The following is a 114,176-nucleotide window of genomic DNA, read 5'->3' as shown; positions in this document are numbered from 1 at the left end:
GGCAAGCCCAAGCCCTGCGGCGTGGTTCTCGAAAAGCTGCTTTGCGAAATCGTGGCGACACCGCTCGTCTGGAAGAAGCTCGTCGGCATGCAGATGATCGTCGAGGGGCTGGCAATGGGAACCTTTGCCACTTTCTATGCCAAGACGAACGACCCGCTGATGCGCCGTCTCATGCAGCTCGTGATGACGGATGAGGCGTTCCACCACAAGTTCGGCAAGATCTGGGCGGACCGGACCGTACCAAACCTTCCCGCAGCCGAGCGCGATCTAATCGAGGATTGGGCACTCGAAGTGTTCATGACGCTCATGCGCAATTCGACGGGACCGGAGCAGAAGAAGGAGATCTACGAGAAGATCGGCCTCGACTGGCGCTGGGTGCAAGGTGCGTTGGCAGAGGCGCTGACCGACAAGAACATGCGCCGCGAGCTTCAGGAATCGACCAATGTTTTCCGCGTTCTCATCAAGACGCTGGTAAAGGCGGGCATCGTCACCAGCCGTACGGCGCCTATGTACGCCGCCTATGTGGACATGGCCGAACTTTACGGCGAAGGCGATCGCATGGTCGGCGATGATATCGCCGAGGAGGGCATAAAGTATCTCCAGCAGATCAACGGCGCCGGCGGCAGCAATGCCGTCTTCGCCCTGACGGGCGCAACAGCCGCCGAATAGGAGCCAAGCGGCAGCCAATAGCCGCAGAACGCGACAATAAGAAGAAAGAACAAGAGCAAGAAATAAGGGAGCGTTCAGGAAGAGGCCCTCTCCGGAAACGGAGAGGGCTTATTTTTTCTGATCAGCCTTTCGGCCTCAGCAGCACATGCTTTTTCTTGCCGAGTGAAAGCTTTACGACACCGTCTCCGGTAAGGCTTTCCCGATTGAGTACCATCTTCTCATCGGCCACAGCAGCATCGTTGACGCGCACAGCGCCGCCCTTGATCTGGCGGCGGGCATCGCTCGTGGAGGCGCAGAGCCCCGCCTGCACCAAGGCGGTGAGAAGCCCGAGCCCGCCCGCAAGCTCGCCCGTTTCCACCGTCGGCAGGTCGGCGCTGATCGCGCCTTCCTCGAAGGCGGTGCGGGCGGCTTCGGCCGCTTTCTCGGCTTCGGCGCGGCCATGCACCATCGCCGTCGTCTCGGTGGCGAGCACCTTTTTCGCCTCGTTGATCTCCGACCCGCCGAGCGCTTCGAACCGCGCGATCTCGCTGAGCGGCAATTCGGTGAAGAGCTTGAGGAAGCGGCCGACATCGGCATCTTCCGCGTTGCGCCAGTACTGCCAGTACTCGTAAGGCGACAGCATGTCGGCATTGAGCCAGACCGCGCCCGACGCCGTCTTCCCCATCTTCGCGCCGGACGAGGTGGTGAGAAGCGGGCTCGTCAGCCCGAAAACCTGCGCGCCCGCCGTGCGCCGCGCAAGTTCGATGCCGTTGACGATATTGCCCCACTGGTCCGAACCGCCCATCTGCAGCTCGCAGCCATATTGGCGGTTCAGTTCCACGAAGTCGTAGGCCTGAAGGATCATGTAGTTGAATTCGAGGAACGACAGGTTCTGCTCCCGGTCGAGCCGCAGCTTCACGCTGTCGAAGGACAGCATCCGGTTCACCGAGAAATGGCGGCCATAGTCGCGCAGGAAATCGATGTACTGAAGCTTGTCCAGCCAGTCGCGATTATTGACCATGATCGCGCCGGTTTCGCCCGCGCCGAAGTCGAGGAACTTCGAGAAGACGTTTTTGATGCCGGCCAGGTTCTCGTCGATCTTCTCGTCGGTCAGCAGCGGCCTCGCCTCGTCGCGGAAGCTCGGGTCGCCGATCCTTGTCGTGCCGCCGCCCATCAGCGCGATGGGCTTGCCGCCCGTCTTCTGCAGCCAGCGCAGCATCATGATCTGCATCAGGTGGCCGACATGAAGGCTCGGCGCCGTGCAGTCATAGCCGATATAGCCCGTCAGCACGCGGGTCGCGGCAATCTCGTCCAGTGCGCCCGCATCGGACTGCTGGTGGATGAAGCCGCGCGCTTCGAGTTCGCGCAGGAAGTCGGATTTGAACTTGGCCATCTGGGTATCTCGGGCTTTCGGATAGGCTGGAATGCGCGGCTGGTGTATCACGCTTTCAGCAGGGGAAAAACGGACAAACCGCCATGATTCGTGCTCTGGGACTGATGAGCGGCACCTCGCTCGACGGGATCGACGCAGCCATCGTCGAGACAGACGGCGAAGGTGCCGTGCGCTCAGGCCCCTCGCTCGCGGTGCCTTACAAGCCGGAAGAGCGACTTTTGCTCAGCCTGGCTCTGGAGGCAGCGAAGAGCTGGGAACCCGAAGACCCGATGCCGGAAGAGATTGCCGAGGCGGAGCGCCATCTGACGCTCGCAAACGCGCTGGCGGTCCGGTCTCTTCTGAATGAGGCGGGGTTGAAGCCTGCGGATGTTTCCGTGATCGGCTTCCACGGTCAAACCGTGCTTCATCAGCCGGAACGGCGCCGCACGGTTCAGATAGGCCTTGGCGAGGTCCTGGCGCGATTGACCGGTATCGACGTGATAAACGATTTCCGCAGTGCGGACGTCGCGGCGGGCGGGCAAGGCGCGCCGCTCGTGCCGCTCTATCACCAGGCATTGGTCAGAAGCGCGGGCGTCAAGGAGCCAGTTGCCCTCATCAATATCGGCGGCGTCGGCAATATCACCTACGTGGGGACCGACGGGACGTTACTTGCCTTCGACACGGGCCCGGGTAACGCTTTGATTGACGACTGGGCTCTCATGCACACCGGTGAGCCGTTGGACCGGGACGGCTCGCTCGCCTCGGCCGGCGAGGTCGACATGGATGCTCTCGAAGCGCTGATGGAGCATGCTTTCTTCGACGCACCTCCGCCGAAGTCGCTGGACCGCTTCTCCTTTTCGCCGGATGCGGTAAGGCATCTGCTTCCACCCGATGGTGCTGCAACGCTCACCGCCTTCACCGTCGAGGCAATTGCACGCGGCCTTGCCCATGTGCCAGGGGTGCCTTCGCGCTTCATCGTTTGCGGGGGAGGGCGGCATAATCCCGTGATGATGTCCATGCTGAGTAGAAGGCTTCAGGGTGGCGTATTGCCGGCTGAAGACCTCGGCTGGCGGGGAGACGATGTCGAGGCAGAGGCGTTTGCCTATCTCGCCGTCCGGTCGCTGCGCGGCCTACCGCTCAGCTTGCCGACCACGACAGGCGTGCCTGAACCGACGCGCGGCGGACGGCTTCACAGGGCGGGAGAGCCAGAGCCGCAAGTATAATCAGGACTTCTCGGGCGCTGCTGCAAGGCGCTTGTCGAGGTAGGCACCCACCATGGCTGCCAGCGGCTCCAGCTGGTTTTCGAAGAAGTGGTTGGCGCCCTCCACCGACGCATGCTCGATGGTAATGCCCTTCTGGGTCTTCAATCTCTCCACAAGCTTCAGCACGTCCGCCTGTGGTGCGACCTGGTCTGTTCCACCATTGATAATGGTGCCGGAAGACGGGCAGGGAGCAAGGAACGAGAAGTCATACATGTTGGCGGGTGGGGCCACCGAGATGAAGCCCTCGATTTCGGGGCGCCGCATCAGCACCTGCATGGCAATCCACGCGCCGAAGGAGAACCCGCCGATCCAGCACTGCGATGCGTCAGGATTCTGCGACTGCAGCCAGTCGAGCGCCGCCGCCGCGTCCGACAGCTCGCCGATCCCGGAATCGAAACCGCCCTGGCTGCGCCCCACGCCGCGGAAATTGAAGCGCAAGACCGAAAAACCCCGGTTCACGAAGGCCTGAAACAAGGCATAGGTGACCGGATTGTTCATGGTGCCGCCGAACTGCGGATGCGGATGCAGGACGAGGGCGACCGGCGAGTTGGCTTTCTTGCTGTGGTGGTAGCGGCCCTCGATACGGCCGGCAGGACCATTGAAAATCACTTCGGGCATGTTTGGATCTGTCTCAATCTGTGAGGTTTCCGGGGGCGCTCTGGCCTATCTCCTACCGTTGGTATAGGAGAAATATTCTCTACAACCCGCCAATTCCTCTGGAAAATCTGCCGCAAGATGCTAAGTAGTTGACTGTGGCGCTCGGAAATTCTAGCCCTAGCTCCACTGCTTTGGCGTTGGCGTGGTTTCTCCCCTTCTTCACGTGGGGAGCGGGACCGCCGGTGCCGAGGCGCACGTTCTTAACACAGGCAATGGCCGGTTGTGCAAGCTTTTGACCGCCTTTTGCCGTTCTCATGAAGGAGTTGGCCGTGAAGCTCACCACCAAGGGACGCTATGCGGTAATGGCGATGGCCGATCTGGCGCGCCACTCCAGCGGCAGTCCGGTTGCGCTTGCCGAAATAGCCGATCGTCAGGAAATTTCCCTCTCTTATCTGGAGCAGCTTTTTGCCAAGCTCCGTCGGGGCGACCTGGTGAAAAGCGTGCGTGGCCCGGGGGGCGGATATCTCCTGTCTCGTGAAGCTGACAGTATCCGCATCTCCGATGTGATCCTCGCCGTTGATGAGCCTATCAAGGCTACCCGCTGCGATCTCGGCTCACCCAAGGGCTGCATGCCGTCATCCGGCCGCTGCATCACCCACGATTTGTGGGAAGGGCTGAGCCATCAGATCCAGCTTTATCTGGGATCTGTATCGCTGGGTGACGTGATTGATGGCCGGATTGCGGGAAAATCCGCTTTCGACGCGCGCCGCGGGCACACGAACGGCATAGCAGCCAACGCCGCTGATTGATGCCCATAGGGTTTGTTTCGCAGGAATGCTGAAGGCGATGACGATGAAGCGCGCCTATATGGACCACAACGCGACAACGCCCCTGCGCCCCGAAGCGCGGGCGGCTGTTTTGCGCGCGCTTGATGCCATCGGCAATCCCTCTTCAGTCCACATGGAAGGCAGGGCGGTCCGAGCGTTAGTAGAGGGCGCAAGAGCAGAGGTCGCTGCGCTGGTCGGAGCAAGACCTGCCGAGGTGATTTTTACAAGCGGTGGTACGGAAGCGGCGCGCCTGGCCTTTCATGCCGCCAAAGCCGCCCAAGGTGTCGAACGGTTGATTGTTTCGGCGATAGAGCACGATGCCGTCCTCGCCTCGGCCGAGGCCTGCGGATTGCCTGTTGAAATCGCACCGGTCGATCAGGACGGGCAGATTGATCTGGCGGCTCTCGGAGATCTCCTTGCAGCGTCAGACAAGCGGACGCTGGTTGCGGTGATGCTCGCGAATAATGAAACCGGTGTCGTGCAGCCCATCGCCGAAGTGTCGAGGCTCGCCAAGAGTACGGGTGCCGTCTTCTTGTGCGATGCCGTTCAGGCTGCCGGCAAAATAGCCGTGGATGTTAGTGCGCTCGGCGCGGATATGTTGATGCTGGGCGGACACAAGATCGGTGCGCCGATGGGTGTGGGGGCATTGGTCGTCCGAGAAGATTTGCCTTTCGCCGCGCTAGCTGTAGGCGGCGGCCAGGAGAGGCGCCGACGCGCCGGCAGCGAGAATATTTCCGGAATTGCAGGCTTTGGCGCGGCTGCCCGCATAGCACAGGCGGAACTTCAGACGTTTGCGCAGCTGGCGCGGTTGCGAGATCGGATGGAAGCCCAAATTGCGGAGATCGCACCGGACGCCGTATTCCCCGGCCAGAATGTAGATCGCCTGCCTAATACCAGTTGTGTCGCCGCTCCTGGTCTTGATGCCGAAACATTGTTGATGGCGCTGGACCTTGATGGAATTGCGGTCAGCGCGGGGGCTGCCTGTTCGTCTGGAAAGATAGGTCGCCCGCGTGTGCTTGAAGCAATGGGCGTCGATCCCGATCTTTCGAGTGGCGCCATCCGCGTCAGTCTTGGCTGGTCCAGCGAACCGGCAGACACAGACCGCTTCGTTCAAAGCTGGATTCGCGTCTATACACGCGTCTGCGCGAAGACGGACGCTCTTGTGAATGTGAATGTAACCGCCGGCAGGGCCACGTCCCGCCTGGCGGCTGTGGAGAGTTGATATGGCTGCCGTACGGGAAACCGTCGAAACCGTGGGTGAAGTGGAGAAGTACAAGTACGGCTTCTTCACCGACATCGAATCTGAGAAAGCGCCTCTGGGGCTGACGGAGGACACGGTTCGTTACATTTCCGCGAAGAAGAACGAGCCGGAATGGTTGCTCGAATGGCGTCTTGCGGCTTTCCGTCGCTGGCTCACCATGACCGAGCCGACCTGGGCGAAAGTGACCTATCCGCCGATCGACTTTCAGGATGCGTACTATTATTCCGCACCGAAGCAGATGGCGAAGCTCGACAGCCTCGATCAAGTCGATCCGAAGCTTCTCGAAACCTATGCAAAGCTCGGCATTCCGCTTACCGAGCAGAAGATGCTCGCCGGCATCGCTGTGGATGCAGTTTTCGACAGTGTGTCGGTGGTGACGACCTTCAAGGAGAAGCTCGCCGAAGTTGGTGTCATTTTCTGTCCAATGTCGGAGGCGGTGCAAAAACACCCCGAGCTCGTGAAAAAGTATCTGGGGTCGGTCGTGCCTATCTCGGACAACTTCTACGCAACGCTCAACTCTGCCGTCTTTTCTGAAGGCTCGTTCGTCTACATTCCTGAGGGCGTTCGCTGCCCAATGGAATTGTCGACCTATTTTCGCATCAACGAAAAGCAGACGGGCCAGTTTGAGCGCACACTTATCATCGCCGACAAAGGCTCATATGTGAGCTACCTCGAAGGTTGCACGGCACCTCAGCGCGACGAGAACCAGCTTCACGCTGCTGTTGTCGAACTCGTCGCCCATGACGACGCGGAGATCAAGTACTCTACGGTGCAGAACTGGTTTCCCGGCGATGAGGAAGGGAAGGGCGGTGTCTACAACTTCGTGACGAAGCGCGGCGATTGCCGTGGCACAAACTCGAAGATTTCGTGGACGCAGGTCGAGACGGGGTCGGCCATCACATGGAAGTACCCGAGCTGCATCCTGCGCGGCGACAATTCGCGCGGCGAGTTCTATTCGATTGCTATTTCCAACGGCCGTCAGCAGGTCGACAGCGGCACGAAGATGATCCATCTCGGCCGCAATACGACAAGCCGTATCATTTCGAAGGGTATTGCCGCAGGTCACTCCTCGAACACCTATCGGGGTCTCGTCAGCGTCCATCGCAAGGCAGAAGATGTCCGGAACTTTACGCAGTGTGACAGCCTGCTGATCGGAGATCGTTGTTCGGCGCACACGGTCCCCTACATCGAGACGAAGAACCCGACTGCCCTTCTCGAACATGAAGCGACCACGTCGAAGATCAGTGACGATCAGCTTTTCTATTGCATGCAGCGCGGTATCGGCGAAGAGGAAGCCGTGGCTCTGATCGTCAATGGCTTCTGCCGCGATGTGCTGCAGCAATTGCCGATGGAATTTGCCGTAGAAGCGCAAAAGCTTGTCGGCATCAGTCTTGAAGGAAGCGTCGGCTGACGCTTGAATGTGAGAGAAACGAGTATGCTTGAGATCAAGAACCTGCATGTGAAGGTGGATGGGAAAGAGATTCTGAAAGGAATCGATCTCAACGTTCCTGCAGGTGAGGTGCATGCCATCATGGGGCCAAATGGCTCCGGGAAATCTACGCTCTCTTATGTTCTTGCGGGACGTGATGGCTATGAGGTGACAGAAGGATCGATCCGCTTCAAGGGGCGCGATCTTCTGGAAATGAGTGTCGATGAACGGGCTGCCGCTGGAATTTTCCTGGCCTTCCAGTATCCGCTTGAAATCCCTGGCGTCACCACCATGACTTTTCTCAAGACCGCGCTCAATGCGCAGCGCAAGGCCCGGGGAGAGGACGAACTCGATGCCGTTCGTTTTCTGAAACTCGTGCGCGAAAAGGCGAAGCCGCTCAACGTTTCCGACGACATGCTGAAACGTGCGTTGAACGTCGGTTATTCGGGTGGTGAAAAGAAGCGTGCAGAGATTTTGCAGATGTCGCTGCTTGAACCCGCACTCGCAGTGCTTGATGAAACTGATTCCGGACTCGATATCGACGCATTGAAGACTGTTGCGGATGGCGTCAACTCTCTTCGCGCATCCGATCGGGCGATGGTTGTGATTACACATTACCAGCGCCTTCTGGATTACATCGTGCCTGACGTGGTGCACGTACTGTCGAAGGGCCGCATTGTGAAAACGGGCGGCAAGGATCTGGCACTCGAACTCGAGAAGTCCGGCTATGCCGCTTACGGCGCGGACGCCGCGTGAGCAGAGATATGACTGAAACCGCGACGCAAAATTTTGTCGAGACCTACAACCGGACGCATGAGGTGCTGCCCGGCGCCGGAGGCTGGCTTTCGCGCCGACGCGAGACGGCGCTGAAAGCTTTCATGGAAGCAGGGCTCCCGCATCGTCGCCTTGAGGAATGGAAGTATACCGATCTTCGGCAGGTGCTCGATAAGGCCGCATTCGCATCTGCCCCCGCGCATGAGGGCGCGGTCATTCTGCCGGAGGGCGGAGCGGCCGCCGCATTCGCAGCGATCGACCGATATACGGTCGTTTTCGTAAATGGCAGCTATCGTGCGGACCTCTCGAATACAGCGCGATTGCCGAAGGGTGTTGAGTTGCGTCCACTTGCCGACGCTGTTCCTGAGCAATGGGCAAAGGATCTTGTCGAACGCCGTCTCGACGATGCACGCCAAGCTGAAGGAGTGGTCGATCTCAATACAGCGTTGATGAGCGACGGTACCTGCTTGCGGATTCGAAGTGGCGTGAAGCTCGACAAGCCGCTTCATTTGCTGTTTGTCACGGCGGATGCAGGTGCATCCCATGCGCGAAACCTCATTCTGCTTGAGAAGGAAGCGGAAGCGACGATTTTCGAAACGCATATCGGATCTGCTGCCGGTTTTTCCGATATCGTGACGGATATAGCGCTAGCGGAATGCGCGCGGCTCGACCATCTGAAACTTCAGGATGAGGCACCGGGCGCCGTTCATCTGGCGACGATGCGCACAAGCCTTGAAGCAAACGCCTATTTCGCGAGCTTCACGTTGACACTGGGCTGCGGCGTCTCGCGCGGTCAGAACTTTGTACGTTTCGCTGGCGAGGGCGCGAAAGCCCATGTGAACGGGGCCTACGCGCTCAAAGACAAGCAACATTCTGACCAATTCTGTGTGATCGATCATGCCGTGCCTGGCTGCACCAGCCACACTCTCTTCAAGGGCGTGCTGGACGGCTCTTCGGAAGGTGTTTTTCAAGGCAAGGTCATCGTGCGGCCACATGCGCAGAAAACGGATGGCAGGCAGATGACGCAGGCGCTGCTCTTGTCGCGCGATGCTGCGATGAACGCCAAGCCAGAGCTTGAAATCTACGCGGATGATGTGCAATGCGCGCACGGCTCCACTGTTGGCGAACTCTCCCGGGATGCCATTTTCTATCTGCGTTCGCGCGGCATACCGGAGCTTCAGGCTCGCCAGCTTCTGATCTCGGCTTTTCTCGATGAATCGCTCGACCTCGTGCCACACGAAGCGGCACGAGATGCGCTCAAGTCGCTCACTGCCGAATGGTTTGCTGCGGAGGCGCAGGTATGAACAGCCCCGTTCTCAAGCCCGAAACCTACGATGTAGAAAGAATTCGTGCTGATTTCCCGATCCTTTCGCAGAAAGTTTACGGCAAGCCGCTCGTCTATCTCGACAATGCCGCGTCCGCCCAGAAGCCGCAATCGGTGATCGATGCGGTAACGGATGCGTATTCACATGAGTATTCGAATGTGCATCGGGGCATGCACTACCTGTCCAACGCCGCGACTGAAAAATTCGAACAGGCGCGCGAGACAGCGCGAAGCTTTCTCAATGCAGCGTCGACGGATGAGGTTGTCTTCACATCTGGGGCAACAGATGCGATCAACCTCGTTGCTTCCTCGTTTGTGGAAGCGGGAATAAAGCCAGGCGATGAAATCATCCTCTCGGTCCTTGAGCATCATTCGAACATCGTTCCTTGGCATTTTCTCCGTGAACGTCACGGTGCGGTATTGAAATACGTGCCGGTGATGGATGAGGGGGATCTCGACGTCGAGGCTTACGAACAACTCTTCAGCCCTCGCACAAAGATGGTTGCGCTGACCCAGATGTCGAACGCGCTCGGAACAATAACGCCGATCAAGGAGATGATCCGGATCGCACACGAACACGGCGTGCCTGTTCTCGTCGACGGTTGCCAAGGCGTTGTCCATATGCCGACCGACGTTCGCGAACTTGATTGCGATTTTCTCGTCTGCTCGGGCCACAAACTCTATGGTCCGACAGGCATAGGTCTTCTCTATGGCAAGATCGAGCACCTGAAGACGATGCGGCCTTACCGCGGTGGCGGCGAGATGATCCGGGAGGTCGGTCTGGAGAATATTACTTATGCCGCGCCGCCGCACCGCTTCGAAGCGGGTACGCCCGCCATCGTCCAGGCTATTGGGCTCGGCGCTGCGCTTTCCTATATTGAATCTGTTGGGCGCGACAATATCGCAGCCCATGAGGTGCAACTCCGGGATTATGCGACACGCCGCCTTTCTGAAATAAACAGTCTCCGGATCATCGGCACGACGAAATCGAAAGGCAGTATCATCTCTTTCGTGATGGAAAATGCACACCCGCACGACATCGCGACGGTGATAGACAGGGCGGGAGTGGCTGTGCGAGCCGGCCATCATTGCGCGCAACCTGTCATGGAGCGTTTCGGTGTCGGCGCTACAACGCGAGCGTCTTTCGCCATGTACAATACGCTGGAAGAGGTGGACCGCCTGGCAGAGGCGCTCATCGACAGCAAGAAGTTCTTTGGGTAAGGATCGCGGTATGTCCGAGGACGCGAACACAATCGCAACGGAAGAGCTGGCGCCGGACGAAGGGTCGCCAAACACGTCCGCCATTCCGCCGGAGGAGATTGCGCAACTCACCGACGACATTATCGCCGCGTTGAAGACCGTCTACGATCCGGAAATTCCGGTTGATATCTATGAGCTTGGTCTCATCTACAAAGTGGATATTTCCGATGATCGCGATGTCGTGGTCGACATGACATTGACGGCGCCAGGCTGCCCTGTGGCTGGCACAATGCCGATCATGGTTGAGGATGCAGTGAGAACGGTTGAAGGCATTGCGGATGTGCGGGTCAACATGACGTTCGATCCTCCTTGGGATCCGAGCCGTATGTCGGACGAAGCGCGCGTCGCGCTCAATATGTATTAGAGGTGCTCGATATGGCGAGACCCACACCAAAGGCGATAACGCTTACAGAAATCGCGGCGGCGCGCATGAAGGAGATCATGGCCGCTTCCTCCGGAAAATATATCGGCGTGAGGATCGGCGTAAAGAACGGGGGCTGCGCCGGCATGGAATACACGATGGAATATGCCGAAGACGTGAAGCCGCTCGACGAGGTGGTGGAAGACCGGGACGTGAAAATTCTGATCGACCCGAAAGCTATTCTGTTCCTGCTTGGTACCGAGATGGACTATAGCGAAGAGAAGTTTTCGGCGGGCTTTCGTTTCAACAACCCTAACCAGACAGATGCCTGCGGCTGCGGCGAGAGCGTTTCCATCACTCCCGCCACCCTCTAATCATGGCAGTCAGCGACGAGCACAAGGATTTCAAAGCTGAGGAAATGGGGCCTGTGAGGAAACCCGAGCCCGCGCGTAACAAAACCGCGCGCCCCAGAGTCTGAAGCGCGCGGCCATGCCTTATGTTCTGCTGTTCATTGCCGTGATGTTTCTCGCGCTCCTTGCGAGTTGTATCGTCGGCTGAGGTCAGTTTCCTTTGAATTGGGCGGGGCGCTTCTCGAGGAAAGCACGCACTCCCTCCTTGAAATCTTCGCCATAGCCGGCGGTCCGCTGAAGCTGCCGCTCGAGATTCAGCTGCTCTTCGTAAGTATTGTCCGTGCTCTCCCAATAGAGCTGACGGATCATGCCCAGTGTCTTGGTTGGTCCACTGGCAAGGTGAGCCGCAAGAGCTTTCGCCTCTTCCAGCAACTTTTCGTCATCATAAACTCGATTGACGAGACCCCATTGAAGCGCGGTCTCCGCCGGCAGCTTTTCGCCAAGCAGCGACAGCTCCATTGCGCGGGCTTTGCCGACGAGCCGGGGTAGTATCCATGTTGAGCCGCCATCGGGCACCAGACCAATGCGCCGGAAAGCCTGCAGAAAATAAGAAGAGCGCGCGCAAAGCACGAGATCGCCCATCAACGCGAAGCTCATGCCCACGCCTGCCGCAGGACCATTAACGGCGGTTACGAACGGCATCTTCAGGTTACGCAGTCGGCGCAGGAACGGATGATACATCGTTTCAAGGGCCGACCCGGCATCTGGCCGGGCGCCGGAATTATCGCCCCGTCCTTGAAGATTGGCGCCGGTGCAAAAACCGCGACCCTCGCCTGTCATGATAAGGCAGCGGACACCATTTGCGGCGTCTTCCACTGCATCGAGCGCTCGCATAAGACCGCCCAGCATTTCCGGCGATACTGCGTTCATCACCTCGGGGTGGTTGAGTGTCAGCGTGCCTACATTACCGTCGACATCAAGTTTGACCCGTTCGAAGTCCATTATCTTCTCCTTGCCTCCTGGATATGCAAATTTGTTTCAGGCTTTGAATTCAGGTTCTCGCTTGGTCAGGAATGCCTTGACGCCTTCCATGAAGTTAGGGTGATCGCCTAGCGTACCTTGCACGTCGCGTTCGTAGTCGAGCTGTTCGGAAAAGCTGTTCCCTGTCGCCGTGTCCACCGCCTTGCGTATTTCCGCAAAGGCGTTGGTGGGGCCGTTTGCAAGCTTCGCTGCGACCGCATTTGCTTCACTCATGAGAGAATTGTCATCTACGCACTTCCAGATGAGGCCCCATTCTGCGGCCGTCTCTGCGGGTAACTTGTCGCCCATCAAGGCCAGTGCGAGCGCCCGGGCTCGGCCGACCAGCCTCGGAAGGTGCCATGTGCAACCAAGGTCGGGGATGAGACCCAGCCGTGGTCCGAATACCTGAACGAATGAGGCGCTTTTTGCGGCGATCACAATATCTGCGACGAGCGCAAGGCCTACGCCGCCACCCGCGGCCACACCGTTTACAGCCGCGATGATTGGTTTGGATAGGGCGTAAATCTCGCGCATCATCGGATTGAAGCCAATGGTCATGCCATGGGCTACACCCTGGCCAACAGACATGCCTTCTATGCGCTGTCCCTGAGCGGCCAGGTCGGCGCCCGCGCAGAAACCGCGCCCTGCGCCGGTAATCAAAAGGACGCGCGCTTCAGGATCTTTCTCAACCTGCGCGACGGCTGTGCGCATGTCCGCTATGAGCGCCGTATCGATGCTGTTCAGAACTTCCGGACGATTGAGTGTAAGAAGGGCAATGCCATTCTTCGTTTCCAGAGTGATTGTTTCCATTTGACGCTCGTCCCAAAGTTGTTTCGGGCAAGCATAGTCATGCTCCGTCCTCCGCGAAAGGCCGCGCGCGTACGGGTGCTAGGCGGTCCAGCGTTCCGTTACGTCAAAGGTCGGATGTTGTGTTGGAGGAGCAGGCCGGTGGGCGCTAGCTGGCTTTGGCGTGTGACATTTCCAAGCCGTGACATTCGGTGATGATCCGATTCCGGCCAGCGTGTTTGGCATCGTAAAGGCAACCGTCCGCTCGTTCGATCAGTGAAGCGGCGCTGTCGGTATCCCTCAGGAGTGCAATACCCATCGACATGGTAACGCGGCCGAGAGACTCTCCCGTCGAGCGCTTCACGAGTTCCCTGGCCTGCACCGTCTCGCGAATTTTGTTGGAAATGGCTTCGGCCGTTGCGATATCGGTAGCAGGCATGATGACGGCAAACTCTTCACCGCCGTAGCGGGCAACAAAATGCTGCTCCAAAGCGCCTGTCTTCAAGCAGTTCGCTACGAGCCGCAGAACCTGGTCGCCAGTCCGATGCCCGAACGTGTCGTTGAACTTTTTGAAATGGTCGATATCGCCGATAGCGAGGCACAAAGGGGCATTGCTTGTTGAAGCCGCCGCCATCGCGCGGGCTAGCGCCTCGTCGAAAGCCTTTCGATTGTTGACGCCGGTCAAGCCGTCGGTTCGTGCCTCCGTATGAGCTTTCTCGAGGTTCTGCTGCAATTCATCGAGTTCTTTTTTTGTAGCCTGCAGGTGCTCTTCGAGTTCGACGCTACGATCTTCCATTTTCCGCGAGGCAGTAACAATGGCCTCGACCGCGCGACGAACGTCGTTCGGTGTCGACTGGTTGGTCAGCCCTTCGCTCGCCTCGCGCACGGTGGTGCCGAGAGCGGTAGAGTTGCCGACTGTCTCCTCGATGATTTTTAGGATCTGATTGACTTCGGTATTGAGTTTGGCACCGGTACTGAGCGTCACATCAGCGAGTTTGCCGTCGGAAAAGAACCGGTCTTGCAGCGCAGCGGTTACCTCGATGTCGATGGTATGGCCACTCTCAATGCAGGCGTCGATTTCCTTGTTCAATTCCGGTAGCTTGCCGGAGACATAGCGGAACCAGATGGAATAATTTTCGGGAGACGGCGGGATACCGTGAGCCGCCATCAACTGGAGCGCCGTAGCACTCCATTCCGAAGCAAATTCCAAGTCCTCGCTTTGCATCTCGAAAGAAACCCCCGCCGCGGCACCCCTTGGGCGCCCTATGTCCGTGCCGTAGAAACTAGGGGAATTGAGTTACCTAGGCGTAAATTGTCGCGGAAAATAGCCATTTTTTGTCAATCGAAACTCTACGAGCATTTCTACGGAAAGCGTGGTCCTACGACCTCGTAGGGGGCTCTCAAGCCCGCTTTTTTTGTATAATCTGGCAAAATCTTCGAACTTCAGAAGCGCCCATAGCGGGTGGCCGGGCTGCGGCGAGAGACCGAAACGAAAGAAAATCAGGCAGCGGCATTCAGCGCCCGCTGTGCATCAGGAGGAACTAATGAGCTTGGCGGAGCAGACGACCCACGAATCCGATTCGGCGACGATCTCGGCCTCCATTCGGGCTATTCTCGACAGACAGAAGGCCGCGCACATCAGTGAGGGTCCGGCGAGCGCCGAACGCCGCATCGACTGGATCGACCGCGCCATCGCGCTCATCGTCGACAACCAGAAGGAAATCGTTGAGGCCCTGGCATCCGACTTCGGCCATCGAAGCCATGAGCAGACCCTGCTGACGGACGTGATGGGGTCCATCGGACCGCTGAAGCATGCGAAAAAACATCTGCGTCAGTGGATGAAGCCGGAGAAACGGAAAGTCCAGTTCCCGCTCGGTCTGCTAGGCGCAAAAGCGCGGGTTGAATATCAGCCGCTCGGCACGGTAGGCATCATCAGCCCCTGGAACTTTCCGGTAAACCTGACCTGGACGCCTCTGGCAGGCGTTTTTGCCGCCGGCAACCGCGCCATGATCAAGCCGTCCGAGTTCACGCCCGCCACATCCGAGCTCATGGCGCGCATGCTGCGCGAAGCCTATGACGAGACTGAAGTCGCAGTGGTTACTGGTGGGCCGGCCGTGGGTGAAGCGTTCAGCCGCCAACCCTTCGACCACCTTCTTTTTACCGGTGCCACCTCGATCGCTTATCACGTCATGCGTGCTGCTGCCGAAAATCTCGTGCCGTTGACGCTTGAACTCGGCGGCAAGTCGCCGGTCATTATCTCAAAATCCGCGAAAATGGATGACGCGGCGGCGCGGGTCATGAACGGCAAGACGCTCAATGCGGGTCAGATTTGTCTGGCGCCGGACTATGTCTTCGTTCCCGAAGGTAAGGTGGACGAGTTCGTAACCGAGGCGACCAAATCGGTCACCAAGATGCTGCCAACGATGAAAGACAACCCCGACTACACCTCGATCATCAACCAACGTCACTACGATCGGCTCAACGGCCTGATCGAGGATGCGAGGGGTAAGGGAGCCCGGATCGTCGAGATCAATCCCGCGAATGAGGATTTCAGCCAGCAGCAGGCGCACAAGATTCCGCCTACGCTTGTGCTGAACCCGACCGATGACATGAAAATCATGCAGGACGAAATCTTCGGACCGCTCTTGCCGATCAAGACGTATAAGGAAATTAACGACGTGCTGGGATACGTGAATGCTCACGCACGACCGCTCGGCCTCTACTATTTCGGCGACGATGAAAAAGAAGAGCGTACGGTGCTCGACCGGACCACATCCGGCGGCGTCACGCTCAATGACGTGATCATGCATGTCTCAATGGAAGATCTGCCTTTCGGCGGTGTCGGTCCGTCCGGTATGGGCGCCTATCATGGTCTCGATGGTTTCCGGACCTTCAGCCACGCAAAGGCGGTCTACAAGCAGTCAAGGGCAAAGATGGTTGCGGAGATGTTCCGCCCGCCCTACGGCGCCAAGACGCGCAAGATGCTTGCTTCGCAAATCAAGAAGTGACGGTCTGATGAAGACATCAAAAAAGGCGGCTCTCAGAGCCGCCTTTTTTATTTCGATAAACTCAGGGATCAGGCGTCTTCCGCCTCGGTTTCCATTTCTTCTTCCGTATCCTTGCTCTTCTTGGGCAGCTTTACCGCCCGCAATATGAAGGCCGGTACATGGTCGCCAAGTCCGACAACCGGGCGATCGTCGTCGCGGTCGCGATCTCGTCCGCCGCGTTCGCGCCGCGCCGGCCTTTCCTCGGCCTTGGCCGGCTCCGGGCGTGCCCGCTCAGCGCTTTGCACGACAGCGGGTTCGGCTGGGGCGGCGGCGTTTACCGTCTCGACAGAGTCCGCCTTGTCCTTGCGTCCGCGCCCACCGCGGCGCCCCCGGCTTCTCTTCTCTTCCTTGGGCTCGTCGACGGACATCTCGGTGCTTGCTTCCGCCGCCACTGCTGGCGAAGCGTCGGCTTCTGCCGGTGCCGCAGGAACGTCCACGTCGCCTGAAGGGATTGGGTTGCCGATCAGCTTTTCGATCGCAGCAAGATACTTGCCGTCTTCACGCGTCGAAAGTGTCACGGCAGTGCCGCTCTTGCCGGCGCGTCCAGTCCGCCCTATGCGGTGTACATAATCCTCCGCATGGCTTGGTACGTCGTAGTTGAACACATGGCTGACATCGGGAATGTCCAGGCCGCGTGCGGCTACATCGCTTGCGACCAGAAGGCGAATTGTGCCGTTGCGGAAGCCGTCCAGCGTCCGGGTTCGCGTCGACTGATCGAGATCGCCATGGATTGCGCCAGCTGAAAGCCCGCTTTTCGAGAGCGCCCGTTCCAGCACCGAAACGTCGCGCTTGCGATTGCAGAAAATGATTGCGTTCTTGACGTTGTCTTCCTCGATCATCCGTTGAAGCACGTCGCGTTTTCCATCCCGCGTCGTCTTCAGCAGCACTTGCTTGATGTTTGCGCTGGTGGAGGACGCTCTCGCCACTTCGATCCGTTCGGGATTGTGCAGGAACGTGTCGGTCAGCCGCTGGATTTCAGGCGGCATCGTTGCAGAAAAGAAGAGTGTCTGGCGCGTGAAGGGAAGCTTTTTGCAGATTTCCTCAATATCGGGAATGAACCCCATATCCAGCATGCGGTCAGCTTCATCAATCACGAGAATTTGCACCCCCGTCAGCAGTACCTTGCCACGATTGCAATGGTCGAGGAGGCGGCCTGGTGTTGCGATGAGGACGTCTACCCCGCGATCCAGCTTCTTTTCCTGGTCACCGAAGGAGACCCCACCAATAAGAAGGGCCATCGAGAGCTTGTTATACTTGCCGTAGGTTTCGAAATTTTCGGCGACCTGCGCGGCTAGTTCGCGCGTCGGCTCGAGGATCAGTGACCGGGGCATCCGTGCCCTCGCACGTCCGCGCGACAGCTTGTCGATCATCGGAAGCGTGAAGGAAGCCGTTTTGCCCGTACCGGTCTGGGCGATGCCCAGCACGTCGCGCCCCGCCAGAACATGTGGAATTGCCTGCGCCTGGATAGGCGTCGGTTCCGTGTATCCGGTTTCGGATACAGCTTTCAATACCTCTGGCGCGAGGCCGAGTTCGTCAAATGTCATTCAGGAAGCCCTATACACCGTTGATGTGCTGCCCGCGGGTGGCCCACTTTCAGGGCCGTGGACGGGAACCTCCGCGACGGATCGGGAGGGGGAGCAGCTCTTGGCGCGTTGTTCCGCGGTCGCGCCGATCCGCAAGTATGCGCGGAACATAGGGATTATCGACAAATTGTCAACTGAACGGCCGTTGCGACGGCGCCGGGGCCGGGAGGAGGAGGCGGTTTATGGCCCAAAAAGCCCGCATATGGCGAAGGAAGCACTCTTGGCCGCGAGAGGGGCAGCGGTTTTCCGAAAGTTAATGCTTGTCGTGCACTCTTCGGAAACAACAAGGGACGGCAAGGTCCTTTCAACATGACCTACGAGCACGCATCCAAAACTGAACGCGGCGCGCTGGCGGAGGCCTTTGGGGCAGCCGGGAAGGGGCAACGGCGAGGCGGAGTGCTGTCTGCCGTCGATCGCCTCCTCGGGCGGCTTTCTGCATGGACGACGAGCGCGCTCCTGACGGCTGCTGCCGTAATTATGGCCCTGGGCTTAAATTGGATACTGAGCCGAATTGGTCTTATCGATTTCACGGGCCAGATTGTGATCTCGACGGTGATCGTTACGATACTTGTCGGGTTTCCAATCATTATCTATTCGCAGTTCATCATCCGTGAACTGAAAACGTCGCGCCGTACGCTGCGCAAGATGACAGAACGTCTGGCATGGGCCTTTGACAATGCCGAGCGTGCCAATGAGGCCAAATCGAATTTTCTGGCGAATATGAGCCATGAGCTGCGTACGCCGCTCAATGCCATCATTGGCTTTTCCGACATAATTCGATTTCAGCGTTTTGGGTCGGTTGGCAATTCCCGTTACCAGGACTATGCGAAGGATATAAACGAGAGCGGCATTCACCTTCTTTCTATTATCAATGACATACTCGATCTCGCCAAAATCGACGCCGGTCACGGAACGATGGAGCAGGAGGCCGAGTTCTCGGTTCGGTCGGCGATCGATTGTGCCGAGCGTATGGTGCGTTCTCTTGCGGAGCGTCAGGAGATAAGTCTCTCCACGGCAGCCGCCGAAACATCGGCTTATCTGGTAGGGGTTGAGCGTATGGTGAGGCAGGTCCTCATCAACGTTCTTTCGAATGCAATCAAGTTCACGGAACGCGGAGGTTCGGTAACTGTCGCTGCTGAACATCGACCGAACGGCAATCTTGTAGTCTCGATATCGGATACCGGCATTGGTATGTCGCCGGACGAAGTGAAGGTGGCATTGACACCTTTCGGACAATCCGGCAGCGCCTTGTCGCGCAAACACCCCGGTACGGGCTTGGGGCTGCCGCTGGCCAAGGCGATGATGGATATGCATGGCGGCCGGCTAATGGTGCGCAGCATGGTGGGCAAGGGCACAACAGTTACGCTCGTCTTCCCCTCCGGCCGCGTTTTGCGAACTTCGGAGAAAGCAGTACCTTTGGCTGGTGCGCGGCAAACCGGCTAGATGTCGAGATCGTGAGCGAAAGCCGCATGCTCTTGGATGAACTGGAAACGGAGCTCCGGTTTGTTTCCCATCAACCGCTCGATGGCACCGCTCGTCTCTTTCGCTTCAGCTTCGGGAACAACCACTCGCATCAGCGTTCGCTTGCCGCGCGCCATGGTCGTCTCCTTCAACTGAGCGGGCATCATTTCGCCAAGCCCTTTGAAGCGGCTGATCTCAACCTTGCCGCGACCGGAAAACTCCGCCTTGAGCAGTTCGTCCTTGTGCGCATCGTCACGAGCATAGAGGGTCTTGCCGCCTTGCGTCAGCTTGTAGAGCGGCGGCACCGCCATATAGAGATGTCCCTCTCGAATAAGCTCCGGAAGCTCGCGATAGAAGAATGTAATAAGAAGCGAGGCTATGTGTGCTCCGTCCACGTCGGCGTCGGTCATGATGATGACCTTGTCATAGCGGAGGTCGGCCTGCCGGTAATGCGATCCCGTGCGGACGCCTAGCGCCTGAATGAGGTCGGAAATCTGCTGGCTCTGCGCGAGTTTCGCTCCGCTTGCGCTTGCCACGTTCAATATCTTGCCCCGTAGAGGCAGGATCGCCTGGCTTGCGCGGTCGCGCGCCTGCTTTGCCGAGCCGCCGGCGCTGTCACCTTCGACGAGAAATATCTCCGATCCGTCAGCAGCCGACTGACTGCAATCGGCAAGCTTGCCCGGCAGGCGCAGTTTCCGCGTTGCGCTCTTGCGTGCCACGTCCTTCTCTTGCCGCCGGCGAAGCCGGTCGTCGGCGCGATCGATCACCCAGTCGAGCAGCTTGTTTGCCTGTTGAGGTGCGGCTGTAAGCCAATGGTCGAAATGGTCGCCGATGGCCCGCTCGACCAAACGCTGCGCTTCCGCGCTCGCCAGTTTTTCCTTCGTCTGCCCCTGGAATTCGGGTTCGCGAATGAACACTGAAAGCATGGCGCCGGCTGTCCCGAGAACATCTTCGGCTTGTATCTGTGCCGCCTTCTTGTTGCCCACCATATCTGCATAGGCCTTCAGGCCTTTGGTCAGTGCCGCGCGCAGTCCCGCTTCGTGTGTACCGCCCTCAGCCGTGGGCACGGTGTTGCAATAGGAGTTGAGAAATCCGTCACCGCCGCCAAACCAGGCGATTGCCCATTCCACCGAGCCATGGCTTCCCGCCCGCGAGACTTTTCCGGTAAAGGGTTCCGCCGTTACCGTGTCGTAGCCGTTGATCGATGCCTTGAGGTAATCGACGAGACCGCCCGGGAAATGCAGCACATCATTTACCGGCGTATCGTCCTTCTCGCCGATGAGCGATGGCGCGCAGTTCCAGCGGATTTCGACGCCGCCGAAAAGATAGGCTTTGGAACGTGCCATCTTGTAGAGACGCTTGGGAATGAAATGCGCGCCTTTGCCGAAGATGTCGGCATCCGGATGGAACGTAATTTTCGTTCCGCGGCGGTTCTGAGTGCGCCCCTTGTCCGTGAGCTTGGTTGTTGGTACGCCGCGAGCGTAGCTCTGCGTGTAAAGTGTCTGGTCGCGTGCGACCTCGACCTCGAAACGGTCCGACAGCGCGTTCACCACCGATACACCGACGCCGTGCAGGCCGCCCGATGTCTCATAGGCCTTGCCGCCGAACTTCCCGCCGGAGTGGAGTGTCGTGAGAATGACTTCCAGCGCCGACTTGTTCTTGAACTTCGGATGCGGGTCCACGGGAATACCGCGACCGTTATCCGCGACGGTCAGGCTTCCATCCTCCGACACCGTGACTTCAATCCAGTTGGCATGGCCGGCAACGGCCTCGTCCATGGAGTTGTCGAGCACTTCCGCGAAAAGGTGATGCAATGCCTTCTCGTCGGTGCCGCCGATATACATGCCCGGCCGCCGCCGCACGGGCTCAAGCCCCTCCAGAACCTCGATATCCTTCGCGGAATAGGTGCCATCGTCCCGCGGCGCCCCTTTCGGAGCTCTCGCAGGTTTTGCCGCCTTCGGAGCGGCGGCAAAAAGGTCGTCTGTATCGTCGGATTTGCTCGTCTTGCGGGCGGCCATGGGCTCGAAACTTTATGTGGGAGAATCAATCGCGATTGTAGGGCGCGGAAGAGGCTGCGCCAATCTTGCGACTTTTGCCATTCCAGCTGCCGTGAGGCCAGCTTAATCGGCTTCGGTAATCTCGTAGTCGATTGGCTTGAAGGCATAGTTGTTGGACTGTTCCGCGGAACAGGCCGTAAGCCCGACGATGATGTCCATTTTCGCCTCGATCACGAGATAATCGCCCGCGCGGCTCAGCGGCGGCTCGACTTTCAGCACGCCGGTTTCGGAATCGATGGGCACATTCATGAATATATTGAAAGCCGTCGGTATCCGGTCCGGCCCGATCCCATAGGGAGCGAGCGCCTCTGCGAGATTGCCGAAGCAGCCGCGGTGAGGATTTTTATCCCCATAGATGATGCGGAATGTGTCGGCGGAGCAGGGCGTCAGCAGGAAGTCGTGCCGTCCGACCTTGTCTTCCACGATCTCGAACATGATGCGGCTGCGGTTGGAATAGACGGGGTCGCCGGCTGTCAGATAAATCTTGCTCAGGTAATCGAGTGTCCGCCCGTTCGACAACACCTCGCCGGTGTCATCCCTGTTGTAGGCAACGAGGTCGGCCACCTGTTCTCCCTGTGGATCCGTCACCTTGAGACGCGCTCCCCGTGGCAATACGAATGCTACGCCAGACCGGGGCGGTATGCGCTTTATCTCGCTCATCAGCGCGCAAAGGGGCAGCGCCAACGCCCGCTGACGGGACGCCCGCTATATTGCCGCGCTTCGCTCACAGTGCCGTGTTCGGCGATCATGGGGTTCGGCGCTCCATCCAGTTTTGCATCGCGATGAATGATGGTTTCCTTAATGCGATTATATTGCCCGTTCTGGCGGAGATTTTGAAACTGTTCGTGCAGGTTGAACACGATTGCCGGATGCGGAAGCCGTCTCGCGGTCCGGCTGGAACCCGGGTGCAGGCCGACAATAAAAAACGCATGTCCTCCAAGGCTGAAGCCGAAGTCGGGAGAGTTCGGATCGGCGCTCACCTCGTCGCTCCACGCAAAATCTTCAGCGTCAAGCTTGTGCAGCGCACTTAACCGCTCCCAGAGATGCTGTTCAAATTGCATCTCGCCAAGATCTTGCGGCCCCTGAAAGACCACGGCGAAGCTCGTGAAAAGGCGGGGCCGCGCTTCATGTTCACGCAGAAAAGCATATATCCCGTCGACAATTTTCCGGTCGTCTGCGGGGCACCTTATGTCCGCCGCCGTCATCAGCACCAGCTGATCCCGGGACAAGGCGGATTTCGCCCCCACACAGGGGAACTCGGTTTGTCGAACGAAGGCGCGAAACTCCTCGCAGAGGCTATGTTTGCCTTGCGTCATGGCATCACCAAAAATTGTGAGATCGAGAATTGTCTCGTGGCCATACAACGGACACCTCCCCGGAAGGGTTCCGTTGGCGCCGCGCCCGGCTTGTGTCAAAGTCGCAAAAAACCTGGCAGGCTTATGGGAACCCCATGTTTGATAATGTCGATATCTCGTCGCCGCTGACGCTGCCTTGCGGCGCCACGCTGAAGAACCGGATCGCCAAGGGAGCCATGACCGAGGGGCTGGGCGACTCCCTGAACCGCGCGACCGAGGGACACGCCCGGCTCTACCGCCGCTGGGCGGAGGGCGGCGCCGGAATGCTTCTCACCGGCAATGTGCAGATCGACCGGCGCTGCATGGAGCGCCCCGGCAATGTGGCCATTGACGGTCCGCAATCGAATGAGGCCATCGCGGCGCTTCGCAATTATGCGAAAGCGGGAACGGTGAACGATACGCATCTCTGGATGCAGATTTCGCATGCAGGACGCCAGACGCCCGCATCCGTCAACAAGGAGCCGCTTGCGCCCTCTGCAACGCCACTCGCGATGCCGGGCGGACAGTTTGGAACGCCGCGCGCGATGACGGGCGCTGAAATCGAAAATGTTATCCGCCGCTTCGCATTCGCGGCCACTGTCGCCCGCGACACCGGCTTCACCGGCATTCAGGTGCATGGCGCGCATGGCTACCTGATTTCCGAATTCCTCTCACCTGATGTGAATGTCCGCACCGATGAATGGGGTGGCAGTCTGGAAAATCGTGCACGCCTTCTGCTGGAGGTAGTGCGTGCGATACGCGCCGCTGTCGGCGCCGACTTCCCCATCTCCGTGAAACTCAATTCCGCCGACTTCCAGCGCGGCGGCTTCAGCCATGAAGATGCGATCCGGGTTGCGGCATGGCTCAACGCCGAGGGTCTCGACTTGCTGGAAATTTCCGGCGGCACCTATGAGCAGCCGCGCCTGGTAGGCCTCGACGATATGACGCTTCATCCGGAGAAATCCGAAACGCGCAAGGAAAGCACGATAGCGCGCGAGGCCTACTTCCTCGAATATGCGAAAGACATCCGCGCCGCGGTAACGATGCCGCTGATGGTCACCGGTGGCTTCAGGACGCTGGCAGGCATGAACGCTGCCTTGAAATCCGGCACTATCGACGTCGTCGGCCTCGCGCGCCCCCTCTGCGTCGACCCGGCCATTCCCGCCATGCTTCTCTCCGGCGCCGCACAGGCAACACCCGCCTATGAAAAGACGCTCCGCATCGGTCCGGGCATTCTGGGTCCGCACAGCCGGTTCAATCTCGTCAAGGCGATGAATGGCTGGGGACAGCAGGGCTGGTTCTGCCTGCAGCTTCTGCGCATGGGGGAGGGCAAGGACCCCGACCCCAAGATGGGCGTCTTCTCCGCTTTCAGGAACTACGCGAAGAATGAGGCAAAGACCGCCGCCGCGCTTCAGCGCCAGTAACACGGGTTGATCCGATGGAGAGCGTGGAAGGGCATAAAGTTGGCTTCGGCCGCCGACAGATCGTTGGGTGGCTGCTCGGCCCGGCCCTGCTTCTGACGACCTTTGTCGTTCCCGCCCCTGAGGGCTTGAGCCAGCTCGGCTGGCACACAGCCGGTGTAGCCGCCTTGATGGCCGTCTGGTGGATTTCGGAACCGATCCCCATTCCGGCGACGTCGCTCCTGCCGATGATCCTGTTCCCGCTCATGGGCATCGTCGACATTCGTGCCGCCGCCGCGCCCTATGCCCATCCGATCATCTATCTCTTCTTCGGCGGCTTTCTCCTCGCACTGGCGATGGAGCGCTGGAACCTGCATCGGCGGATCGCGCTTGGCCTGATTGCCTTCATGGGAACGAAGCCGACGCACATAGTCGCCGGTTTCATGGTTGCGGCAGCGTTTCTCAGCATGTGGGTCAGCAACACGGCAACGGCGTTGATGATGTTGCCCATCGCGCTTTCGGTCATCGGACTCGTGGACGCGCAGGCCCGGGAGGAAAAAGCCAAGGCGGCCGCCGCTGTCTTTTCCATGGTTCTGCTTCTTGCCGTTGCTTACAGCGCAACCATCGGCGGTCTGGGCACGCTGATAGGTACGCCGCCGAACGCGCTTCTCGCGGCCTTCCTCAGCCAGACCTACGGCTTTCACATCGGCTTCGGACAATGGATGCTTGTCGGCGTGCCCGTGGTCATCGTCGGCGTGCCGCTCGCCTGGTTCCTGCTGACGCGGGTGATCTTCAAGCTGTCGTCCCTCGACCTGCCTGGCGCGGCAGGCATAATCGCCTCCGAACGCGCGAAGATCGGCTCTATCACGCGCCCCGAAATCGCCGTCGCCATCATCTTCTCGCTGACGGCCCTCGGCTGGGTTACGCAGCCTCTGATAGCGCAGGTGTTGCCCTTCGTGTCGGACACAGGCATCGCGCTTCTCGGCGGCCTCCTGCTGTTCCTCACGCCGGTTGATGCGCGCAAGGGTGTCTTCCTGATGGACTGGCAGACCGCCAAACGTGCGCCTTGGGATGTCTTCCTGCTCTTCGGCGGCGGCCTCAGCCTCGCCGCAGGCATAGAGGCGCATGGTGTCGCGGCATATCTCGGCACCCTGTTCGATGGTGCAGGCGGAATGCCGACCCTGCTTCTGGTTGCGCTCATCTGCGGCATGATCCTGATGCTGACCGAACTCACCAGCAACACGGCAACGGCCGCAACCTTCCTGCCCGTCATCGCGGCGGTCGCCATCTTTATCGGCCAGAACCCGCTGCTCCTTCTCGTTCCGGCCGCCATGGCAGCCAATTGTTCTTTCATGATGCCGGTCGGCACGCCGCCCAACGCCATCGTCTTCGGAAGCGGCCGGATCACCCTGCCGCAAATGGCCAAAGCGGGCTGGTGGCTCAACGTCGCCTTCGTGCTTCTGATTGTCGGAATGGTCTATGTCATTGGCCCGCTCGTCTTCGAAATCGAACCGGGCGTGTTGCCGGACTGGGCGCGCAGCCCGGCTGGGGCGTCATAGCGTATTTGCTCGCGCAAGCACGAAATCCACACGGCTCTCGATACTTGCTTTAGGCAATTCGATTAGCTCGTAACCCGCCTGCTGGTAGGCATCGCGGATCGCATCGTGTGTGGTGACGCCCTCGGCAAAATCCTGCCGCCGCTCGGTGTCGGCCGCATAGATATCCTTCCATGGAGGTGCGATGAAGACCAGGTTGTTGTACCGCTGAAGTGCAATCGCGCGCTCGATATCCGGTGGCACGCTCTCCCCGATCAGGCGGCTGTAACCGGCGAGATCCGGAAACCCCCGGTCGAAGAAGACGACACTCGTCTCGGTAGTCATCCTCCGATAGCTCTCGATTGCATGCTCGAACATCAGCTCGCGATAGGCGACCCTGTCGCCATCATGCGTCGCGTTGCCGCCTGACAGCTTCTGTTCACGGATGATCCTGCGCCCGGCCTCTTCGACATGGAGGTGGCCGTAATCGGCAAGCGCATTTATCAGGCTCGTCTTGCCGGCGCCCGGGCCGCCAGTGACGACAAAGAAGTTAGGCCTATAGGTCTTCAATGCGGACTCCTGAGAACCATGCAAGATGATGCACGCAAGTAACCGGCTTGCGCTGCCGAATGAAAGCGAAGGGGAGGGTGAAGAAAGAAGAGGAAGGAAAATGCCGGGAAGAGGGCTGAGCCCTACGGCGCAACCCCGCTCAACGGAAGCCCCGGTTTCCTGTCAGGCGTTCCTCGCGGGGTTGCTATTGGATGTGCTGTTTGCACTCGCCCGAACGAAGCCGGGCCTATCTCCATTGCTTTTTTGCCTGCGCGCTCAATTAGCGTGAGCTGACGCCAGTGTTTCTTCGCGCTTTTCCCTTGGCCTATAAGATTTACCGGCCGGCCACGCATGAGAACAGCGACAGGGCTTGGCTATGTGTCTTGGTCGCTTTCATTTACCGAGAAGCGAAATGCGTCGGTGGAGCCATCTTCTTAAACCTCCTCCTTCGTTAGACAGGAAAAGGCTACGCCCGAACGCGCGGAGAGGTCAACTGGAATAGGGGTTTCCCGTAACCTGCATGAGTCAGCGATGTTGACCGAATGGGGCCAATCTGTACACGGACAAATAGCAGCGGGCGGCAACGAAAAAGGCCGGAGCTTTCGCTCCGGCCTTTCGTATCGTTGAAACCACTCGGCTTTAGACCGAGTAGTACATATCGTACTCGACCGGATGCGGCGTCATTTCGTAACGCATGCATTCTTCCCACTTCAGTTCCAGATAGGCGTCGATCTGGTCGTCGGTGAAAACGTTGCCCTTGGTCAGGAACTTGCGGTCGGCGTCCACGGCAATCAGCGCCTCGCGCAGCGAACCGCAAACCGTCGGGATTTCCTTCAGCTCGTCCGGCGGCAGGTCGTAGAGGTTCTTGTCCATCGGACCGCCCGGATCGATCTTGTTCTCGATCCCGTCGAGGCCAGCCATCAGCATCGCCGCGAAAGCGAGATAGGGGTTCGCCGTCGGATCGGGGAAGCGGATTTCGATGCGCTTCGACTTCGGCGACGTGCCGTGCGGAATACGGCAGGAGGCCGAGCGGTTGCGCGCCGAATAGGCGAGCAGCACCGGCGCTTCATAGCCCGGCACGAGGCGCTTGTAGCTGTTCGTGGACGGGTTGGTGAAAGCGTTCAGCGCCTTCGCGTGCTTCAGGATGCCGCCGATGTACCACAGGCATTCCTGGCTGAGGTCGGCATACTTGTTGCCGGCGAAGAGCGGCTTGCCGTCCTTCCAGATCGACTGGTGGCAATGCATGCCCGAACCGTTGTCGCCGAACACCGGCTTCGGCATGAAGGTTGCCGACTTGCCGAACGCCTGCGCCACGTTGTGGATCACATACTTGTAGATCTGCATGTGGTCGGCAGCCGTGGTCAGCGTCTGGAACTTCGTTCCAAGTTCGTGCTGGGCGGCGGCAACTTCGTGGTGATGCTTCTCGATCTTGACGCCCATCTCTTCCATGACCGTCAGCATTTCGCCGCGGAGGTCCTGGCAGGAGTCGATCGGGTTGGCCGGGAAGTAGCCGCCCTTGGTGCGCGGACGGTGGCCGAGGTTGCCCGTTTCGTAGTGCGTGTCGCTGTTGGTCGGCAGCTCGACGGAGTCGACTTCAAAGCCCGTCTTGTAGGGGGAGGTCGAAAACTTCACGTCGTCGAAGATGAAGAATTCGGCTTCCGGGCCGAACACGATCGTGTCGCCGATGCCGGTGGACTTCAGATATGCCTCGGCAAGCTTCGCCGTGCCGCGAGGATCGCGAGCATAAATTTCGCCGGTGGACGGTTCGAGAATGTCGCAGAAAACCGCAAGCGTCGTCTGCGCATAAAACGGGTCGATCGTCGCGGTCTTCGGATCGGGAAGAAGAACCATGTCCGACTCGTTGATGGCCTTCCAGCCCGCGATCGACGAGCCGTCGAACATCGTGCCTTCCGCGAAAAAGTCATCGTCGCAGAAGCCGATATCGAACGTCACATGCTGCATCTTGCCGCGCGGATCGGTAAAGCGCAGGTCAACGTACTTGACGTCCTTTTCTTTGATGATTTGCTGAATGGATTTGTCAGCCATAGGTTCCTCTTTTCCCTGTTTTCGGGTCGATTGATGTATCGGGTATCTACCCGTCGCACGTTCCGCGCAGCCTTCTTCGGCTGCCGCGTTTCGGGCCTTATCTGATGCTCGTCAAGTAAGCCCCCTTAGATTGCCTCCACGCCCGTTTCGCCGGTACGGATGCGGATGGACTCTTCGATGTTGGAGATGAAAATCTTGCCGTCGCCGATGCGGCCCGTGCGAGCGGCCTGCTGGATGGCTTCCACGGCCTTTGCCACCATCTCGTCGTTGAGCACGACTTCGATTTTTACTTTGGGCAGAAAGTCGACGACATATTCGGCGCCGCGATAGAGCTCGGTGTGCCCCTTCTGACGCCCGAAACCTTTTGCCTCGGTAACGGTAATGCCTTGCAGCCCCACTTCCTGCAGCGCCTCTTTCACTTCGTCGAGCTTGAACGGCTTGATGATCGCCTCGATCTTTTTCATTCGCTCACTTCCTCAGTCATGGGCTCGCCGCCCGCATCCATCTACGGAGGGGGTTAGCACGCCTCGTGCCAACCCGCTAAGGGGCAGAAAACGCTTTTGTTTCAGCTAGTTAGAATCCCGTGCGGTGGCGGATGCATCCATTTTGAGCAGCGTGATTGCTTAAACAATAATCACACTGACTAGAAAATAGGCTGCACCTTAACAACATCTTCCGCTCGGTGAAAAACAGGATGAACGGGAGCATTTGAGCCGAGATTGACACCAAGCGCCATGCCCGCGACAACGCCTGCGACGATTTGTATGAAAAAGGCGAGGGCGGCGCGAATGCGGGCGGCGAACAGCGTATTTTCAGGGCTGGGCACGACGATTTTCACGGTCATGTCGGCGCTCGCGACCGAGCATGGCGCCATCAATCTCGGCCAGGGCTTCCCGGATGACGAGGGGCCGGATGATGTCCGCGCCGCCGCCGCGAAGGCCATCATGGAAGGGCCGAACCAGTATCCGCCCATGATGGGCGTTCCAGCCCTCCGCCAGGCCGTCGCCGCGGCCAACAAGCGTTTTTACGGCCTTGAGGTCGACTGGCAGACGGAGGTCATGGTCACATCCGGCGCAACCGAGGCGCTCACCGACTGCCTGATGGCCCTGCTCAATCCGAGTGACGAAGCCATCCTCATCGAACCCGCCTATGACAGCTACAAGCCGATTATCGAGGCGGCCGGCGCAAAGGTAGTCACGGTGGCCCTGCAGCCGCCGCATTGGTCGCTGCCGCTGGAAGAGCTTGCGGCCGCCTTCTCGGACAAGACCAAGCTGATCGTCCTCAACACGCCGATGAACCCTATCGGCAAGGTCTTCACCCGCGCCGAACTGGAAGCCGTTGCCGCGCTCCTCATCCGTCACGATTCTTATGCGCTCTGCGACGAGGTCTATGAGCATCTCGTCTTCTCCGGCCACGAGCACATTCCGCTCATGACGCTGCCCGGCATGCGCGAGCGCGCCCTCCGCGTCGGCTCGGCAGGCAAGACCTTTTCCCTCACCGGCTGGAAGATCGGCTACGTCACCGCGCCCGCGCATCTTATGTCGACGGTCGCGAAGACCCACCAGTTCGTCACCTTCACCACGCCCCCCGCGCTGCAATCCGCCGTGGCTTTCGGCCTCGGCAAGGACGACGCCTATTTCGCCGGCCTTGCCTCCTCGCTGGAGGCAAAACGCGATCTGCTGGCAAAGGGGCTGAAGGACGCAGGCTTCGATGTTCTTCCGGCCGACGGTACCTATTTCATCTCGGCGGATTTCCGTCCCCTCGGTTTCAACGGCACCGACGAAGAGTTCTGCCGCGAGATCACGGTGAAGGCGAAGGTCGCCGCCATCCCGCTCTCGTCCTTCTACACGCCGAACGCCTCCCACGCCCCGCGCCACCTCGCCCGCTTCTGTTTCTGCAAGCAGGACGCGATCCTGACGGAAGCGAGCGCGCGGCTTCTTTCATACGCGAAAGGACGGAGCGCGTGACGCTCACCGCCCACCGCCGCTCCGCCGCCTCCGGCAAGGCGGAATGGCTTGTCGTTTTCCTTCACGGCTACGGTTCCGCAGGCGCAGAACTTATGAGCTTCGCCGACTACTGGCAGTCCTCCATGCCGAACGTCGCCTTCGTCGCGCCGGATGGTCCGCAGGCCACGAAAGACGGCGGCTTTCAATGGATCGGCAAACGCCCCGGCACCGATCCGCGCCTCTATGACGACGCGGTGGAAGCCGCGCCCCTTCTCCACACCTTCATCGACGCCGAACTTGCGCGCGAAAATCTCGGGCCGGACCGCCTCACGCTTGTCGGATTCAGCCAGGGAACAGTGATGGCACTGCATCTCGGCCTCCGCCGCGCCGCGGCCCCCGCTGCCGTGCTCGGCTACTCCGGCGGTCTCGTCGGTGCCGACAAGCTGAAAGACGAAATCGCCTCGAAGCCGCCCGTCATGCTGGTCCATGGCGAACAGGATGCGCTCGCGCCGGTCTACGGCATGATGGCCTCGGTAAAGGCGCTTTCGGCCGCAGGAATTGTTTGCCAGGGCGTGCCGCTCCCGAACCTCGGCCACGAGGTCAATGCCGACGCCCTCATCTACGGCGCACGCTTCCTCCTCTCCGCCTTTGCTTTCCGCCAGAAGCACGGCGTGCCGGAAAGCTGACGCAGCGGCAGGGCGCTCCCCGCGCACTCGCTGGACAGGCCGCCGTCAACGGTTATTCTCTGCGCCAATGGTTAGCATCACGAACTAAAAAATCTCAGGGAGTTCATTCATGTCCGACATCAAGCTCGACGACCGCATGCCGGTCCTGGTGGGCTGCGGCCAGCTCGTCCAGAAGGAAAAGGATGTCGAGAAGGCGAAGTCGCCCATGCATCTGATGGAAGATGCCGCCCGCGCCGCTGCGTCGGATGCCGGTCTTGGCGACAAACTCTGGCCGATCGTCGACAATGTCACCGTCGTCCGCTTCATCACCGACAGCCCGGATTCCGGCAAGCTTCCTTTCGGCCGCTACCCGAATGCGCCGAAAACACTCTCCAACATGCTGGGCGCAAATCCAGCAAGGAATTGCTACGGCCCCACCGGCGGCAACACGCCGCAAATGCTGGTGAACCACACCGCGGAATTGATTGCCAACGGCGAAACGGAAGTCGCTCTCGTCGCGGGCTCGGAATGTTTCGGCACCATGATGCGCGCGCTGGGGCAGGGCAAGATGCTCCCCTGGAACGACGATCCGGGTGGCGAGCGCATCGACATCGGCGTCGAGAAGGCCGGCGTCACGGATGTCGAAAAGCGCCACAAGCTGCAATTCCCCGTGAACATCTACCCGATGTTCGAAAATGCCATTCGCGGTGCGGCCGGCCGCAGCGTGAAGGATCACCAGCTCGCCATCGGCAAACTCATGGCCCCCTTCACCGAAGTAGCGGCGAAGCACCCGCAGGCCTGGTTTCCCGTCGCCCGCACTGCCGAGGAAATCGCGACGCCGACCGACGACAACCGCTATGTGGGTTTTCCGTACACGAAGTATATGAACGCCATCATGCAGGTCGACCAGGCCGCCGCCGTGGTGATGATGTCGGTGAAGAAGGCGCGAGAGCTCGGCATCCCGCAATCGAAATGGGTCTTCCTCCACGGTTGCGCCGATGCGAACGATCTCTGGTATCCGACCGAGCGCGTGAACTATCACTCCTCGCCCGCTATCCGGATGATGGGCAAAAAGGCCTTCGCCATGTCCGGTTGGAATATCGGCGATATCGATTATTTCGACCTCTATTCCTGCTTCCCTTCCGCCGTGCAGATCGGCCGTCAGGAACTCGGTATCGCGGAAGACGACCCGCGTTCGCTCACCGTCACCGGAGGCCTCCCTTATTTCGGCGGCGCCGGCAACAACTACGTCATGCACTCCATCGCCACCATGATGGACAAGCTCCGCGCGAAGCCGGGCTCGAAAGGCCTCTGCACCTCCAATGGCTGGTACGTCACGAAACACGGCCTGGGCCTCTATTCCACGACCCCGCGCGAGGGCAAATGGGAGCGTGAAAAGCCCGCTGCCTACCAGGCCGAAATAGATGCCGAAAAGCACCCGAAAGTGGACGAAAAGCCCAGCGGCAAGGCCCGGATCGAGACCTATACGGTTGTCCATGGCCGCGGCGGCGCGGAGTTCGCTATCGTCTTCGGCCGCCTCGCTGACACGGATGCGCGCTTCGTCGCCCACACGCCGAACGACCCGGCAACGCTGGCGGATATGGTAAAACGGGACCAGCTGGGCCGGACGGGAACAGTTGCCAGCCCGGCCGATGGAAGTGTTAACATATTTACGCCGGAGTGAGATTCGGGCCGGTCCGGGCGGAACCCGATCATGTAGCTTGGCGTTGCTAACTGACTTGCCTGCGGCGGTGGGGCGTCCTTACCACGCCGGTCAGCCAAAAAGCAGCTAACCGTAACTGTTCCGTTGACGATACGATTGGCGTTTCCTAGCGTGACAGAATTGACGCTTCAGAAATGGTCATCCGCCTGCGGAAAAAATTGGGGTCCGCCTTTGAAAAACAACATCTCCTGGCTGGGCGTTTCCGCCCAAGCGTTCGCCGTATGTCTGACTCTCGGTTTTGCTTCGTCCGCCTCGGCGGGTGTCAATGAAGTCAGGGGTGGTTTCTACGCCCATGACATCGCGGGACCGGCGCATGAAGACGATGCGGTGAACATCAACGGTGAAATTCTGTTCGATAGTCCCGATTTTCTGTCTTGGGCTTTCTCTCCGCGCCCTCGCCTTGGTGCCACCTTGAATACGAACGGCGACACAAGCCTCGCTTATCTCGATCTCGGATGGACCATCGACCTTACCGATACACTGTTTCTTGATTTCAGTGTCGGTGGCGCGGTCCATGATGGCGAACTCGATAGCGCCGCCCGGGACGAAAACAGCTATGGCTGCCGGGCGAACTTCCACGAAAGCATTTCGCTTGGCTATCGTATGTCGTCGGCGTGGTCGGTGATGGTCACGGCCGAACACATGTCGAATGCCTGGCTCTGCGAGCCGAATGACGGCATCACCAACGTCGGCGCTCGCGTCGCTTACAGCTTCTGAACCGGTGAACCGCTCCGGCTTCCCGCAATCGGGAGGCCGGAGCCTTCTGCCGCGCTCCTACCAGAGCCAGGTTTCCGGATCGGCTATGGCCTTGCCTTCGCTGGCAAGCATGAAGCCTTTAATGGACCGGATCAAAAACCAGATCACCGTTGCAAGCCCGAGCAGCCAGCCGACCAGCACGATCATGGTAATGCCGCTGATGACGACGAATAGCAGGCCGATCCAGAAAGTGCGGATTTGAAAGGTGAGATGCGAGGCCGCGATTGCGCTCGCCGTGCCGCGCTTCAGATAGGCGAATATGACGCCGGCCAGCGCCGTAATCCCCACCACGACGCTTATGAAGTACAGAATGTAAACAAGCTTGGCCGCATCGAGGTCACCGGGCGCTGGTTGCGCCACCGGTGGCTGGGTATCGGTCATGGAAGCCTCCCTCCTGTGAATCGCATGATCAAGGCTAGCCGCTTGCCCCGCCCCTGACCATCCGCCTTGCATTCCCGACCGGCCTCGCCGACAAACGGTCATCGCAAAACTCATTTGGACCTGAAACATGCCCACCATCTACATGATCCGCCATGGCGAGGCGGCCGCCGGCTGGGACGCCGACACAGATCCCGGGCTGTCGGACAAGGGCCGCGCGCAGGCAGAAGCCGTCGCCCGCGAGATCGAGCAGCGGGTGGGGCGCAAACTCCCGATCCTCTCCTCGCCGCTGCGCCGCTGCAGGGAAACCGCAATGCCGCTCTCCGCGCTCTGGGATTGCGAGCCGGTAATCGAAACGCGCGTTGCGGAAGTGCCGTCGCCCATCGACAATCTCGCTGAACGGGGCGCCTGGCTCCGCCGCCTCATGGCAGGCACATGGGCGGAAGCGCTGACGCCGGAGAATACCGCCGGAGGAAAGATCGATCTCCTCGGCTGGCGCCGCTCCGTCGTCGAAGCGCTGACGGAGCTGCGGGACGACACGGTCATTTTTTCCCACTTCATCGCCATCAACGTCGCCGCAGGCGCCGCGCTCGATGACGACCGCCTCATCTCCTTCCGTCCCGACAATTGCTCGGTGACGGTCTTCGAGACATCGAACGGAAATCTAAAAATGGCGGAACAGGGCAGGGAAGCGGATACCAGGGTGAATTAAGGACTGCTTCCAATCTTCAATTCGTCCATTGGATGCCGCAATCGCGTGGCTATAGTGGCGCCATGATGGCCACTTCCGATTCGTCCGCTCTTCTCACCGTCGCCGAGATGGGCCGCGCCGACGCGCTGACCATCGAACGCGGCACGCCCGGCACGGCCCTTATGGAAAACGCCGGCCGCGCCGTCGCAGAGGCGATTGTCGCGCGCTTCCCTCAGGGCCCTGTCTCCGTTCTCTGCGGTCCCGGCAATAATGGCGGTGATGGCTTTGTCGTCGCGCGCCTGCTGGCGGAGGAGGGCTGGCCGGTTTCGCTCTTCCTTCTCGGCGGCCGCGATCGTTTGAAGGGCGACGCAGCCGAAGCGGCAAACCGCTGGCCGGGAGCTGTCCATCCGCTGTCGGCGGATGCCGGACATGGTGCTTCCCTGGTCGTCGACGCGATCTTCGGCGCTGGCCTATCAAAAGAAGTATCGGGCATTGCCGCCGACGCAATAGCGCGTATCGCCGAACGGCAAACGCCCGTCGTCGCCGTCGATATTCCGACGGGTATTGATGGAGATACGGGGCAGGTAAGGGGCGCTGCTTTCGATGCCGCGCTCACCGTGACTTTCTTCCGCGCCAAGCCGGGTCATCTTCTGCTCCCCGGCCGCCTTCATTGCGGCGAGTTGCAGGTGGCCGATATCGGCATCGCGCCGGATGTACTCGACGAGATTGCCCCGCAAACATTCATCGACAAGCCGCAGCTCTGGTCGTCATCCTTTCCCCGTCCGCGCCTCGACAGCCACAAATACACACGCGGCCATGCCGTCGTCGTCTCGGGCGGTGCCTCGCATACAGGCGCGGCCCGTCTCGCCGCGCGCGGCGCGTTGAGGGCCGGCGCTGGGCTTGTCACACTCGCCTCGCCGCCATCCGCGCTCCTCGTCAATGCGGCGCATCTGACATCGGTCATGCTCCAGCCCTTCGATGGTGCCGACGCTCTCACGACGATCCTTGAGGACAAGCGCAAGAACGCGCTGCTCATCGGCCCCGGCGCGGGAATCGGCGCCCACACGCGCGAAAATGTGCTGGCCGCGCTCCTCTCCGGCGCGGCCATGGTGCTGGACGCGGACGCGCTCACCTCCTTCGCCGAAATCCCGCGCGACCTCTTCGTTGCCATTGCGGGCTACTTCGCGGGTCCCGTCGTCATGACGCCCCACGAGGGCGAGTTCGGGCGTCTCTTCCCCCGGATAGCCGAGGGGGAGGGGAGCAAGCTTGCCCGCGCCCGGGCCGCCGCTGCCGAGGCGTCAGCCATCATCGTGCTCAAGGGCGCCGACACGGTCGTCGCCGCGCCGGACGGCCGGGCCGCCATTGCCATGAATGGTGGTCCCGAGCTTGCTACCGCCGGGTCTGGCGATGTGCTGGGGGGCATCATTCTCGGCCTCCTGGCTCAGGCCATGCCCCCCTTCGAGGCGGCATGCGCAGGCGTCTGGCTCCATGGCGAGGCCGGCTCCTGCTTCGGCCCCGGCCTCATCTCCGAGGATCTGCCCGAGATGCTGCCTGCCGTTCTGAGGGATCTTCTCCCGGTCTTGTGACGCCTTCGGTTCGTCTTTGCGCTTTTACTGGCAATCCCCGGAGGCCCTTGATATAGAGAGCGCCAATTTGGGGAGCGGCTGGATCGTTTCGGGTCTCGCCAGGGCCCAGTTGGCGGGCGTGGCGGAATTGGTAGACGCGCTGGATTTAGGTTCCAGTGCCGCAAGGCGTGGGGGTTCGAGTCCCTCCGCCCGCACCAGCCCGGAGCCCCGGTAAATAACGGCCGACAAATAACGGATTGAATGATGCAGGTCACGGTTACAAACGCGGACGGTCTGAAGCGCGAATTGAAGGTTCAGGTCCCCTCCCAGGAACTTGAAGCCAAACTCGGCGCCAAGTTGGACGAGATGAAAAATCAGGTCCGCCTGAAGGGCTTCCGCCCGGGCAAGGTGCCGGTCAGTCATCTCCGCAAGACCTTCGGCAAGCAGGTCATGGGCGACGTCATCCAGGAAACGGTTGGCGAGTCGAGCCAGCAGGCTCTTCAGGACGAAAGCCTCCGGCCGGCATTCCAGCCCTCCATCGACCTCGAAGGCGAAATTCAGGACGTGCTGGACGGCAAGGCCGACCTCACATTCAAGATGAGCTTTGAAGTCATTCCGGCTTTTGAACTGTCGGACTTTTCAAAGGTTTCGCTCGAACGCCTCACTGCTGAAGTAAAAGATGAGGACATCGACGTCGCGCTGAAGCGCCTCGCCGAGAACCAGAAGAATTTCGAACCGCGTGAAGAGGGTGCCAAGGCCGAAACCGGCGACCTGCTGACGATCGATTTCGTCGGCAAGATCGACGGCGAAGCCTTTGAAGGCGGTTCCGCTGAAGACGCCAATCTGGAAATCGGCTCGGGCCGTTTCATCCCCGGCTTCGAGGAGCAGCTGGTCGGTGTGAAGGTCGGCGACGAGACTCAGGTGAAGGTTGCTTTCCCCGCCGATTACGGCGCCGAGCATCTTGCCGGCAAGGATGCTGTCTTCGACGTCAAGGTGAAGGAAGTGAAGGCGCCCGCCGAAGTAAAGCTCGATGACGAGCTGGCGAAGCGCTTCGGCCTCGAGAGCATGGAGAAGCTGCGCGAGGCGCTTGGCGAGCAGATGAAGGGCGAATATGCCCGGATGTCCCGCATGCACCTGAAGCGCGCCATGCTGGACAAGCTGGACGAGCTGCACAGCTTCGAGCTCCCGCCGACAATGGTCGAGCAGGAGTTCCAGCAGATCTGGCAGCAGTTCGAGCACGAGCTGAGCCACCAGAACAAGACCGCGGCCGATCTCGACGAGCCGGAGGAAGACGTGCGGGCGGAATACCGCAAGATCGCCGAGCGCCGTGTCCGCCTCGGTCTCCTCCTTGCCGAGGTTGGCGAGAAGAACAACATCACCGTGACCGAGCAGGAGCTGAACCAGGCTCTCGCCGAGCGCGCTCGCCAGTTCCCGGGGCAGGAGCAGCAGCTCTATCGCTACTTCCAGCAGAACCCGCAGGCCATTCAGGAACTGCGTGCGCCGATTTTTGAGGACAAGGTCGTCGACTTCATCGCGGAACTCGCGAAGGTCGAGGACAAGGTGGTGAGCCGGGACGAGCTCTTTGCCGATCCCGATGCCGACGAGCACGAGCATCACCATCATGACCACGATCATGATCATGATCACGACCATGACCATGATCACGGCCACGATCACGACCACGGCGACGAGAAGCCGAAGAAGAAGCCTGCCGCAAAGAAGGCTGCCGCCAAGTCGGACGACGGCGAGGCGAAGCCCGCCGCCAAGAAGGCGCCGGCCAAGAAGAAAAAAGAAGACTGAGCGGCTCCTGCAGCCCGCCACGAAGAGGCCCGGAGTTCGCTCCGGGCCTTTTTGTTTTCGCCGCGCCGAATTGAGGCGCAAATGCGACGGGGCGCATTAAGATTTCTTTAGTAAAAAAATTGGGCTGAAGAAGAAAAACCTGTTGCGCGGACTCATGCGTATCTATATCTCCGCGCATCACAAGACGCACACGCACGTGCCGCTGGCCCTTAGTTGGTTTATGCAACGACGGAAGCGTCCTTTTTGGATCACGCCGGTTTGAAAGCCGGGTCTGAAAAAGGGTGTTTACGATGTTCGCTTCCGAGCAGGGCCGCCGTGCCCGTTCGCGCATCTCCATGAAATCCGCCGCGAAGTCGGTTCCCGCCACTAAGCCGGGTGCGCCCGTCAAGTCGGGTCCGCGTCGCAAGCCTCGTCTGCGGCTCGTGCCGAAGGCGGCCGAGCTGCCGCTGGATCGCGGCGGCCTGCCGCCCAAGATCGCGCGCTATCTCGCGACCGCCGATCTGCCGTCGCCTTGCCTCGTTGTCGACGTCGACATCGTCGCCCACAACTTCGGGGAACTGGCCAGCTCGCTTCCCGATGCGCGCATCTTCTATGCCGTGAAGGCGAACCCTGCCGACGAGATCGTCTCCCGCCTCGCGGGCCTCGGCTCGTCCTTCGACACCGCCAGCATGGGCGAGATCGACCTCTGCCTCTCGCACGGGGTTTCGGCCGACCGTCTGTCCTTCGGCAACACGATCAAGAAGGAGCGCGACATCGCGGCTGCCTATGCCAAGGGCGTCCGCATGTTCGCCTTCGACAGCACCGCCGAGCTCGACAAGATCGCGCGCGTCGCTCCGGGATCGAAGGTCTATTGCCGCGTGCTCATGGAATGCGAAGGCGCCGAATGGCCGCTCTCGCGCAAGTTCGGTTGCGAGCCGGCCATGGCCGTTGACCTGCTCGTGCGCGCGAAGGCCCTCGGCCTCGATGCCTATGGCGTGTCGTTCCACGTCGGCTCGCAGCAGACCGATCTCACGCAATACGACAAGGCGCTGGCCCTTTCGCTGTCGCTCTTCCGCGATCTCGAAGCGCGTGGCGTCAAGCTTCGCATGGTCAACATGGGCGGCGGTTTCCCGTCCCGCTACCGCACCGATGTGCCCTCGATCTCCGCCTACGGCGCGGCGATCCGTGAGGCACTTTTGCGACACTTTGGTGACAGTCAGCCGGATGTCATCGTCGAACCGGGCCGCGGCGTCGTCGGCGATGCCGGTGTCATCCAGGCAGAAGTCGTTCTCGTCTCGGAGAAGGGCGGCGACGACGCCCGACGATGGGTCTATCTCGATGCCGGCAAGTTCCACGGCCTCGCCGAAACCATGGACGAGGCGATCAAATACCGCCTCCTGACATCGCGCGATGGCGGCGAGACCTCGCCAGTCGTCCTTGCCGGTCCGACCTGCGACAGTGCCGACATCCTCTACGAGAAGACGGACTATCGTCTCCCGTCGGAGCTGGAGGCTGGCGACAAGGTCTGGATCCTCGCCACGGGCGCCTACACGACGACCTACTCGGCCGTCGCGTTCAATGGCTTCCCGCCGCTGGCAAGCGTCTGCATCTGACAGCGACGGAAATAACCCACACCCTCGTATGAGACGGGCAGCCGGGTTCGCGCATGAACGCGAACCGGCTCGCGCCGTCCACCTTGGAAACGCCGATGAAGATCGTTGTTGAATCTGGCTCACCCACGCCGCAGGTCGAAAGCCTGGTCGCGGACGCCTTCGGCCCCGACCGCTTCGCAAAAGCCGTCTACCGGCTCCGGGACGGCGTCGATGCCGAGGCATCGCTTTCCCTGGTTGCCATCGACAAGGGCAAGGTTGTCGGAACGCTCCGCTTCTGGCCGGTGGAAATCGCCGGTCAAGTACCGGCTCTCCTGCTGGGTCCCCTTGTCACCTGCCCGGAGCGGCAGGGCGAGGGCATCGGCAGCAAGCTCATGCATGAAGGCCTTGCCCGTGCGGCGGCTCAGGGGCATCGGATCGTGGTGTTGGTGGGGGATGAACCCTACTACCGCCGTTTCGGCTTCCACCGGGCCCTGGCGCGCCGCCTGGAGCTGCCTGGCTGGGTCGATCCGGCCCGATTCCTCGCCCGCGAGCTGGCCGCAGGGGCCCTTGCGGGTGTTGGCGGCATGATTGGCCGGCCGGCCGGTGCAGAGCGTGAACAGAAGGCCGGAAGGGCCGCCTGAACGCTGCGGCAAAAGCCCCCGCATCTTGAGGGGGCGAAATCTGCCGCACCTGACCTTATATTGCTCTTGCGCTACAGTTCTGAACCGTCCATTTACCGAATCGAACTATCCCTGTTCCATGCGGTCTCGTGGAATGCGAGGTGTGCCGCGCCGAAAAGGGCGCCGTCGCCTTTCATGCCATGCCGCGGAAACGGGCTGACGCTCAGGAGAGACAATGAAAGACCCCATCGAAACCTACATGAACCTCGTACCGATGGTGGTCGAGCAGACCAATCGTGGCGAGCGGGCATACGATATCTTCTCGCGCCTGCTGAAGGAGCACATCATTTTCGTTGCCGGTCCCGTCGAGGACGGAATGGCGATGCTTGTTACCGCTCAGCTTCTCTTTCTCGAGGCCGAGAATCCGAAAAAGGAAATCTCGATGTACATCAACTCGCCGGGTGGCGTGGTGACATCGGGCCTTGCGATCTACGACACCATGCAGCACATCCGCCCCCCCGTTTCGACGGTTTGCATGGGGCAGGCGGCTTCGATGGGGTCGCTGCTTCTCGCTGCCGGTGAAAAGGGCATGCGCTTCGCTCTGCCGAACGCGCGGATTATGGTCCATCAGCCGTCGGGTGGTTTTCAGGGCCAGGCGAGCGACATCGAGATTCATGCGCGCGAAACGATCGCGATTCGCGAACGGCTAAACAATATCTACTGCAAACACACCGGCCAGAGCCTCAAGGCGGTTGAAGACGCGCTGGAGCGCGACAACTTCATGAGCCCCGAGCGTGCTTTGGAATTCGGAATTATCGACCACGTCGGGGTGGATCGTCCGCCGCTATCCGGTTCGGAAGGCGCCAAAAAAGGCTGAAATAATGCCTTTTTCCCTCGGGCGATGCGCAGCGAGGCAAAACTGAATGCCGTTTGCCTAAGAATCGGGCCGGTATTTCTTCACTTTTCTGCGCCGGAGCGGACGCGGAAGAGCGTTGTACGAAGTAATGAAATGTTGATCCCTCGCCGAATAACATGCTCGTATGTCGAGAAGGTGACTGGCTGAGGCATCCATTTCGCCCCTTCAAACGTAAGGGGAATATGGGTCATCTTGATCCGCCACCGGAAGGCGGGCACGGTTGGTGCATAAGGTTTGGTTGAATGCATCTGTACCGGCCTGTGGGTTACTAAGGAGTTCTTATGAGCAAGGTGAGCGGCGGCGACTCCAAGAACACGCTCTACTGTTCCTTTTGCGGCAAAAGCCAGCATGAGGTGCGGAAGCTGATCGCGGGACCGACCGTCTTTATCTGTGACGAATGCGTCGAACTCTGCATGGACATCATCCGCGAGGAGAACAAGAGCTCGCTGGTGAAGTCGCGTGACGGTGTTCCCTCGCCGCAGGAAATCTGTGGAGTGTTGGACGATTACGTGATTGGGCAGCAGCACGCGAAGCGCGTGCTGTCGGTCGCCGTTCACAACCACTACAAGCGCCTCAACCACGCTGCAAAAAACAACGACGTCGAACTTGCCAAGTCCAACATCCTGCTGATCGGCCCGACCGGTTGCGGCAAGACACTGCTCGCGCAGACGCTTGCCCGTATCCTGGACGTTCCCTTTACGATGGCGGATGCGACGACGCTGACGGAAGCCGGCTATGTCGGTGAGGACGTTGAAAACATCATTCTGAAGCTGCTGCAATCGGCCGACTACAATGTCGAGCGCGCGCAGCGTGGCATCGTTTATATCGACGAAGTCGACAAGATCAGCCGCAAGTCCGATAACCCGTCCATCACGCGTGACGTGTCAGGCGAGGGTGTCCAGCAGGCGCTGTTGAAGATCATGGAAGGCACTGTGGCTTCCGTGCCGCCGCAGGGCGGACGAAAGCATCCGCAGCAGGAATTCCTGCAGGTCGACACGACGAACATCCTGTTCATCTGCGGCGGCGCCTTTGCGGGCCTTGAAAAGATCATCGGTCAGCGCGGCAAGGGCGCAGGCATCGGTTTCGGTGCAAAAGTGCAGTCGGTCGAAGACCGGCGTACCGGCGACATTCTGAAGGACCTGGAGCCGGAAGATCTGTTGAAATTCGGCCTCATCCCCGAATTCGTTGGCCGTATGCCGGTGCTCGCGACGCTGGAAGATCTCGATGAGGAAGCGCTGCTGACCATTCTCACCCAGCCCAAAAACGCGCTGGTAAAGCAGTATGAGCGCCTTTTCGAGATGGAAAATGTGCGGCTCACCTTCTCCGAGGAAGCGCTTCGCGCAGTCTCGCGCAAGGCAATCGAGCGCAAAACGGGTGCCCGCGGCCTCCGCTCGATCCTCGAATCGATCCTGCTCGACACGATGTTCGAGCTGCCGACGCTCGAAGGGGTCGAGGAAGTGGTCATCAGCGCCGAAGTGGTGGAGGGCAAGGCTCGCCCGCTGTATATTTATGCGGAGCGCCAGGGCGACGTCGGGACCGGCGCCTGAGGCATATCCAAAATCGGCATTTTCGAAATCGGAGATGGCCTTGAAAGCACGAGCTTTCAGGGCCATTTTCATTTCAACAGGCACGTCCGCCAGCGATGCGAAGTCGCCGGAGCCGAACAACTACTCCGGTGGACTTTCGTCCAGAACCGTCCGAATTCCGGGCGGCAAGCCCGAATCCCTCTATTCTGAGAGGGACGGCCGGCAACTCAGCATTCATTCAGAATCGAATGCTAGGCTTAAGCATCGCTGCGGGCGGCAGAGAACTAGTGAAAGCAGGTGTGCGACCATGACAGAGAAAGACGATAACAAGCAGGCTCCCGCCGGCGGCTCCGGCAAGGAAGGCGCTTTGGTGCTTCCCGTGCTGCCGCTGCGCGACATCGTGGTCTTCCCGCATATGATCGTGCCGCTTTTTGTCGGTCGCGAGAAGTCCGTGCGTGCGCTTGAAAATGTAATGCAGGACGACAAGCAGATTGTGCTTGTGGCCCAGAAGAATGCTGCCGACGACAATCCGGCTACGGAAGATATTTATGAGATCGGCGCCGTCGGTTCGGTGCTGCAGTTGCTCAAGCTTCCTGACAACACTGTGAAGGTGCTGGTCGAGGGCGTTCGCCGCGCCCGCGTGAAGCGCTATACCGGCAACGAGGAATTCTTCGAAGCCGAAGTGGAACTCATCGACGAGACTGATGCGGACGACGAACAGCTCGAAGGTCTGTCGCGATCCGTCGTGTCGCAGTTCGAAGGCTATGTGAAGCTCAACAAGAAGGTGCCGCCGGAAGTGCTCGGGTCGATCGGTCAGATCGATGACCCGGCCAAGCTCGCCGACACAGTTGCAAGCCACATCAACATCAAGATTCCCGAGAAGCAGGAGCTTCTCGAAATGTCGTCCGTCGCGGAGCGGCTGGAGCGTGTCTACTCGCTTATGGAAGGCGAGATCAGCGTCCTCCAGGTGGAAAAGCGTATCCGCAGCCGCGTCAAGCGTCAGATGGAGAAGACTCAGCGCGAGTACTATCTGAACGAGCAGATGAAGGCCATTCAGAAGGAACTCGGCGACGGCGAGGATGGTAAGGACGAGATGCGCGAGCTCGAAGAGCGCATCCAGAAGACCAAGCTGTCCAAGGAAGCCCATGAAAAGGCCATGGCTGAGCTGAAGAAGCTCAAGCAGATGAGCCCGATGTCGGCCGAAGCGACTGTCGTGCGCAACTATCTCGATTGGCTGCTGTCGGTTCCGTGGAAGAAGCGCAGCCGCGTGAAGAAGGATTTGCTCAGTGCACAACAGATCCTCGATGCCGATCACTACGGCCTCGACAAGGTCAAGGAACGCATCGTCGAATATCTCGCCGTGCAGAGCCGGTCGAACAAGCTGAAGGGGCCGATCCTGTGCCTTGTCGGACCGCCCGGCGTGGGCAAGACCTCGCTCGGCAAGTCGATCGCGCGTGCGACCGGCCGCGACTTCGTGCGCATGTCGCTCGGCGGCGTTCGCGACGAGGCGGAAATCCGTGGTCACCGCCGCACCTATATCGGCTCGATGCCCGGTAAGGTCATCCAGTCGATGAAGAAGGTGAAGCACACGAACCCGCTCTTCCTGCTCGACGAGATCGACAAGATGGGCTCGGACTTCCGTGGCGATCCGTCTTCGGCACTTCTTGAAGTGCTCGACCCGGAGCAGAACGGTTCGTTCGCCGACCATTATCTGGAGGTCGACTACGATCTCTCCGACGTCATGTTCGTGACGACGGCGAACACGCTCAACATCCCTGAGCCGTTGATGGACCGGATGGAGATCATCCGCATCGCCGGTTACACCGAGGATGAGAAGGTCGAAATCTCCCGTCGCCATCTGATCCAGAAGGCGGTTGAGGGACACGGTCTTCGCAAGGGCGAGTGGTCGATCGACGACGAGGCGCTGCGCCATCTCATCCGCGTCTATACGCGGGAGGCGGGCGTCCGCAATCTCGAGCGTGAGTTGAACAATCTCGCCCGAAAGGCGGTGAAGGAAATCCTCACCACGCCGGGCAGGAAGTCGATCAAGCTCACGATGGAGAACATCGCGGATTACGCCGGCGTGCCGAAGTACCGTTACGGCGAAGCCGAAGGCGAGGACCAGGTTGGTATCGTCACCGGTCTCGCATGGACGGAAGTCGGCGGCGAGCTGCTCACCATCGAAGGCGTCATGATGCCCGGCAAGGGCCGCATGACGGTAACGGGCAACCTTCGCGATGTGATGAAGGAGTCGATCTCCGCCGCGAGTTCATTCGTGCGCTCACGGGCGACCCGCTTCGGCATTGAGCCTCCGCTCTTCGACCGCAGGGACATCCACGTCCACGTGCCCGAAGGTGCGACGCCGAAGGATGGTCCGTCCGCCGGCGTGGCCATGACGGTCGCCATCGTCTCTGTCATGACCGGCATCCCCGTCCGCAAGGACGTTGCCATGACGGGCGAAATGACGCTGAGGGGCAGGGTGCTGCCCATTGGCGGCCTGAAGGAGAAGCTCCTTGCGGCCCTTCGTGGCGGCATCAAGAAGGTGCTGATCCCGCAGGACAACGTGAAGGACCTGGCGGACATCCCGGACAACGTGAAGAACAGTCTGGAGCTGGTGCCGGTGAACACGTTGGACGAGGCGATCAAGCATGCGCTGACCCGCGTTCCGGATCCCATTGAGTGGGACGAGGAAGCGTGGCTGGCGGAACAGGCTGCCGCCGGTAAGCGGCAATCCGATACGCCGGAACAGGTTATGGCGCATTAAGCGGCCATTTCAGACGAAAATACGGAAACGGGAGCCCTTCGGCTCCCGTTTTTCGCATCTGCGAAATGTCAATTTTCCGCAGAAATCCTTTGTTTTTACTTTGACCCTCTTCTTGGCAGACAGGTAGACTCTTAACTCTTAGGGGAATCCTCTCGATTCCCGTCATCGCATCCAGAGGGGCCTCACGTGAACAAGAACGATCTCATTGCAGAAGTGGCGGACCGAAGCGGTCTATCGAAGGCCGATGCGACGAAAGCCGTCGATTACGTGTTCGACATCATTACGGACTCGCTGAAAAAGGGCGAAGAGGTCCGGCTGGTAGGCTTCGGGACATTCAATGTTTCGAACCGCGCCGCAACCGAAGGCCGAAACCCGCGTACCGGCGAAACCATCCAGATCCCGGCCTCCAAGCAGCCGAAGTTCAAGGCCGGCAAAGGCCTGAAAGACGCTGTAAACAGCTGATCTTTCCGTAGGGAATTCCAAAAAGGGCCGGCCACCGGAAACGGGAGGCCGGCCTTTTCATTTCCCGGTCTTTTCGTTTCAACGTGCCGTTGCGTCCGTCTCGCTCGCCTCTTCCGGCGCCAGAGCTTCGTCCGAGGCCCGCGGGTCGAGCTCTGTCGGCAGCGGCTGCACCTGGGTAAAAGGCACCGCGACGAAGTCGCTGCGCTGCTCCCCGGTCAGCGCAGGGGCAGAAGTGATCCGGTAGCCGGTATACGCCGCAAAAAGCAGGTGAACTGTCGCCGTTACCAGGAAAATGGAGGCAATGCCGAAAGTCGAAACGCCGATGGACGCCACCGTCGGGCCGATGATCGACCCAATGGAAAAGACGATCAGCAGCCCCCCCGATATCGCCACGAAACTTTCGCTCTGCCCATGGTCGTTCATATGGGCCACACAGACCGAATAGAGCGTCAGGCCGAACACACCAAACAGGAAGCCTGCCAGCATCACCGCCGTCACGCTGCCGCCGCTCCCAGCGATCACCAGGGCAATCTCGCCCAGTGCCGCGCCGATGCTGACGACGACTATGACCCGCCGGCGGTCCATTTGGTCCGAAAGCCGCCCGATCGGCCACTGCGCTATCGCCCCGCCGATGATGGCCGCTGCCATGAAAAGCGAAATGCCGCTCATGTCGAGGCCGCTCTCGCTCGCATAGAGGGGCGCCAGCGTCCAGAACGGTGCATTGGTAAGGCCAACCACGAACGACCCTATCAAGCCCACGGGAGACAGTGCATAGAGCTTCCAGACATCGATCCGCGTGCTCTGGATGGGCATCGGCTGCACTGACGTTGTAAGGGCTACGGGCACCAGCGCCAGCGAAGTGAGGATCGAGCACACGGCGAAAAGGGCAAAGCCGCCCGGGTCCGCCGCGTTGAGCATGAACTGCCCGACAGTCAGCGCCGACAGGTTCACGATCACATAGGTGGAAAAGAAGCGCCCGCGCGTCTCATTCGTGGACTGCTCGTTCAGCCAGCTCTCGATCACCATGTAGAGCCCCGCGAAGCAGAAACCCGTCAGGATGCGCATGAGGCCCCAAATGAACGGATCTGAAGAAAGTGCGTGAATCAGCGGCGCGACGGATGCGAGGCCGCAAAAGGCCGCAAAGCTTCTGATGTGTCCTGCCCGATGCACCACATGCGGCGTCGCCATGCAGCCGACCAGAAAGCCCGCGAAATAGACGCTGCCGATCACGCCCACGGTCGTTATGGCGAAACCGTCTATGCCGGCGCGAATCGGTATGAGCGTGCCAAGCAGGCCATTGCCGATCAGCAGGATTGCCGTAGCCAGCAACAGGGAAAAAACGGGTGCAAGGGTGCGGGGCAACGAAACACCCGATCATTCGTGAACATATGAGGTGGACGTTCAGGATCGCGGGTTTGCGAAAGGATTGCAATGCCCCCATTTGGGTTCCGATTGCAATCGCAAGGCCCATCCGATAGGAGTTTCGGCGGATTGAATGCCGGAATATCCGGCGGGCGGTTAGCTCAGTTGGTAGAGCATCTCGTTTACACCGAGAGGGTCGGCGGTTCGAGCCCGTCACCGCCCACCACGCCTCACGCGTGACCCTTTTGCCGATCTCGCTCTCGCAGCTTCGATGCGCCTTGACAGCGCCGGGACCTTGGCTTACGAGACGCGCACCTTCAGACGGCTCGCCGTCGGCAAAGGGGGTGTAGCTCAGTTGGTTAGAGCGCCGGCCTGTCACGCCGGAGGCCGCGGGTTCGAGTCCCGTCACTCCCGCCATCACTTCCATTATCGCCGGGCCGGCATCGGCCGCGCATCCTCCTTGCGGGGGCTTGCTGTGCGTTATGCGGATGGTGGCGCAAGAGCAGATAAATCAACGGCTTTTTGCTTTGTGAAATCGTTAGCCACCCTTTGATTCTGCAATTGCGAGGGCTATACTGCGCGCCGAATTGGGCGGCCCGGCTATGGATGATTCTCATCCCGTTTCGCGCGCTGGCGCGAGCAACATGGCCGCCCCCGCCGGTGCGTTTTGCGCCGGTACCTTGTGAGGACAAATTCGGATGGAAGACCTGCTGCTCGAGTACCTGCCCATACTGATCTTTATGGGCCTGTCTCTCGTCGTGGGCCTCGCGCTGTTGATTGCGCCTTTCGTGATCGCGCCGAGCAAGCCGGATCCGGAAAAGCTCGCTGCCTATGAATGCGGTTTCGACGCCTTCGACGACGCGCGAATGAAGTTCGACGTGAAATATTATCTGGTCGCCATCCTTTTCATCATTTTCGATCTGGAAGTCGCCTTTCTGTTTCCCTGGGCAGTTTCGCTCGGCGATGTCGGCGGCTTTGGTTTCTGGTCGATGATGGTTTTCCTGGGTGTGCTGACGATTGGCTTTACCTATGAGTGGCGGAAGGGTGCTCTGGAATGGGAGTGACGAACCCCGACAAGGTAATCTCCAACACGCCGGGCGTGGTCGATCCCGCTACGTCGGTTCCGGCTTGGCAGGATGATGCTTTTTTCCGTCAGGCGACGGACCAGCTTGCCGACAAGGGCTTTGTGCTGACGACGGTTGATGATCTCATCAACTGGTCGCGCACCGGCTCGCTGATGTGGATGACCTTCGGTCTCGCCTGCTGCGCGGTCGAGATGATGCAGACCTCGATGCCTCGCTACGATGCCGAACGCTTCGGTGTCGCGCCCCGCGCCAGTCCGCGCCAGTCCGACGTGATGATCGTCGCCGGCACCTTGACGAACAAGATGGCGCCGGCGCTGCGCAAGGTCTATGACCAGATGCCGGAGCCGCGCTATGTGATCTCGATGGGGTCATGTGCGAATGGCGGCGGTTACTACCACTACTCCTATTCCGTGGTGCGCGGCTGCGACCGGATCGTCCCGGTCGACATCTACGTGCCCGGCTGTCCTCCCACCGCCGAGGCGCTGCTTTACGGCATCCTGGCGCTTCAGAAGAAGATCCGTCGGACGGGTACGCTCGACCGCTGATTTTTTACAAAATAGGTGAGCCGCTTCCGCCCGGAAGCAGACCCCGCTCCCGAGTTTCGAGACCGCACCGATGGACGAAAGTCTTGCAGAACTGGGCGAACACATTCTTGGCACGCTCGAAGAGTCCGTGTTGGGATTTCACGTCGCTTTCGGCGAACTCAACGTTCTGGCTCAGGCCCAGTCGATCGCACGGGTCCTGAAGTTCCTGCGCGATGACCCCGCCTGCCGCTTCGGAACGCTTCTGGACATCACGGCCGTCGACTACCCGCAACGTCCGGAGCGGTTCGACGTCGTCTATCATCTCCTGTCGATGCACCAGAACCAGCGCATCCGCGTAACGGTCCGCACCAACGAGGAAACCGCAGTGCCGAGCGTGGTCGCGGTTTATCCCTCCGCTAACTGGTATGAGCGTGAAACCTTCGACATGTACGGGGTGCTCTTTTCCGATCATCCGGACCTTCGCCGCATCCTCACGGACTATGGTTTCAACGGCTATCCGCTCCGCAAGGATTTTCCCCTTACCGGCTATGTCGAAGTGCGCTACGACGACGACGAGAAGCGTGTGGTCTACGAGCCGGTGAAGCTGGTGCAGGAGTTCCGCAACTTCGATTTCATGAGCCCTTGGGAAGGCGCGGAATACCTGCTGCCGGGCGATGAGAAGGCGGAGCACTAGATCATGGCCGAACAGGAACTCCGCAATTATCACCTGAATTTCGGTCCGCAGCATCCGGCCGCGCATGGTGTGCTGCGCCTCGTGCTGGAGCTCGATGGCGAAGTCGTCGAGCGCGTGGACCCGCATATCGGTCTTCTGCACCGTGGCACGGAAAAGCTGATCGAGTACAAGACCTATCTTCAGGCGACCCCATACTTCGACCGGCTCGATTACGTTGCGCCGATGAACCAGGAGCACGCCTTCGTGCTTGCCGCCGAGCGTTTGCTTGGCCTCGAGGTGCCGCGCCGCGCCCAGTTCATCCGCGTCCTCTATTCCGAGATCGGCCGCATCCTCGCGCATTTGCTCAACGTAACGACGCAGGCGATGGACGTCGGCGCGCTCACCCCGCCGCTTTGGGGCTTTGAAGAACGCGAAAAGCTCATGATCTTTTATGAGCGTGCGTCCGGAGCCCGCCTTCACGCAAATTATTTCCGCACGGGCGGTGTGCATCGCGACCTGCCGCCAAAGCTGCTCGAGGATATCTACAATTTTTGCGACCCGTGTTCGCAGGTGCTGGACGATCTCGAAGGTCTCATCACCGACAACCGCATCTTCAAGCAGCGCAACGTCGACATCGGCGTCGTCTCGCAGGAAGAGGCGCTGGAGTGGGGCTTCTCCGGCGTCATGGTGCGCGGCTCAGGCATGGCCTGGGACCTGCGCCGCGCGCAGCCCTATGAGGTTTATTCCGAACTCGATTTCGACATTCCCGTAGGCAAGAACGGCGACTGCTACGATCGCTATCTCTGCCGCATGGAAGAAATGCGCCAGTCCTTGCGCATCATGAAGCAGTGCATCGAGTTGATGCCGGGTGGTCCTGTGCATGTGCTCGATGGCAAGGTCGTGCCGCCGTCGCGCAGCGAGATGAAGCGCTCGATGGAAGCGCTTATTCATCACTTCAAGCTTTATACCGAGGGCTACCACGTGCCCGCCGGCGAGGTTTATGCCGCCGTCGAAGCGCCCAAGGGCGAGTTCGGCGTCTACCTCGTGTCGGATGGTGGTAATAAGCCTTACAAGTGCAAGATCCGTGCTCCCGGCTACGCGCATCTTCAGGCCATGGACCATCTCTGCAAGGGTCACATGCTTGCGGACGTATCGGCCATTCTCGGTTCTATCGACATCGTTTTCGGAGAGGTGGACCGGTGAGCGTACGGCGACTGGATCCCAATCAGCCTGCAAGCTTCGCCTTCACGGCGGAAAATGTGGAATGGGCAAAGCAGCAGATTGCGAAATACCCGGAAGGCAAGCAGGCCTCCGCGATCATTCCGCTTCTCTGGCGCGCGCAGGAGCAGCATGACGGCTGGCTGCCCGAGCCTGCGATCCGCCATGTCGCGGATATGCTCGGCATGGAATATATCCGCGCCATCGAGGTGGCGACCTTCTACACCATGTTCAATCTCTCGCCGGTAGGCGAACACTATGTGCAACTCTGTGGCACGACGCCGTGCTGGTTGCGCGGCGCGGATGAGTTGAAGGAAGTCTGCCGCAAGCATATCGGCCCGGAAGGCACGGTAAGCGCGGATGGAAAATTCTCCTGGCTTGAAGTCGAGTGTCTCGGTGCATGCGTCAATGCGCCGATGGTGCAGATCAATGCCGACTTCTTCGAGGACCTCGATGCGGCGTCGTTCGAGCGTGTCCTCGCCGATCTCCGTTCCGGCAAGGATGTGAAGCCGGGACCGCAAAACGAACGTCACGCGTCCGAGCCTGCGGGCGGGCTCACCAGCCTCACGAATGTCGGGCAGGAAACCGGGACGGGCGGGGGCAACTGATGCTTGAAGATAAAGACCGCATTTTCACCAATCTCTACGGCCTTCAGGACTGGCGCCTCAAGGCGGCGCGCAGCCGTGGCGATTGGGATGGTACCGCCGACATCATCGCGAAGGGCCGCGACTGGATTCTCGATGAGATGAAGAAGTCGGGTCTGCGCGGCCGTGGCGGCGCCGGTTTCCCGACCGGCCTCAAATGGTCCTTCATGCCGAAGGAATCCGACGGCCGCCCGCATTACCTCGTGGTGAACGCCGACGAGTCCGAGCCCGGCACATGCAAGGACCGCGACATCCTGCGACACGATCCGCAGAAGCTCATCGAAGGCTGCCTCATCGCCAGCTTCGCTATGGGTGCCCATGCTTGCTACATCTATGTCCGCGGCGAGTTCATCCGCGAGCGTGAGCAGCTTCAGGCCGCCATTGATGAAGCCTATGAAGCGGGTCTTGTCGGCAAGAATGCCGCCGGCTCCGGCTGGGACTTCGAAATTTATGTGCATCACGGCGCAGGTGCCTATATCTGCGGCGAAGAAACGGCACTGCTCGAAAGCCTCGAAGGCAAGAAGGGCATGCCGCGCCTGAAGCCGCCTTTCCCGGCGAATGTCGGCCTCTACGGCGCTCCCACCACCGTCAACAATGTGGAGTCGATCGCGGTCGCACCGACGATCCTTCGCCGTGGCGCGACCTGGTTCTCCAGTCTCGGTCGGCCGAACAACACGGGTACCAAGCTTTTCTGCATTTCCGGCCATGTAAACCGGCCCTGCAATGTCGAAGAAGAAATGGGCATCCCCCTGCGCGAGCTTCTCGAAAAGCATGCGGGCGGCGTGCGCGGCGGCTGGGACAATCTGCTCGCCGTCATTCCCGGCGGCTCTTCCGTGCCGCTCCTGCCGAAGTCTGTCTGCGATGATGTGCTGATGGATTTCGACTCGCTGAAGAATGTGCAGTCTGGCCTCGGCACCGCCGCTGTCATCGTCATGGATAAATCCACCGACGTCATAAAGGCGATCGCGCGGCTCTCTGCCTTCTACAAGCATGAAAGCTGCGGCCAGTGCACGCCCTGCCGCGAAGGAACAGGCTGGATGTGGCGCGTCATGGAGCGTCTGGTCGCGGGCGACGCCGAAGTTCAGGAAATCGACATGCTGCTCGATGTGACGAAACGCGTCGAAGGGCACACCATCTGCGCCCTGGGCGACGCGGCGGCCTGGCCCGTGCAAGGTCTCATCCGCCACTTCCGGGGCACGATCGAAGAGCGTATAGCATCGAAGCGCGGCGCCGCGCAGGCAGCGGCGGAGTAGGGGCAATGCCGAAACTGATAGTCGACGACATCGAAGTAGAAGTCGAAAACGGCGCCACCGTGCTGCAGGCATGCGAGGAAGCCGGCGCCGAGATTCCGCGCTTCTGCTACCACGAGCGTCTCTCCATCGCGGGCAATTGCCGCATGTGCCTCGTCGAGGTCGAGAAGTCGCCCAAGCCCGTCGCTTCCTGCGCCATGCCTGCCGCCGAAGGCATGGTCGTCCGCACGAAGACCGAACAGGTGAAGCGCGCCCGCGAAGGCGTGATGGAATTCCTCCTCATCAACCACCCGCTGGATTGTCCGATCTGCGATCAGGGCGGCGAATGCGACCTGCAGGATCAGTCGATGGCCTATGGCGTCGACGGGTCGCGCTTTCATGAGAACAAGCGCGCGGTCGAAGAAAAATACATGGGCCCCCTCGTCAAGACCGTGATGACGCGCTGCATCCATTGCACGCGCTGCATTCGCTTCTCGACCGAAGTCGCCGGTGTACCGGAGCTCGGCGCCATTGGCCGTGGCGAGGATATGGAAATCACCACCTATCTCGAGCACGCGCTGACATCCGAGCTTTCCGCCAATGTGGTCGATCTCTGCCCCGTCGGCGCGCTCACCTTCCGCCCCTTCGCCTATACGGCCCGCCCTTGGGAACTCCGCAAGACGGAATCGATCGACGTCATGGATGCCGTCGGCTCCAACATCCGCGTCGATGCGCGCGGCGCCGAAGTCATGCGCATCCTCCCGCGCAACAATGACGACGTGAATGAGGAATGGATCTCGGACAAGACGCGTTTCGTCTGGGACGGCCTGAAGACGCAGCGCCTCGACACGCCTTATGTCCGCGAGAACGGCCGCCTCCGCGCCGCAAGCTGGGATGAGGCCTTCGCCGTCATCGCCGCCCGCCTGAAGGGTGTCGATGGGTCCCGCGTCGCCGCCATCGCGGGCGACCTCGCTTGCGCCGAATCCATGAAGGCGCTGAAGGATCTCTACACCGCCCTCGGCTCGCCCAACATCGATTGCCGCCAGGACGGCGCAAAGCTCGATGCATCTAACCGTGGCAGCTACCTCTTCAACACAACCATTGCCGGTATCGAGGAGGCGGACGCGGTCCTCTTGATCGGCACCGCCCCCCGCAAGGAAGCAGCCATTATCAATGCGCGCATCCTGAAGCGTGCCCGTATGGGCGGCCTCAAGGTCGGCGTCATCGGCCCCCGCGCCGATCTCACCTATGATTACGACTATCTCGGCGCCGGCCCGCAATCGTTGAGTGACCTCGGGTCCTTCGGCGACGTGCTGAAAAATGCCGCCAACCCGATGATCATTGTGGGGCAGGGCGCCCTCACGCGCGCCGATGGCGCGGCCGTGCTTGCCGCCGCGCTCTCGCTCGCTCAATCCGTCGGCGCGGTCCGCGAAGGCTGGAACGGCTTCAACGTCCTCCACACCGCCGCCTCCCGCGTCGCCGGTCTCGATCTCGGTCTTGTGCCGGGCGAGGGCGGCCGCGATGTCGCGGGCATTCTCGATGGCGCCTCGAAAGGCGACATCGAAGTCGTGCATCTCCTCGGCGCCGACGAAATCGACATGTCGCGCCTCGGCTCCGCCTTCGTCATCTATCAGGGAACGCATGGCGATGCCGGCGCGCACCGTGCGGACGTCATCCTGCCGGGCGCCGCCTACACCGAAAAGAATGCGCTCTGGGTAAACACCGAGGGCCGTGTGCAGGCCGGCCGCCGCGCCGTCTTCCCGCCCGGTGCCGCCCGCGAGGACTGGGCGATCCTGCGCGCCCTCTCGGCCGCCCTCGACGCGACGCTCCCCTATAACGACCTCGCCGGTATCCGCGCCGCGATCGAGGCCCAGGCGCCCCATTTCGCGCTGCTGGATATGATCGTCCCGGCCGCAGATTTGCCGCGTCTCGAGTCGGGTGATCTCGATGCCGCCCCGTTTGAAACGCCGGTGCAGGATTTTTATCTGACGAACCCGATCGCGCGGGCAAGCGCCGTCATGGCCGAGTGTTCGGCCGGCCGCGCCGCCGCGCGCGTTCAGGCGGCAGAGTGAGGGTGGGGCAATGACGGATGTTCTGATCGCATATGGAATTCCGCTGGCAATCATTGCCGCGCAGTCGCTCGCGCTCATCGTCGCGCTGCTGCTCGTCACCGCCTATGTGCTGCTCGCCGATCGCAAGATCTGGGCGGCCGTTCAGCTGCGCCGTGGTCCGAACGTCGTCGGCGCCTTCGGCCTGCTGCAGTCCTTCGCCGACCTGCTGAAATTCGTCTTCAAGGAAATCGTCATTCCAGCAGGCGCGAACAAGGGCATCTTCCTGCTCGCGCCGCTGGTGACGGTGGTGCTGGCGCTTTCCGGCTGGGCCGTCATCCCGCTCGACGCGCGCATGGTCATCGCCGACATCAATGTCGGCATTCTTTATATTTTCGCCATCTCGTCGCTGGGCGTCTACGGCGTCATCATGGCGGGCTGGGCGTCGAACTCGAAATATCCGTTCCTGTCCGCCCTCCGCGCCGCCGCGCAGATGGTCTCCTACGAAGTCTCCATCGGCTTCGTCATCGTCTGTGTGCTCATGACGGCAGGCTCGCTCAATCTCACGGCCATCGTCGAGTCCCAGCGCACCATCTGGTATTTCATTCCGCACCTGCCGATGTTCGTGATCTTCTTCATCTCGGCGCTCGCGGAAACGAACCGGCCGCCTTTCGATCTCGCGGAAGCGGAGTCCGAGCTCGTCGCCGGTTTCATGGTCGAGTATTCGTCCACCGCCTACATGATGTTCATGCTGGGCGAGTATGTGAGCATCCTGCTCATGTGCGCCATGACGACGATCCTCTTTCTCGGCGGCTGGCTGCCGCCCATCGATATCGCTCCCTTCAACATGGTGCCGGGCGTCATCTGGTTCCTGCTGAAGGTCTTTCTGGTCTTCTTCATGTTCGCGATGGTCAAGGCGTTCGTGCCGCGCTACCGCTACGACCAGTTGATGCGTCTCGGCTGGAAGGTCTTCCTGCCGATCTCGCTCTTCTGGGTCGTGCTCACGGCGGGTGTGCTGGTCGGCTTCGACATCGTGCCGCAGCATTGAGGGCCGGGATCATGATCGCAATACGGGAAAGGACTGAATAATGGCCTGGCTGGATCAGTCGGCGCGGTCGCTCTTCCTCGCCGAGTTTGTGTCGAGCTTCCTGCTCGCCATGCGCTATTTCTTCAAGCCCAAGGTGACGCTGAACTATCCCTTCGAGAAGGGGCCGCTCAGCCCGCGCTTCCGTGGCGAACATGCGCTGCGCCGCTATCCGAACGGCGAAGAACGCTGCATCGCCTGCAAGCTTTGCGAGGCCATTTGCCCCGCGCTCGCCATCACCATCGAGGCCGGCCCCCGCCGCAACGACGGTACGCGCCGCACCACGCGCTACGACATCGACATGACGAAATGCATCTATTGCGGCCTCTGCCAGGAAGCCTGCCCCGTGGATGCCATCGTCGAAGGTCCGAATTTCGAATTCGCGACGGAAACGCGCGAAGAGCTGATGTACGACAAGAACCGGCTGCTCGCGAATGGCGACCGCTGGGAACGCGAGATCGCGAAGAACATCGCGCTCGACGCGCCATACCGATAAGGGACGAAGGGTCCAGATAGATGATTGGCACCGCCATCGCGTTTTACCTCTTCGCGGGGATCACCGTCGCCGCGGGCTTCATGGTGATCTCGGCGCGCAACCCGGTTCACTCGGTGCTGTTTCTCATCCTCGCGTTCTTCAATGCGGCGGCGCTCTTCGTGCTGCTTGGCGCGGAATTTATCGCCTTCATCCTCGTCATTGTCTATGTCGGCGCGGTCGCGGTGCTGTTCCTCTTCGTCGTCATGATGCTCGATGTGGATTTCGTGGAGCTGCGCGAAGGCTTCCTGCAGTATCTGCCCATCGGCGCGCTCATCGGCATCATCCTGCTGATCGAGCTGTTGCTCGTGCTGGGCGGCTGGGTCATCGCGCCGGGGGCGGGCAGCGTTGCGGCCTCGCCCACGCCGATCCTGACCGATGTCGACAACACGCGCGCCCTCGGACAGGTCATCTACACGCAATATGTTTATCTCTTCCAGGCCGCCGGGCTCATCCTGCTGGTCGCGATGGTCGGCGCCATCGTGCTCACATTGCGTCACAAGACGAATGTGAAGCGCCAGGTTATTTCCGATCAAGTCGCCCGCACGCGGGAGACGGGCGTGGAACTGAAGAAGGTTGAGCCGGGTCAGGGGCTTTAGGTATCGGCGGTCGCGCCGCCGGGCTTTGAACTGAAGACGGCGCGGCCAAACAAAGATGAGGGGACTGGCCCCTGCGTTGCGGCGCGAGGGGCAGGAGAAAATGATGGCAATCGGCCTCGAACACTATCTCACGGTGGCGGCGATCCTGTTCACGCTGGGCATCTTCGGCATTTTCCTGAACCGGAAAAACGTGATCGTCATTTTGATGTCGATCGAGCTGATGCTGCTCGCGGTGAATATCAACCTGGTCGCCTTCTCCACCCATCTGGGCGATCTTGCGGGCCAGGTCTTCGCACTCTTTGTGCTCACCGTGGCCGCCGCCGAAGCGGCCATCGGCCTCGCCATTCTCGTCGTCTTCTTCCGCAACCGCGGCTCCATCGCGGTTGAGGATATCAATATGATGAAGGGGTAGGGGGAATGTACTCGGCAATCGTCTTCCTGCCGCTTCTGGGTTTCCTGGTCGCGGGCATTTTCGGGCGCTGGCTTGGCCCGCGTGGCGCGCAGATCGTCACCTCCGGCCTGCTTGTCATATCGGCCCTTCTCTCTGTCGCCGCGCTTGTCTCGGTCGGTCTTGGCGGCGAGACTGAGCGCGTCCAGGTCATGACTTGGATCGACTCCGGCGATTTCGAAGCCGACTGGCGCCTCCGCATCGACACGCTTACCGCCGTCATGCTCGTCGTCGTCACCTCCGTCTCCGCGCTCGTGCATATCTATTCGATCGGCTACATGAGCCACGATCCGCACCAGCCGCGCTTCTTTGCCTATCTCTCGCTCTTCACCTTCGCCATGCTGATGCTGGTCACGGCGGACAATTTCATCCAGCTCTTCTTCGGCTGGGAAGGCGTGGGCCTCGCCTCATATCTCTTGATCGGCTTCTGGTACCAGCGCCCGAGCGCCAATGCCGCCGCCATCAAGGCCTTCGTGGTGAACCGCGTCGGCGATTTCGGCCTCATCCTCGGCATCGCCACGCTCTTCTTCACCATCGGCTCGGTCGATTTCGACACCGTCTTCAAGGCCATCCCGGAAATCGCGGACAGCACTTTTTCCTTCCTCGGCTATGATGTGCCTGTGGTCACCACCGCCTGCCTCCTGCTCTTCATGGGCGCGATGGGCAAGTCGGCACAGTTCCTGCTCCACACCTGGTTGCCGGATGCGATGGAAGGCCCGACCCCCGTTTCCGCGCTCATCCATGCCGCGACGATGGTCACGGCCGGCGTCTTCCTGCTCGCCCGCCTGTCACCCATCTTTGAATTCTCGGCCACGGCGCTCACCTTCGTCACTGTGATCGGCGCAACGACAGCCTTCTTCGCCGCCACCGTGGGCCTGGTGCAGAACGACATCAAGCGCGTCATCGCCTATTCGACCTGTTCGCAGCTCGGCTACATGTTCGTGGCCGTCGGCGTCGGCGCCTACGAGGTGGCGATGTTCCACCTCTTCACCCACGCCTTCTTCAAGGCGCTGCTGTTCCTCGGTTCCGGCTCCGTCATCCACGCCATGAGCGACGAACAGGACATGCGGAAAATGGGCGGGCTCTACAAGCTCATCCCCGTCACATGGATCATGATGGTGATCGGTACGCTTGCCTTGACGGGCTTCCCCTTCACCGCGGGCTACTATTCCAAGGATGCCGTCATCGAAGCCGCCTATGCCGGCCACAACGCCGCGCATATGTATGCCTTCACGCTGACGGTTGCCGCCGCGCTCCTCACCTCGTTTTATTCATGGCGCCTGATTTTCATGACCTTCCATGGGACAAGCCGCGCCTCGAACGAAACCCTGAGCCACGTGCACGAGTCGCCGCTCGTCATGCTGGTGCCGCTTGTGGTGCTCGCCGTCGGCGCGCTCGGCGCCGGTGCCGTCTTCGCGCCGCTCTTCATCGGCCATGCGCATGAAGCATTCTGGCTCGAGGCAATCTATCGCGGCGCTGAAAACCACATCATGCATGCGTTCCACGACGTACCGGATTGGGTGCCCTTCGTGCCCACGCTCATGATGATCCTCGGTTTCGCCACCGCCTGGCTCTTCTACATCGCGCGGCCGGATATGCCCAGGCAGCTCGCCCGCACGCATGACTCGCTCTATCAGTTCCTGCTCAACAAGTGGTACTTCGACGAGATCTACAACTTCATCTTCGTCCGTCCCGCTTTTGCGCTCGGCCGTATCTTCTGGAAGCAGGGTGACGGCCGCATCATCGATGGTCTCGGCCCCGATGGCATCTCCGCCCGCGTGCTCGACATTTCGCGCGGCGTGGTCCGTCTTCAGAGCGGCTATCTCTACCACTATGCCTTCGCCATGCTGCTCGGCGTCGCGGGCCTGGTGACCTGGTTCATGGTCGGGGGAACGCACTGATGACCGACGGCAATATTCTCTCGCTCATCACCTTCCTGCCGCTCATCGGCGCGCTCGTCATTCTGGCGACGCGCGGCGACGAGGCGACCGTCGCCCGCAATGCGCGCTACGTCGCGCTGTGGACTACGGGCGCCACCTTCCTCGTCTCGCTCTACATCTGGTGGAAGTTCGATCCCACCACGGCCGATTTCCAGTTCGTCCAGCAGACGGAGTGGCTCGGCGGCGCCATCAACTACCATATGGGGGTCGACGGCATCTCGATGCTCTTCGTCATCCTGACGACCTTCCTGATGCCCGCCTGCATTCTCGCCAGCTGGACATCCATAAATACGCGCGTGAAGGAATACATGATCGCCTTCCTCGTGCTGGAGACGCTGATGATCGGCGTCTTCTGCGCGCTGGATTTGGTGCTCTTCTATCTTTTCTTTGAAGGCGGCCTCATCCCGATGTTCCTCATCATCGGCGTCTGGGGCGGCGCGCGCCGCATCTATGCGAGCTTCAAGTTCTTCCTCTACACTTTCGTCGGCTCGGTGCTGATGCTGCTCGCCATCATGGCGATGTACTGGAGTGCCGGCACCACCAGCATCCCCGTATTGCTGGAACATGACTTCCCGGCCGGTATGCAGTTCTGGCTATGGCTCGCCTTCTTCGCCTCCTTCGCGGTGAAGATGCCGATGTGGCCGGTCCACACCTGGCTGCCGGATGCGCATGTGGAGGCGCCGACAGCGGGCTCCGTCATCCTGGCGGGCATCCTGCTCAAGATGGGCGGCTACGGCTTCCTGCGTTTCTCGCTGCCCATGTTCCCGGTCGCCTCCGCCGATCTTGCCTGGCTCGTCTTCGGCCTCAGCGTCATAGCGATCGTCTATACGTCGCTCGTTGCGCTGGTGCAGGAGGATATGAAAAAGCTGATCGCTTATTCGTCAGTCGCGCATATGGGCTTCGTGACGATGGGTATCTTCGCCGCCAACCAGCAGGGCGTGCAGGGCGGCATCTTCCAGATGCTTTCCCACGGCTGGGTCTCCGGCGCGCTTTTCCTCTGCGTCGGTGTCATCTATGACCGTATCCATACGCGCGAGATCGCGGCCTATGGCGGGCTCGTCAATCGTATGCCGCTCTATGCCGTCGCCTTCATGGTCTTCACCATGGCGAATGTCGGCCTGCCGGGCACCAGCGGTTTCATCGGCGAGTTCCTGACGATCCTCGGCGTCTTCAAGGTCAACACCTGGGTAGCCGCCATCGCCGCCACCGGCGTCATCCTCGCTGCGGGTTACGCGCTTTATCTCTATCGGCGCATCATCTTCGGCGTGCTGGAGAAGGACTCGCTCAAATCCATCGCCGATCTGAACCGCCGCGAGGTCATCACCATCGCGCCGCTTCTCGCCGCCACCATCTTCTTCGGCGTCTATCCCTCGCCGATCATGGATGTAACGGCGGTCTCGGTTGAAAATCTCGTGACGAATTACACGGCCGCCGTCGAGGCGTACCGCTCCGCCGAAGGGCCGGGCATGATGTCTCAGGTCGCAAGCCTGCTGACCGGAAACTAGGCGGAAGGCCGAGGATAGAAGAACATGGAAAACGCAATCTCCACCGTTCCGGAATTTTTGCCCGCCCTGCCGGAAATTCTCCTGGCCGTCGGCGCCATGGCGCTGCTTATGTATGGTGTCTTCCGCAAGGATTGTGACGCACGCGAGACAAGCCTCGGCGCGCTCGCTCTCTTCGCGCTCGTCGGCGCCTTCCTCATCATCGAGCCGAACGCCTATGTGGAAACCTTCGGCGGCATGTTCGTTATCGACGGCTTCACCAAGTTCATGAAGCTCCTGATCCTGCTCGCCGCCGCTGCTGCCATCGTCATGTCGCTCACCTTCATCCGCCGCGAAGGCATGGACCGCTTTGAATATCCGGTCCTCATCATCCTCGCCACGCTCGGCATGTTCATGATGGTGTCGGCAAACGGCCTCATCTCGCTCTATATGGGCCTCGAGCTTCAGAGCCTCTCGCTCTATGTCATTGCCGCATTCCATCGTGACAACACGCGCGCAACGGAAGCCGGCCTGAAATATTTCGTCCTCGGCGCGCTCGCTTCCGGCATGCTGCTTTATGGTGCCTCGCTGATCTATGGCTTCACCGGCAGCGTCCAGTTCGGCTCCATTGCCACGGTGCTTCAGGCGGACGGCACGAATATCGGCGTCATCTTCGGCATCGTCTTCGTGCTCGCCGGCCTCGCCTTCAAGATTTCCGCCGTGCCCTTCCATATGTGGACGCCGGACGTCTATGAAGGCGCGCCGACGCCCGTCACCGCCTTCTTCGCAGGCGCGCCGAAAGTCGCCGCCATGGCGCTCATCCTGCGCGTCCTCTTCGTCGCCTTCCCGTCGATGGAGAGCGAGTGGCAGCAGATCATCGTCTTCATCGCCATCGCTTCGATGGTGCTGGGCGCCTTCGCCGCCATCGGCCAGTCCAACATCAAGCGCCTCATGGCCTACAGCTCCATCTCGCATATGGGCTTCGCCATGGTCGGCCTCGCCGCCGGAACGCCGGAAGGCGTGCGTGGCGTGCTCATCTATCTCGTGATCTATGTGGTCATGAATGCCGGCGTCTTCTGCTGCATCCTCGCCATGCAGCGCAAGGAAGGCTATGTCGAGAACATCTCCGATCTCGCCGGCCTCTCGCGCAATCAGCCCATGGTCGCCTTCATGATGGCCATGCTGATGTTCTCGCTTGCTGGCGTGCCGCCTCTCGCGGGCTTCTTCGGCAAGTTCTATGTCTTCATGGCCGCCGTCGAGGCCGGGCTCTATCCGCTCGCCGTCATCGGCGTCCTGGCCAGCGTCGTCGGCGCCTTCTACTATCTGCGCATCGTCAAGATCATGTATTTCGACGAGGCGGCGGAGCCCTTCATCCAGCCAATGCCGGGCGAGCTCACCGCTGTGCTCGGCATCTCCGGCGTCTTCACGCTCTTTTTCTTCGTCTATCCGGCGCCGCTCATCCTCGCCTCGCAGGCCGCCGTCCGCGCGCTCCTGCCTTGATGCAGGCATGAGCCCGCTTCCGCCCGTTCGCCGTTTCGCAGAGATCGACAGCACGAACGAGGAGGCGCGGCGTCTCGCCGAGGCGGGAGAGCCGGGCCCGCTCTGGCTCGTTGCCGAGCGGCAGACGGCGGGCCGTGGCCGCCGTGGCCGCAACTGGGTCTCGCCCACCGGCAATTTCATGGGCACGCTGCTGTTCCGCCCGCGTTGCGGTCCGCGCCAGGCAGGCGAGCTCTCCTTCGTCGCCGCCGTCGCCGTCCATGATGCGGTGGAAAGCCTCCTGCCGCCGCATCTCCGCGCCGGCCTCCGGCTCAAATGGCCGAACGATCTTCTCCACGACAAGGCGAAGCTCGCAGGTATCCTGCTCGAATCCTCGGGCATGGCGGGCGCCGAAGTCGCCTGGGTGGCGATCGGCATGGGGATCAACCTCGCGCATCACCCGGAAGGCCTCGAATATCCCGCCACCTCCCTCGCCGCCATGAGCGTAGGCCTGGTCACGCCGGACGAGGCGCAGCAGGCGCTCGCCGCCTCCTTTGATAGCTGGCTCACAAAGTGGCGCGGCGTGCAGGGCTTCGCCGTCATCCGGGAGGCATGGCTGAAACGCGCCCAGGGCCTCGGCGGGCCCGTCACCGTGCGCCTCGCGGACGGCACCTATGATGGAACTTTCGAAGGCCTCGCCCCCGATGGCACCTTGCAGTTGCGAATGCCGGATGGCGAACTCCGCCTCGTTGCGGCCGGAGATGTATTCTTTCGCCCCGCGACGGGATAGGTTCAAATTATGAGTATGTCTGCTTCCGTTGCCTCCCCCCATGCGCCCGGCGCGCATGATGAGCTGATCTTTCTGCCCCTTGGCGGCTCGGGCGAGATTGGGATGAACCTCAATCTCTATGGCTTTGGCCCGCCAAAGGCGCGTCAGTGGATCATGGTCGATCTCGGCGTGACCTTCGGCGACGACCGCACCCCCGGTGTCGACGTCATCATGCCGGATCCCGCCTTCATTGTGGAGCGCAAGAAAGACCTGCTCGGCATCGTGCTGACCCACGCCCATGAGGATCACATAGGCGCCGTCGCGCATATCTGGCCGCGTCTGCGCTGCCCCGTCTACGCCACGCCCTTCACCGCCGCCATGGTGCGCGGCAAGCTCATCGAGGCCGGCATCGAAAACGAAGTGCCGATGCACATCATCCCCCTCGGTCACCGCTTCGCCCTCGGTCCCTTCGACATCGAACTGGTAACGCTCACCCATTCGATCCTGGAGCCGAACGGGCTCGCCATCCGCACGCCGCTCGGCCTCGTCATGCATACGGGCGACTGGAAGATCGACCCCGATCCCGTCGCCGGCGACGACATGGACATCGCCCGCCTGAGCGAAATCGGCGACGAAGGCGTCCGCGCCATCGTCTGCGACTCGACCAACGTCTTCTCGCCCGGCACCTCCGGCTCCGAGGCCGATGTCGCGTCGAGCCTCATAGAACTCATCAAATCCTGCGAGGGCAGGGTGGCCGTCACCACCTTCGCCTCCAATGTCGCCCGTCTCGAAAGTATCGCCCGCGCCGCCGAAGCCTGCGATCGGCACGCCGTGCTGGTCGGCCGCTCCATGTACCGCGTCGTCGGCGCCGCCCGCGAATGCGGTTATCTCACCGGCCTCGCGCCCTTCGTCAGCGAGCATGACGCCGCTTATCTTCCGCGAGACAAGGTGCTGTTCATCTGCACCGGGTCGCAGGGCGAGCCGCGTGCCGCGCTTGCCCGCATCGCCGAGGACGGTCATCCCCACATCGTGCTGGAGGAGGGCGACACCGTCGTCTTCTCGTCCCGCATCATCCCCGGCAATGAAACCTCGATCTTCGACCTGCAGAACCTGCTGGCCGAGCGCGGCGTCCGCGTCGTCACCGAGAAGGACCACTTCGTCCACGTCTCGGGCCATCCCTGCCGCGATGAGCTCGCCCGCATGTATCAATGGATCAGGCCGGAAGTCGCCGTGCCGGTTCATGGCGAGGCCCGCCACCTCGCGGAACATGCCGTCCTCGCGCGCGAGCTTCAGGTGCCGGAGCAGGTGGTCATCCGCAACGGCCTCATGGTCCGCCTGGCGCCGGGCCCGGCCGAAATTGTCGGCGAGGTCCCCTCGGGCCGCATCTATCTCGATGGCGATGTATTGACCGAGTCCGATGAGGGCGCGGTCCGCGAAAGGCGCAAGCTCGCCTTCGCCGGCTCCGTCTTCGTCAGCCTGGTGCTGGACGGCAAGGGAGAGGTCCGTGGCGAGCCGCAGGTCCGCCTCATGGGCCTGCCCGAGGAAGATGGCAACGGCGTCTCCTTCGAGGACCGGGCGCTGGATGCGGTGGAGGACGCCCTCGACCGCCTGCCGAAAAAGCGCCGCGGCGACGACGATGCCGTAGCGGAATTCCTGCGCCGCGCCGTCCGTGGGGATATCCGCCGCTACTGGGGCAAAAAGGCCCAGGTCGCCATCGCCGTCATCCGCATCTGATCCCCTCCTGCTTGCCTTGCCCCGCCTCCGAAACCGGCCTAAACATGGGCCATCGGAATTCAACGGTTAAGGAACAGGCATATGCTCGGTCCCCTCAATCACGTTGCCATCGCCGTGCCGGACGTGCGCGCGGCGGGCGAGATGTACCGCACGAAATTTGCCGCCAAGGTCTCGGACGCCGTGCCGCAGCCAGACCACGGCGTGACCACCGTTTTCGTCGATCTCGGCAACACCAAGATCGAGCTGCTGGAGCCCCTGGGTGAGAATTCGCCCATCGCCGGCTTCCTCGCCAAGAATCCGAAGGGCGGCATCCACCACATCTGCATCGAGGTCGAGGATATCGACAGCGCCTGCGAAAAAATGAACACCGAAGGCGTCACGATCACCGGAACGGGCAAGCCGCGCATCGGCGCCCATGGCAAGCCGGTCGTCTTCCTCCACCCGAAAGACCTTTACGGCACGCTGGTCGAGCTGGAACAGGCATAAGGCCCGGGGCAAACCGGGCAGGGGAAGCATTCATGGATTGGCCCGCAGGCCTCGCCATCTATTTCATCCTTTGGTGGGTCACGCTCTTCGCGGTCCTGCCCTGGGGCATCAAATCCCGCACCGAAAGCGGTGAGGAAGTCATCCCCGGAACGGATGCCGGCGCCCCCGCGCGCCATGGCCTGCTCATCAAGGCGGGCATAACCACGATCATCGCCGCGATCGCCTGGTCCTTTGTCGCGTGGATATGGATCTACCAGCCAATCCCCCTCGACAGCATCCCCTTCATGCCCGACCTCAGCAACGAATACTGAACCCGAGCAACCGGGTCGGACTTTACCCGCGGCACCGATCTTCCTCCCACCCTCCCCTGGGGGGAGGGTCGAAATTTGCTCTCGCAAATTTCGGGGCGGGGGCTCTGAGCCAGCTAGGCGGGCCATCTAAACAAAACCGTCATGACCCGCTTTATGCGGGTCATCCACGTCTTTCTTGGCTGACAACGCCAAGTCGTGGATGGCCCGGACTAGCCGGGCCATGACGAATCTCGAGACTTTTCTGAGCCCAAAAAAAAGCAAGGTCCACTTTCGTGGCCTTGCTCGGTAGTGTTCCCTCGGTCGCGCCCTCGCCATCCTTTTCGGACGGTCAAGGTCAGCGTTCCCTCCCTAAACTTGGGCTCGCGCTATCGCGCTTTTCCCTTTTTGTTGAAGGGACTATAGCCACCCTGCGTCATCCTGTCACGCGTCTTTTTGCACTCCGCGAAATTTTTGCAAGCATTACGCACACCCCCCGCAACTTACCGACAGGATTGATCGCAACACCGGCGTTTCATTGCAAAGCCAGCTTGAGCACGAAGGCCGCCGCAATCGCCACTACCGCAATGTTCAGCTCCCGCCCCCGCCCGGCCAGCAGCTTGATCGCGACATAGGAAATCAACCCAAGGCCAATGCCCGTCGCGATCGAGAAGGTGAGGGGAATGGCAATCGCCGTCAGGATGGCGGGCGCCGTCTCGCTCACATCGCCCCAGTCGATATCGGCGAGGCTGCGCGCCATCAGGCAGGCGATGAAGACGAGCGCGGGCGCCGTCGCATAGAGCGGCACCATCTCGGCAAGCGGCGCAAGGACAAGGCTCGCAATGAAGAGCCCGCCGACGGTCGCCGCCGTCAGCCCCGTTCGCCCGCCCGCATCGACGCCCGCCGCGCTTTCGATATAGCTCGTCGTCGTCGATGTGCCGAGCGCCGCGCCGATGATCGTTGCGGATGAATCCGCCACCATCGCCTTTCGCAGCCGTGGAATATTGCCGTCCGCGCCCACCATGTTGGCCCGCTGCGCCACGCTCACCAGCGTGCCGGTCGTATCGAGCAGGTCGACCAGCAGAAACACGAAAACGATGGTGACGAAACCCGCCTGAAATGCACCGGCCAGATCCATCTGCAGGAATGTCGGCGCAAGCGAAGGCGGTGCCGCCGCCACACCCTTGAACTCCTGCAGGCCGAGCAACAATGCCGCGAGCGTAATCGCGAGAACCGTCAGCATGATGGCGCCGGGTACGCGCCTGTATTGCAGCGCCACCAGTACGACAAAGCCGGCGCAGGCGAGCAGGGCGGCCGGATGACCGAGATCGCCAAGCGCAACAAGCGTCACCGGATCGTCCGCGACAACGCCCGCATTCTTCAGCCCGATCAGCGCGAGAAAAAAACCGATGCCCGCACCGATCCCGTACTTGAGCGAGCGCGGAATCGAGTTCACCATCCGCTCGCGCAAGGGCGACAGCGACAACAGCAGAAAAAGAAAGCCGGAAACGAACACGCAACCAAGCGCAAGCCGCCAGTCGCCATCGAACAGCGGCACCACGGCAAAGGCGAAATAGGCGTTGAGCCCCATCCCCGGCGCCAGCGCCACGGGATAGTTCGCATAAAGCCCCATGATGAGAGAGCCCGCCGCCGCCGCAAGACAGGTAGCCACGAACACCGCCCCGAAATCCATCCCGGCCGCCGCCAGGATCGCCGGGTTCACGAAGATGATGTAGGCCATCGTGAGATAGGTCGTCGCCCCCGCCAGCACCTCTGTGCGGATCGTCGTGCCGTTCGCCCGCAAGGCGAACACCCGCTCGAAAATCCCGCTTCCCCCATCCGCCATTCTGCTACCCCCGCCCAGGCCCTGATTTGCCTCGCCGCCAAATCCCCGCAACAATTCCTTAAACGCCCCGCGCGCAGTATGGAAGCATGATGAAGCCCGCCCTTGTCCCCTTGCTCGGCCTGCTGATCGTTTCCCCCCTCGCGGCGGAGGAAATGCTCGCCGGCGCGGATGAGCTGCGTCACGCGCAGATATCCGAAGCCGATTGCCGCCGCATCGCCCTCTATCAGCCCGGCGGCGCCGACTATGTCCCCGGCGTCGCGGCGGATGGCAGCGCCGTGGCCCCTGCCGACCTCGACGGCTACCGCTATGGCAATCGCCCCGTTTATGAATTCGATGTGACGCTCGATCCGCTGATAGGCCGCAATCCGGCCTTTAATTCCGCCACCAAAATGAGCGTCGCCCGCGTCGTCATCGATATGGATACCGGCCACACCACGATGGATGGTCAGGATGTTTCCGGCGGTAACCATGCCATCGCCGAAGCCTGTGCAAGATTGCATCACAAGCCGGTGAAATAGCCCGCGCCATATCCCCCTTTGATTGACATGGCCCGGCCCCGCCCGCACCCTTGGCTGCAATGTTGGGGTGGCTTTCAATGCGTTTGTTCTGCCGGAAGGCGGTGGTTTCCGCCGCGTGTTTTTGCATGGCCGTTTTCTGGCTGGCGGCCACGGCTCTGCCTGCCGCCGCGCAGGATGCACGCTGGCGCATCACCCAGGAGCGGTGGAGCGATGCGGACGAAAAGGCATGGCAGGATTTCGTCGCGGCACTCGGCGGCGCCGATTGCTGGACCTTCGACGAGTGCATAAAGAGCGCCGCCAATCCCTATCGCCACACCGATCCGAAAACCCGCTTCTATGTCGATTGCGCCGACATGCCCTATGTCTTGCGCGCCTATTTCGCCTGGAAGAACGGCCTGCCATTCGCTTGGCAGAGCGCCATGAAATCGTCCGATGGTCCGGGTGCGGATATTCGCTATTCCGAGGAGGGCAACGTCATCGTTGGCCGGGATTCCGTCCCCCGCGCCGCCTCGGGCGTCAACGCAATCTCCGTCCTGCACACGCTCGTCAACGTCGTCTCCACGGCCATGTTCCGGCGCGATGCGACATGGGACGAGCCCGGCATGTTCGCGGACACCTATTCGCCGCGCCTAGATCGCGAGGCGATCGTTCCCGGCACTATCGCCTATGACGTGAACGGCCACGCCTCGCTCGTCTGGAAGGTCGAGTCCGGTGGCCGCGTCCTCATCTTCTCCTCCCACCCGGATCATTCGCTGAGCCGCACATTCCTGGGCCGTGAGTTTCTGCGCACCGGCCCGCAGCTCGGCTCCATCTTCCAGAAGTTCCGCCCCATCGAAGTCGTCGGTGCAACGCGTGCGCCGAATGGCGCGCTTGTCGGCGGCAGGATCGTCGGCGCCCGCAACGCCGACATTCCCGATTTTTCTCTGGAGCAATATCAGGGCAGCCCGCCCGGCAGTCCTTATGGCTGGCGCACCGCCTCCTGGGTCTGGAACGGCGAGAACATGGATTTCTATACCTATCTCCGCGCGCGCCTCTCCGCTGGCGAACTCGAATACCATCCCGTCGCGGAAATGAAATCCATGATGCAGTCGATCTGCTTCGACCTGCGCTCGCGCAAGCAGGCGGTAGAGATTTCGGTCGGGCGCGGCATTCAGAACATGTCGCCGCCAGATCGTCTGCCGCGCAACATCTACGGCACCGACGGTGTGTGGGAGCTTTACTCCACGCCCTCGCGGGATGCGCGCATGAAGACCGCCTTCAAGGAGATGTACGATCTCGTCGTAGAGTTCATCAAGATGGACATGGTGGACGCGCCGCGCCTTCATTATGAAGGCGACAATCTCGCCCGCGATCTCCTCGCCGCCTATGAGGAACAGAACGCGGCATGCAGCATCTCCTACCGCAATTCGGATGGCCGCACCGTCGAGCTTTCCATCGACCGTATCGCCCACCGCCTCTACGACCTTTCCTTCGATCCCTATCAATGTGTGGAGCGCCGCTGGGGCGCGCAGGGCGAGGAGCTCGCCTCCTGCCGCGATGGCGCGCAGAAGACCCGCTGGTACGAAGCCCAGCGTTACCTCCGCAACCAGATCGACCGCACCTATGATGTCGATATGGGCTATTCCATCGCCGAGCTGGAAAGCGGCCCTTGGGGCCTGCGCACCGGGCGGGGCGTGGAGCAGGGGCCGGATATCGATGTGAAGGCATATCTCACCGGCGTCGCCCAACGCGGTGCCGGCCCGCGCGCCGACATTGCGAATCCGGCCGGGACCCCCTAAAACTTGACGCCCATATTGCAAGCTTCCGGCGGGCTCAAGGGTCCGGCCGCGGGTTGCCGCGTTTCCGTCCGGCAGCCATTTTCAGGGTCATCATGCGCCTTTCCAGATATTTCCTGCCCACACTGAAGGAAAACCCCGCCGAGGCGCAGATCGCGTCGCACCGGCTGATGCTCCGCGCCGGCATGGTCCGCCAGACCGCCGCAGGCATCTATGCCTGGCTGCCGCTCGGCCTCGCCGTGCTCCGCAAGATCGAGGGCATCGTCCGCGACGAGCAGAAGCGGGCAGGGGCGATCGAGCTCCTGATGCCGACCCTCCAGTCCGCCGACCTCTGGCGCCAGTCCGGCCGCTACGATGCCTATGGGCCCGAAATGCTCCGCATCGTCGACCGTCACGAGCGCGACATGCTCTACGGCCCCACCAACGAGGAGATGATCACCGACATCTTCCGGGGCGCCGTCCGCTCCTACCGCGACCTGCCGCGCAACCTCTTCCACATCCAGTGGAAGTTCCGCGACGAGATCCGCCCCCGCTTCGGCGTCATGCGCGGCCGCGAATTCCTCATGAAGGACGGCTACTCCTTCGACCTCGATGTCGAGGGTGCGCGCCGCGCTTATCGCAAGATGTTCGTCTCCTATCTCCGCTCCTTCGCGCGCATGGGCCTGAAGGCGATCCCGATGGCCGCCGACACCGGCCCCATCGGCGGCGACATGAGCCATGAATTCATCATCCTGGCCGAGACGGGCGAGAGCGCCGTCTTCTGCCACCGCGACCTCGTGGACATGGCCGTCCCCGGCGACGACATCGACTACGAGACGGACCTCAACCCCGTCATCGCCGCCCGCACCGACCTCTACGCCGCCACCGACGAGAAGCACGACGCCGCGAAGTTCGACGCCGAAGTCCCGAAGGACAAGCAGCTCTCCGCGCGCGGTATCGAGGTCGGCCACATCTTCTTCTTCGGCACCAAATATTCACAATCCATGGGCGCCCTCGTCACCGGGCCGGACGGCAAGGAAGTCCCCGTCCAGATGGGCTCCTACGGCATCGGCGTCTCCCGCCTCGTCGGCGCCATCATTGAGGCGAGCCACGACGACGCCGGCATCGTCTGGCCGGATGCCGTCGCGCCCTTCACGGTCGGTCTCATAAATTTGAAGTCCGGTGATGCCGAAACCGATGCCGCCTGCGAGAGCATCTATGAGAAGCTCACCGCGCAAGGGATCGACGTCCTCTATGACGACACGGATGAGCGCGCCGGCGCCAAGTTCTCGAACATGGACCTGATCGGTCTCCCTTGGCAGCTCGTCATCGGCCCGCGCGGCCTCAAGTCTGGCACCGTCGAACTGAAGCGCCGCGCCACCGGCGAAAAGGAAGAACTGAGCCCCGAAGCCGCACTGGCGAAGATAGCGGGGTAACCCCCGCCAACAAGGACGGCACATGACGGACACGACAAGCAGAGCCCGCGCCGGCAGCAGCCGCCCCTTCGGCGCCTTCGAATGGCTGCTCGCGATGCGCTATCTCCGCGCCCGCCGCCGCGAGGGCTTCATCTCCGTCATCGCCGGCTTCTCCTTCGCGGGCATCATGCTCGGCGTCGCCGTCCTCATCATCGTCATGTCGGTGATGAACGGTTTCCGCACCGAACTTCTCTCCCGCATCCTCGGTCTCAACGGCCACATGTTCGTGCGCGGCGTCGGCGCCAGCATCGCCGACTACGACGCCATCGCAGAGCGCATCCGCTCCGTCCCCGGCGTCGTCAGCGTCATGCCGCTGGTCGATGGCCAGGTCATGGTGCAGAGCCCGCAAAATGCCAGCGGCGCGCTTGTCCGCGGCCTGCGCGAGCAGGACCTGAAGAGCCTCTCCGTCGTCGCCGATAACATAACAGTCGGCTCGCTGGACGGCTTCGACGAGGGCGGCGTCGCCATCGGTTCGCGTCTCGCGCAGAACATGGGCCTCACCGTCGGCGACAGCATCACGCTCCTCTCGCCGCGCGGCGCCATCACGCCCTTCGGCACCGCCCCCCGCGTCGCCTCCTTCCCGATCCGCGCCATCTTCGAAATCGGCATGTCGGAATATGACGCGAGCTTCGTCTTCATGCCGCTCGACGAGGCGCGCGGTTTCTTCCGCACCTATGAAGGCGTCAGCGCCCTCGAGCTTCGCTTCCAGAACCCCGACAAGGTGAATGATTTCATTCGCCCGGTCATGGAGGCGGCGGGCCCCTGTTGCAACGTCCTCACCTGGCAGCAGATGAACCAGAGCTTCTTCAGCGCGCTCCAGGTCGAGCGCAACGTGATGTTCCTCATCCTCACGCTCATCCTCATCGTCGCAGCCCTCAACATCATCTCCGGCCTCATCATGCTCGTGAAGGACAAGGGCAGGGACATCGCCGTCCTGCGCACCATGGGCGCCACGCGCGGCGCCGTCATGCGGGCCTTCTTCATCTCCGGCGCCTCGATCGGCTGCGCGGGCACGCTGGCGGGCTTCCTGCTCGGCCTTGCCTTCTGCCTCAACATCGAAACGCTGCGCAAATTCCTCTCGGATCTTTCCGGCACCGAGCTCTTCTCGCCGGAAGTCTATTTCCTCACCCACATGCCGGCCGAGGTCGATCCCGGCGAGGTCGGCGCGGTCGTCGCCATGGCGCTCTTCCTGTCCTTCGCCGCCACGCTTTATCCCGCCTGGCGCGCCGCCTCGCTCGATCCGGTAGAGGCGCTCCGTTATGAATGAGCGCATCATGAGCGGCGATCCCGTCCTCGCCCTTCGCGGCATCACACGCACCTATCGCCAGGGCGAGGAGGCGCTGCATATTTTCGCCGGCGCCGATCTCGACATCTATGAAGGCCAGATCGTCGCGCTGGTCGGTCCCTCCGGTTCCGGCAAATCCTCGCTCCTCCACATCGCGGGCCTGCTCGAGGCGCCGAACGATGGCGAGGTCTGGGTCGGCGGCGTCAACGGCGTCGCCCTGTCGGATGCGCGGCGCACCGCCATGCGCCGCAGCCAGGTCGGCTTCGTCTACCAGTTCCACAATCTCCTGCCCGAATTCTCCGCCGTCGAAAACGTGATCCTGCCGCAGATGATCGCAGGCGTGCCGAAACGCGCCGCGCGTGAATTCGCGATGGACCTCCTCGGCCGTATGGGTCTCGCCGACCGTGCGATGCACCGCCCGGCGGAGCTGTCCGGCGGCGAGCAGCAGCGCGTCGCCATCGCCCGCGCGCTCGCCAACCGTCCGCGTCTCCTCCTCGCCGACGAGCCGACCGGCAACCTGGATCCGAAAACCTCGCGCATGGTCTTCGGCGAATTGCTGAATATCTGCCGCTCGGAAGGCGTCGCCGCCCTCGTCGCCACCCACAATCTCGACCTCGCCGGCCATATGGACCGCGTCGTCCTCCTCCATGATGGCACCCTCCACGAAGGCACCGACATAGCGGCCGCCTATCAGAGCCTCTGACACCCCCTCAAATCGCTTTGGCATAGCGCGAATCCGTCCTAGGCTTCTCTCAGGGAGACATGGAGAGGGAGGGCAGATCCTTGAGGGGGGAGATGCAACAACTTGTCGCCGGCGATCTGCGCGAGTCCTATGTGAACGTGTCGGAAAGCCTGTCGCCGTTCCTGACGGCGGATTGGGGCCCGGGTGTCCTGGCCTGGATGGGCGTGGCGTTCATGCTGGTCGTCTATGCGCTGTTCTTCGCCCCTGCGGGACGGACGGCGCGGGACGTGTCCGCCAGCGCGGCGCGCAACGCCCGGCTGAAGGCAAGGCGCGCCTAGCCAAAGCGCCGTGCGCGGATGCAAGGCCGCCGCTTTCGCGGCGGTTCGCTGCTGCGTTGCGCCCGCCTTATCCCAGAAACGCTTCCAGCTTCTCGAGCGAGCCTGTCCAGCCATGCGTATGGCCGGCCTTCGCCGCCTCGTCGAAAAGCTGCTCATGGATCAGCGTCAGCATTGTCGCCTCGCCCTCATCCTTGAAGCGCACCGTCACCTGGGATTCCCGGTCCGGCGTCGTGTACCAGGCCCATGAGAAGACGAGCTTCTCCCCTGGCACCACTTCCTTGTAGACGCCGTTCACCTCGTGCCGCTCGCCATTGTCCTCGATCATCACGACATGGAAATGCCCGCCCACGCGCACATCGCAGGTGGCCTCCGCCATGGTCACATTCTCCGGCCCGAACCACTGCATCAGCTGCGCCGGGTCCGTCCACGCCGCATAGACCTTGTCGCGCGGCGCATTGAACTTCCGCCGCATCATCAGGCTCGGCTTGGAACCTGTCTCCGCGCCGGCAGAAGGCTGCTCTTGGGGGGAAGCGGTCATGACATCGCTCGCACTGGTTACGGGAAGCTTAACTAAGAGGTTAAGTGTGCCGCCCGTTCGCGCCGCGGTCAAGTCACGGCTCCCTCTCCCCTCGGGGAGAGGGAAGGGGCCCGCCGAAGCGGCGAAGCCGCATAGGTGGGAAGGGTGAGGGGGCGCCCCACCCACGGCGTCACAGGCACCCGCGAGACCTTCGCCCGCTACTGAGAGCGCCTAGGCGGGAACGTAGGTCAGCCGGATCACGTCCTCGCCCATCGGGTCGCTGGCGGCAAGGCGGAGCGGCGGCCGCGGACCGGCAAAGAAGGGCGTGCCGCTGCCCAGCACCACGGGATGGAGATAGATCCGGTACTCGTCGATCAGGCCGAGCTCCGTCAGGCTTCGCGCCAGCTCCGGTCCGCCAACTTCGATCTCCCCGTCGAACTCGGCTTTGAGCTTGCGTATCGCTGCCGCGAGCTCGCCCGCGACAAGCGTGGCGTTGGGCCCGACGGATTTCAGCGTGCGCGACACGACCCATTTCGGGTTGCTCCGCCACGCCGCCGCGAACTCGCGCTCCGGCGCTCCCCATTCAGGATGCTCCTCGTCCCAGTACCGCATGATCTCATAGAGCTGGCGGCCATAAAGGCTCCCTGTCAGCCCGCGCGTCTGCTCGATGAAGTGACGGAAGAGCCGGGGGCCGGGCGCAAAGCCCATATGGTCGACATAGCCGTCCAGCGACTGGTTCATTCCGAAAAATATCTTGGCCATGCTGCACACTCTTGCTGCGGGGCCCGGAGAATAGCGCGGGCGGCGGCCATGAGAAGCAGGATTAGCCGCAATGACGCCTGCTTGACAGATGAGAACAAATGAGCAACATTCCAGTTCGGAACATTTGATGAACATCCACTGGAGGGCTTCAAAATGCGCGGTATCTGGAACAAGGCGGGCGGCACATCGGATGGCTGGTTCAAGGACGTCGCGGCCCTCATCTCCGTCGGCGCCTTCATCTGGGTCGTCAGCACCTGGACCGTCATCGCCCAAACCCTGATCGGCTAGAGCAGGGCCAACGGAGAATAGTGCGAGCTCTGACTCCGAGTCAGAATCTTGTGCTATTGAGAACAAGGGGAGAATGGCTCACAACCCGGGGGGGGAAGATGCATTATACTAACTCGCAGATGAAGCTCGATCAGCTGATCGGTTACTTCAACGGAAAGAAAATAAATCTAATCCCGCCGTTTCAGCGCGGGCATGTTTGGAAACCGGAGCATCGAAAGCGCCTGCTGGAAAACATGGTTGCTGGGCGTCCTATACCGGCCATTTTCCTTTATAAAGAGCCGGCTGGTTCGACCTTCGAATACAACATTCTTGACGGAAAACAGCGGCTAGAAAGCCTAATCCTGTTCATCGGTTCCAACAGGAAGGATATGAACGTCGCTGGCGTCAAAGACTATTTCTTTTCTGAAAAAGAGCGTTCTCAAATCCACTTCCAGATTGAAGTGGATGGCAAAAAGACAATGTTCAAGAATTTGTCGGATGAAGTCGTGCGTGACTTCAGAGAGTACGCTATCCCGACCATAGAAATTGACCTCGACGATGAAACGTCGCTCGACGAGATTATCAACCTGTTTGTCGACATCAACCAACAGGGTGAGAAGGTAAAAAGATTCGATATCGTCAAAGCAATTGGTAAGAAGAACAAACTTCTATCGAGCGTGTTCGAATTGGTCGCCCAGGAGCAGATCCGCAAGCAAGACAAGTACTTCAAGCCTAAAAACACAGCCTATTCGCGAGTGCTAGACAAGCTTCAGATAGTAGAGGCAGCATCTGACCCCAGTCAGAAAGTTGACCGAATGTGGGAGCGTCTATTCGAGTTGGTACTCATGAACCGAACAGGCAAACATCGTCAACCGAATCAAATTCTGAAGACCTTCATAAAGGTAGAAAAAGGCGACGATAGCCACGCTCTGGCGGCGGCAGAAAAAAGAAAGCTTCAACGCGTCTTTGCCTTTTTGGACGTTAGCTACGACGAAACGCCCCTTGGTGAAAGCCGGCTGGCACGCGACCTACCACATTTCTATACAATGGTAACAACACTGCTGTCCTCGGAGTTGCTGGATGCTGGCGGCGCGGCTCCGGACTATCCAAATGTCCGACGCAAACTCCTTGCTTTCTCCAAACTCATCAAGGAGGGCGCAAAGCCCCCGAAAAGCCAAACGGTAGCGGAAGCTTTAAGTGAGTACATGGGTGCAGCTGCAAAGCAGACGACTCATCCGGGGCGGCGCACGACGAGAGAGCAAAAATTCTTGGAGATTCTGGACACGCTTTGATGGCTGAAAGGTGAAGAGTATAGCCCGAAGGGATGAAGGATAGGAGGCGCTGCTTTCTCCCATCCTCCTGAAGGATGAAATTTGCCCTCGCAAATTTCGGGGTGGGAGCACTGAGCAAGTGACAAGGTCCTTCCCACCCTTCCCCTGAGGGATGGGCAAACAGCTGCAAGCGGTTTGGGGAGGGGCGCGGCATCGCCGCGTCCTCATAGCCGAACGAGTTGTCCACAGCTTTAGACCACCCGCCGCGTGACTCTGAAGCAAGGGCATCCGAAAATGCCCCATGTCCGACTCGCCCCCCAAATTCATCCATCTCCGCCTTCACTCGGCCTATTCGCTGCTGGAAGGCGCGATCCGCATCAAGGACATCCCGAAGCTCTGCAAGGCGAACGGCATGCCCGCCATCGCCCTCACGGACACGGCCAATCTCTTCGGCGCGCTGGAGTTCTCGGAGACACTCGCGAAGGAAGGCATCCAGCCGATCACCGGCTGCACGCTCCCCGTCCTTCTCGATACCTCCGACGAGCCGACGCGCGGTCCGATCCGGCGCGAGCCCTCCGGCAATCTCGCGCTCCTCGCCAAGGATGAGCGCGGCTACGAAAACCTGATGAAGCTGTCGAGCCTCGCCTTTCTCGGGCCGGATGCCGCCGAGCCCGCCCATGTCACGATGGAAAAGGTCGAGGAATTCCAGGAAGGCCTGATCTGCCTCACCGGCGGACCGGACGGCCTCGTCAACCGCCTCATAGAGGCGGGCCAGCCCGATGCCGCCGCGGAACTTCTGCTGCGCCTCAAGCGCATCTTCGGCGACCGTCTCTATGTCGAGCTTCAGCGCCACGATCTTCCCCGCGAGCAAATCGTGGAAGGCCCGCTGATAGAACTCGCCTACAAGCATGAGCTGCCGCTCGTCGCCACCAACGAACCCTATTTCACGCGCGAATCCGAATACGAGGCGCATGACGCACTGATCTGCATCGCCGCCGGCGCCTATGTCGTGCAGTCGGATCGCCGCCGCCTCACGCCGCAGCACCGCTTCAAGTCGCAGGACGAGATGGCGGCCCTCTTCGCCGACCTGCCGGAAGCGATTGAAAACACCGTCGAGATCGCGCGCCGCTGCGCCTATCGTCCGCAGACCCGCAATCCGATCCTGCCGAAATTCGCCGCCGGCACCAGCGAGGCGGACGAGCTGCGCCGTCAGGCGGAGGAGGGGCTCACCATGCGCCTCGCGACGCTCGAAGCCGTCGCGCCGGAAGAGGAGTATCGCGCCCGCCTGAACTTCGAGCTCGACGTCATCATCAAGATGGATTTCCCCGGCTACTTCCTCATCGTTGCCGACTTCATCAAATGGGCGAAGGGGCAGGGCATTCCCGTCGGCCCCGGCCGTGGCTCGGGCGCGGGCTCCGTCGTCGCATGGGCGCTCACCATCACCGACCTCGATCCGCTGCGCTTCGGTCTCCTCTTCGAACGCTTCCTGAACCCCGAACGCGTCTCGATGCCCGACTTCGACATCGACTTCTGTCAGGACCGCCGCGACGAAGTGATCCGCTATGTGCAGGCGCGCTACGGCGAGGACAAGGTCGCTCAGATCATCACCTTCGGAAAGCTGCAGGCCCGCGCCGTGCTGCGCGATGTCGGCCGCGTGCTGCAAATGCCCTATGGACAGGTGGACCGTCTCTGCAAGCTGGTGCCGAACAATCCGGCCGCGCCGGTCACGCTGCCTGAAGCCATCAAGGGCGAGCCCCGTCTTCAGGAAGAACAGCGCGCCGACGAGACGGTGGCGAAGCTTCTTGAAATCGGCCAGAGCCTCGAAGGTCTCTATCGCCACGCATCGACCCATGCGGCCGGCGTCGTCATCGGCGACCGTCCGCTCGATGAGCTGGTGCCGCTCTACCGCGACCCGCGCTCCGACATGCCGGTCACCCAGTTCAACATGAAATGGGTCGAGCCCGCCGGCCTCGTGAAGTTCGACTTTCTCGGCCTGAAAACGCTCACCGTCCTGGACCGCGCCGTGAAGCTTCTCGCCCGCCGCGACATCCAGATCGACCTGCTCAATCTTCCGTTGGCGGATGAAAAGACCTTTGCCATGCTCGGCCGGGGCGAGACGATCGGTGTGTTCCAGCTTGAAAGCTCGGGCATGCGCGATGTGCTGCGCAAGCTGGAGGCCGACCGTTTCGAGGACATCATCGCCCTTGTCGCGCTCTATCGTCCCGGCCCGATGGACAACATCCCGTCCTATGTGAAGCGCAAGCACGGAACCGAAAAGCCGGACTACCTCCATCCGCTGCTTGAGCCCGTCCTGAAGGAGACGCACGGCGTCATCATCTATCAGGAGCAGGTGATGCAGATCGCGCAGATCCTCTCCGGTTACTCGCTCGGCGAAGCCGATCTTCTTCGCCGCGCCATGGGCAAGAAGATCAAGGCCGAGATGGAGGCCCAAAAGGAGCGTTTCGTCACCGGCGCCGTCGCCAAGCAGATCGACAAGGCGCAAGCCGCCAGCATCTTCGAACTGGTCGACAAGTTCGCGGGCTACGGCTTCAACAAGTCCCACGCCGCCGCCTATGCGCTCGTCGCCTATCAGACCGCCTGGCTGAAAGCGAACCACCCGGTCGAGTTCCTTGCCGCTTCCATGAGCCTCGATCTCGGTAACACCGACAAGCTCGGCCTCTTCAAGCAGGAGGCGGAGCGCCTCGGCCTGAAGGTGCGCCGTCCCTGCATAAACCGCTCCGAAGGCCTCTTCGGCGTCGCCGACGGCGAAATCCTCTATGCGCTCGCCGCCATCAAGAATGTCGGCCTTCAGGCCATGGAGCACATCGTGGAGGTTCGCCGCGAGGGCGGCCCCTTCCGCGACCTCTTCGATTTCGCGCGCCGCATCAATCCGCGTCTTATCAACAAGCGCACCTTTGAAAATCTGGCGCGGGCAGGGGCCTTCGATGCGCTGAACCCCAACCGCGCCCAGGTGCTCGCCGCCGCCGATCTCCTGCTGGGCACCGCGAACGTCGCCGCGCAGGAGCGCGAGAGCAAACAGGTCGGCCTCTTCGGCGAGGAAAGCGGCGTCGCCGCCGCTCACCCGGCACTCCCCGCTATCGAGCCCTGGCTGCCGATGGACCGCCTCACCGAGGAATTCAATGCCGTCGGCTTCTATCTCTCCGGCCACCCGCTGGATGATTACCGGACCGCCCTTCAGCGCGCGGGCGTCGTGACCTATGCCGAGCTGCTCGGGAAGACCTCGACGGCGGCCAAGATCGCAGGCACCGTCACCGCGAAGCAGGAGCGCAAATCCAAGAAGGGCAATCCCTTCGCCTTCCTCTCCCTGTCGGACCCGACCGGCCAGTTCGAGATCGTCGTCTTCTCCGAAGTCCTCGCCCAGTCCCGCCAGCTCATGGAGCCGGGCAGCGCCGTCGTCCTCAATGTCGAGATCGAGCGCATCGGCGAGGAGGTGAAACTCCGCGCCCAGTCGCTCCGCAGCGTCGACGAGGTCGTGAAGGACACCGGCGCCGGCCTCAAGATCTTCATCGAGGATAAGTCCTCCATCGAGCCCCTGAAATCGCGTCTCGCCGAACGCGGCAAGGGCATCGTCTCCCTCATCCTCATGACCGAGGGTGGAGGGGAGGTCGAACTCAAACTGAAAGACCGCTACCGCGTCACCCCCCAGCTCCGAGGCGCGATAAAATCGGTTCCCGGCATCGTCGAGATCCAGGACATATGACGGTTCGTTGACGGTTCGATGACAGTCGGCCGGGGATAACCGCCTAAGACGCTGTAACGCTTGCTTTTTCCCGCTTTTAAGCCTATCAAGGCGCCATTCCACACGCGGGGTTCGGCTCTCCCACTTCCTTTTCTCAAGGAAAACATAGGGTTAGTCGGTCCGGTGCGACATCAGTCGTTCACTCCCCGCGGAGGTTCAACCGGAAAAGGAGCACAAGTGCCATGGCACTTCCCGATTTTTCTATGCGTCAATTGCTGGAAGCCGGCGTTCACTTCGGCCACCAGACCCACCGCTGGAATCCGAAGATGGAGCCCTTCCTCTTTGGTGACCGAAACAACATTCATATCATAGACTTGGCGCAGACTGTTCCGCTTCTGCATCAGGCTCTCGTCACCGTCCGCGACGTCGTCGCCGGTGGCGGCCGCGTGCTTTTCGTCGGCACCAAGCGCCAGGCGTCGGACCCCGTCGCTGCCGCTGCCCGCCAGTGCGCCCAGTACTACATCAACCACCGCTGGCTCGGTGGCATGCTGACCAACTGGAAGACCATTTCGAATTCGATCCGGCGCCTGCGCCAGCTCGACGAGATGCTCGCCGGCGAAGCTAAGGGCTTGACGAAAAAGGAAGTTTTGAACCTGACCCGCGAGCGCGACAAGCTTGAGCGCGCCATCGGCGGCATCAAGGACATGGGCGGTCTGCCCGACCTGATCTTCGTCATCGACACGAACAAGGAAGAAATCGCGATCCAGGAAGCCCGCAAACTGGGCATCGCCGTCGTCGCGATCCTTGATTCCAACTCGAACCCGGACGGCATCGCATTCCCGGTCCCCGGCAATGACGACGCTGCCCGCGCGATCAGCCTTTATTGCGATCTGGTCTCGCGCGCCGTCATCGACGGCATCTCGCAGAGCCAGTCGGCCTCCGGCGTCGATGTCGGTGCCGAAGCCGAACCTGCGGTCGAAATTCCGGCCGCCGCCGAAGCCTGATTAGGGCAACGGAATCAAGTCATTAGGCCCGGCATTTGATGCCGGGCCAAACCTGACCTGAGCCCCGCTGGGGCGACAGAAACCGAGGACATCCGATGGCTGAAATCACCGCGAGCATGGTGAAACAACTGCGCGAGACCACTGGCGCAGGCATGATGGATTGCAAATCCGCCCTCACCGAAACGGGCGGCGACATGGAAGCAGCCATCGACTGGCTGCGCACCAAGGGCCTCGCGAAAGCCGCCAAAAAGGCTGGCCGCGTAGCCGCCGAAGGCCTTATCGGCGTTGTCGCGAACGGCACCGCCGGCGCGATCGTCGAAGTGAATTCCGAAACCGACTTCGTGGCGCGCAACGAGCAGTTCCAGAAGATGGTGTCCGACATCGCCTCGGCGGCGCTGTCGGTCGAAGGCGATTTCGACAAGCTCGTCGCCTCGACCTATCCCGGCTCGTCCAAGTCCGTTCAGGACTATGTGACTGAAATGGTTGGCACAATCGGCGAGAACATGAGCGTCCGCCGCGCCGGCTGCATCTCCGTGAGCGACGGCGCCGTGGCGGCTTACGTCCACAGCCAGGTCGTTCCCGGCCTCGGCAAGATCGGCGTGCTGGTCGGATTGGAGTCCAAGGGCGACAAGACGAAGCTCCTCGAACTCGGCCGCCAGATCGCCATGCACATCGCCGCGACCAACCCGCTGGCGACCCGCAAGGAAGAGATGGATCCCGCCCTCGTCGAGCGCGAGCGCAATGTCCTGATCGCGGAAGCCAAGGAATCCGGCCGTCCCGACAACATCATCGAGAAGATGGTCGAGGGCCGCATCCGCAAGTTCTACGAGGAAGTCGTCCTCCTCTCGCAGGCCTTCGTCATCAATCCCGACGATACGGTCGAAAAAGCCGTAAAGGCAGCAGAAGCCGATGTGGGTGCTCCCATTACGGTCGTCGGCTTCCTGCGCTTCGCTCTCGGTGAGGGCATCGAGAAGGAAGAGTCCGATTTCGCGGCCGAAGTAGCGGCTGCCGCTCGCGGCTGAGACGAATTGCCGATTGAAGTAACGCCCCCTTCGCCAGACGGTGCTGGGGGCGTTATTGTCGGGGGAGCCGAGATTCGGGCAATGTCCGCTCAGGCGCACGTCCAGAAACGGCCTTAGGGCCAGCCGCAACGGAACGCTGTAAATGTCTGATAAACCTCTTTATTCGCGCGTTCTTCTCAAGGTCTCTGGCGAGGCTTTGATGGGCCCCGCTCAGTACGGGATCGATCTCGACACCGTCGACCGCGTCGCGCGCGACATAAAGCAGGCCATCGATGCAGGCGTTCAGGTCTGCTTGGTGATCGGCGGCGGGAACATATTCCGCGGCCTCTCCGGCGCCGCCAAGGGCATGGAGCGCGCCAGCGCCGACTATATGGGCATGCTGGCCACCGTCATGAATGCGCTCGCCATGCAAACGGCCCTCGAAGCCATCGGCGTTCCCACGCGCGTCCAGTCGGCCATTCCGATGATGACGGTTTGCGAGCCCTACATCCGCCGCCGCGCCGTCCGCCACATGGAAAAGGGCCGTGTGGTGATTTTCGCCGCCGGCACCGGCAACCCCTTCTTCACGACAGATACTGCCGCTGCCCTCCGCGCTGTGGAAATGGGCTGCGACGCCCTGCTCAAGGGAACCCAGGTGGATGGCGTCTATTCGGCGGATCCGCACAAGGTTGCCAATGCCGAACGCTATGACAGGCTGACCTACATGGACGTCCTCGCCCGCGACCTGAAGGTAATGGATGCCTCCGCGATTGCGCTGGCGCGCGAGAATGCAATTCCGATCATCGTCTATTCGATCGACGAACCGGGAGGCTTCGCCGAAGTTCTCACCGGTGCCGGCCGCTGCACCATAATCTCCGACGCGGCCTGAGCTCGATCGACCAGAAGAAAAGGACAGAAAATGGCTGACACGACTTTCGACATCGACGATACGGAACGCCGGATGCGGGGAGCGCTCCAGTCGCTGAAGCAGGAATTTGCGGGCCTCCGCACCGGCCGGGCGACAGCAAGTCTTCTGGAGCCGATTGTGGTGGAAGCCTATGGGCAGAGCATGCCCATCAACCAGGTGGGTACGATCGGCGTTCCCGAGCCGCGCATGCTGACCGTGCAGGTCTGGGATAAGGGGATGATTTCCGCCGTCGAGAAGGCCATCCGCAGCTCGGGGCTCGGCTTGAACCCCAATGTCGATGGCATGCTGATCCGCCTGCCCATTCCCGAGCTCAACCAGGAGCGCCGCGCGGAACTGACGAAGATCGCGGCCAAATATACCGAGCAGGCCCGTATCGCCGTGCGCAACGTCCGCCGCGATGCGATGGATGAACTCAAGCGCCTCGAAAAAGACTCACATATGAGCCAGGACGATCACAAGAGCTGGTCGGAAAAGGTGCAGAAGTTGACGGACAAGGTCATCGGCGAAATCGACGCTGCTCTTGCTCACAAGGAAGCTGATATTATGCAGGTGTGAATGCCGCATCCCTGCGGCGTCAAGATGTGACGTTATCAGCCGTTATTGAATGGAAACCTGAGGATAAGATGCTGACGTCCAGCCATAAGATGAGCGACATAGCGCCGGGCAAGCCGCCCCGGCATGTCGCCATCATTATGGACGGCAACGGCCGCTGGGCGGCAAAGCGCCATCTTCCGCGCGCGGCCGGTCATCGCCAGGGTGTGGAGACGGTCCGTGTGATCGTGCGCGCAGCCGGCGAGCTGGGCATCGAATACCTCACGCTTTACGGCTTCAGTTCGGAGAACTGGAAACGCCCTGTCGAAGAGGTCAACGACCTCATGGGCCTCCTGCGGCTGTTTATCCGGCGTGATCTTGCCGAGCTTCACCAGAATGGAGTGCGGGTCCGTATCATCGGAGAACGCGATCATCTCGACGCAGACATCGTGGCGCTGATCGACGAGGCCGAAGCTTTGACCCGCAGCAATGACAGGCTGCAACTTGTGATTGCCTTTAACTACGGCGGTCAGAACGAGATAGCTTCCGCGGCGCGCCGTATGGCATACGAAGTCAAGGCAGGCCGGCTCGATCCGGAAGCAATATCGCCCGAGACCATTTCCGGTTTTCTGGACACGGCCGGCGTGCCGGATCCCGACCTCATCATCCGCACCAGCGGCGAGAAGCGTCTCTCGAATTTTCTGATATGGCAGAGCGCTTATTCGGAGCTCGTATTCTCGGACATTTTCTGGCCGGACTTCACTCCGGATTGCCTTCGTGATGCCGTGGCCGAGTATCAGCGGCGAAGCCGGCGGTTCGGGGCGGTCGGAGAACCGGAACCAGGCGGCAAGGCGTGAACGGATGAGTGAACGGCCAAGCGCGCAATCGGGCGATATAACTCCAGTTCAGCGTAGCGATCTGCGGGTCAGAATTCTGTCGGCGCTGGTTCTGGCTCCCGTCGTTCTTGTGGCCGTGTGGTATGGCGGTTGGGCTTTTTCGCTGATGCTGGCCGCTGCAGCGGTGCTGATGGCGCATGAAATTGCAGGCTTGCTGTTTGGCGGAGGAGGACTTCGCCGTGCGGGTCTTCTGGCGGCAACCTCGCTCGTGGCGATCGCGCTCGCGTCGGCTGGATTGGCGGCAGCCGCCTTGGCCGCGTCCGCAGCCGGCCTCGCTTTTGAGTTGGCCGCCCGAAGCTGGAAACGAGAAAGGCTCTGGCCCGCCTTGGTCGCCTATCCCTATCTGTTGCTGCCGCTGGTCGCGCTGATCTGGCTTCGGACGGATCCGGCGCTGGGGCTGGTGGTTGTCGTCTGGCTTCTGGCAACGGTATGGGCCATAGACATCTGCGCCTATTTTGCAGGCCGGTTCATTGGCGGCCCCAAGCTGGCGCCACGCATCTCGCCGAAAAAGACCTGGGCCGGACTGATCGGCGGCATGGCGGGTGCGGTGGCGGTTGCAGTTGCCACGTCCGCCTGGCTCGGTGAAGGTTCAGCCGCATTGCTGGCTGTCGTTGCTGCCGTTCTGGCCATCTTCGAACAAGCAGGGGATTTCGCGGAATCCGCTTTCAAGCGGCGGGCGGGCGTAAAGGATTCCGGTACGCTTATCCCCGGGCATGGGGGTATCCTGGACCGGGTCGATGGTCTTATCGCGGTTGCCGTCGGTGCGGCTGCACTGGCATTGGCCCATAGCGCCGCCTCACCCGCCGCAGGAGTGTTGATTTGGCCCTGATCGCAGAGGCTCATAACGCAGAAACAGGCGCAAGCTCCCGGGCGGCGGCAGGCGGCAGGAAGAGCATCACCATCCTCGGTTCCACCGGCTCGATCGGATGTTCGACGCTCGACCTGATCGCGCGCGACAGAGACGGGTTTGACCTCGTGGCGCTGACGGCGCATCGGAACGTCCGCCGACTGATCGAACAGGCGCGACAGCACCGGCCGCAACTTGCCGTTATTGCCGATCGAAGCCTCTATACGGAGCTCAAGGAAGGCCTTCAGGGGACCGGCATCGAGGTCGCGGCGGGCGAGGAAGCCGTGATCGACGCCGCGGGCCGCTCTGCTGCCTGGGTAATGGCGGGCATCGTCGGCGCGGCGGGGCTGGCGCCTACGCTTACCGCGGTGAGGCGCGGCGCCTGCGTAGCGCTGGCGAACAAGGAGTGTCTGGTATCGGCCGGCCCGCTTTTCCTTGAAGAAGTGGCGAAATCCGGTGCCACGTTGTTGCCGGTCGATTCCGAACATAACGCCATATTCCAGGTGCTGGACGCGAACCAGCTCGGTTCGGTGGAGAAGATAGTTCTGACAGCCTCAGGCGGACCGTTCAGGACGTGGAGCGAGGCCGAGATGGCTGCTGCAACCCCGGAACAGGCTGTCGCCCATCCGCGCTGGGACATGGGAGCAAAAATTTCGGTCGACTCCGCAACGCTCATGAACAAGGGGCTCGAGCTGATAGAGGCCCACTACCTCTTCCCGGTTGGCGAGCCCCGCCTCGACGTCATTATTCATCCTGAGTCCATCGTCCATAGCATGGTGGCCTATGAAGATGGCTCGGTCCTGGCTCAGCTCGGCTCACCGGATATGCGTACGCCCATCTCCTATGCACTAGCCTGGCCGAGCAGGATGGCGACGCCCTGCGCGAGGCTTGACCTTGCTCAGATAGGGCAGTTAACCTTCGAAGCACCTGATTTCAAACGCTTTCCGGCCCTCGCCCTTGCGCGGGAGGCATTATGTGCCGGCGCAGCTGCGTCAACGGTCCTGAACGCAGCCAACGAAGTGGCCGTTGCGGCGTTTTTGGCCGGCCGTATCGGATTTCTGGATATTGCTTCGGCGGTTGCGTCCGTTCTGGCTCTCGGAACAGGCGCCGTTGCGGTCCCGGCTGACTTGGAGACAGTTTACGAAATTGACCGGATTGCGCGGATTCAGACCGAGGAATGGGTGCAAAATCGCGCCCGCTGACGTAGTCTGTCCGGCAGTCGATCACGAGTCGTTACGACTTGGGGAATACGACAGGTATAGTGGGGGAAACGGTTCGGTCGCCTTTGATGGAAGGCGATCCGCGCCGCTCTTGTGTGGGATAACAGCTTGAACGCGATGGATCTGCTAGCAGGGCTTGGCGGCTTTGGAGAGTCTCTCTGGAGCTACCTCATTCCTTTCCTGTTTGTTTTGACCGTGGTCGTCTTTTTCCATGAGTTGGGTCACTTCTCGGTGGCGCGCTGGTGCGGGGTCAAGGTCAGCACCTTCTCCATCGGGTTTGGCCGGGAGATTTTCGGCTGGAATGATCGCCACGGCACACGCTGGAAGGTGAGCTGGATTCCCCTGGGCGGATACGTCAAATTCGCCGGTGACGAAAACGCAGCAAGCATGCCGAGCCGGGAGCAACTGGAGCGAACCCCAATTGAAGAGCGCTCCGGGCTCTTTCATTTCAAACCGTTGCATCAGCGTGCTGCCGTTGTGGCGGCGGGGCCCATCGCCAATTTCATTCTGGCGACGGTGATTTTCGCCTGCATCTTCACCTTTCTCGGTCGCAGCATCGCGACGCCGGTGGTGGATGAAGTCAGGCCGGACAGCGCCGCTGCTGCGGCTGGATTTGTGGCGGGCGACCGGATTGTCGCGATCGACGGATCGCCGATCGCCAGCTTCGAGCAGATGCAGCGCATTGTTACGGGCAATGGCGGTGCCGAACTCCGCTTTGATGTCGCGCGAGGCGAAGAAACGGTCGCGCTGACGGCTGTACCTGAGGTTCAGGAAGTTACCGACCGTTTTGGAAATGTGCATCGCATAGCCATGCTGGGCATCGTGCGTCACGTCGATAGCGGCAATGTTGAGGTTGTGCGAAGCGACCCGGTAACTGCGCTTTGGCTAGGGGCCAAGGAAACCTGGTTCGTGGCCGAACGCACCCTCAGCTATATCGGTGGCATTTTCACCGGAACCGAAGATCCAGATCAGTTGGGCGGCCCCTTGCGCATTGCGCAGGTTTCAGGTCAGGTCGCCACTATCGGCTTCGCGGCGCTCATCAGTATGACCGCGATGCTCTCTGTAAGTATCGGGCTTTTGAATTTGTTTCCGGTGCCGATGCTCGATGGCGGTCATCTTCTGTATTACGCCGTAGAGGCGGTTCGCGGACGTCCGCTGGGCGAACAGGCACAAGAATATGGATTCAGGATCGGTCTGGCGCTCGTCATGATGTTGATGGTATTCGCCACATGGAACGACCTGGTTCATCTGCAGGTCTTTTCATTTTTGAGTGGACTATTCAGCTGATCGACGGAAGCAGATCGTATCTGCGACAATGAAAGTTTCTAGGCGGGCGGTGTCATTACGGCACTGCGTGGCAGGTTAGGGGACGAGATGGGGCGACTGGCCGATAACAAGACCATGACTGCGCGTGCGGTACGGATTTCCGTGGCGTTTGTTCTTGCGTGGCTCATTGCTGGCTGGGGTGCCGGCGAAGGCAAATTCGGTGTCTCTGCTGCATACGCCGCAGAACAGCCTGTCATCAGTGAAATCGTCGTTCAGGGAAATCAGCGCATCGAAGCGGAAACTGTCCGCTCTTACATGCTGATTACGCCGGGAACAGAGTACGACCCTCAGGTCGCCGACCAGTCGCTCAAGCAGCTTTTTGGTACAGGCCTTTTTGCAGACATAACGATGCATCTCGACGGTTCGCGTCTCGTTGTGTCCGTGGTCGAGAACCCGATCGTCAATCGCGTCGCCTTCGAAGGAAACAGTGCGCTCAAGGAAGAAGATCTGAAAAAGGAAGTGCAGCTTCAGCCGCGCGTGGTCTACACGCGCGCGAAGGTGCAGGGCGACGTAACGCGGATGATCGAGCTGTACCGTCGCAGCGGACGTTTCTCGGCTACCGTCGAACCCAAGGTTATTCAGCTTCCGCAGAACCGCGTCGATCTCGTCTTTGAAATCACCGAAGGTCCGAAGACCAAAATCGCCTCGATCAACTTTATCGGCAACGACGAGTTCAGTGACGGAACATTGAGAGAAGTGATTTCGACGGGCGAGTCTGCCTGGTGGAAGTTTCTGTCATCATCCGACAGTTATGATCCTGATCGTCTGACCTATGACCGCGAACTTCTGCGCCGCTATTATCTTCAGCGCGGCTACGCCGACTTCCGAGTTGTTTCCGCTGTGGCAGACTTGAGCCGCGGCGATGCCGCCTTCCACATCACATTCACTGTGGAAGAGGGAGAAATCTACGAGTTTGGCGAGGTCGAGGTTACGACCGAGTTGGACAAGCTGAACAAGGAAGAGCTTGAAGCGCTTCTGTTGCCGAAGTCGGGCGACGTCTACAACGCCGGGCTTATCGATGAGACAATCGATGCGCTGACCTTTGCCGCCGGCACCAGCGGCTATGCCTTCGCGGAGGTCCGCCCGCGTATCAAACGGCGTCGCGACGAACGCGTGATCGATCTGACATTCCAGATCACCGAAGGTCCGCGCGTTTATGTCGAACGGATTAATATCACCGGTAACTCGCGTACTCTCGACAGGGTGGTGCGCCGTCAAATGCGAATGGCTGAAGGCGACGCCTTCAACAAGGTTCTGCTCGACAGATCCGAGAAGAATATTCGCGCGCTGCAATTCTTCAGCAAAGTCGAAGTGACGCAAAGCCCGGGCTCTGCGCCCGACAAGACGATCGTCAATGTCGACGTCCAGGAGCAGTCGACGGGCTCACTCTCGCTCAGTGCGGGTTTTTCGACGCTTGATAATGCTGTGGCCGGCATCCAGCTATCGGAACGGAATTTCCTCGGTCGAGGCCTTCAGTTGAGCACTGCGCTTTCGATCTCCAAGCGCCGCCAGCTGATCGAATTCCACTATACGGACCCCTATTTCCTGGACCGCAACCTTCTCGGCGGCATAGATCTTTTCGGAAGTGAGACCAACTTTCAGAACGAATCCTCATTCGACTCTCGTTCGCAGGGCTTCGGGCTCCGGTTCGGTTTCCCTCTCTCGGAAAAGAGCCGTTTCCTGTTGCGGTATCAGTTCCGCTTCGACGAGATTTTCAACGTCCGTTACCTTTCCTGTACTGATCCGGCTTATGTGCCCGGAACCTATTGCGTGTCTCCGATCGTAAAGGACGCCGAAGGTACGGAGTTCCGGTCCATCGTTGGCTACGACTACTACTACGATAACCGCAATGATCCTGTGGAGCCGACGGGCGGTTGGGACTTCCTGTTCACCCAGAACTTCGCCGGTCTCGGCGGCACCGTCCGCTATGTATCGACCGAAATTCTCACTCGTTACTATTACGAATTGTCCAAGGAATTCCTGACGAGCTGGCGTCTCGATGGCGGTTATATCTACGGTCTCGGTGACGATGTGCCCTTGAACGATCATTTCTTCAAAGGCGGAAACAATATCCGTGGCTTTGCCCGCGGAGGCATCGGTCCTCGAGACGTAGTTTCGACAAACCAGGACGCGGTTGGTGCGACCGCTTATATCTTCGGCACCGCTGAAATTACCTTCCCGAACGGACTGCCAGAAGCATTGGGGATCAAGACTTCCCTATTCACCGACGGTGGGTTTATTGGTTTGTCTGACTATGACCAGGCGCTCTATCCGGGCATTGTCGATGATTTCGCTCCGCGCGCGTCGGTGGGTGTCAGCCTCTATTGGCAGTCGCCATTCGGACCCATCCGGCTTGATCTCGCGCAAGTGCTGCTGGATGAGCCCTATGACGAGAGGGAAGCTTTCCGCTTCAGCGCTGGTACATCGTTCTAAGGACCGCGCGAGCAGGTCCATAACAAAGCTCAAAGGGGCGTTCGTAAATGAAGTTCAAGTTGATTGTTTCGCGCCTTCTGGTCGCTGCGGCGCTGGCGACAGGTGTTTCATTGCCGTCAATGTCCGTAGCGGCGACACCTGCCGTGATATTCATTGTCGATACGGAAGCCGTCTTCGCGCAGTCGAAGGTCGGGCAGAGCATTCGTACACAGTTTGAAGATCAGGCGAAAAAACTTCAGGCCGAAGGAAAGAAGACTGAGGACGCCATTCAGGCGGACGCCAAGAAGCTGAGCGAAGAGCGCGCACTTCTTTCACCCGAGGACCTTCAAAAGAAGTTCCAGGCCTTGCAGAAGCGAGAAGCCGAATTCCAGCAATCGATGCAGCGCAAGGGGCAGTCGCTCCAACTGGGTCTGCAGAGGGCCAACTCAAAGGTGGAGGCGGCACTGCGCCCCATCTTTGCCGAGGTTCTGCGGGAGAGGGGCGGCACAGTCCTGTTCGATCAGACTGTCGTGCTCGCCGGTGGCGCCGATCTCGATATTTCCGGTGAGGTGTTGAAGCGGCTTAACGAGAAGCTCACGACGGTCGAAGTGAAGCCGATGACGGCCGAAGAGTTGGCAGCCGCACAGAAAAGCGGTCAGTAGCATAAAGGGCAGGCGCGCCGCTCCCCGGCCGCCGAGATACGACGGCTATGGCGGACAAACGCTTCTTCGAGGCAAAAGAGCCACTGTCGCTCGGCGAGATCGCCGGGCGCATCGGGGCCGCGCTTGCCGATGCTGATGATGGGAGCCGTATCGTAACCGGCGTGGCGCCGCTTGATACCGCAGGCTCCAACGATCTGAGCTTTCTCGACAATCCGAAATATGCTGAAGCATTTTATGCCACAGCGGCCGGCGCCTGCATTGTCCATCCGCGTTTCGCAGAGCGCGCGCCGGACAATGTTGCGCTGATCCTCTCCGACCAGCCTTACCGTGCCTACGCGCTTGTAGCTCAAATATTTCATCCGGATGAGGCGCATGGTGCGGACACATTCGGCGCGCGCGGTGAAATTCATCCAAGAGCCACGGTTCATCCGACAGCAAAACTCGGGACAGGGGTGACATTGGAGCCGGGCGTCACGATTGGAGCCGGCGTAGAGATCGGCAACAACACAGTCATCGGCACGAACACGAGTGTTGGCAAGGGGTGCACAGTCGGCAAGGATTGCTTTATCGGGCCGAACGTCACACTCAGCCATGCTCATCTGGGAGACAGGGTAATGGTCCATCCCGGCGTACGCATCGGCCAGGACGGTTTCGGTTTCGCAATGGGCCTGCCGAGACATGAGAAGGTGCCGCAGTTGGGGCGCGTCATTGTGCAGGATGATGTAGAGATCGGCGCAAATTCAACAGTGGATCGGGGGGCGGGCCCCGACACAGTGATCGGTGAGGGAACCAAGATCGATAATCTTGTGCAGATCGGTCACAACGTGGAAATCGGCCGAGGGTGCATTATTGTCTCGCAAACAGGTATCGCCGGGAGCACCAAGCTGGGTGATTTCGTCGTCCTGGCGGCTCAGGTGGGTGTTACTGGCCATCTGACAATAAATTCCGGCGCGCAAATTGCTGCGCGCGGTGCTGTGGTTCATGACGTACCAGCCGGCCAGCAGTATGGTGGCGTGCCGGCGAAGCCTATTGCGGAATGGCGTCGCGAGGTCGTAGAGCTGCGCAAGCTTGGCAGACGTCGCAGGTCCGGCACCAAGGCGGACGACTGAGCTGAAATGAAAAGCCCTGGAAGGACACGAACGCATGAGCGAGGCTGAAGTGCCGGAGAAGCTGGACAGTGCCGACATAAATCGGGTGCTGGAACTTTTGCCACATCGCTATCCCATGTTGATGATCGATCGCATCATCGAGATGAAGAGCGATGAGTCAGCTATCGGAATCAAGAATGTAACCAACAATGAGCCGTTCTTTCAGGGGCACTTTCCCGGACATCCGGTTATGCCGGGAGTGCTGATCGTAGAGGCTATGGCTCAAACGGCAGGCGCACTTGTCATCAATCATCTGGGTACATCGGGAAGTAATCAGCTTGTCTATTTTATGACTGTTGATCGCGCGCGCTTTCGAAAGCCGGTTGTTCCGGGCGATGTGCTCCATGTGCACGTCACAAAGATTCAAAGCCGTGGTTCGGTGTGGAAGTACCATGGCGAGGGCAAGGTCAATGGTCAGTTGGTCGCTGAATGCGATCTTGGTGCGATGATCGCCGGTCAGGGGACGAAATGACCGAGGTGCATCCGACGGCTATTGTCGATCCCAAGGCACAGATCGCTCAGGATGTGGCTGTTGGCCCCTATTGCGTTGTTGGACCAAATGTCGTCCTCGACACTGGCGTTGTTCTCCATTCCCACGTCGTCATCCAAGGGCGAACAACGGTTGGCGCGCGGACGCAGATATATTCATTCGCGTCCATCGGACATCCACCACAGGACCTTAAGTACAAAGGCGAGCCGAGCACCCTGGATATCGGAACGGACAATCTCATCCGGGAACACGTAACGATGAACCCCGGTACAGAGGGCGGCGGCATGCAGACGCGCGTCGGCAATCATTGTGCCTTCCTTGCCAGCGCGCATGTCGGACACGATTCCATTATCGGCGACCATGTGGTGTTCTCGAATAATGTGATGTTGGCGGGGCACTGCAAGATCGGCGATTTCGTCATCTTTGGTGGCGGCGCTGCGCTTCATCAGTTCGGTCGCGTCGGAAAACACGCCTTTGTCGGAGGAATGAGCGCGGTTGAGAATGACGTCATTCCCTACGGGCTCGTCGTCGGAAACCGCGCGCATCTAATGGGGCTCAACCTCATCGGATTGAAGCGGCGGGGATTTTCGCGCGAACAGATTCAGGCGATGCGGGAAGCTTACGGTGTCCTCTTCTCCGAGGAAGGCACATTACGCGAACGGGTGGAGATCGCTGCTTCTCGATTCGCAGACCATCCGGAAGTCATGGATATCGTGAATTTCATTCGCGCTGAATCGGACCGCGCAATATGTATGCCCCGGCATGACCGGGCCGCATGAAAACGGGCTGAATGACCACCGTTGAGAAACCTCGAAAACTTGGCATAGCCGCAGGCGCCGGTCCTTTGCCTGTTGCTTTGGCGGAAGCGGCGCAGGCTGCGGGACGCGAAGTTTTTATCGTGGGTATCGAAGGGGCCGCGAATGAGGACATCGCCCGCTTTCCGCATGCATGGGTGAAGCTCGGAGCTATGGGCGAATTCCTTCGTTTGTTGAAGAGCGCAGGGTGTCAGGACATTGTGCTGATCGGAGGCCTCCGCCGTCCCGATATCAGCAAGCTGGGGCTCGACGTGACCGGCATGAAACTGCTTCCTCGGGTCGCGCGCTGGATGAAGGAAGGCGACGATGGACTTCTACGCGGCCTGGCGGAGTATTTTGAGAAAGATCATGGTTTTCATGTCGTGGGCGCTCATGAGATTGCCGCGAGCTTGCTGATGCCGGAAGCGCTTCTCACCAAAGCTGCGCCGTCGGATCAGCAAGAGAGAGATATTGACACCGCCATTCGCGCAGCGCTCGCTATCGGTGCATTGGATATCGGCCAGGGAGCGGTAGCATGCCGGGGTATTGTCCTCGCCCTTGAAGCGGCGGAGGGGACTGACGAAATGCTTCATCGTGTGGCGCGATTGCCCGCTGAGCTGACGGGATCGCCGGAAGTGCCGGACGGTGTACTCGTGAAGTTATCAAAGCCCGGGCAAGAACGCCGCGTCGACATGCCGACGATCGGTATTCAGACAGTCGAGAACGCAGCCGCCGCAGGCCTGGCGGGAATTGCCGTCGAAGCAGGCGGCACTCTTGTAGTGGACGGCGAAGCTGTTGCTCGAGCCGCGAATGCGAAGGGGCTTTTTGTGTTGGGATTGAGCCGCGCCCGCATAGAGATGCAAGTTCCGTGAACGCCGCCGAGCGAGAAGGCATTCATATTATGCTGGTTGCTGGAGAAACCTCCGGCGATGCGCTCGGCTCGGACCTCATGATTGCATTGAGAGAAATTTCGACCAGGTCCATACGTTTCTCGGGAGTTGGCGGTCCCCGTATGGAGAGAGAAGGACTTCCCTCGATATTCCCCATGTCTGATATTGCGGTAATGGGACCGCGCGAAATCATTCCGCGCCTTCCTCTTATTTTTCGCCGGATTTGGCAGACAGTGCGACATGCTGTCGACAAGAAACCTGATGTAGTCGTTGTGATTGATAGCCCGGAATTCACTCATATGGTTGCGCGGCGAATTTATCGTCGTGCTCCGTCCATTCCCATCGTCAATTATGTTTTGCCAAGTGTCTGGGCCTGGCGTCAGGGGCGCGCGCGGGCGATGAGTAAATACATACGTCGTGTTCTTGCTCTTCTACCCTTTGAACCGGTCTTCCTGAAGTCGGCCGGTGTGGACTGCGTCTATGTCGGGCATCCCGCGATCAACCGGATACCTGATGAGGGAAGCGGCGCACGGTTCCGGGCCGCTCGGGGAATTGACCCCACGGGACCGGTTCTGCTGGTTTTGCCCGGAAGCCGGATCAACGAGGTGAAGCATCTCCTCGCTATTTTTGGCGAGACGGTGGAGAAGCTCGCAGCCGAATTGCCATCACTGCGAGTTTTAGTGCCGACCGTTCCGCATGTGCGGGGACTTGTTGAAGCATCGGTGACGCGATGGCCGGTGAACGTCGAAATCATCGAGGACGATGAAGAAAAGCGTGCGGCTTTCGATGCCAGCACTGCGGCTCTTGCGGCCTCTGGCACTGTTGCGCTGGAGCTCGGTCTGGCTCGCGTTCCGATGGTCATAGCTTATCGCGCCGAAGCGCTGGTCGGCTGGTTTGCGCTCAAAGTACTCAAGGTGCCATCTGTCGTGCTCGTAAACCTCATTCTCGACCGGCCCGCTGTTCAAGAATATCTGCAGGGTCGCTGCAAAGCAGATGATCTGTTGCAGGGGCTACGGCCATTGATGCGCGACACTCCGGAAAGACGGCGTGCTCTGGCGGATCTCGACGAGTTTCGTGTGCGCATGGGGGTGACAGGCGAGCCGCCAAGCCGACGTGCGGCTCGGGCGGTGCTGGATATTCTGGAGCCCGTTACCCCTGTTGAATGAAAAAGGGCGCCCTATAGAGGCGCCCTTTTTGTATCAGCTCTTTTATTTGCGCTTCTATTTGCGCTTCCCGACGTCAACATAGTCGCGACGCGGCGCGCCGGTATAAAGCTGGCGCGGACGACCGATACGCTGACCCGGATCTTCGATCATCTCATTCCACTGAGCGACCCAGCCCACCGTACGGGCGAGCGCAAAGAGAACCGTGAACATCGTCGTCGGGAAACCCATCGCCTTCAAGGTGATGCCGGAATAGAAATCGATATTCGGGTAGAGCTTTTTCTCGACGAAATACTCGTCGTTAAGTGCGATCTTCTCAAGCTCCAAGGCTACATCCAGCATCGGATCGTCTTTGATGCCGAGCACGTTGAGAACTTCGTGGCATGTCTGCTGCATCACGCGCGCGCGAGGATCGTAGTTTTTGTACACGCGGTGACCAAAGCCCATCAGACGGAAGGGATCGTTCTTGTCCTTGGCGCGCTTGATGAACTCAGGAATACGGTCGACCGTGCCGATCTGTTGGAGCATGTTCAACGCAGCTTCGTTTGCACCACCGTGGGCCGGACCCCAAAGACAGGCAATACCGGCGGCGATGCAGGCAAAGGGATTGGCCCCTGACGAACCGGCAAGCCGCACAGTCGAGGTGGAGGCATTCTGTTCATGATCGGCATGCAGGATGAAAATGCGGTCCATCGCCCGAGCGAGAATGGGATCCACCTTGTATTGCTCGGCAGGTACCGAGAAACACATGTGCAGGAAGTTTTCCGCGTAATCGAGATCGTTGCGGGGATAGACGATCGGCTGGCCGGCAGAATATTTGTATGCCATCGCCGCAATCGTCGGCATCTTCGCAATCAGGCGGCGGCTCGCGATCATGCGCTGCGTGGGATCGTTGATGTCGGTGGAGTCATGATAGAAGGCGGAAAGTGCTCCGACCATGCCACACATGATGGCCATGGGATGAGCATCCCGGCGGAATCCGCGCAGGAAAAAGGTCATCTGTTCGTGCACCATCGTGTGCATGGTGATGGCGCGCTCGAATTCCCGGTATTCGGCTGCGGTCGGCAGGTCGCCATTTAGCAGCAAAAAACAGGTTTCGATGAAATTGCCGTGATCGGCCAGCTGATCGATCGGATAGCCCCGATACAGCAACACGCCTTCTTCGCCATCGATATACGTGATGTCGGATTCGCAGCTAGCGGTCGACGTGAAGCCAGGGTCGTAAGTGAAGTGTCCGCTTTTGCCGTATAGGGCGGAGATATCTACGACGCTCGGACCGAGTGAGCCGCCATAGACTGGCAACTCGTAAGACTTGCCGTCCACCGAAAGGGTCGCGTTTGAAATCGCGCCGGCTTTGGTTCCGAATTTTGTCATACCTGCCTACCTGTCATGTTTGGCCGGCTGGTACACTGCGTTTCAGCAGTAGAGCCGGACAGTTTGTAAAAGTCGTCTTCTCGCGCAAAAGCCCTCAACAATGTGAGGAGCCTATGCGGCTTGATCCTTTATTCGTCCCAGCGCTTCGTCGCGGCCCAGTGTCGCCAGCACGTCAAAAATGGGCGGAGAAACGGTGCTGCCGGTCACGGCTGCTCGAAGCGGCTGTGCCACCTTGCCGAGCTTGAGATTTTCCTCCTCCGCGAAGGCGCGAACCGTGGTTTCAATTTCGCTGAGGATCCAGTCGTTGCGAGCTTCGAGCCGGCTGACGAGGCGCGCAAGCAAGGCGCGGGCCTCCGGGTTCAGCAGCTGCAATGCCTTGTCGTCACAGGTGAGCGGGCGATGAACGAGCAGGAAGGCTGCTCCTTTGCCGATTTCAACAAGCGTCTTTGCCCGCTCTTTCAATCCTGGCATGAGCGCAATCAGCTTCTTCCGGAACTCGTCATCCGTTTTCCAGCCTTCGTTGCGGGTCATCAGTGCAATCGTCTCGTCGGCCAGGCGCTCGTCATCCGCTTCACGAATGTAATGGCCATTGAGGTTTTCGAGCTTGGCGAAATCAAAGCGTGCGGGCGAACGGCCAATACTTTCGAGGTTGAACCATTCAATGGCCTGCTCTGTAGAAAACAGCTCATCGTCGCCATGGCTCCAGCCGAGTCTGACGAGGTAGTTCCGCATCGCCTCAGGAAGATAGCCAAGGTCGCGATAGGCTTCCGCGCCCAGAGCGCCGTGACGTTTCGACAATTTTGCGCCGTCCGGTCCATGGATCAGAGGGACATGAGCAAATTCAGGTACTTCCCAGCCGAGGGCTTCATAAATCTGACTCTGCCGCGCGGCGTTCGTGAGGTGATCGTCGCCGCGGATGATATGAGTAATCGACATGTCGTGATCGTCCACCACGACGGAAAGATTGTAAGTTGGCGTTCCGTCGCTTCGGAGAAGGATCAGATCGTCCAGTTGTTCATTGGGAAAACGCACGTCTCCCATAACGTGGTCGCGGACGATTGTTTCTCCATCATTGGGAGACCGGAAGCGAACGACAGGCCGCACGCCTGCCGGAGCTTCAGCAGGGTCCCGGTCCCGCCAACGGCCATCATAGTGAATGGGGCGGCCTTCGGCGCGAGCTTTTTCACGCATTTCTTCAAGTTCCTGCTGGCTTGCGTAGCAGTGGTACGCCTTGCCCCGATCAAGCAATTCCTGCACCGCCTCCACATGGCGCGCGGCGCGTGACGCCTGGAAAACAGGCTCGGCGTCCCAGCTGAGCCCGAGCCATTGCAAGCCTTCGAAAATGGCATCGATAGCGGGGGTTGTTGACCGCTCCCTATCCGTGTCTTCGATGCGCAGCAGGAATTGGCCGCCATGGTGGCGAGCAAACAGCCAATTGAACAGCGCAGTCCTGGCGCCCCCGATATGAAGATACCCGGTAGGCGAAGGGGCAAAACGGGTGATGACTGTCTTCTTTTCCGTCATGATCTCCTGCGATCCGGCTCCGCAGCCGCGCGGGTATGCAACTAGACTGAATGTTGGCAAGCTTCGACCCGGAAATAGGGCGCAATGCCTTGGGTCCGCTGCGGGGGCAGGGGATTTTCTACCACATTGCGGCGACGCAACGTAAGTCCGAAATGAGCGTGGGGACGATCCACGAAAAGTGTTTGGTGGCAGGGTGTTAGGCGTAACTCCTCTGGATGCGGCACGCTCCGGGGACCGCTTTGGGGGAATGGCGTGGCATTAGATGCCGGTATGCCGAAACGACTGTCTTTGAAGATTCGGGCCCGGGCCGCTTTCGAAGCAGCCGGCCTCGGAGCAGCGTGGCTGCGTGCCTCCTTTACAGCAGACAGCGACCGGCTCTTTCTATGGTCGCCGGTACTGGTGGCAGCCGGTGTCGGAACCTATTTTTCACTCGGTTTTGAGCCGCAGCCTTGGCCCGCTGCGGTGCTTTTGCCACTGGCGCTGGCGGCGCTCTGGCTCTCGCGGAATCATCCAGTAAAAGCGCTTTGCGCCGGAATCGGTTTTTTTCTCCTTCTGGGCTTTGGAGCCGCCGTTTTGCGGGCGCAAATGGTTGCCGCGCCTGTGCTGGCAAGGCCAATGTCGGGCCCCCTTGTTGCCAAGGTTGTCGCCGTTGAGAGCACCGAAAGCGGCAGTCTTTCCGCCATTCTGGAGCCACGGTCATTTGCGCGCCTAACTGCTTCGGAAACGCCGGCCAAAGTGAGAATCAGCGTTCGGTTGCGCGGGGCGGTTTTACGGCCTGGGGCCGTGGTTACGCTCAGAGCGAGACTGATGCCGCCGCCGGAACCGGTGCAGCCGGGTGGGTTCGATTACGCCCGGCAGGCATGGTTTGACGGAATGGGCGCCGTTGGTTTCGCCTATACGCTCCCCGAGGAACTGTCGCCACCGTCCGGAAGAGATCGCGCCGTCCTCGCCGATCTGAGGATGAGGATTGGAGAACGGATCCGCTCAGTCGTGGGGGGCACCAGCGGCGCCGTGGCGGCCGCCCTTATAAATGGAGAGCGGGCGAGCATCCCGGACGATGTTTCGGAAGATTTGCGGGCGGCGGGCATTTTCCATGTGCTGTCGATATCGGGCCTGCATATGGTGCTTTTCGCCGGATCGGTCTTTTGGGTCGTACGTGCCGCTCTTGCGCTTTGGCCAAGTATGGCGCTTCGGTATCCGATCAAGAAATGGGCAGCTGCAGCGGCACTATTTGGCGCCACTTTTTACCTGTTGATTTCGGGTGCCGCGATAGCGACGCAACGCGCATGGATCATGATCTCGCTCATGTTCCTCGCGATCCTTCTGGACCGCCCGGCGCTGACCATGCGGAATGTCATGCTCGCAGCCCTGGTTATCCTTCTCTGGCGGCCGGACAGTCTGATCGGGGCGAGTTTTCAGATGTCTTTCGCAGCAGTGATCGCCTTGATCGCTTTCTACGAGAGCAGCTGGATGCGGAGCTGGACGTCAAGGCCGCGTGCCACCGGCCTCGGAGCCTTGCCCGCGCTCGCCGGCTCGTATGTGCTGGGAATAGCGTTGACCAGTATCGTGGCCGGCGCAGCGACGGGCGCTATCGCCGCCTACCACTTCAACCGGATCGCTCTTTATGGTCTCGCCGGCAACATGGCCGCGATGCCGCTCGTCGGTATCGTCGTCATGCCTATGGCGCTTCTCTCCTTGCTTCTGATGCCCTTCGGCCTGGACGGTCCGGCTTTGTGGGCAATGGGAAAAGGTGTAGAGGGCATGCTGCTTGTCGCTCACGAAGTAGCGAGCTGGAACGGCGCCGACCGGCTAGTGCCGGAGGCGCCGCTTGGTGCTTTGTTGCTTGTTGTGCTGGGCAGTTTGTGGCTTGCGCTCTGGCGCGAGAAGTGGCGCTTTGCCGGTATAGTGCCAATGGTGGCAGGGCTCGCGCTTTGGGGGGCAGCCTCAAGACCGGATGTCCTGATTGATCGCGATGCCGCACTCTTTGCGGTTCGTACGGCAAATGGATCGCTTGCGCTCACATCCTCTCGCCCTGCCTACGCCGCCGAACAATGGCTGCGGCATGATGGTGATGGAAGGCGGCCAAGAGAGGCGTCGAAATCGGAAGCCCTCGCATGTGACAGGCACGGGTGCATCTACAAGGAGGAGGGGCGCCCGGTAATCGCTTTTGCCGGGACACTCGATGCGGTGGTTGAGGATTGCGCCAAGGCGGATATCGTGATTGCGAAAATATCCGTTCCATATCGCATCCGGCGCGAATGCGATGCGCGACTGCTGCTGGATTATTTCAGCTTCTGGCGCAACGGTGCGACAGCACTGACCTTCACCGAAAGCGGCGGTATTGATGTGACGACATCGCTTGCGGCGCGCGGCAACAGGCCTTGGGTACAGCGCCGCGGAGATCAGTAGCGGCGAAGAAGGCCGACGAGCTTTCCTTGAACCTTGACCCGGTCAGGTCCGAAGATACGCGTCTCATAGGCCGGATTTGCGGCTTCGAGAGCGATGGAATCTCCCTTCTTGCGCAGGCGCTTCAGGGTGGCTTCATAGCCATCGACGAGTGCAACGACGATGTCGCCGCTCGTTGCTGTATCGCAACGCTGGATGAGAACCGTATCGCCGTCGAGGATACCGGCCTCGATCATCGAGTCGCCTTTTACCTCAAGCGCATAATGCTCCCCGGATCCGAGAAGGTTCAGCGGCACGCTGACCTGATGGCTCTCTTCCTGCAATGCCTCGATCGGTGTGCCGGCAGCAATTCGTCCCATGACGGAGAGGGTCATCGTATCGCCGGAGCTGCGTGCGGGGGCAAGGTCCCGGCTGCTGGGTTTGGGCTGCGCGCCGCCCTCGATAACGCTCGGCGAAAAGCCCCGTCCGCGTGCCATGGCGAGGCTTGGGGACGCCGCATCGGGAAGCTTGAGAATTTCAAGTGCGCGAGCGCGATGGGGCAGGCGGCGGATAAAGCCTCGTTCCTCCAGCGCGGTGATGAGCCGGTGAATGCCGGATTTGGAGCGAAGGTCCAACGCCTCTTTCATTTCATCGAAGCTGGGGGAAACGCCGCCTTCCTTGATCCGCTCATGAATAAACATCAGCAGCTCATGTTGCTTGCGTGTCAGCATCGACTTCAGCCCCTCCGGTCGCCCTGTGAGCCCTGTGGGGCTCTTTGGAACAAAACAAAAACGTTGAAACTTGTTCTAGTTTAGTTCTCGCGAGGGTGTCAAGCGCATTTGTGGATAAGTCAGCGTCGGAGCGGCAAAACCGTAACGATTCCACCCGCTTGCACGGCTTCCGCGTGTGGCTTGCGGACGATCAGACAGGAGGCATCCGCCAGGACCGACAGCATGGAACTGTCCTGAATCGGGAAGGGTGTGGCGACGTGAATTTCGCCAGGCACATGGTCGAGGCCCGCCCTGATGTAATCTTCCCTCGAGCCATTCTGCGGCAGGTCCGCCCCAAGCCGTGCTTGCGTCAGATGCAACGCTGTATCGCCGCCCTGCATGCGGATGATGGCCGGACGCAGAAAAAGTATCGCGCAAACGAGCGCGGATACCGGATTGCCGGGGAGGCCGAGCATCGGCGTGTCGCCCAGCTTGCCGAATATCAACGGCTTGCCAGGACGCATCGCGATCTTCCAGAAATCGATGTCGAGGCCGAGGGGCGTGAGGGCTTCCTGAACGAGATCGTGGTCGCCGACCGAGGCACCGCCAAGCGTGACCAGCATGTCGGCATGTTCCGCGCGCGCCGCTATTTCACGAATGTCGCCCACAGTGTCGCGTGCGATGCCGAGATCGAGGGGAATGCCGCCCGCCTCCAGAATGAGGGCCGCGAGACCATCATTGTTGGCGGAAATGATCTGGTTCGGACCAGGCTCCGCGCCCGGCCGCACGAGTTCGTCGCCGGTCGAGAAGAAGGCGATAACAGGCTGCTTGCGAACCTCGAGTTGAGGAAGGTTCATCGCGGCGGCAAGCGCGATGTCGGCAGGCGAAAGTTTGCGGCCAGCGGGCATGCCCGGATCGCCAGTCCGGAAATCCAGACCGCATACACGAACGTGGTCCCCGGCTGTCGCGGTTTCTTCGATAACCACCACATCGCCTTCGCGCGATGTGTCTTCCTGAATTACGACTGCATCGGCGCCTTGCGGTAAAGGCGCACCGGTGAAGATGCGAACGGCTTCGCCTTCATTCAGATGCTCAGTATATGCGCCGCCTGCAGGCGCCTCTCCGACGACCCGCAAACGCGCAGGCACAGTGAGCGTATCGGCGGCACGGACCGCATAGCCGTCCATGGCAGAGAGATCGGCAGGCGGCTGCGTTCGCCGCGCTATCGCTTCTTCCGCCAGGAAACGTCCCAGTACCCGCGCAAGCGGCAAGCTCTCTTTCTCGGTGGTCCGGAGCGCCGCCATGATGCGGGCTCGCGCCTCCTCGACGGGAAGGAGAGGGTGCTGTGCCATAAGCTACTTTGCCTTGTAGTCGCCCGACTTGCCGCCGGTTTTTCGAGTGAGACGAATGTCTCCGATCGTCATGCCGCGATCGACGGCTTTCGCCATGTCGTAGAGCGTCAGGCAGGTAACACTGACTGCGGTGAGAGCCTCCATTTCGACGCCGGTCTGGCCTGCCACCTTCACCGTCGCCTCGACCTCGACGGTTCCGGCCTTCTTGTCCATCTTGAGATCGACTTCGACCTTGGTAATGGCAAGCGGGTGGCAAAGAGGAATGAGGTCCGCTGTGCGCTTTGCCGCCATGATGCCGGCAAGCCGCGCGACTTCGAGCGCATTGCCTTTCTTGAGGCCGTCTTCTGCGATCAGCTTCAGCGTTGCAGGCTGCATTGTAACGCGGCCCTTGGCAGTCGCGCTGCGCGACGTGACGGGCTTCGACGATACGTCGACCATGCGGGCTGCGCCCTTTTCGTCGAGATGCGTAAGCTTCTTCGCGGCCAAGGAACGCCTCTTCTTCCTGCTGTCTGCGTTGAGGAAGTATATCCGCTAGACTGCTGCCGCGCGAATGGCTTTGAGGCTTGCGAAAAGTTCTTCGGCGCCTGCAAGCGGAAGACAGCTCAATGGATCGCAAAGCGCCTTGTCGGGTTCGGGATGAAATTCGAGGAACACCCCGTCCGCACCTGCCGCCACGGCGGCCTTGGCAATTATCGGTACGCCGTCGCGCCGCCCGCCTGTCGATGCGCCGCCGGTGCGCGGATCGGCGCCCGGAAGCTGCACAGCATGTGTCGCGTCGATGGTTACGGGAACTCCGAGTTTTTTCATTTCGGCGAAGGCGAGCATGTCGACGACGAGGTTGTTGTAGCCGAAGGAAGAGCCGCGTTCGCAGAGAATGGTGAGATCGGCGCCTGCCGCTTCCTTGATTTTGGAAACAATGTTGCGGCAATCCCAGGGCGCGAGAAACTGGCCTTTCTTCACATGGAGAAGGCCACCCGCCTTGTGCGTCGCGCGCGCGGCGGCAACGACGAGATCCGTCTGGCGGCAGAGAAATGCCGGGATCTGCACAAGGTCTGCAACTTCGGCAACCGCCTCCGCCTGCGTCTCGTCGTGAATGTCGGTCGCGATCGGGAGGTCGAATTTCTCTTTCACTTCGGCGAGAATGGCGAGGCCTTTTTCAAGGCCGGGGCCGCGATAGCTTTTGATGGACGAACGGTTTGCCTTGTCGAAGCTGGCCTTGAAAACAAAGGGAAGTTCGAGCTTCTCCATAACGGCCTTCAGGTGCCGCGCGGTTTCGAATGCGAGGTCTCTGTCTTCGAGGACATTGAGGCCCGCGATGCAGAAAAGCGGCTGACCATCGCCGATTGCAATGTTCCACTTCGATAGGTTGAGAACGCTCATTTGTTACAGATCCTTGCGCATGAAACATCGCCGGTCGAGCGGCAGTCCGATGTCGTCTTCGTGATAATGCGCGAGGAGGAGGGCCGGCGTCCACTCATCCTCGGGAATGATCTTGAAACCGCATGAGGCATAGAACGGTGCGTTCCATACGATGTCGCGGAAGGTCGACAATGTAACGGATTTCGAGCCGTTTTCCCTTGCCCAATCGCATACGGATTCGACGAGAGAACGCCCCATACCCTTGCGTCCGTGATCCGGATGGACTGACAATTCGAAGATATGGAAAGGTCTGTCCAGAGGCGCCGCGAGGATGAACCCGACCGGATTATCGTTCAGTACAGAGACGAATACGACACCGCTGCGGGCGTTGGCTTTGATGAATTTTATGTCGGTTGGTTCATGCGAAGCGATCTCCGGAAGGCCTGCTTCGATGAAAGCCTTGCTTGCGGCCCGTTCTATGGCGCCAAACAGTTGAAACTCTTCAGGTTTTGCCTGTCTTATGTGGTAATTCATGGAGTTGTCCCGCAGCCACTGTCGCGCAACTGTCACAAAACCGTCATACGGCGCGATGGGGCATGAAACGATGTTCAAAAATAAACAGGCCGGGGATAAAGGAAGCCCGCTTATCCCCGGTTTCGGCCCGGCGCGAGAGGCGCGCGGCCGTATTTATCCCCGGTCAGGCGGGAGGAGCGAGCAACGCACGGGTTGCTGCCTCCACATCCGTCTGCCGCATCAGGCTCTCGCCAACGAGAAACGTCCGTACACCAACTTTTGAAAGACGCGTGAGGTCGTCCGGCGCGAAGATTCCGCTTTCGCCGACGAGCAGCCGACCCGAAGGGACGAGGGGGGCGAGCCGCTCGGTGGTGGCGAGGGTCGTCTCGAAGGTCTTGAGGTTACGGTTGTTGATCCCGAGGAGAGGACTTTTCAGCTCGACGGCGCGGGCGAGCTCCTCCTCGTCGTGAACCTCGACCAGCACATCCATCTTCCAGCCGAAAGCGGCTTCCTCGATCTCGCGGGCCTGCGCGTCCGAAACCGCGGCCATGATGATGAGAATGGCGTCGGCGCCCATCGCCCGGGCTTCCGCCACCTGGTAGGTGTCGTACATGAAATCCTTGCGGAGCACGGGGAGCGACACGGCGGCGCGGGCGTCGGACAGATAGTCCGGCGCGCCCTGGAAGGAGGGGCCGTCGGTGAGGATCGAAAGGCAGGTGGCGCCGCCGGCCTGATAGGCACGGGCAAGCGCCGGCGGATCGAAGTCCGCGCGGATGAGACCCTTGGAGGGGCTGGCCTTCTTGATTTCGGCGATGAGCGCGTAGGCGCCCGTGTCGACGCGGGCGCGAAGGGCGGAGGCGAAGCCGCGCACGGAGCCGGCGGCGCGCGCCATCTCCTCGACCGAGGCGAGCGGACGGGCGCGCTTCGCGGCGGCGATCTCGTCCAGCTTGTAGGCGCCGATCTTTTCGAGAATGTCAGACATTGTTCTTGCCGTTCGTCGCCGCGACGAGCTTTGCGAGGGTTTGCTTTGCCGCGCCGCTGTCGATTGCCTTTGCCGCGAGGCCGGCACCTTCCTTCAAGGTTGCCGCCTTACCCGAGACGATGAGCGCGGCAGCTGTATTGAGCAAGACGATATCGCGGTAGGCCCCGGCTTCGCCATCGAGAAGGCGGCGAATGGCAGCGGCATTTTGTTCCGGGTCGCCGCCCTTGAGGTCTTCGATGGAGGCGCGCGGCAAGCCGGCATCCTCCGGCGTTACCTCGAAAACGCGGATCGAGCCGCCCTTCAGCTCGGCGACGGCGCTCGGCCCGGTGGTCGTCAGTTCGTCCATGCCGTCGGAACCGTGAACCACCCAGGCGCTGTCGGAACCGAGATTGCGAAGGGCCTCGGCGAAGGGCTTGACCCATTCGGCCGCGAAGACGCCGAGCAATTGCCGCTTCACGAGGGCGGGATTGGAGAGTGGCCCCAGCATGTTGAAGATCGTCTTGATGCCGAGATCGGCACGGACGGGCGCGACATGTTTCATGGCGGCATGATGCGCCTGCGCGAACATGAAGCCTATGCCCGCCTTTTCGATGGAGGCGGCGATGGTCGCGGGATCAATATCGAGATTGACGCCGAGCGCCTGAAGAGCGTCTGCCGTACCGGACAAGGAGGAAGCTTTGCGGTTGCCATGCTTGGCGACCGGAACGCCGGCCGCCGCAACGACGAGCGCGGTCGCGGTCGAGATATTCCATGTGCCGACGCCGTCGCCGCCCGTGCCGACAATGTCGATGGCATTGGCGGGCGCCGTAACGCGGAGCGCGCGCTCGCGCATGACGGTGGCGCCTGCCGTGATTTCGGCGACGGTTTCGCCGCGCACGCGCAGGCCCATCAGGAATGCGCCGATCTGCGCTTGCGTCGCCTCGCCGGACATGACGATCTCGAAAGCGGCACGCGCCTCGGCGGCGTCGAGCGCGCGGCCTTCGGCAAGGCGCGCGATGATGGTCTTGAAATCGGTCATGGCCCCCCGCAAAACTCCCTTACGCCAGCTCGCGCGTGTTCATGCCCGCGATCTGCAGGAAGTTGCGCAGGATGTCGTGTCCATGCTCCGAGGCGATGCTTTCCGGATGGAACTGGACGCCGTGGATCGGCAGCTCCTTGTGCCGCGCGCCCATGATGATGTTGTCGGTCGTCCATGCCGTCACTTCGAGGCAATCGGGCAGGCTTTCGCGCTCGACGATCAACGAATGATAGCGCGTCGCCTCGATGGGGCTCGGCAGGTACTGGAAGATGCCTTTGCCGCCATGATGGATGGCGCTCATCTTGCCATGCATGAGGGTGGGCGCACGCACGACCTTGCCGCCAAAGGCCTGGCCGATGGCCTGATGGCCGAGACAGACGCCGAGCAGCGGAATGCGGTGCGCGGCGGCGGCCTGAATGAGGTCGAGGCAGATGCCGGCCTTGTCGGGGTCGCAGGGGCCGGGCGAGAGGACGATCGCCTGCGGACGGGCTGCCAGCGCCTCGTTCACCGTGATCTTGTCATTGCGGTGGACAGCCGCCTCCGCGCCCAGTTCTCCGAGGAAATGGACGAGGTTGTAGGTGAAGCTGTCGTAGTTATCGATGAGCAGCAGCATGGCAGTATCCCTGAAACGGCCCCGAAGGGGGGCTGCACGGTCTTTATATAGGCGTTAGGAGGCAGGTGGGGCAAGGTTGGGAAAGGTGGAAAGAGGAGGACGGCCGATGTTGGAAAAGACGCTCACCACCACATGCGCCATCGCGGGCGGCGGGCCGGCGGGGATGATGCTGGGGCTGTTGTTGGCGCGGGCCGGTGTGGACGTCACCGTGCTCGAAAAGCATGGCGATTTCCTGCGGGATTTTCGCGGCGACACGATCCATCCCTCGACGCTGGAAGTGATGCATGAGCTGGGGCTGCTCGACGGGTTGCTGGCGCGGCCGCATCAGAAGATGAGCGAGGTCGGCGTTCATATCGGCGACGAGCACCTGACCGCCGCCGATTTCTCGCATTTGCCGACGCGGTGCAAATTCGTCGCCTTCATGCCGCAATGGGATTTTCTCGACTTTTTGGCGGAGGCGGGGCGACGTTATCCGGGCTTTCATCTTCACATGAATGCCGAAGCCACCGGGCTGCTGGAAGATGCGGGCCGCGTCGCGGGTATCCGCGCGGCGACGCCTGACGGAACGCTCGACATTCGCGCCGACCTGGTCGTCGGCGCCGACGGCAGGGGCTCCGTCGTGCGGGAGAAGGCGGGGCTCGATGTCCTCGATATCGGCGCGCCTTTCGACGTGCTTTGGATGAGGCTCACGCGCCGCGCAGACGACGCGTTGGAGACGCTCGGCCGCGTCGACATGGGGCATATCTTCATCACCATCGACCGCGGGGATTACTGGCAATGCGCCTTCGTGATCGGGAAGGGCGAACTCGAGGACTGGAAGACGAAGGGGATCGAGGCGTTTCGCGAAACCATTGCGGCGCTGCAGCCGCATATGGCGGACCGGACCGGCGAGCTTCGCAGTTGGGACGATGTGAAACTGCTCACGGTGAAGGTCGACCGGCTGCGCGAATGGGCGCGGGACGGTCTGCTCTGCATCGGCGACGCAGCCCATGCGATGTCGCCGGTCGGCGGCGTCGGCATCAACCTCGCGATACAGGATGCCGTGGCGGCGGCGAATATCCTCGCTGGACCGCTCAGGCAGAAGCGGCTGACGCTCGCAGACCTGCGCGCCGTGCAGCGGCGCCGCGATTTTCCGACCAGGGTGACGCAGGGCGTGCAGGTATTCATCCAGAACCGCGTGCTCGGCCCGGCGCTGCGTAGGAAGGGCAGGATGAAGGCGCCGCTGCCGCTGAAGCTGCTCGGCCGGTTTCCGCTGCTGCGCCGCATACCGGGATATGCGGTCGGTCTCGGCGTGCGGCCGGAGCATGTGGAGGTGGAGGAGAGGTAGCTGAGTTTTGTTTGAGCCGACCAAGAACACAGTGTCACCCCGGCGAAAGCCGGGGCCCATTGGTTTCCTCAGCAAGAGCGATGGCATGTGGCGTCAGTGCCAATCAGAAAAATTGAAATCAGCTGCAAGAGGCTCTGCGAGTGGGCCCCGACTTTCGCCGGGGTGACACCTCTGTCTGGGCCAAGGTCGAAAATTTTTCTTACTGCCTTTTCCCCACCTGCGATGCGTAGCGCACGGCTTCTTCCGCCGCGCGGAAGAGGGCCTTGGCCTTGTTGACGCTTTCCTGATACTCGCCTTCGGGGCTTGAATCCGCGACCACGCCGCCGCCTGCCTGGACGTACATCTTGCCGTCCTTGACGATGGCGGTGCGGAGCACGATGCAGGTGTCCATTTCGCCCGCCGCCGAGAAGTAGCCGACGCAGCCGGCATAGGGGCCGCGCTTTTCGAGTTCGAGTTCGTCGATGATTTCCATCGCGCGGACTTTCGGCGCGCCGGAAACGGTGCCTGCCGGGAAGCCCGCGACAAGGGCGGAAATCGCGTCATAGGCGGGATCGAGGTCGCCTTCGACGTTCGAGACGATGTGGATGAGGTGCGATGTGTACTGGAGCGCGAAACGTTCCGTCACATCGACCGAACCGATCTTCGAGACGCGGCCGACATCGTTGCGCCCGAGATCGAGCAGCATGAGGTGCTCGGCGCGCTCCTTCGGATCGGCGAGGAGTTCTTCGGAGATCGCCTCGTCTTCCGCCTTGTTCTTTCCGCGATGGCGCGTGCCCGCGATAGGGCGGATGGTGACGCGGTTGTTCCGCACGCGGACGAGAATTTCCGGGCTCGAGCCGACGATGGAGAAATCCTCGAAATTCAGGAAATAAAGGAAGGGCGACGGGTTGATGCGGCGGAGCGCCCGGTAGAGCGCGAAGGGCGGCAGCTCGAACGGCGCCTCGAAACGCTGCGAGAGCACGACCTGAAAAATGTCGCCGGCGGCGATGTATTCCTTCGCACGGGCGACCATGCCGAAATAGGCATCCTTGGGCGTGTTGGAGCACGGCTCTTCGAGCGGCCCGATTTCCGCATCGCGGTGGAGATGCGGCAGCGCCGTATCGAACTCGGCGATCACATCGCCGACACGTTCGCTCGCGCGCGTATAGGCGGCATGTGCGCTGACGCCGGGCTCCGGCCGCACGGGCGTGACGACGGTAACTTCGTCCTTCACGGAATCGAAGACGGCGATGATCGTTGGACGGATGAAGATGCCGTCCGGCAAGCCGAGCGCGTCCGGGTTCTCGTTCGGCAGGTGCTCCATCAGGCGCACCGTGTCGTAGCTCATATAGCCGAAGACGCCGGCGGCCATCGGCGGCAGCTCCTCCGGCAGGTCGATGCGGCTTTCCTCGATGAAGGCACGCAGGCTCTTCAGCGCGCCGCCGGGGCAGGGCTCGTAAGTATCCCCGAAGCGGGCCTTGCGGTTCAGCTCCGCCTTGTCGCCCCGCGTCCGCCAGATGGCATCCGGCGCGAAGCCGATGATCGAATAGCGGTTGCGGCTGTCGCCGCCCTCGACGGATTCGAGCAGGAAGCTGTTCGGCTTTCCGTCCGCGATCTTGAGCATGGCGGAGACAGGCGTTTCGAGGTCCGCGACGAGACGCGCATAGACCACCTGCGCCGTACCCGCGTTGTACGACGCCTCGAAACTGGCGTAGTCGGGCGAAATCATAGGCCGGTGTCCGTCGCCGTCATCTGTTGGAACAGCGTGTTGTTGACCTCGACGCCGAGCTCCTGCTGGTAGCCGACGACGAAGGTCTGCAGCATGTCGGCCTGTATCGCATCGACCAGGGTTGTCCGCGTCTCCTTGTACTTGTCGCTGTTCGCGTCGAGCTGCGGCGAGCGGACATCCTTGACCTGCATGACGATGAGGCTGTCACCGAGGCCGACCGGGCCGAAGGTGAAGCCGCCTTCAGGCGCGGCGAAAAGCCGGGTGACGGCGGTCCGCGAGAAGGTGTCGTTCTGCGCGTAACGCTGGAGAGGAGGCGTGGAGAGAACGCTGCGGCCATATTCCGCCGCGATCTTCTCAAAGCTCTCGCCCGCATTGCCACGCTCCACGAGCGAGGTGGCCAGGGCTTCCAGGTCGTCAGCTCGCTTCTGCTGCTTCCAGATGCTCACCACGCGGTCGCGCACTTCGTCGAGCGGCTGCAGTTCGGCGGGGTTCACAGCGTCGATCTCGACCCAGTAATAGCCGTCCTTGCCGGAATCGAGCGGCGGGATCTGGTCGCCCTGCTGGTTCTCATAGACCGTGTTCAGGAGGTCCGGCAGTTCCGGCAGTTCGACCGTATCGCCGTTCCGCGTCTTTCCGTCGGCGGTGATGCCGTCGATGGAGCGGACGGTAAGGTTGTAACGCTTCGCGACATCGGCGAGCGGCTCGCCGCCGGCGCGGGCGTCCTCGATGGTGTTCTGGATGTCGTAGATCTGATCGCGCGCCAGTTCGAGTTCGATTGCCGCACGCAGCTCTTCCTTCACGTCTTCATAGGTGCTGGGCTTGCCGGGCTCGATACCGGTGACATGCAGGATCGACCAGCCGAGCGGTCCCCGCACGGGCTCGCTATAGCCGGTGCCTTCGAGCGAGAAGGCGGCATCCGCGAGTTCGGGCGACAGCATATCGTCGCGAGAGACCTTGCCGAGATCGACATCTTTCATGGTGAGGCCGAGGCCCTTAACGACGGTTTCGACATTCTCGCCGCCGCGCAGCTTCGTGAGTGCCTCGTTGGCCTCTTCTTCGCTGGCGAAGGTGATCTGATGAACGTCGCGGCGCTCCGGCACGTCATACTCGCCCCGGCGCTGCTCATAGGCGGCCTGGAGGTCTTCTTCCGACACGGCCATCGTGCGCGTCACATCCTCGGGCTCGAGGACCATGATGCTGAAGTCGCGCGTTTCCGGGAGCGTGAAGGCGGAAGCACCGGCTTCATAGAATTTCTGAACGGTCTCCTCGTCCGGATCGGCGATCTCGCCGACAAGGGATTGCGGCAGGATGACGTAACCTGCGACGCGGGTCTCTTCCTGGAAGCGGCTCACCATCTCGATAAGTGCTTCCGGCGCGGCGACGCCGACCTGGATCACCTCGATGACCTGCTTGCGCGACATGGCGCGGCGGCGCTGCTCGATGAAGCGTTCTTCGGAAATGCCGTTCTGCTGCAGCGACTGGCGGAAAAGGTCGCGGTCGAAGCGGCCGAAGGGGCCCTGCAGGTTGGGGTCGGTCGTGATGTCGATGCCGACGGCCTCATCGCCCACGGCAAGGCCGAGGTCGCTTGCCGCGCCGTCCAGGGCCGCAAGGCTGATAAGCCGCGACAGAGCGGCGCGGTCGATGCCGAACTGGCGCGCCTGGTCGAGCGACAGCGGCTGCCCGAGGCGCTGGGAGAACTGGTTCATCTCGTTGCGGAGCTCGACCTGATAGGTCGCGGCGTCGATCTTCTGGTCGCCCACTTCCGCGACCGTATCGCCGCCGAAGCCGGTGAAGATGTCCGCGATGCCCCAGACCGCGAAGCTGAGCGCGAGCAGGCCGATCAGCACCTTGGCAACCCAGCCCGAGGCGTTTCTCCGTAGTGAATCGAGCATTTGCAGTCTTTCTCTTTCGCCGGTCCGGCCGGCGATCTGTCAGTCCGCGGGCGCGGCCCCCGCCGCCCGCCCCCTCGCGAGAGGGCGGCATGATAGGTGCGGGGCCCCGGCCTCGCAAGCGGATCGGGCGCGCTTTCCGTTTGATTTTCAACGCAAAATGCCGGGCGCTCCCGTGGCTAGAGGGTGCTCCCGAGCATGGGCGGACCCCCGAGCCGGACATAGGCCTCGATGCTTGCCTGCGTTGCGGCGACGAGAAGCCAGATCGTGAGGAAGCAGACCGCCGCCCAGAGCGCGAAGGCGCGCAGGGCCAGGCTGGCCGCGGAGGGCACTTCGTCGAGCGCGAAGGCGACGGCGAAAGCGAAGAGCGTGACCTCAAGGGCGGGCAGGACGACGACAAGCGCCTCCAGAACCCCGTCCGGCGGGCGGCCGGAAAGAGCGATGACGAGAAAGGAAGCAAGGGCGGCAAGCGTGCCTGTGGCGCGCGCGTGGCGGATGGCGAGGGTGGCGGTAGCGGCGAACATAAGTCTCCTCCAGTCTCTCTCCGCGCATAGCGAAGAAAGGGGCAAGTATTCAGCAGGTATTTGTCAGCAACGGCGCGGGGCGAGCTTCACCGGACGGTCCAGCCGCGAAAGGCGGGACCGTGAGGGAAAAACCGGACCGGCGAGCCGGTAACTGGCGCTTTAGCGGGGTTCGGGGCCGGGCGGCCCGCGGATTTCCCATGCGGGAACCCATCCGGGGGCGGTGCGAGGCCCACCATCCGCGTGCTGCGGGGCGAAGTATTGGAACTGCATGTTGAAACTCCGGGAACGTGAGTGGATCACCGACCGGAAGCTTGAAACGCAAAAGCCCCGATCTGATTTGAGCGGGGCTGGAAAGTGTCGATTTTGCAGGCTTGTTTAGCGCGCGCGCAAGCGACCCGGCCCCGAAGGCGAGTAGTGTCGACCGAAGGTCTTTTCGACCTGTTGCATCCAAAGCTGTGTCATGGCGCGCACGCTACTCCTGAGTCGTTTACTTGCCAAATGAATAGTCATGTGAATGAAACTTTCGCCTTACCTGTGTTCTATTTCACGCAGGTTAAAATCACCCATCGCCGGACCCGCCGCGCGGCGCAATGTTGGCGGGCGGCGGAGGCATCTGCTAAACGAACGCGACACAAGAATTCTCAATCGAGCGGAGCGGACAAATGGCACGCGTCAAGGCGCTGGTGGCGGGCAACTGGAAGATGAACGGGCTGAAGGCCTCGAAGAAGGAACTGACCGCGCTCGCGAAAAAGCTCGGCAAGGAAAAGCCTGGCTGCGACGTGCTGATCTGCCCGCCGGCGACATTGATCGCCACGCTGAAGGACGCAGCGAAGGGCACCAAGATCGCCATTGGCGGCCAGGACTGCCATGCGAAGGAGAGCGGCGCCCATACCGGCGATGTGTCGGCGGAGATGCTGAAGGATGCGGGTGCGTCCTATGTCATCGTCGGCCATTCGGAGCGCCGCGCCGATCATGGCGAGACGGACGCGGATGTGAAGGCGAAGGCGGAAGCCGCGCACCGCGCCGGGCTCGTCGCGATCGTGTGTGTGGGCGAGACGGAAGCGCAGCGCGACGCGGGCGAGACGCTGAAAATCATCAAGGGCCAGCTCAAGGGCTCGCTTCCCGCCGGTGCGACGGCGAAGACGACCGTCATCGCCTATGAGCCGGTCTGGGCGATCGGCACCGGCCGCACGCCGACGGCGGACGACGTGGCCAAGGTCCATGCCGCAATCCGCAAGGCGCTCGACGCCCGCTTCGGCGCGGAAGGCGCGAAGATGCGCATTCTCTATGGCGGCTCGGTGAAGCCCTCGAACGCGGCCGAATTGATGGCGGTGCCGAACGTCAACGGCGCGCTGGTCGGCGGCGCGAGCCTCAAGGCGGAGGATTTCTGGGGGATCGTCTCTGCCTACGCCTGAGTGATCGCACGCGTTAACCTTCTGTTAACCCTGAAGGTGCATTGGGGGAGATCGTTTGTCCCTCGGTCATCAGGGTAGCCATGAGTAACGCGGCAACCTTTCATTCGCGCGACTGCGCGCGCTTCTTCGGCTATTGGAACAGTCTTCCCAAGCGCGGCCTTGTCCCGGATCGCAATGCTTTCGATCCCGTCGCGATCCGCGATCTCATGCCGATGATCGTGATGATCGAATATAATGACCGGCAACCGGCGGTGTTTCGCTATGCCGGGTCGGGGCTCACCGAGATACTGGGATACGACCCGACGCGGCGGCCCTATCTGGAGCTGCTGAAGGACGACGCGATCTCTTCCTTTTTCGAAGCGAGCGAGCCGATGATGGCAACGCCTTGCGGCGGCCGCTTCGGCATCACCGTGCAGGCGGCGACCGGCTATGTGCTGGAATGCGAGGCGCTCGACCTGCCGTTCTGCAACG

Annotated in this window: 104 protein-coding genes and 3 tRNA genes (2 of these 107 running past the window's edge); 76 read left to right on the top strand and 31 right to left on the bottom strand. The window is 61.0% G+C overall.

Annotation, left to right across the window (positions count from 1 at the left end):
• Positions 1-669, top strand: the 3' portion of a protein-coding gene (locus tag PLAV_RS16615) for a ferritin-like domain-containing protein (protein ID WP_012112201.1). It extends 468 nt beyond the left edge of the window; 669 of the gene's 1,137 nt are visible here — the last part of the coding sequence; its start codon lies beyond the left edge, outside the window; its stop codon occupies positions 667-669.
• A gap of 121 nt (positions 670-790) precedes the next feature.
• Here the strand turns inward: PLAV_RS16615 and tyrS are convergent, their stop codons facing one another.
• Positions 791-2,041 carry a tyrosine--tRNA ligase gene (gene tyrS / locus PLAV_RS16610; protein ID WP_012112200.1) on the bottom strand — a complete coding sequence of 417 codons (1,251 nt, stop codon included), beginning with the start codon at positions 2,039-2,041 and terminating at the stop codon, positions 791-793.
• Between the two features lie 83 nt (positions 2,042-2,124).
• Here tyrS and PLAV_RS16605 point away from each other — a divergent pair, with 83 nt between their 5' ends.
• Positions 2,125-3,243, top strand: a complete 1,119-nt coding sequence (locus tag PLAV_RS16605) for an anhydro-N-acetylmuramic acid kinase (RefSeq protein WP_012112199.1) — start codon at positions 2,125-2,127, stop codon at positions 3,241-3,243.
• On the opposite strand, the gene PLAV_RS16600 is transcribed toward PLAV_RS16605, so the two are convergent.
• Positions 3,244-3,900, bottom strand: coding sequence for an alpha/beta hydrolase (locus PLAV_RS16600; protein ID WP_012112198.1), 657 nt, complete (start codon positions 3,898-3,900; stop codon positions 3,244-3,246).
• Between the two features lie 308 nt (positions 3,901-4,208).
• On the opposite strand from PLAV_RS16600, the gene PLAV_RS16595 reads away from it, so the two are divergent.
• From PLAV_RS16595 to PLAV_RS16560, 8 genes are read left to right on the top strand one after another with little or no spacing between them, the layout of a single operon-like run.
• Positions 4,209-4,688 carry an Rrf2 family transcriptional regulator gene (locus tag PLAV_RS16595; RefSeq protein ID WP_049767893.1) on the top strand — a complete coding sequence of 160 codons (480 nt, stop codon included), beginning with the start codon at positions 4,209-4,211 and terminating at the stop codon, positions 4,686-4,688.
• Positions 4,689-4,725: 37 nt separating this feature from the next.
• Positions 4,726-5,928, top strand: a complete 1,203-nt coding sequence (locus tag PLAV_RS16590; RefSeq protein ID WP_012112196.1) for a cysteine desulfurase family protein — start codon at positions 4,726-4,728, stop codon at positions 5,926-5,928.
• Position 5,929: 1 nt separating this feature from the next.
• Entirely contained in the window at positions 5,930-7,378 is a 1,449-nt protein-coding gene (sufB, locus tag PLAV_RS16585) for a Fe-S cluster assembly protein SufB (RefSeq protein ID WP_012112195.1), read from the top strand.
• 24 nt (positions 7,379-7,402) lie between these two features.
• Positions 7,403-8,152 carry a Fe-S cluster assembly ATPase SufC gene (gene sufC / locus PLAV_RS16580; RefSeq protein ID WP_012112194.1) on the top strand — a complete coding sequence of 250 codons (750 nt, stop codon included), beginning with the start codon at positions 7,403-7,405 and terminating at the stop codon, positions 8,150-8,152.
• Between the two features lie 8 nt (positions 8,153-8,160).
• Positions 8,161-9,474 carry a Fe-S cluster assembly protein SufD gene (gene sufD, locus PLAV_RS16575; protein ID WP_012112193.1) on the top strand — a complete coding sequence of 438 codons (1,314 nt, stop codon included), beginning with the start codon at positions 8,161-8,163 and terminating at the stop codon, positions 9,472-9,474.
• Positions 9,471-10,715: a cysteine desulfurase gene (locus PLAV_RS16570; protein WP_012112192.1), complete on the top strand. Its 1,245-nt coding sequence runs from the start codon at positions 9,471-9,473 to the stop codon at positions 10,713-10,715. The genes sufD and PLAV_RS16570 overlap by 4 nt, the downstream gene beginning before the upstream one ends.
• Positions 10,716-10,725: 10 nt before the next feature.
• Positions 10,726-11,118, top strand: a complete 393-nt coding sequence (locus PLAV_RS16565) for an SUF system Fe-S cluster assembly protein (RefSeq protein ID WP_012112191.1) — start codon at positions 10,726-10,728, stop codon at positions 11,116-11,118.
• A gap of 11 nt (positions 11,119-11,129) precedes the next feature.
• Positions 11,130-11,489: a HesB/IscA family protein gene (locus PLAV_RS16560; RefSeq protein WP_012112190.1), complete on the top strand. Its 360-nt coding sequence runs from the start codon at positions 11,130-11,132 to the stop codon at positions 11,487-11,489.
• A 186-nt stretch (positions 11,490-11,675) separates the two neighbouring features.
• On the opposite strand, the gene PLAV_RS16555 is transcribed toward PLAV_RS16560, so the two are convergent.
• The 3 genes from PLAV_RS16555 to PLAV_RS16545 all read right to left on the bottom strand — a co-directional run bounded on the left by PLAV_RS16555 (position 11,676) and on the right by PLAV_RS16545 (position 14,496).
• The gene (locus PLAV_RS16555; RefSeq protein ID WP_012112189.1) at positions 11,676-12,467 is read right to left on the bottom strand and encodes an enoyl-CoA hydratase/isomerase; all 792 of its coding nucleotides are present in this window, start codon (positions 12,465-12,467) and stop codon (positions 11,676-11,678) included.
• Positions 12,468-12,503: 36 nt separating this feature from the next.
• Positions 12,504-13,295, bottom strand: coding sequence for an enoyl-CoA hydratase-related protein (locus PLAV_RS16550; RefSeq protein ID WP_012112188.1), 792 nt, complete (start codon positions 13,293-13,295; stop codon positions 12,504-12,506).
• Positions 13,296-13,440: 145 nt separating this feature from the next.
• Positions 13,441-14,496 carry a GGDEF domain-containing protein gene (locus tag PLAV_RS16545; RefSeq protein ID WP_012112187.1) on the bottom strand — a complete coding sequence of 352 codons (1,056 nt, stop codon included), beginning with the start codon at positions 14,494-14,496 and terminating at the stop codon, positions 13,441-13,443.
• A 319-nt stretch (positions 14,497-14,815) separates the two neighbouring features.
• On the opposite strand from PLAV_RS16545, the gene PLAV_RS16540 reads away from it, so the two are divergent.
• Positions 14,816-16,279: a coniferyl aldehyde dehydrogenase gene (locus PLAV_RS16540; RefSeq protein WP_012112186.1), complete on the top strand. Its 1,464-nt coding sequence runs from the start codon at positions 14,816-14,818 to the stop codon at positions 16,277-16,279.
• Between the two features lie 68 nt (positions 16,280-16,347).
• On the opposite strand, the gene PLAV_RS16535 is transcribed toward PLAV_RS16540, so the two are convergent.
• Entirely contained in the window at positions 16,348-17,862 is a 1,515-nt protein-coding gene (locus PLAV_RS16535; protein ID WP_012112185.1) for a DEAD/DEAH box helicase, read from the bottom strand.
• 348 nt (positions 17,863-18,210) lie between these two features.
• On the opposite strand from PLAV_RS16535, the gene PLAV_RS16530 reads away from it, so the two are divergent.
• Positions 18,211-19,344: a sensor histidine kinase gene (locus PLAV_RS16530; protein WP_012112184.1), complete on the top strand. Its 1,134-nt coding sequence runs from the start codon at positions 18,211-18,213 to the stop codon at positions 19,342-19,344.
• On the opposite strand, the gene parE is transcribed toward PLAV_RS16530, so the two are convergent.
• From parE to gntA, 3 genes are all read right to left on the bottom strand, one after another.
• Positions 19,341-21,380 (bottom strand): DNA topoisomerase IV subunit B, encoded by a 2,040-nt coding sequence (gene parE, locus PLAV_RS16525; RefSeq protein ID WP_012112183.1) that lies wholly within the window; start codon positions 21,378-21,380, stop codon positions 19,341-19,343. The genes PLAV_RS16530 and parE overlap by 4 nt on opposite strands.
• Before the next feature lie 102 nt (positions 21,381-21,482).
• The gene (locus tag PLAV_RS16520) at positions 21,483-22,079 is read right to left on the bottom strand and encodes a DUF1989 domain-containing protein (RefSeq protein ID WP_041536849.1); all 597 of its coding nucleotides are present in this window, start codon (positions 22,077-22,079) and stop codon (positions 21,483-21,485) included.
• A complete protein-coding gene (gene gntA / locus PLAV_RS16515) occupies positions 22,079-22,783 on the bottom strand; it encodes a guanitoxin biosynthesis heme-dependent pre-guanitoxin N-hydroxylase GntA (protein WP_245545163.1) in 705 nt (234 codons plus the stop codon). Before gntA ends, PLAV_RS16520 begins: the two co-directional genes overlap by 1 nt.
• A gap of 86 nt (positions 22,784-22,869) precedes the next feature.
• On the opposite strand from gntA, the gene PLAV_RS16510 reads away from it, so the two are divergent.
• Entirely contained in the window at positions 22,870-24,177 is a 1,308-nt protein-coding gene (locus PLAV_RS16510) for an NADH:flavin oxidoreductase/NADH oxidase family protein (protein WP_012112180.1), read from the top strand.
• 14 nt (positions 24,178-24,191) lie between these two features.
• Positions 24,192-25,712, top strand: coding sequence for an SLC13 family permease (locus tag PLAV_RS16505; RefSeq protein WP_012112179.1), 1,521 nt, complete (start codon positions 24,192-24,194; stop codon positions 25,710-25,712).
• Here the strand turns inward: PLAV_RS16505 and PLAV_RS16500 are convergent.
• The 4 genes from PLAV_RS16500 to PLAV_RS19710 form a co-directional block, all read right to left on the bottom strand.
• Positions 25,707-26,258: an AAA family ATPase gene (locus tag PLAV_RS16500; RefSeq protein ID WP_012112178.1), complete on the bottom strand. Its 552-nt coding sequence runs from the start codon at positions 26,256-26,258 to the stop codon at positions 25,707-25,709. The two genes, PLAV_RS16505 and PLAV_RS16500, sit on opposite strands and share 6 nt — an antisense overlap.
• Positions 26,259-26,876: 618 nt before the next feature.
• The gene (glnA, locus tag PLAV_RS16495; RefSeq protein ID WP_012112177.1) at positions 26,877-28,283 is read right to left on the bottom strand and encodes a type I glutamate--ammonia ligase; all 1,407 of its coding nucleotides are present in this window, start codon (positions 28,281-28,283) and stop codon (positions 26,877-26,879) included.
• A gap of 125 nt (positions 28,284-28,408) precedes the next feature.
• Positions 28,409-28,747: a P-II family nitrogen regulator gene (locus tag PLAV_RS16490; RefSeq protein ID WP_012112176.1), complete on the bottom strand. Its 339-nt coding sequence runs from the start codon at positions 28,745-28,747 to the stop codon at positions 28,409-28,411.
• 179 nt (positions 28,748-28,926) lie between these two features.
• A complete protein-coding gene (locus tag PLAV_RS19710; protein WP_168713152.1) occupies positions 28,927-29,127 on the bottom strand; it encodes a hypothetical protein in 201 nt (66 codons plus the stop codon).
• On the opposite strand from PLAV_RS19710, the gene PLAV_RS16485 reads away from it, so the two are divergent.
• The 4 genes from PLAV_RS16485 to PLAV_RS16470 all read left to right on the top strand — a co-directional run bounded on the left by PLAV_RS16485 (position 29,072) and on the right by PLAV_RS16470 (position 33,334).
• The gene (locus tag PLAV_RS16485) at positions 29,072-30,250 is read left to right on the top strand and encodes an aminotransferase (RefSeq protein ID WP_012112175.1); all 1,179 of its coding nucleotides are present in this window, start codon (positions 29,072-29,074) and stop codon (positions 30,248-30,250) included. The genes PLAV_RS19710 and PLAV_RS16485 overlap by 56 nt on opposite strands.
• Positions 30,247-30,915 carry an alpha/beta hydrolase gene (locus tag PLAV_RS16480; RefSeq protein ID WP_012112174.1) on the top strand — a complete coding sequence of 223 codons (669 nt, stop codon included), beginning with the start codon at positions 30,247-30,249 and terminating at the stop codon, positions 30,913-30,915. Before PLAV_RS16485 ends, PLAV_RS16480 begins: the two co-directional genes overlap by 4 nt.
• A 109-nt stretch (positions 30,916-31,024) precedes the next feature.
• Positions 31,025-32,578, top strand: coding sequence for an acetyl-CoA acetyltransferase (locus PLAV_RS16475; RefSeq protein ID WP_012112173.1), 1,554 nt, complete (start codon positions 31,025-31,027; stop codon positions 32,576-32,578).
• 210 nt (positions 32,579-32,788) lie between these two features.
• Positions 32,789-33,334: an acyloxyacyl hydrolase gene (locus PLAV_RS16470; protein WP_012112172.1), complete on the top strand. Its 546-nt coding sequence runs from the start codon at positions 32,789-32,791 to the stop codon at positions 33,332-33,334.
• Positions 33,335-33,391: 57 nt separating this feature from the next.
• Here the strand turns inward: PLAV_RS16470 and PLAV_RS16465 are convergent, their stop codons facing one another.
• Entirely contained in the window at positions 33,392-33,754 is a 363-nt protein-coding gene (locus PLAV_RS16465; RefSeq protein ID WP_012112171.1) for a DUF4870 family protein, read from the bottom strand.
• Between the two features lie 127 nt (positions 33,755-33,881).
• Between PLAV_RS16465 and PLAV_RS16460 the strand changes: the two genes are divergently transcribed.
• From PLAV_RS16460 to PLAV_RS16415, 10 genes are all read left to right on the top strand, one after another.
• Entirely contained in the window at positions 33,882-34,463 is a 582-nt protein-coding gene (locus tag PLAV_RS16460) for a histidine phosphatase family protein (RefSeq protein ID WP_012112170.1), read from the top strand.
• Between the two features lie 62 nt (positions 34,464-34,525).
• Positions 34,526-36,028 (top strand): NAD(P)H-hydrate dehydratase, encoded by a 1,503-nt coding sequence (locus tag PLAV_RS16455; protein WP_245545162.1) that lies wholly within the window; start codon positions 34,526-34,528, stop codon positions 36,026-36,028.
• A gap of 112 nt (positions 36,029-36,140) precedes the next feature.
• Positions 36,141-36,225, top strand: a tRNA-Leu gene (locus PLAV_RS16450).
• A gap of 46 nt (positions 36,226-36,271) precedes the next feature.
• Positions 36,272-37,807 (top strand): trigger factor, encoded by a 1,536-nt coding sequence (tig, locus tag PLAV_RS16445; RefSeq protein ID WP_041536847.1) that lies wholly within the window; start codon positions 36,272-36,274, stop codon positions 37,805-37,807.
• Positions 37,808-38,097: 290 nt separating this feature from the next.
• Entirely contained in the window at positions 38,098-39,399 is a 1,302-nt protein-coding gene (locus PLAV_RS16440) for a type III PLP-dependent enzyme (protein WP_012112167.1), read from the top strand.
• A gap of 95 nt (positions 39,400-39,494) precedes the next feature.
• Positions 39,495-40,019: a GNAT family N-acetyltransferase gene (locus PLAV_RS16435; RefSeq protein ID WP_168713213.1), complete on the top strand. Its 525-nt coding sequence runs from the start codon at positions 39,495-39,497 to the stop codon at positions 40,017-40,019.
• Positions 40,020-40,233: 214 nt separating this feature from the next.
• A complete protein-coding gene (locus PLAV_RS16430; protein ID WP_012112165.1) occupies positions 40,234-40,875 on the top strand; it encodes an ATP-dependent Clp protease proteolytic subunit in 642 nt (213 codons plus the stop codon).
• A 320-nt stretch (positions 40,876-41,195) separates the two neighbouring features.
• The gene (clpX, locus tag PLAV_RS16425; RefSeq protein ID WP_012112164.1) at positions 41,196-42,461 is read left to right on the top strand and encodes an ATP-dependent Clp protease ATP-binding subunit ClpX; all 1,266 of its coding nucleotides are present in this window, start codon (positions 41,196-41,198) and stop codon (positions 42,459-42,461) included.
• Between the two features lie 286 nt (positions 42,462-42,747).
• A complete protein-coding gene (lon, locus tag PLAV_RS16420; RefSeq protein ID WP_012112163.1) occupies positions 42,748-45,204 on the top strand; it encodes an endopeptidase La in 2,457 nt (818 codons plus the stop codon).
• A 186-nt stretch (positions 45,205-45,390) separates the two neighbouring features.
• The gene (locus PLAV_RS16415; protein WP_012112162.1) at positions 45,391-45,666 is read left to right on the top strand and encodes an HU family DNA-binding protein; all 276 of its coding nucleotides are present in this window, start codon (positions 45,391-45,393) and stop codon (positions 45,664-45,666) included.
• Positions 45,667-45,744: 78 nt separating this feature from the next.
• Here PLAV_RS16415 and PLAV_RS16410 read toward each other — a convergent pair whose 3' ends face one another.
• Complete coding sequence (locus PLAV_RS16410; protein WP_012112161.1) at positions 45,745-47,028, bottom strand: MFS transporter; 1,284 nt, start codon at positions 47,026-47,028, stop codon at positions 45,745-45,747.
• Between the two features lie 150 nt (positions 47,029-47,178).
• Between PLAV_RS16410 and PLAV_RS16405 the strand changes: the two genes are divergently transcribed.
• The 20 genes from PLAV_RS16405 (at position 47,179) to PLAV_RS16310 (ending at position 65,309) form a co-directional block, all read left to right on the top strand.
• Positions 47,179-47,254 (top strand) — tRNA-Val (locus PLAV_RS16405).
• A gap of 114 nt (positions 47,255-47,368) precedes the next feature.
• Positions 47,369-47,445, top strand: a tRNA-Asp gene (locus tag PLAV_RS16400).
• Positions 47,446-47,726: 281 nt separating this feature from the next.
• Positions 47,727-48,092: an NADH-quinone oxidoreductase subunit A gene (locus tag PLAV_RS16395; RefSeq protein ID WP_012112160.1), complete on the top strand. Its 366-nt coding sequence runs from the start codon at positions 47,727-47,729 to the stop codon at positions 48,090-48,092.
• Positions 48,083-48,658: a NuoB/complex I 20 kDa subunit family protein gene (locus tag PLAV_RS16390; RefSeq protein WP_012112159.1), complete on the top strand. Its 576-nt coding sequence runs from the start codon at positions 48,083-48,085 to the stop codon at positions 48,656-48,658. Before PLAV_RS16395 ends, PLAV_RS16390 begins: the two co-directional genes overlap by 10 nt.
• 70 nt (positions 48,659-48,728) lie before the next feature.
• Complete coding sequence (locus tag PLAV_RS19545; RefSeq protein WP_012112158.1) at positions 48,729-49,331, top strand: NADH-quinone oxidoreductase subunit C; 603 nt, start codon at positions 48,729-48,731, stop codon at positions 49,329-49,331.
• A 3-nt stretch (positions 49,332-49,334) separates the two neighbouring features.
• Positions 49,335-50,513 carry an NADH-quinone oxidoreductase subunit D gene (locus PLAV_RS16380; protein ID WP_012112157.1) on the top strand — a complete coding sequence of 393 codons (1,179 nt, stop codon included), beginning with the start codon at positions 49,335-49,337 and terminating at the stop codon, positions 50,511-50,513.
• The gene (gene nuoE, locus PLAV_RS16375) at positions 50,510-51,136 is read left to right on the top strand and encodes an NADH-quinone oxidoreductase subunit NuoE (RefSeq protein WP_012112156.1); all 627 of its coding nucleotides are present in this window, start codon (positions 50,510-50,512) and stop codon (positions 51,134-51,136) included. Before PLAV_RS16380 ends, nuoE begins: the two co-directional genes overlap by 4 nt.
• Entirely contained in the window at positions 51,136-52,425 is a 1,290-nt protein-coding gene (nuoF, locus tag PLAV_RS16370) for an NADH-quinone oxidoreductase subunit NuoF (protein WP_012112155.1), read from the top strand. The genes nuoE and nuoF overlap by 1 nt, the downstream gene beginning before the upstream one ends.
• Before the next feature lie 5 nt (positions 52,426-52,430).
• On the top strand, positions 52,431-54,473 hold the full coding sequence (gene nuoG, locus PLAV_RS16365; protein ID WP_012112154.1) for an NADH-quinone oxidoreductase subunit NuoG: 2,043 nt from the start codon (positions 52,431-52,433) through the stop codon (positions 54,471-54,473).
• A gap of 10 nt (positions 54,474-54,483) precedes the next feature.
• Positions 54,484-55,497, top strand: coding sequence for an NADH-quinone oxidoreductase subunit NuoH (gene nuoH, locus PLAV_RS16360; RefSeq protein ID WP_012112153.1), 1,014 nt, complete (start codon positions 54,484-54,486; stop codon positions 55,495-55,497).
• Positions 55,498-55,537: 40 nt separating this feature from the next.
• The gene (nuoI, locus tag PLAV_RS16355) at positions 55,538-56,029 is read left to right on the top strand and encodes an NADH-quinone oxidoreductase subunit NuoI (protein ID WP_012112152.1); all 492 of its coding nucleotides are present in this window, start codon (positions 55,538-55,540) and stop codon (positions 56,027-56,029) included.
• Between the two features lie 20 nt (positions 56,030-56,049).
• Positions 56,050-56,664: an NADH-quinone oxidoreductase subunit J gene (locus PLAV_RS16350; RefSeq protein ID WP_012112151.1), complete on the top strand. Its 615-nt coding sequence runs from the start codon at positions 56,050-56,052 to the stop codon at positions 56,662-56,664.
• A gap of 103 nt (positions 56,665-56,767) precedes the next feature.
• Positions 56,768-57,076 (top strand): NADH-quinone oxidoreductase subunit NuoK, encoded by a 309-nt coding sequence (gene nuoK, locus PLAV_RS16345; RefSeq protein ID WP_012112150.1) that lies wholly within the window; start codon positions 56,768-56,770, stop codon positions 57,074-57,076.
• A gap of 5 nt (positions 57,077-57,081) precedes the next feature.
• Entirely contained in the window at positions 57,082-59,013 is a 1,932-nt protein-coding gene (gene nuoL, locus PLAV_RS16340; protein WP_012112149.1) for an NADH-quinone oxidoreductase subunit L, read from the top strand.
• Positions 59,013-60,557 (top strand): NADH-quinone oxidoreductase subunit M, encoded by a 1,545-nt coding sequence (locus tag PLAV_RS16335; protein WP_012112148.1) that lies wholly within the window; start codon positions 59,013-59,015, stop codon positions 60,555-60,557. Before nuoL ends, PLAV_RS16335 begins: the two co-directional genes overlap by 1 nt.
• A gap of 24 nt (positions 60,558-60,581) precedes the next feature.
• Complete coding sequence (nuoN, locus tag PLAV_RS16330; RefSeq protein ID WP_012112147.1) at positions 60,582-62,033, top strand: NADH-quinone oxidoreductase subunit NuoN; 1,452 nt, start codon at positions 60,582-60,584, stop codon at positions 62,031-62,033.
• A gap of 7 nt (positions 62,034-62,040) precedes the next feature.
• Positions 62,041-62,799, top strand: coding sequence for a biotin--[acetyl-CoA-carboxylase] ligase (locus tag PLAV_RS16325; protein WP_012112146.1), 759 nt, complete (start codon positions 62,041-62,043; stop codon positions 62,797-62,799).
• A gap of 9 nt (positions 62,800-62,808) precedes the next feature.
• On the top strand, positions 62,809-64,512 hold the full coding sequence (locus PLAV_RS16320; RefSeq protein ID WP_012112144.1) for a ribonuclease J: 1,704 nt from the start codon (positions 62,809-62,811) through the stop codon (positions 64,510-64,512).
• 81 nt (positions 64,513-64,593) lie between these two features.
• Positions 64,594-64,998: a methylmalonyl-CoA epimerase gene (gene mce, locus PLAV_RS16315; protein ID WP_012112143.1), complete on the top strand. Its 405-nt coding sequence runs from the start codon at positions 64,594-64,596 to the stop codon at positions 64,996-64,998.
• 32 nt (positions 64,999-65,030) lie between these two features.
• Positions 65,031-65,309, top strand: coding sequence for a DUF1467 family protein (locus PLAV_RS16310; RefSeq protein WP_012112141.1), 279 nt, complete (start codon positions 65,031-65,033; stop codon positions 65,307-65,309).
• A gap of 511 nt (positions 65,310-65,820) precedes the next feature.
• Here the strand turns inward: PLAV_RS16310 and PLAV_RS16305 are convergent.
• Positions 65,821-67,110: an NCS2 family permease gene (locus PLAV_RS16305; RefSeq protein WP_041536842.1), complete on the bottom strand. Its 1,290-nt coding sequence runs from the start codon at positions 67,108-67,110 to the stop codon at positions 65,821-65,823.
• Positions 67,111-67,217: 107 nt separating this feature from the next.
• Here PLAV_RS16305 and PLAV_RS16300 point away from each other — a divergent pair, with 107 nt between their 5' ends.
• From PLAV_RS16300 to PLAV_RS16275, 6 genes are all read left to right on the top strand, one after another.
• Positions 67,218-67,649: a hypothetical protein gene (locus PLAV_RS16300; RefSeq protein WP_012112139.1), complete on the top strand. Its 432-nt coding sequence runs from the start codon at positions 67,218-67,220 to the stop codon at positions 67,647-67,649.
• A gap of 125 nt (positions 67,650-67,774) precedes the next feature.
• Positions 67,775-69,427, top strand: coding sequence for a hypothetical protein (locus PLAV_RS16295; protein WP_049767814.1), 1,653 nt, complete (start codon positions 67,775-67,777; stop codon positions 69,425-69,427).
• Positions 69,428-69,519: 92 nt separating this feature from the next.
• Positions 69,520-70,839, top strand: coding sequence for a proline--tRNA ligase (gene proS / locus PLAV_RS16290; protein WP_012112137.1), 1,320 nt, complete (start codon positions 69,520-69,522; stop codon positions 70,837-70,839).
• A 22-nt stretch (positions 70,840-70,861) separates the two neighbouring features.
• Entirely contained in the window at positions 70,862-72,145 is a 1,284-nt protein-coding gene (locus tag PLAV_RS16285; RefSeq protein ID WP_012112136.1) for a lipoprotein-releasing ABC transporter permease subunit, read from the top strand.
• Positions 72,138-72,866 (top strand): ABC transporter ATP-binding protein, encoded by a 729-nt coding sequence (locus PLAV_RS16280; RefSeq protein ID WP_012112135.1) that lies wholly within the window; start codon positions 72,138-72,140, stop codon positions 72,864-72,866. The genes PLAV_RS16285 and PLAV_RS16280 overlap by 8 nt, the downstream gene beginning before the upstream one ends.
• A gap of 92 nt (positions 72,867-72,958) precedes the next feature.
• Positions 72,959-73,183 (top strand): hypothetical protein, encoded by a 225-nt coding sequence (locus tag PLAV_RS16275; RefSeq protein ID WP_041536080.1) that lies wholly within the window; start codon positions 72,959-72,961, stop codon positions 73,181-73,183.
• Positions 73,184-73,250: 67 nt separating this feature from the next.
• Here the strand turns inward: PLAV_RS16275 and PLAV_RS16270 are convergent, their stop codons facing one another.
• Both PLAV_RS16270 and PLAV_RS16265 read right to left on the bottom strand, forming a co-directional pair.
• Positions 73,251-73,721 (bottom strand): SRPBCC family protein, encoded by a 471-nt coding sequence (locus tag PLAV_RS16270; RefSeq protein ID WP_049767813.1) that lies wholly within the window; start codon positions 73,719-73,721, stop codon positions 73,251-73,253.
• 210 nt (positions 73,722-73,931) lie between these two features.
• Entirely contained in the window at positions 73,932-74,462 is a 531-nt protein-coding gene (locus PLAV_RS16265) for a dihydrofolate reductase family protein (RefSeq protein WP_012112132.1), read from the bottom strand.
• Positions 74,463-74,615: 153 nt separating this feature from the next.
• Between PLAV_RS16265 and PLAV_RS19990 the strand changes: the two genes are divergently transcribed.
• The 18 genes from PLAV_RS19990 (at position 74,616) to lpxB (ending at position 95,015) form a co-directional block, all read left to right on the top strand.
• Entirely contained in the window at positions 74,616-74,750 is a 135-nt protein-coding gene (locus PLAV_RS19990; protein ID WP_012112131.1) for a hypothetical protein, read from the top strand.
• Between the two features lie 98 nt (positions 74,751-74,848).
• A complete protein-coding gene (locus tag PLAV_RS16260; RefSeq protein WP_012112130.1) occupies positions 74,849-76,021 on the top strand; it encodes a DUF262 domain-containing protein in 1,173 nt (390 codons plus the stop codon).
• Between the two features lie 280 nt (positions 76,022-76,301).
• Complete coding sequence (gene dnaE / locus PLAV_RS16255; protein WP_012112129.1) at positions 76,302-79,721, top strand: DNA polymerase III subunit alpha; 3,420 nt, start codon at positions 76,302-76,304, stop codon at positions 79,719-79,721.
• 221 nt (positions 79,722-79,942) lie between these two features.
• Entirely contained in the window at positions 79,943-80,704 is a 762-nt protein-coding gene (gene rpsB, locus PLAV_RS16250) for a 30S ribosomal protein S2 (protein ID WP_012112128.1), read from the top strand.
• Positions 80,705-80,799: 95 nt separating this feature from the next.
• A complete protein-coding gene (tsf, locus tag PLAV_RS16245; RefSeq protein ID WP_012112127.1) occupies positions 80,800-81,726 on the top strand; it encodes a translation elongation factor Ts in 927 nt (308 codons plus the stop codon).
• Positions 81,727-81,868: 142 nt separating this feature from the next.
• Complete coding sequence (gene pyrH, locus PLAV_RS16240; protein ID WP_012112126.1) at positions 81,869-82,594, top strand: UMP kinase; 726 nt, start codon at positions 81,869-81,871, stop codon at positions 82,592-82,594.
• Positions 82,595-82,624: 30 nt separating this feature from the next.
• Positions 82,625-83,188: a ribosome recycling factor gene (gene frr / locus PLAV_RS16235; RefSeq protein WP_012112125.1), complete on the top strand. Its 564-nt coding sequence runs from the start codon at positions 82,625-82,627 to the stop codon at positions 83,186-83,188.
• 68 nt (positions 83,189-83,256) lie between these two features.
• Positions 83,257-84,021, top strand: a complete 765-nt coding sequence (locus tag PLAV_RS16230; protein WP_012112124.1) for an isoprenyl transferase — start codon at positions 83,257-83,259, stop codon at positions 84,019-84,021.
• Positions 84,022-84,025: 4 nt separating this feature from the next.
• The gene (locus PLAV_RS16225; protein WP_012112123.1) at positions 84,026-84,889 is read left to right on the top strand and encodes a phosphatidate cytidylyltransferase; all 864 of its coding nucleotides are present in this window, start codon (positions 84,026-84,028) and stop codon (positions 84,887-84,889) included.
• Positions 84,880-86,109: a 1-deoxy-D-xylulose-5-phosphate reductoisomerase gene (locus PLAV_RS16220; RefSeq protein WP_012112122.1), complete on the top strand. Its 1,230-nt coding sequence runs from the start codon at positions 84,880-84,882 to the stop codon at positions 86,107-86,109. Before PLAV_RS16225 ends, PLAV_RS16220 begins: the two co-directional genes overlap by 10 nt.
• Positions 86,110-86,244: 135 nt before the next feature.
• Complete coding sequence (rseP, locus tag PLAV_RS16215) at positions 86,245-87,414, top strand: RIP metalloprotease RseP (RefSeq protein WP_041536837.1); 1,170 nt, start codon at positions 86,245-86,247, stop codon at positions 87,412-87,414.
• A gap of 87 nt (positions 87,415-87,501) precedes the next feature.
• The gene (bamA, locus tag PLAV_RS16210) at positions 87,502-89,886 is read left to right on the top strand and encodes an outer membrane protein assembly factor BamA (protein ID WP_012112120.1); all 2,385 of its coding nucleotides are present in this window, start codon (positions 87,502-87,504) and stop codon (positions 89,884-89,886) included.
• A gap of 47 nt (positions 89,887-89,933) precedes the next feature.
• Positions 89,934-90,527 carry an OmpH/Skp family outer membrane protein gene (locus PLAV_RS16205; protein WP_012112119.1) on the top strand — a complete coding sequence of 198 codons (594 nt, stop codon included), beginning with the start codon at positions 89,934-89,936 and terminating at the stop codon, positions 90,525-90,527.
• A gap of 47 nt (positions 90,528-90,574) precedes the next feature.
• On the top strand, positions 90,575-91,636 hold the full coding sequence (gene lpxD, locus PLAV_RS16200; protein WP_012112118.1) for a UDP-3-O-(3-hydroxymyristoyl)glucosamine N-acyltransferase: 1,062 nt from the start codon (positions 90,575-90,577) through the stop codon (positions 91,634-91,636).
• 34 nt (positions 91,637-91,670) lie between these two features.
• Positions 91,671-92,147, top strand: a complete 477-nt coding sequence (gene fabZ, locus PLAV_RS16195; protein WP_012112117.1) for a 3-hydroxyacyl-ACP dehydratase FabZ — start codon at positions 91,671-91,673, stop codon at positions 92,145-92,147.
• Positions 92,144-92,944, top strand: a complete 801-nt coding sequence (gene lpxA / locus PLAV_RS16190; protein WP_012112116.1) for an acyl-ACP--UDP-N-acetylglucosamine O-acyltransferase — start codon at positions 92,144-92,146, stop codon at positions 92,942-92,944. The genes fabZ and lpxA overlap by 4 nt, the downstream gene beginning before the upstream one ends.
• Before the next feature lie 11 nt (positions 92,945-92,955).
• Positions 92,956-93,831: an LpxI family protein gene (locus PLAV_RS16185; protein ID WP_012112115.1), complete on the top strand. Its 876-nt coding sequence runs from the start codon at positions 92,956-92,958 to the stop codon at positions 93,829-93,831.
• Positions 93,828-95,015, top strand: coding sequence for a lipid-A-disaccharide synthase (lpxB, locus tag PLAV_RS16180; RefSeq protein ID WP_041536078.1), 1,188 nt, complete (start codon positions 93,828-93,830; stop codon positions 95,013-95,015). Before PLAV_RS16185 ends, lpxB begins: the two co-directional genes overlap by 4 nt.
• 54 nt (positions 95,016-95,069) lie before the next feature.
• Here lpxB and gltA read toward each other — a convergent pair whose 3' ends face one another.
• Entirely contained in the window at positions 95,070-96,386 is a 1,317-nt protein-coding gene (gene gltA / locus PLAV_RS16175) for a citrate synthase (RefSeq protein ID WP_012112113.1), read from the bottom strand.
• A 111-nt stretch (positions 96,387-96,497) separates the two neighbouring features.
• A complete protein-coding gene (gene gltX, locus PLAV_RS16170; RefSeq protein ID WP_041536077.1) occupies positions 96,498-97,910 on the bottom strand; it encodes a glutamate--tRNA ligase in 1,413 nt (470 codons plus the stop codon).
• A 270-nt stretch (positions 97,911-98,180) separates the two neighbouring features.
• Between gltX and PLAV_RS16165 the strand changes: the two genes are divergently transcribed.
• The gene (locus PLAV_RS16165; protein WP_083762613.1) at positions 98,181-100,319 is read left to right on the top strand and encodes a ComEC/Rec2 family competence protein; all 2,139 of its coding nucleotides are present in this window, start codon (positions 98,181-98,183) and stop codon (positions 100,317-100,319) included.
• Here the strand turns inward: PLAV_RS16165 and lexA are convergent.
• The 8 genes from lexA to PLAV_RS16125 all read right to left on the bottom strand — a co-directional run bounded on the left by lexA (position 100,313) and on the right by PLAV_RS16125 (position 106,842).
• Positions 100,313-101,026: a transcriptional repressor LexA gene (lexA, locus tag PLAV_RS16160; protein ID WP_012112110.1), complete on the bottom strand. Its 714-nt coding sequence runs from the start codon at positions 101,024-101,026 to the stop codon at positions 100,313-100,315. The two genes, PLAV_RS16165 and lexA, sit on opposite strands and share 7 nt — an antisense overlap.
• A 119-nt stretch (positions 101,027-101,145) precedes the next feature.
• Positions 101,146-102,357, bottom strand: coding sequence for a molybdopterin molybdotransferase MoeA (locus PLAV_RS16155; RefSeq protein WP_012112109.1), 1,212 nt, complete (start codon positions 102,355-102,357; stop codon positions 101,146-101,148).
• 3 nt (positions 102,358-102,360) lie between these two features.
• Positions 102,361-102,843 carry a cyclic pyranopterin monophosphate synthase MoaC gene (gene moaC, locus PLAV_RS16150; RefSeq protein WP_012112108.1) on the bottom strand — a complete coding sequence of 161 codons (483 nt, stop codon included), beginning with the start codon at positions 102,841-102,843 and terminating at the stop codon, positions 102,361-102,363.
• Between the two features lie 45 nt (positions 102,844-102,888).
• Positions 102,889-103,737: a 3-deoxy-8-phosphooctulonate synthase gene (gene kdsA, locus PLAV_RS16145; RefSeq protein ID WP_012112107.1), complete on the bottom strand. Its 849-nt coding sequence runs from the start codon at positions 103,735-103,737 to the stop codon at positions 102,889-102,891.
• 3 nt (positions 103,738-103,740) lie between these two features.
• Complete coding sequence (locus tag PLAV_RS16140; protein WP_143710245.1) at positions 103,741-104,328, bottom strand: GNAT family N-acetyltransferase; 588 nt, start codon at positions 104,326-104,328, stop codon at positions 103,741-103,743.
• Between the two features lie 85 nt (positions 104,329-104,413).
• A complete protein-coding gene (gene trpC / locus PLAV_RS16135) occupies positions 104,414-105,211 on the bottom strand; it encodes an indole-3-glycerol phosphate synthase TrpC (RefSeq protein ID WP_012112105.1) in 798 nt (265 codons plus the stop codon).
• The gene (gene trpD / locus PLAV_RS16130; RefSeq protein ID WP_012112104.1) at positions 105,204-106,229 is read right to left on the bottom strand and encodes an anthranilate phosphoribosyltransferase; all 1,026 of its coding nucleotides are present in this window, start codon (positions 106,227-106,229) and stop codon (positions 105,204-105,206) included. The genes trpC and trpD overlap by 8 nt, the downstream gene beginning before the upstream one ends.
• Before the next feature lie 19 nt (positions 106,230-106,248).
• Positions 106,249-106,842 carry an anthranilate synthase component II gene (locus tag PLAV_RS16125; protein ID WP_012112103.1) on the bottom strand — a complete coding sequence of 198 codons (594 nt, stop codon included), beginning with the start codon at positions 106,840-106,842 and terminating at the stop codon, positions 106,249-106,251.
• Positions 106,843-106,948: 106 nt separating this feature from the next.
• Between PLAV_RS16125 and PLAV_RS16120 the strand changes: the two genes are divergently transcribed.
• Entirely contained in the window at positions 106,949-108,169 is a 1,221-nt protein-coding gene (locus tag PLAV_RS16120; RefSeq protein ID WP_012112099.1) for an FAD-dependent oxidoreductase, read from the top strand.
• 199 nt (positions 108,170-108,368) lie between these two features.
• Here PLAV_RS16120 and trpE read toward each other — a convergent pair whose 3' ends face one another.
• The 3 genes from trpE to PLAV_RS16105 form a co-directional block, all read right to left on the bottom strand.
• On the bottom strand, positions 108,369-109,877 hold the full coding sequence (trpE, locus tag PLAV_RS16115; RefSeq protein WP_012112098.1) for an anthranilate synthase component I: 1,509 nt from the start codon (positions 109,875-109,877) through the stop codon (positions 108,369-108,371).
• Positions 109,874-111,769 carry a peptidylprolyl isomerase gene (locus PLAV_RS16110; RefSeq protein ID WP_012112097.1) on the bottom strand — a complete coding sequence of 632 codons (1,896 nt, stop codon included), beginning with the start codon at positions 111,767-111,769 and terminating at the stop codon, positions 109,874-109,876. The genes trpE and PLAV_RS16110 overlap by 4 nt, the downstream gene beginning before the upstream one ends.
• Positions 111,770-111,945: 176 nt before the next feature.
• Positions 111,946-112,290, bottom strand: coding sequence for a hypothetical protein (locus PLAV_RS16105; RefSeq protein WP_012112096.1), 345 nt, complete (start codon positions 112,288-112,290; stop codon positions 111,946-111,948).
• Positions 112,291-112,952: 662 nt separating this feature from the next.
• On the opposite strand from PLAV_RS16105, the gene tpiA reads away from it, so the two are divergent.
• Together tpiA and PLAV_RS16095 are read left to right on the top strand one after the other, a co-directional pair.
• A complete protein-coding gene (gene tpiA / locus PLAV_RS16100) occupies positions 112,953-113,705 on the top strand; it encodes a triose-phosphate isomerase (RefSeq protein ID WP_012112095.1) in 753 nt (250 codons plus the stop codon).
• A gap of 80 nt (positions 113,706-113,785) precedes the next feature.
• Positions 113,786-114,176, top strand: the 5' portion of a protein-coding gene (locus PLAV_RS16095; RefSeq protein WP_012112094.1) for a PAS domain-containing protein. 140 nt of this gene lie beyond the right edge of the window; the window shows 391 of its 531 coding nt (coding positions 1-391); it begins with the start codon at positions 113,786-113,788; its stop codon lies beyond the right edge, outside the window.

Origin of the sequence: Parvibaculum lavamentivorans DS-1 (assembly GCF_000017565.1) — a bacterium.
In the GTDB taxonomy this organism is placed as follows: Bacteria; Pseudomonadota; Alphaproteobacteria; order Parvibaculales; family Parvibaculaceae; genus Parvibaculum; species Parvibaculum lavamentivorans.
This window is presented reverse-complemented; position numbering and strand designations above follow the sequence as displayed.

What these genes read in the sequence shown, in the direction of transcription:
- PLAV_RS16230 (WP_012112124.1), top strand. Translation starts at nt 83,257, where the DNA reads ATGCTGACGTCCAGCCATAAGATGAGCGACATAGCGCCGGGCAAGCCG.
- PLAV_RS16225 (WP_012112123.1), top strand. Translation starts at nt 84,026, where the DNA reads ATGAGTGAACGGCCAAGCGCGCAATCGGGCGATATAACTCCAGTTCAG.
- tig (WP_041536847.1), top strand. Translation starts at nt 36,272, where the DNA reads ATGCAGGTCACGGTTACAAACGCGGACGGTCTGAAGCGCGAATTGAAG.
- PLAV_RS19710 (WP_168713152.1), bottom strand. Translation starts at nt 29,127, where the DNA reads ATGACCGTGAAAATCGTCGTGCCCAGCCCTGAAAATACGCTGTTCGCC.
- fabZ (WP_012112117.1), top strand. Translation starts at nt 91,671, where the DNA reads ATGAGCGAGGCTGAAGTGCCGGAGAAGCTGGACAGTGCCGACATAAAT.
- PLAV_RS16590 (WP_012112196.1), top strand. Translation starts at nt 4,726, where the DNA reads ATGACGATGAAGCGCGCCTATATGGACCACAACGCGACAACGCCCCTG.
- nuoF (WP_012112155.1), top strand. Translation starts at nt 51,136, where the DNA reads ATGCTTGAAGATAAAGACCGCATTTTCACCAATCTCTACGGCCTTCAG.
- nuoL (WP_012112149.1), top strand. Translation starts at nt 57,082, where the DNA reads ATGTACTCGGCAATCGTCTTCCTGCCGCTTCTGGGTTTCCTGGTCGCG.
- PLAV_RS16530 (WP_012112184.1), top strand. Translation starts at nt 18,211, where the DNA reads ATGACCTACGAGCACGCATCCAAAACTGAACGCGGCGCGCTGGCGGAG.
- PLAV_RS16460 (WP_012112170.1), top strand. Translation starts at nt 33,882, where the DNA reads ATGCCCACCATCTACATGATCCGCCATGGCGAGGCGGCCGCCGGCTGG.
- PLAV_RS16165 (WP_083762613.1), top strand. Translation starts at nt 98,181, where the DNA reads ATGCCGAAACGACTGTCTTTGAAGATTCGGGCCCGGGCCGCTTTCGAA.
- lexA (WP_012112110.1), bottom strand. Translation starts at nt 101,026, where the DNA reads ATGCTGACACGCAAGCAACATGAGCTGCTGATGTTTATTCATGAGCGG.
- PLAV_RS16440 (WP_012112167.1), top strand. Translation starts at nt 38,098, where the DNA reads ATGTTCGCTTCCGAGCAGGGCCGCCGTGCCCGTTCGCGCATCTCCATG.
- lpxA (WP_012112116.1), top strand. Translation starts at nt 92,144, where the DNA reads ATGACCGAGGTGCATCCGACGGCTATTGTCGATCCCAAGGCACAGATC.
- nuoK (WP_012112150.1), top strand. Translation starts at nt 56,768, where the DNA reads ATGGCAATCGGCCTCGAACACTATCTCACGGTGGCGGCGATCCTGTTC.
- PLAV_RS16540 (WP_012112186.1), top strand. Translation starts at nt 14,816, where the DNA reads ATGAGCTTGGCGGAGCAGACGACCCACGAATCCGATTCGGCGACGATC.
- sufD (WP_012112193.1), top strand. Translation starts at nt 8,161, where the DNA reads ATGACTGAAACCGCGACGCAAAATTTTGTCGAGACCTACAACCGGACG.
- PLAV_RS16510 (WP_012112180.1), top strand. Translation starts at nt 22,870, where the DNA reads ATGTTTGATAATGTCGATATCTCGTCGCCGCTGACGCTGCCTTGCGGC.
- tpiA (WP_012112095.1), top strand. Translation starts at nt 112,953, where the DNA reads ATGGCACGCGTCAAGGCGCTGGTGGCGGGCAACTGGAAGATGAACGGG.
- PLAV_RS16310 (WP_012112141.1), top strand. Translation starts at nt 65,031, where the DNA reads ATGGATTGGCCCGCAGGCCTCGCCATCTATTTCATCCTTTGGTGGGTC.
- pyrH (WP_012112126.1), top strand. Translation starts at nt 81,869, where the DNA reads ATGTCTGATAAACCTCTTTATTCGCGCGTTCTTCTCAAGGTCTCTGGC.
- PLAV_RS16455 (WP_245545162.1), top strand. Translation starts at nt 34,526, where the DNA reads ATGATGGCCACTTCCGATTCGTCCGCTCTTCTCACCGTCGCCGAGATG.
- PLAV_RS16295 (WP_049767814.1), top strand. Translation starts at nt 67,775, where the DNA reads ATGGCCGTTTTCTGGCTGGCGGCCACGGCTCTGCCTGCCGCCGCGCAG.
- PLAV_RS16300 (WP_012112139.1), top strand. Translation starts at nt 67,218, where the DNA reads ATGATGAAGCCCGCCCTTGTCCCCTTGCTCGGCCTGCTGATCGTTTCC.
- PLAV_RS16260 (WP_012112130.1), top strand. Translation starts at nt 74,849, where the DNA reads ATGCATTATACTAACTCGCAGATGAAGCTCGATCAGCTGATCGGTTAC.
- PLAV_RS16555 (WP_012112189.1), bottom strand. Translation starts at nt 12,467, where the DNA reads ATGGACTTCGAACGGGTCAAACTTGATGTCGACGGTAATGTAGGCACG.
- PLAV_RS16475 (WP_012112173.1), top strand. Translation starts at nt 31,025, where the DNA reads ATGTCCGACATCAAGCTCGACGACCGCATGCCGGTCCTGGTGGGCTGC.
- PLAV_RS16285 (WP_012112136.1), top strand. Translation starts at nt 70,862, where the DNA reads ATGACGGACACGACAAGCAGAGCCCGCGCCGGCAGCAGCCGCCCCTTC.
- PLAV_RS16490 (WP_012112176.1), bottom strand. Translation starts at nt 28,747, where the DNA reads ATGAAAAAGATCGAGGCGATCATCAAGCCGTTCAAGCTCGACGAAGTG.
- PLAV_RS16505 (WP_012112179.1), top strand. Translation starts at nt 24,192, where the DNA reads ATGGAGAGCGTGGAAGGGCATAAAGTTGGCTTCGGCCGCCGACAGATC.
- bamA (WP_012112120.1), top strand. Translation starts at nt 87,502, where the DNA reads ATGGGGCGACTGGCCGATAACAAGACCATGACTGCGCGTGCGGTACGG.
- PLAV_RS16120 (WP_012112099.1), top strand. Translation starts at nt 106,949, where the DNA reads ATGTTGGAAAAGACGCTCACCACCACATGCGCCATCGCGGGCGGCGGG.
- trpC (WP_012112105.1), bottom strand. Translation starts at nt 105,211, where the DNA reads ATGTCTGACATTCTCGAAAAGATCGGCGCCTACAAGCTGGACGAGATC.
- PLAV_RS16545 (WP_012112187.1), bottom strand. Translation starts at nt 14,496, where the DNA reads ATGCAAAGCGAGGACTTGGAATTTGCTTCGGAATGGAGTGCTACGGCG.
- PLAV_RS16320 (WP_012112144.1), top strand. Translation starts at nt 62,809, where the DNA reads ATGAGTATGTCTGCTTCCGTTGCCTCCCCCCATGCGCCCGGCGCGCAT.
- trpD (WP_012112104.1), bottom strand. Translation starts at nt 106,229, where the DNA reads ATGACCGATTTCAAGACCATCATCGCGCGCCTTGCCGAAGGCCGCGCG.
- PLAV_RS16565 (WP_012112191.1), top strand. Translation starts at nt 10,726, where the DNA reads ATGTCCGAGGACGCGAACACAATCGCAACGGAAGAGCTGGCGCCGGAC.
- PLAV_RS16325 (WP_012112146.1), top strand. Translation starts at nt 62,041, where the DNA reads ATGAGCCCGCTTCCGCCCGTTCGCCGTTTCGCAGAGATCGACAGCACG.
- PLAV_RS16185 (WP_012112115.1), top strand. Translation starts at nt 92,956, where the DNA reads ATGACCACCGTTGAGAAACCTCGAAAACTTGGCATAGCCGCAGGCGCC.
- proS (WP_012112137.1), top strand. Translation starts at nt 69,520, where the DNA reads ATGCGCCTTTCCAGATATTTCCTGCCCACACTGAAGGAAAACCCCGCC.
- rpsB (WP_012112128.1), top strand. Translation starts at nt 79,943, where the DNA reads ATGGCACTTCCCGATTTTTCTATGCGTCAATTGCTGGAAGCCGGCGTT.
- mce (WP_012112143.1), top strand. Translation starts at nt 64,594, where the DNA reads ATGCTCGGTCCCCTCAATCACGTTGCCATCGCCGTGCCGGACGTGCGC.
- PLAV_RS16390 (WP_012112159.1), top strand. Translation starts at nt 48,083, where the DNA reads ATGGGAGTGACGAACCCCGACAAGGTAATCTCCAACACGCCGGGCGTG.
- PLAV_RS16430 (WP_012112165.1), top strand. Translation starts at nt 40,234, where the DNA reads ATGAAAGACCCCATCGAAACCTACATGAACCTCGTACCGATGGTGGTC.
- tyrS (WP_012112200.1), bottom strand. Translation starts at nt 2,041, where the DNA reads ATGGCCAAGTTCAAATCCGACTTCCTGCGCGAACTCGAAGCGCGCGGC.
- PLAV_RS16395 (WP_012112160.1), top strand. Translation starts at nt 47,727, where the DNA reads ATGGAAGACCTGCTGCTCGAGTACCTGCCCATACTGATCTTTATGGGC.
- PLAV_RS16155 (WP_012112109.1), bottom strand. Translation starts at nt 102,357, where the DNA reads ATGGCACAGCACCCTCTCCTTCCCGTCGAGGAGGCGCGAGCCCGCATC.
- PLAV_RS16205 (WP_012112119.1), top strand. Translation starts at nt 89,934, where the DNA reads ATGAAGTTCAAGTTGATTGTTTCGCGCCTTCTGGTCGCTGCGGCGCTG.
- PLAV_RS16280 (WP_012112135.1), top strand. Translation starts at nt 72,138, where the DNA reads ATGAATGAGCGCATCATGAGCGGCGATCCCGTCCTCGCCCTTCGCGGC.
- rseP (WP_041536837.1), top strand. Translation starts at nt 86,245, where the DNA reads ATGGATCTGCTAGCAGGGCTTGGCGGCTTTGGAGAGTCTCTCTGGAGC.
- gltX (WP_041536077.1), bottom strand. Translation starts at nt 97,910, where the DNA reads ATGACGGAAAAGAAGACAGTCATCACCCGTTTTGCCCCTTCGCCTACC.
- PLAV_RS16560 (WP_012112190.1), top strand. Translation starts at nt 11,130, where the DNA reads ATGGCGAGACCCACACCAAAGGCGATAACGCTTACAGAAATCGCGGCG.
- PLAV_RS16550 (WP_012112188.1), bottom strand. Translation starts at nt 13,295, where the DNA reads ATGGAAACAATCACTCTGGAAACGAAGAATGGCATTGCCCTTCTTACA.
- PLAV_RS16520 (WP_041536849.1), bottom strand. Translation starts at nt 22,079, where the DNA reads ATGAGCGAGATAAAGCGCATACCGCCCCGGTCTGGCGTAGCATTCGTA.
- kdsA (WP_012112107.1), bottom strand. Translation starts at nt 103,737, where the DNA reads ATGAGCGTTCTCAACCTATCGAAGTGGAACATTGCAATCGGCGATGGT.
- dnaE (WP_012112129.1), top strand. Translation starts at nt 76,302, where the DNA reads ATGTCCGACTCGCCCCCCAAATTCATCCATCTCCGCCTTCACTCGGCC.
- sufB (WP_012112195.1), top strand. Translation starts at nt 5,930, where the DNA reads ATGGCTGCCGTACGGGAAACCGTCGAAACCGTGGGTGAAGTGGAGAAG.
- PLAV_RS19990 (WP_012112131.1), top strand. Translation starts at nt 74,616, where the DNA reads ATGCGCGGTATCTGGAACAAGGCGGGCGGCACATCGGATGGCTGGTTC.
- PLAV_RS16105 (WP_012112096.1), bottom strand. Translation starts at nt 112,290, where the DNA reads ATGTTCGCCGCTACCGCCACCCTCGCCATCCGCCACGCGCGCGCCACA.
- PLAV_RS16275 (WP_041536080.1), top strand. Translation starts at nt 72,959, where the DNA reads ATGCAACAACTTGTCGCCGGCGATCTGCGCGAGTCCTATGTGAACGTG.
- PLAV_RS16350 (WP_012112151.1), top strand. Translation starts at nt 56,050, where the DNA reads ATGATTGGCACCGCCATCGCGTTTTACCTCTTCGCGGGGATCACCGTC.
- tsf (WP_012112127.1), top strand. Translation starts at nt 80,800, where the DNA reads ATGGCTGAAATCACCGCGAGCATGGTGAAACAACTGCGCGAGACCACT.
- clpX (WP_012112164.1), top strand. Translation starts at nt 41,196, where the DNA reads ATGAGCAAGGTGAGCGGCGGCGACTCCAAGAACACGCTCTACTGTTCC.
- frr (WP_012112125.1), top strand. Translation starts at nt 82,625, where the DNA reads ATGGCTGACACGACTTTCGACATCGACGATACGGAACGCCGGATGCGG.
- PLAV_RS16570 (WP_012112192.1), top strand. Translation starts at nt 9,471, where the DNA reads ATGAACAGCCCCGTTCTCAAGCCCGAAACCTACGATGTAGAAAGAATT.
- nuoI (WP_012112152.1), top strand. Translation starts at nt 55,538, where the DNA reads ATGGCCTGGCTGGATCAGTCGGCGCGGTCGCTCTTCCTCGCCGAGTTT.
- glnA (WP_012112177.1), bottom strand. Translation starts at nt 28,283, where the DNA reads ATGGCTGACAAATCCATTCAGCAAATCATCAAAGAAAAGGACGTCAAG.
- PLAV_RS16600 (WP_012112198.1), bottom strand. Translation starts at nt 3,900, where the DNA reads ATGCCCGAAGTGATTTTCAATGGTCCTGCCGGCCGTATCGAGGGCCGC.
- PLAV_RS16435 (WP_168713213.1), top strand. Translation starts at nt 39,495, where the DNA reads ATGAAGATCGTTGTTGAATCTGGCTCACCCACGCCGCAGGTCGAAAGC.
- nuoG (WP_012112154.1), top strand. Translation starts at nt 52,431, where the DNA reads ATGCCGAAACTGATAGTCGACGACATCGAAGTAGAAGTCGAAAACGGC.
- parE (WP_012112183.1), bottom strand. Translation starts at nt 21,380, where the DNA reads ATGGCCGCCCGCAAGACGAGCAAATCCGACGATACAGACGACCTTTTT.
- PLAV_RS16380 (WP_012112157.1), top strand. Translation starts at nt 49,335, where the DNA reads ATGGCCGAACAGGAACTCCGCAATTATCACCTGAATTTCGGTCCGCAG.
- PLAV_RS16110 (WP_012112097.1), bottom strand. Translation starts at nt 111,769, where the DNA reads ATGCTCGATTCACTACGGAGAAACGCCTCGGGCTGGGTTGCCAAGGTG.
- nuoN (WP_012112147.1), top strand. Translation starts at nt 60,582, where the DNA reads ATGGAAAACGCAATCTCCACCGTTCCGGAATTTTTGCCCGCCCTGCCG.
- PLAV_RS19545 (WP_012112158.1), top strand. Translation starts at nt 48,729, where the DNA reads ATGGACGAAAGTCTTGCAGAACTGGGCGAACACATTCTTGGCACGCTC.
- trpE (WP_012112098.1), bottom strand. Translation starts at nt 109,877, where the DNA reads ATGATTTCGCCCGACTACGCCAGTTTCGAGGCGTCGTACAACGCGGGT.
- nuoH (WP_012112153.1), top strand. Translation starts at nt 54,484, where the DNA reads ATGACGGATGTTCTGATCGCATATGGAATTCCGCTGGCAATCATTGCC.
- PLAV_RS16270 (WP_049767813.1), bottom strand. Translation starts at nt 73,721, where the DNA reads ATGACCGCTTCCCCCCAAGAGCAGCCTTCTGCCGGCGCGGAGACAGGT.
- lon (WP_012112163.1), top strand. Translation starts at nt 42,748, where the DNA reads ATGACAGAGAAAGACGATAACAAGCAGGCTCCCGCCGGCGGCTCCGGC.
- PLAV_RS16465 (WP_012112171.1), bottom strand. Translation starts at nt 33,754, where the DNA reads ATGACCGATACCCAGCCACCGGTGGCGCAACCAGCGCCCGGTGACCTC.
- lpxD (WP_012112118.1), top strand. Translation starts at nt 90,575, where the DNA reads ATGGCGGACAAACGCTTCTTCGAGGCAAAAGAGCCACTGTCGCTCGGC.
- PLAV_RS16125 (WP_012112103.1), bottom strand. Translation starts at nt 106,842, where the DNA reads ATGCTGCTGCTCATCGATAACTACGACAGCTTCACCTACAACCTCGTC.
- PLAV_RS16265 (WP_012112132.1), bottom strand. Translation starts at nt 74,462, where the DNA reads ATGGCCAAGATATTTTTCGGAATGAACCAGTCGCTGGACGGCTATGTC.
- PLAV_RS16535 (WP_012112185.1), bottom strand. Translation starts at nt 17,862, where the DNA reads ATGACATTTGACGAACTCGGCCTCGCGCCAGAGGTATTGAAAGCTGTA.
- PLAV_RS16605 (WP_012112199.1), top strand. Translation starts at nt 2,125, where the DNA reads ATGATTCGTGCTCTGGGACTGATGAGCGGCACCTCGCTCGACGGGATC.
- PLAV_RS16485 (WP_012112175.1), top strand. Translation starts at nt 29,072, where the DNA reads ATGCGGGCGGCGAACAGCGTATTTTCAGGGCTGGGCACGACGATTTTC.
- sufC (WP_012112194.1), top strand. Translation starts at nt 7,403, where the DNA reads ATGCTTGAGATCAAGAACCTGCATGTGAAGGTGGATGGGAAAGAGATT.
- gltA (WP_012112113.1), bottom strand. Translation starts at nt 96,386, where the DNA reads ATGACAAAATTCGGAACCAAAGCCGGCGCGATTTCAAACGCGACCCTT.
- PLAV_RS16335 (WP_012112148.1), top strand. Translation starts at nt 59,013, where the DNA reads ATGACCGACGGCAATATTCTCTCGCTCATCACCTTCCTGCCGCTCATC.